Annotated in this window: 108 protein-coding genes, 4 tRNA genes, 4 pseudogenes and 1 riboswitch (1 of these 117 only partly in view); of the genes and pseudogenes, 42 read left to right on the top strand and 74 right to left on the bottom strand. The window is 61.2% G+C overall.

Annotated elements, in window-relative coordinates; genetic code table 11:
- Positions 1-749 precede the first annotated feature (749 nt).
- Complete coding sequence (locus KHO49_RS21935) at positions 750-3,644, top strand: ribonucleoside-diphosphate reductase subunit alpha (protein ID WP_213665820.1); 2,895 nt, start codon at positions 750-752, stop codon at positions 3,642-3,644.
- Positions 3,645-3,981: 337 nt separating this feature from the next.
- Here KHO49_RS21935 and flgE read toward each other — a convergent pair whose 3' ends face one another.
- From flgE to KHO49_RS21965, 6 genes are all read right to left on the bottom strand, one after another.
- Positions 3,982-5,325, bottom strand: a complete 1,344-nt coding sequence (flgE, locus tag KHO49_RS21940; RefSeq protein ID WP_110594738.1) for a flagellar hook protein FlgE — start codon at positions 5,323-5,325, stop codon at positions 3,982-3,984.
- A gap of 29 nt (positions 5,326-5,354) precedes the next feature.
- Entirely contained in the window at positions 5,355-6,086 is a 732-nt protein-coding gene (flgD, locus tag KHO49_RS21945; RefSeq protein ID WP_102860710.1) for a flagellar hook assembly protein FlgD, read from the bottom strand.
- Positions 6,087-6,101: 15 nt separating this feature from the next.
- Positions 6,102-6,545 carry a flagellar basal body rod protein FlgC gene (gene flgC, locus KHO49_RS21950; RefSeq protein WP_102860709.1) on the bottom strand — a complete coding sequence of 148 codons (444 nt, stop codon included), beginning with the start codon at positions 6,543-6,545 and terminating at the stop codon, positions 6,102-6,104.
- Between the two features lie 3 nt (positions 6,546-6,548).
- Entirely contained in the window at positions 6,549-6,956 is a 408-nt protein-coding gene (flgB, locus tag KHO49_RS21955) for a flagellar basal body rod protein FlgB (RefSeq protein ID WP_110594740.1), read from the bottom strand.
- 252 nt (positions 6,957-7,208) lie between these two features.
- The gene (gene cheR, locus KHO49_RS21960) at positions 7,209-8,036 is read right to left on the bottom strand and encodes a protein-glutamate O-methyltransferase CheR (protein ID WP_011062744.1); all 828 of its coding nucleotides are present in this window, start codon (positions 8,034-8,036) and stop codon (positions 7,209-7,211) included.
- 44 nt (positions 8,037-8,080) lie between these two features.
- The gene (locus KHO49_RS21965; protein ID WP_102860707.1) at positions 8,081-9,013 is read right to left on the bottom strand and encodes a chemotaxis protein CheV; all 933 of its coding nucleotides are present in this window, start codon (positions 9,011-9,013) and stop codon (positions 8,081-8,083) included.
- A gap of 75 nt (positions 9,014-9,088) precedes the next feature.
- On the opposite strand from KHO49_RS21965, the gene flgA reads away from it, so the two are divergent.
- The 4 genes from flgA (at position 9,089) to KHO49_RS21985 (ending at position 11,678) form a co-directional block, all read left to right on the top strand.
- Positions 9,089-9,850 carry a flagellar basal body P-ring formation chaperone FlgA gene (flgA, locus tag KHO49_RS21970; RefSeq protein ID WP_110651462.1) on the top strand — a complete coding sequence of 254 codons (762 nt, stop codon included), beginning with the start codon at positions 9,089-9,091 and terminating at the stop codon, positions 9,848-9,850.
- 151 nt (positions 9,851-10,001) lie between these two features.
- The gene (gene flgM / locus KHO49_RS21975; RefSeq protein ID WP_102880583.1) at positions 10,002-10,319 is read left to right on the top strand and encodes a flagellar biosynthesis anti-sigma factor FlgM; all 318 of its coding nucleotides are present in this window, start codon (positions 10,002-10,004) and stop codon (positions 10,317-10,319) included.
- A gap of 48 nt (positions 10,320-10,367) precedes the next feature.
- Complete coding sequence (locus KHO49_RS21980; RefSeq protein ID WP_110651461.1) at positions 10,368-10,835, top strand: flagella synthesis protein FlgN; 468 nt, start codon at positions 10,368-10,370, stop codon at positions 10,833-10,835.
- Positions 10,836-10,931: 96 nt separating this feature from the next.
- Positions 10,932-11,678 (top strand): flagellar brake protein, encoded by a 747-nt coding sequence (locus tag KHO49_RS21985; RefSeq protein ID WP_102860703.1) that lies wholly within the window; start codon positions 10,932-10,934, stop codon positions 11,676-11,678.
- Positions 11,679-11,735: 57 nt separating this feature from the next.
- Here KHO49_RS21985 and KHO49_RS21990 read toward each other — a convergent pair whose 3' ends face one another.
- The 4 genes from KHO49_RS21990 to KHO49_RS22005 form a co-directional block, all read right to left on the bottom strand.
- Positions 11,736-13,106 carry an MFS transporter gene (locus tag KHO49_RS21990; protein ID WP_102880584.1) on the bottom strand — a complete coding sequence of 457 codons (1,371 nt, stop codon included), beginning with the start codon at positions 13,104-13,106 and terminating at the stop codon, positions 11,736-11,738.
- A 73-nt stretch (positions 13,107-13,179) separates the two neighbouring features.
- Entirely contained in the window at positions 13,180-14,421 is a 1,242-nt protein-coding gene (locus KHO49_RS21995; protein WP_213665995.1) for a glutamine synthetase family protein, read from the bottom strand.
- 344 nt (positions 14,422-14,765) lie between these two features.
- The gene (locus tag KHO49_RS22000) at positions 14,766-15,455 is read right to left on the bottom strand and encodes a sensor histidine kinase (RefSeq protein WP_102880585.1); all 690 of its coding nucleotides are present in this window, start codon (positions 15,453-15,455) and stop codon (positions 14,766-14,768) included.
- The gene (locus KHO49_RS22005) at positions 15,452-17,056 is read right to left on the bottom strand and encodes a tetratricopeptide repeat-containing response regulator (protein WP_102860699.1); all 1,605 of its coding nucleotides are present in this window, start codon (positions 17,054-17,056) and stop codon (positions 15,452-15,454) included. The genes KHO49_RS22000 and KHO49_RS22005 overlap by 4 nt, the downstream gene beginning before the upstream one ends.
- Positions 17,057-17,583: 527 nt before the next feature.
- Between KHO49_RS22005 and KHO49_RS22010 the strand changes: the two genes are divergently transcribed.
- From KHO49_RS22010 to KHO49_RS22020, 3 genes are read left to right on the top strand one after another with little or no spacing between them, the layout of a single operon-like run.
- Positions 17,584-19,911 (top strand): hypothetical protein, encoded by a 2,328-nt coding sequence (locus KHO49_RS22010; protein ID WP_213665821.1) that lies wholly within the window; start codon positions 17,584-17,586, stop codon positions 19,909-19,911.
- Positions 19,902-21,143: a hypothetical protein gene (locus KHO49_RS22015; RefSeq protein ID WP_213665822.1), complete on the top strand. Its 1,242-nt coding sequence runs from the start codon at positions 19,902-19,904 to the stop codon at positions 21,141-21,143. Before KHO49_RS22010 ends, KHO49_RS22015 begins: the two co-directional genes overlap by 10 nt.
- Before the next feature lie 7 nt (positions 21,144-21,150).
- A complete protein-coding gene (locus tag KHO49_RS22020; protein ID WP_213665823.1) occupies positions 21,151-21,810 on the top strand; it encodes a DUF1266 domain-containing protein in 660 nt (219 codons plus the stop codon).
- Positions 21,811-21,823: 13 nt separating this feature from the next.
- Here the strand turns inward: KHO49_RS22020 and KHO49_RS22025 are convergent.
- Positions 21,824-21,900: transfer RNA gene (locus tag KHO49_RS22025), tRNA-Arg, on the bottom strand.
- A gap of 295 nt (positions 21,901-22,195) precedes the next feature.
- Here KHO49_RS22025 and KHO49_RS22030 point away from each other — a divergent pair.
- A complete protein-coding gene (locus KHO49_RS22030; RefSeq protein ID WP_213665824.1) occupies positions 22,196-22,435 on the top strand; it encodes a hypothetical protein in 240 nt (79 codons plus the stop codon).
- A gap of 23 nt (positions 22,436-22,458) precedes the next feature.
- Positions 22,459-22,638 (top strand): PA3371 family protein, encoded by a 180-nt coding sequence (locus KHO49_RS22035; protein ID WP_102860694.1) that lies wholly within the window; start codon positions 22,459-22,461, stop codon positions 22,636-22,638.
- On the opposite strand, the gene phnN is transcribed toward KHO49_RS22035, so the two are convergent.
- On the bottom strand, positions 22,613-23,194 hold the full coding sequence (gene phnN / locus KHO49_RS22040) for a phosphonate metabolism protein/1,5-bisphosphokinase (PRPP-forming) PhnN (RefSeq protein ID WP_213665825.1): 582 nt from the start codon (positions 23,192-23,194) through the stop codon (positions 22,613-22,615). The genes KHO49_RS22035 and phnN overlap by 26 nt on opposite strands.
- 378 nt (positions 23,195-23,572) lie before the next feature.
- Between phnN and KHO49_RS22045 the strand changes: the two genes are divergently transcribed.
- A complete protein-coding gene (locus tag KHO49_RS22045) occupies positions 23,573-23,899 on the top strand; it encodes an Arc family DNA-binding protein (RefSeq protein WP_016968184.1) in 327 nt (108 codons plus the stop codon).
- Between the two features lie 111 nt (positions 23,900-24,010).
- On the opposite strand, the gene mgtE is transcribed toward KHO49_RS22045, so the two are convergent.
- The 8 genes from mgtE to ltaE form a co-directional block, all read right to left on the bottom strand.
- Positions 24,011-25,453, bottom strand: coding sequence for a magnesium transporter (gene mgtE, locus KHO49_RS22050; RefSeq protein WP_102860692.1), 1,443 nt, complete (start codon positions 25,451-25,453; stop codon positions 24,011-24,013).
- A gap of 405 nt (positions 25,454-25,858) precedes the next feature.
- Positions 25,859-25,935: transfer RNA gene (locus tag KHO49_RS22055), tRNA-Arg, on the bottom strand.
- Positions 25,936-26,007: 72 nt separating this feature from the next.
- Positions 26,008-26,084, bottom strand: a tRNA-Arg gene (locus KHO49_RS22060).
- Between the two features lie 107 nt (positions 26,085-26,191).
- A tRNA-Ser gene (locus tag KHO49_RS22065) sits at positions 26,192-26,282 on the bottom strand.
- Between the two features lie 62 nt (positions 26,283-26,344).
- Positions 26,345-26,533, bottom strand: coding sequence for a carbon storage regulator CsrA (gene csrA, locus KHO49_RS22070; RefSeq protein ID WP_002554426.1), 189 nt, complete (start codon positions 26,531-26,533; stop codon positions 26,345-26,347).
- Between the two features lie 188 nt (positions 26,534-26,721).
- Entirely contained in the window at positions 26,722-27,963 is a 1,242-nt protein-coding gene (locus KHO49_RS22075; RefSeq protein WP_102860691.1) for an aspartate kinase, read from the bottom strand.
- 97 nt (positions 27,964-28,060) lie between these two features.
- Positions 28,061-30,685: an alanine--tRNA ligase gene (gene alaS / locus KHO49_RS22080; RefSeq protein WP_213665826.1), complete on the bottom strand. Its 2,625-nt coding sequence runs from the start codon at positions 30,683-30,685 to the stop codon at positions 28,061-28,063.
- Positions 30,686-30,831: 146 nt separating this feature from the next.
- Entirely contained in the window at positions 30,832-31,836 is a 1,005-nt protein-coding gene (gene ltaE / locus KHO49_RS22085) for a low-specificity L-threonine aldolase (RefSeq protein WP_213665827.1), read from the bottom strand.
- A 221-nt stretch (positions 31,837-32,057) separates the two neighbouring features.
- A riboswitch (FMN riboswitch) is annotated at positions 32,058-32,228 on the top strand.
- A 121-nt stretch (positions 32,229-32,349) separates the two neighbouring features.
- On the opposite strand from ltaE, the gene KHO49_RS22090 reads away from it, so the two are divergent.
- On the top strand, positions 32,350-32,859 hold the full coding sequence (locus KHO49_RS22090; protein WP_102880592.1) for a 6,7-dimethyl-8-ribityllumazine synthase: 510 nt from the start codon (positions 32,350-32,352) through the stop codon (positions 32,857-32,859).
- Between the two features lie 63 nt (positions 32,860-32,922).
- On the opposite strand, the gene astE is transcribed toward KHO49_RS22090, so the two are convergent.
- From astE to acs, 14 genes are all read right to left on the bottom strand, one after another.
- Entirely contained in the window at positions 32,923-33,933 is a 1,011-nt protein-coding gene (gene astE, locus KHO49_RS22095; protein ID WP_102860687.1) for a succinylglutamate desuccinylase, read from the bottom strand.
- 12 nt (positions 33,934-33,945) lie between these two features.
- The gene (locus tag KHO49_RS22100) at positions 33,946-34,233 is read right to left on the bottom strand and encodes a topoisomerase II (RefSeq protein WP_102860686.1); all 288 of its coding nucleotides are present in this window, start codon (positions 34,231-34,233) and stop codon (positions 33,946-33,948) included.
- A 57-nt stretch (positions 34,234-34,290) separates the two neighbouring features.
- The gene (gene astB, locus KHO49_RS22105) at positions 34,291-35,637 is read right to left on the bottom strand and encodes an N-succinylarginine dihydrolase (protein WP_102860685.1); all 1,347 of its coding nucleotides are present in this window, start codon (positions 35,635-35,637) and stop codon (positions 34,291-34,293) included.
- Between the two features lie 142 nt (positions 35,638-35,779).
- On the bottom strand, positions 35,780-37,249 hold the full coding sequence (gene astD / locus KHO49_RS22110) for a succinylglutamate-semialdehyde dehydrogenase (RefSeq protein WP_180988438.1): 1,470 nt from the start codon (positions 37,247-37,249) through the stop codon (positions 35,780-35,782).
- Positions 37,246-38,271, bottom strand: a complete 1,026-nt coding sequence (astA, locus tag KHO49_RS22115; RefSeq protein WP_016968175.1) for an arginine N-succinyltransferase — start codon at positions 38,269-38,271, stop codon at positions 37,246-37,248. Before astA ends, astD begins: the two co-directional genes overlap by 4 nt.
- 85 nt (positions 38,272-38,356) lie before the next feature.
- Complete coding sequence (gene aruF / locus KHO49_RS22120; protein ID WP_102860683.1) at positions 38,357-39,376, bottom strand: arginine/ornithine succinyltransferase subunit alpha; 1,020 nt, start codon at positions 39,374-39,376, stop codon at positions 38,357-38,359.
- Positions 39,377-39,508: 132 nt separating this feature from the next.
- Entirely contained in the window at positions 39,509-40,729 is a 1,221-nt protein-coding gene (locus KHO49_RS22125) for an aspartate aminotransferase family protein (RefSeq protein ID WP_102880594.1), read from the bottom strand.
- A 387-nt stretch (positions 40,730-41,116) separates the two neighbouring features.
- Entirely contained in the window at positions 41,117-42,097 is a 981-nt protein-coding gene (gene argR / locus KHO49_RS22130) for a transcriptional regulator ArgR (protein WP_102860681.1), read from the bottom strand.
- Positions 42,098-42,209: 112 nt separating this feature from the next.
- A complete protein-coding gene (locus KHO49_RS22135) occupies positions 42,210-42,974 on the bottom strand; it encodes an ABC transporter ATP-binding protein (RefSeq protein ID WP_011062773.1) in 765 nt (254 codons plus the stop codon).
- A gap of 23 nt (positions 42,975-42,997) precedes the next feature.
- Positions 42,998-44,110 (bottom strand): succinylglutamate desuccinylase/aspartoacylase family protein, encoded by a 1,113-nt coding sequence (locus tag KHO49_RS22140; RefSeq protein ID WP_110594762.1) that lies wholly within the window; start codon positions 44,108-44,110, stop codon positions 42,998-43,000.
- Position 44,111: 1 nt separating this feature from the next.
- Entirely contained in the window at positions 44,112-44,810 is a 699-nt protein-coding gene (locus KHO49_RS22145; RefSeq protein WP_102860679.1) for an ABC transporter permease, read from the bottom strand.
- Positions 44,807-45,496 carry an ABC transporter permease gene (locus KHO49_RS22150; protein ID WP_016968104.1) on the bottom strand — a complete coding sequence of 230 codons (690 nt, stop codon included), beginning with the start codon at positions 45,494-45,496 and terminating at the stop codon, positions 44,807-44,809. The genes KHO49_RS22145 and KHO49_RS22150 overlap by 4 nt, the downstream gene beginning before the upstream one ends.
- 92 nt (positions 45,497-45,588) lie before the next feature.
- Positions 45,589-46,365 (bottom strand): L-arginine-binding protein AotJ, encoded by a 777-nt coding sequence (gene aotJ / locus KHO49_RS22155; RefSeq protein WP_102860678.1) that lies wholly within the window; start codon positions 46,363-46,365, stop codon positions 45,589-45,591.
- Positions 46,366-46,978: 613 nt separating this feature from the next.
- The gene (gene acs, locus KHO49_RS22160) at positions 46,979-48,934 is read right to left on the bottom strand and encodes an acetate--CoA ligase (RefSeq protein WP_016968106.1); all 1,956 of its coding nucleotides are present in this window, start codon (positions 48,932-48,934) and stop codon (positions 46,979-46,981) included.
- Positions 48,935-49,345: 411 nt separating this feature from the next.
- On the opposite strand from acs, the gene KHO49_RS22165 reads away from it, so the two are divergent.
- From KHO49_RS22165 to KHO49_RS22175, 3 genes are all read left to right on the top strand, one after another.
- Complete coding sequence (locus KHO49_RS22165; protein ID WP_016968107.1) at positions 49,346-49,609, top strand: DUF2790 domain-containing protein; 264 nt, start codon at positions 49,346-49,348, stop codon at positions 49,607-49,609.
- Positions 49,610-50,359: 750 nt separating this feature from the next.
- Positions 50,360-51,607 carry a ribonucleotide-diphosphate reductase subunit beta gene (locus KHO49_RS22170; RefSeq protein WP_011062780.1) on the top strand — a complete coding sequence of 416 codons (1,248 nt, stop codon included), beginning with the start codon at positions 50,360-50,362 and terminating at the stop codon, positions 51,605-51,607.
- Positions 51,608-51,776: 169 nt separating this feature from the next.
- Positions 51,777-52,757, top strand: a complete 981-nt coding sequence (locus KHO49_RS22175) for a hypothetical protein (protein WP_213665828.1) — start codon at positions 51,777-51,779, stop codon at positions 52,755-52,757.
- Between the two features lie 222 nt (positions 52,758-52,979).
- On the opposite strand, the gene KHO49_RS22180 is transcribed toward KHO49_RS22175, so the two are convergent.
- Entirely contained in the window at positions 52,980-53,798 is an 819-nt protein-coding gene (locus KHO49_RS22180; RefSeq protein WP_213665829.1) for a sulfite exporter TauE/SafE family protein, read from the bottom strand.
- Positions 53,799-53,911: 113 nt separating this feature from the next.
- Here KHO49_RS22180 and KHO49_RS22185 point away from each other — a divergent pair, with 113 nt between their 5' ends.
- Entirely contained in the window at positions 53,912-54,703 is a 792-nt protein-coding gene (locus KHO49_RS22185; protein ID WP_110651450.1) for an AraC family transcriptional regulator, read from the top strand.
- A gap of 106 nt (positions 54,704-54,809) precedes the next feature.
- Entirely contained in the window at positions 54,810-55,127 is a 318-nt protein-coding gene (locus KHO49_RS22190) for a transcriptional regulator (RefSeq protein ID WP_102860674.1), read from the top strand.
- On the opposite strand, the gene KHO49_RS22195 is transcribed toward KHO49_RS22190, so the two are convergent.
- Both KHO49_RS22195 and KHO49_RS22200 read right to left on the bottom strand, forming a co-directional pair.
- Positions 55,109-55,666, bottom strand: a complete 558-nt coding sequence (locus KHO49_RS22195; RefSeq protein ID WP_213665830.1) for an AAA family ATPase — start codon at positions 55,664-55,666, stop codon at positions 55,109-55,111. The genes KHO49_RS22190 and KHO49_RS22195 overlap by 19 nt on opposite strands.
- An 88-nt stretch (positions 55,667-55,754) precedes the next feature.
- On the bottom strand, positions 55,755-56,813 hold the full coding sequence (locus KHO49_RS22200) for an MBL fold metallo-hydrolase (protein ID WP_207166402.1): 1,059 nt from the start codon (positions 56,811-56,813) through the stop codon (positions 55,755-55,757).
- Positions 56,814-57,016: 203 nt separating this feature from the next.
- Here KHO49_RS22200 and KHO49_RS22205 point away from each other — a divergent pair, with 203 nt between their 5' ends.
- The 5 genes and pseudogenes from KHO49_RS22205 to KHO49_RS22220 all read left to right on the top strand — a co-directional run bounded on the left by KHO49_RS22205 (position 57,017) and on the right by KHO49_RS22220 (position 61,173).
- Positions 57,017-57,625 carry a TetR/AcrR family transcriptional regulator gene (locus KHO49_RS22205; protein WP_102860671.1) on the top strand — a complete coding sequence of 203 codons (609 nt, stop codon included), beginning with the start codon at positions 57,017-57,019 and terminating at the stop codon, positions 57,623-57,625.
- A gap of 172 nt (positions 57,626-57,797) precedes the next feature.
- On the top strand, positions 57,798-58,868 hold the full coding sequence (locus KHO49_RS22210; RefSeq protein ID WP_213665831.1) for a diguanylate cyclase: 1,071 nt from the start codon (positions 57,798-57,800) through the stop codon (positions 58,866-58,868).
- Positions 58,869-59,225: 357 nt separating this feature from the next.
- Positions 59,226-59,999 (top strand): annotated as a pseudogene (locus KHO49_RS31560) (PAS domain-containing protein); the annotation flags it as partial.
- 105 nt (positions 60,000-60,104) lie between these two features.
- Positions 60,105-60,545 (top strand): annotated as a pseudogene (locus tag KHO49_RS31565) (methyl-accepting chemotaxis protein); the annotation flags it as partial.
- Between the two features lie 88 nt (positions 60,546-60,633).
- Positions 60,634-61,173, top strand: coding sequence for a DUF1003 domain-containing protein (locus KHO49_RS22220; RefSeq protein WP_213665832.1), 540 nt, complete (start codon positions 60,634-60,636; stop codon positions 61,171-61,173).
- A gap of 7 nt (positions 61,174-61,180) precedes the next feature.
- On the opposite strand, the gene KHO49_RS22225 is transcribed toward KHO49_RS22220, so the two are convergent.
- Complete coding sequence (locus tag KHO49_RS22225) at positions 61,181-62,095, bottom strand: LysR family transcriptional regulator (protein ID WP_170001956.1); 915 nt, start codon at positions 62,093-62,095, stop codon at positions 61,181-61,183.
- Between the two features lie 41 nt (positions 62,096-62,136).
- Here KHO49_RS22225 and KHO49_RS22230 point away from each other — a divergent pair, with 41 nt between their 5' ends.
- Positions 62,137-62,856: a CTP synthase C-terminal region-related (seleno)protein gene (locus KHO49_RS22230; RefSeq protein ID WP_213665833.1), complete on the top strand. Its 720-nt coding sequence runs from the start codon at positions 62,137-62,139 to the stop codon at positions 62,854-62,856.
- On the top strand, positions 62,853-63,176 hold the full coding sequence (locus KHO49_RS22235; protein ID WP_213665834.1) for an antibiotic biosynthesis monooxygenase family protein: 324 nt from the start codon (positions 62,853-62,855) through the stop codon (positions 63,174-63,176). Before KHO49_RS22230 ends, KHO49_RS22235 begins: the two co-directional genes overlap by 4 nt.
- Before the next feature lie 46 nt (positions 63,177-63,222).
- On the opposite strand, the gene KHO49_RS22240 is transcribed toward KHO49_RS22235, so the two are convergent.
- On the bottom strand, positions 63,223-63,558 hold the full coding sequence (locus tag KHO49_RS22240; RefSeq protein WP_102860665.1) for a DUF2025 family protein: 336 nt from the start codon (positions 63,556-63,558) through the stop codon (positions 63,223-63,225).
- 245 nt (positions 63,559-63,803) lie between these two features.
- Here KHO49_RS22240 and KHO49_RS22245 point away from each other — a divergent pair, with 245 nt between their 5' ends.
- Together KHO49_RS22245 and KHO49_RS22250 are read left to right on the top strand one after the other, a co-directional pair.
- Positions 63,804-64,931: a glycerophosphodiester phosphodiesterase gene (locus KHO49_RS22245; protein WP_102880609.1), complete on the top strand. Its 1,128-nt coding sequence runs from the start codon at positions 63,804-63,806 to the stop codon at positions 64,929-64,931.
- On the top strand, positions 64,932-65,612 hold the full coding sequence (locus KHO49_RS22250) for a helix-turn-helix domain-containing protein (RefSeq protein ID WP_102880610.1): 681 nt from the start codon (positions 64,932-64,934) through the stop codon (positions 65,610-65,612). It abuts the gene before it with no gap.
- On the opposite strand, the gene KHO49_RS22255 is transcribed toward KHO49_RS22250, so the two are convergent.
- The gene (locus KHO49_RS22255) at positions 65,590-66,501 is read right to left on the bottom strand and encodes a sterol desaturase family protein (protein WP_213665835.1); all 912 of its coding nucleotides are present in this window, start codon (positions 66,499-66,501) and stop codon (positions 65,590-65,592) included. The two genes, KHO49_RS22250 and KHO49_RS22255, sit on opposite strands and share 23 nt — an antisense overlap.
- 155 nt (positions 66,502-66,656) lie before the next feature.
- Between KHO49_RS22255 and KHO49_RS22260 the strand changes: the two genes are divergently transcribed.
- Positions 66,657-66,974, top strand: a complete 318-nt coding sequence (locus KHO49_RS22260) for a PepSY domain-containing protein (RefSeq protein ID WP_025126917.1) — start codon at positions 66,657-66,659, stop codon at positions 66,972-66,974.
- 82 nt (positions 66,975-67,056) lie between these two features.
- Here the strand turns inward: KHO49_RS22260 and KHO49_RS31570 are convergent, their stop codons facing one another.
- A complete protein-coding gene (locus tag KHO49_RS31570; RefSeq protein WP_372820561.1) occupies positions 67,057-67,824 on the bottom strand; it encodes a methyl-accepting chemotaxis protein in 768 nt (255 codons plus the stop codon).
- 165 nt (positions 67,825-67,989) lie between these two features.
- A pseudogene (locus KHO49_RS31575) lies at positions 67,990-68,784 on the bottom strand (methyl-accepting chemotaxis protein); the annotation flags it as partial.
- A gap of 170 nt (positions 68,785-68,954) precedes the next feature.
- Between KHO49_RS31575 and KHO49_RS22270 the strand changes: the two are divergent.
- Together KHO49_RS22270 and KHO49_RS22275 are read left to right on the top strand one after the other, a co-directional pair.
- Entirely contained in the window at positions 68,955-69,977 is a 1,023-nt protein-coding gene (locus tag KHO49_RS22270) for a transporter (protein WP_102880613.1), read from the top strand.
- A gap of 185 nt (positions 69,978-70,162) precedes the next feature.
- Positions 70,163-71,773 carry an inorganic phosphate transporter gene (locus KHO49_RS22275; RefSeq protein WP_102880614.1) on the top strand — a complete coding sequence of 537 codons (1,611 nt, stop codon included), beginning with the start codon at positions 70,163-70,165 and terminating at the stop codon, positions 71,771-71,773.
- A 24-nt stretch (positions 71,774-71,797) separates the two neighbouring features.
- Here KHO49_RS22275 and KHO49_RS22280 read toward each other — a convergent pair whose 3' ends face one another.
- The 6 genes from KHO49_RS22280 to KHO49_RS22305 all read right to left on the bottom strand — a co-directional run bounded on the left by KHO49_RS22280 (position 71,798) and on the right by KHO49_RS22305 (position 77,551).
- Positions 71,798-73,120: a purine-cytosine permease family protein gene (locus KHO49_RS22280; protein ID WP_170001728.1), complete on the bottom strand. Its 1,323-nt coding sequence runs from the start codon at positions 73,118-73,120 to the stop codon at positions 71,798-71,800.
- A gap of 111 nt (positions 73,121-73,231) precedes the next feature.
- Complete coding sequence (locus KHO49_RS22285) at positions 73,232-74,206, bottom strand: 5-oxoprolinase subunit C family protein (protein ID WP_102880616.1); 975 nt, start codon at positions 74,204-74,206, stop codon at positions 73,232-73,234.
- Positions 74,203-75,075: a 5-oxoprolinase subunit B family protein gene (locus tag KHO49_RS22290; protein ID WP_110594787.1), complete on the bottom strand. Its 873-nt coding sequence runs from the start codon at positions 75,073-75,075 to the stop codon at positions 74,203-74,205. The genes KHO49_RS22285 and KHO49_RS22290 overlap by 4 nt, the downstream gene beginning before the upstream one ends.
- A complete protein-coding gene (locus KHO49_RS22295) occupies positions 75,072-76,445 on the bottom strand; it encodes an acetyl-CoA carboxylase biotin carboxylase subunit (protein WP_213665836.1) in 1,374 nt (457 codons plus the stop codon). The genes KHO49_RS22290 and KHO49_RS22295 overlap by 4 nt, the downstream gene beginning before the upstream one ends.
- Before the next feature lie 10 nt (positions 76,446-76,455).
- The gene (locus tag KHO49_RS22300; protein ID WP_102880618.1) at positions 76,456-76,698 is read right to left on the bottom strand and encodes an acetyl-CoA carboxylase; all 243 of its coding nucleotides are present in this window, start codon (positions 76,696-76,698) and stop codon (positions 76,456-76,458) included.
- A 94-nt stretch (positions 76,699-76,792) separates the two neighbouring features.
- A complete protein-coding gene (locus KHO49_RS22305; protein WP_102860653.1) occupies positions 76,793-77,551 on the bottom strand; it encodes a 5-oxoprolinase subunit PxpA in 759 nt (252 codons plus the stop codon).
- Positions 77,552-77,762: 211 nt separating this feature from the next.
- On the opposite strand from KHO49_RS22305, the gene KHO49_RS22310 reads away from it, so the two are divergent.
- Complete coding sequence (locus KHO49_RS22310) at positions 77,763-78,680, top strand: LysR family transcriptional regulator (protein ID WP_102860652.1); 918 nt, start codon at positions 77,763-77,765, stop codon at positions 78,678-78,680.
- 247 nt (positions 78,681-78,927) lie between these two features.
- On the opposite strand, the gene KHO49_RS22315 is transcribed toward KHO49_RS22310, so the two are convergent.
- The 5 genes from KHO49_RS22315 to KHO49_RS22335 all read right to left on the bottom strand — a co-directional run bounded on the left by KHO49_RS22315 (position 78,928) and on the right by KHO49_RS22335 (position 83,033).
- Positions 78,928-79,512: a PqiC family protein gene (locus tag KHO49_RS22315; RefSeq protein WP_102860651.1), complete on the bottom strand. Its 585-nt coding sequence runs from the start codon at positions 79,510-79,512 to the stop codon at positions 78,928-78,930.
- The gene (locus tag KHO49_RS22320; protein ID WP_102860650.1) at positions 79,509-81,200 is read right to left on the bottom strand and encodes a PqiB family protein; all 1,692 of its coding nucleotides are present in this window, start codon (positions 81,198-81,200) and stop codon (positions 79,509-79,511) included. Before KHO49_RS22320 ends, KHO49_RS22315 begins: the two co-directional genes overlap by 4 nt.
- On the bottom strand, positions 81,193-81,807 hold the full coding sequence (locus tag KHO49_RS22325; RefSeq protein ID WP_110651437.1) for a paraquat-inducible protein A: 615 nt from the start codon (positions 81,805-81,807) through the stop codon (positions 81,193-81,195). Before KHO49_RS22325 ends, KHO49_RS22320 begins: the two co-directional genes overlap by 8 nt.
- The gene (locus KHO49_RS22330; protein ID WP_102860648.1) at positions 81,807-82,415 is read right to left on the bottom strand and encodes a paraquat-inducible protein A; all 609 of its coding nucleotides are present in this window, start codon (positions 82,413-82,415) and stop codon (positions 81,807-81,809) included. The genes KHO49_RS22325 and KHO49_RS22330 overlap by 1 nt, the downstream gene beginning before the upstream one ends.
- 183 nt (positions 82,416-82,598) lie before the next feature.
- Positions 82,599-83,033 carry a multidrug/biocide efflux PACE transporter gene (locus KHO49_RS22335; RefSeq protein ID WP_102880622.1) on the bottom strand — a complete coding sequence of 145 codons (435 nt, stop codon included), beginning with the start codon at positions 83,031-83,033 and terminating at the stop codon, positions 82,599-82,601.
- An 89-nt stretch (positions 83,034-83,122) separates the two neighbouring features.
- On the opposite strand from KHO49_RS22335, the gene KHO49_RS22340 reads away from it, so the two are divergent.
- Positions 83,123-83,977 carry a LysR family transcriptional regulator gene (locus KHO49_RS22340; protein ID WP_102880623.1) on the top strand — a complete coding sequence of 285 codons (855 nt, stop codon included), beginning with the start codon at positions 83,123-83,125 and terminating at the stop codon, positions 83,975-83,977.
- Positions 83,978-84,019: 42 nt separating this feature from the next.
- On the opposite strand, the gene KHO49_RS22345 is transcribed toward KHO49_RS22340, so the two are convergent.
- The 4 genes from KHO49_RS22345 to KHO49_RS22360 form a co-directional block, all read right to left on the bottom strand.
- Entirely contained in the window at positions 84,020-85,276 is a 1,257-nt protein-coding gene (locus tag KHO49_RS22345; protein WP_102880624.1) for an RNA polymerase sigma factor, read from the bottom strand.
- Positions 85,276-85,767 (bottom strand): SRPBCC family protein, encoded by a 492-nt coding sequence (locus tag KHO49_RS22350; protein ID WP_102860644.1) that lies wholly within the window; start codon positions 85,765-85,767, stop codon positions 85,276-85,278. The genes KHO49_RS22345 and KHO49_RS22350 overlap by 1 nt, the downstream gene beginning before the upstream one ends.
- 26 nt (positions 85,768-85,793) lie before the next feature.
- Complete coding sequence (locus KHO49_RS22355; protein WP_213665837.1) at positions 85,794-86,138, bottom strand: YciI family protein; 345 nt, start codon at positions 86,136-86,138, stop codon at positions 85,794-85,796.
- A gap of 67 nt (positions 86,139-86,205) precedes the next feature.
- Complete coding sequence (locus KHO49_RS22360; protein ID WP_110594797.1) at positions 86,206-86,640, bottom strand: YybH family protein; 435 nt, start codon at positions 86,638-86,640, stop codon at positions 86,206-86,208.
- A 183-nt stretch (positions 86,641-86,823) separates the two neighbouring features.
- Between KHO49_RS22360 and KHO49_RS22365 the strand changes: the two genes are divergently transcribed.
- Complete coding sequence (locus KHO49_RS22365; protein WP_102880627.1) at positions 86,824-87,309, top strand: GNAT family N-acetyltransferase; 486 nt, start codon at positions 86,824-86,826, stop codon at positions 87,307-87,309.
- Between the two features lie 94 nt (positions 87,310-87,403).
- Here the strand turns inward: KHO49_RS22365 and KHO49_RS22370 are convergent, their stop codons facing one another.
- Positions 87,404-87,901, bottom strand: a complete 498-nt coding sequence (locus KHO49_RS22370; protein WP_102860640.1) for a GNAT family N-acetyltransferase — start codon at positions 87,899-87,901, stop codon at positions 87,404-87,406.
- 221 nt (positions 87,902-88,122) lie between these two features.
- Here KHO49_RS22370 and KHO49_RS22375 point away from each other — a divergent pair, with 221 nt between their 5' ends.
- Positions 88,123-88,275, top strand: coding sequence for a hypothetical protein (locus KHO49_RS22375; protein WP_162884081.1), 153 nt, complete (start codon positions 88,123-88,125; stop codon positions 88,273-88,275).
- On the opposite strand, the gene KHO49_RS22380 is transcribed toward KHO49_RS22375, so the two are convergent.
- The 9 genes from KHO49_RS22380 to KHO49_RS22420 form a co-directional block, all read right to left on the bottom strand.
- Positions 88,254-88,946 (bottom strand): response regulator, encoded by a 693-nt coding sequence (locus KHO49_RS22380; RefSeq protein WP_102860639.1) that lies wholly within the window; start codon positions 88,944-88,946, stop codon positions 88,254-88,256. The two genes, KHO49_RS22375 and KHO49_RS22380, sit on opposite strands and share 22 nt — an antisense overlap.
- Entirely contained in the window at positions 88,943-91,636 is a 2,694-nt protein-coding gene (locus tag KHO49_RS22385) for a DUF4118 domain-containing protein (protein ID WP_110594799.1), read from the bottom strand. Before KHO49_RS22385 ends, KHO49_RS22380 begins: the two co-directional genes overlap by 4 nt.
- Positions 91,637-91,696: 60 nt before the next feature.
- On the bottom strand, positions 91,697-93,769 hold the full coding sequence (gene kdpB, locus KHO49_RS22390; protein WP_123394109.1) for a potassium-transporting ATPase subunit KdpB: 2,073 nt from the start codon (positions 93,767-93,769) through the stop codon (positions 91,697-91,699).
- Between the two features lie 12 nt (positions 93,770-93,781).
- Positions 93,782-94,465, bottom strand: coding sequence for a K(+)-transporting ATPase subunit C (gene kdpC, locus KHO49_RS22395; protein ID WP_102880631.1), 684 nt, complete (start codon positions 94,463-94,465; stop codon positions 93,782-93,784).
- Positions 94,466-94,474: 9 nt separating this feature from the next.
- Positions 94,475-96,181 carry a potassium-transporting ATPase subunit KdpA gene (gene kdpA / locus KHO49_RS22400; protein WP_110594803.1) on the bottom strand — a complete coding sequence of 569 codons (1,707 nt, stop codon included), beginning with the start codon at positions 96,179-96,181 and terminating at the stop codon, positions 94,475-94,477.
- A 13-nt stretch (positions 96,182-96,194) separates the two neighbouring features.
- The gene (locus KHO49_RS22405) at positions 96,195-96,365 is read right to left on the bottom strand and encodes a hypothetical protein (RefSeq protein WP_162884082.1); all 171 of its coding nucleotides are present in this window, start codon (positions 96,363-96,365) and stop codon (positions 96,195-96,197) included.
- Complete coding sequence (kdpF, locus tag KHO49_RS22410; protein ID WP_016968152.1) at positions 96,349-96,447, bottom strand: K(+)-transporting ATPase subunit F; 99 nt, start codon at positions 96,445-96,447, stop codon at positions 96,349-96,351. Before kdpF ends, KHO49_RS22405 begins: the two co-directional genes overlap by 17 nt.
- A 253-nt stretch (positions 96,448-96,700) precedes the next feature.
- Positions 96,701-97,189, bottom strand: a complete 489-nt coding sequence (locus tag KHO49_RS22415; protein ID WP_102860634.1) for a GyrI-like domain-containing protein — start codon at positions 97,187-97,189, stop codon at positions 96,701-96,703.
- A 69-nt stretch (positions 97,190-97,258) separates the two neighbouring features.
- Positions 97,259-97,921, bottom strand: a complete 663-nt coding sequence (locus KHO49_RS22420) for a LysE family translocator (RefSeq protein ID WP_110594805.1) — start codon at positions 97,919-97,921, stop codon at positions 97,259-97,261.
- A gap of 279 nt (positions 97,922-98,200) precedes the next feature.
- Here KHO49_RS22420 and alaC point away from each other — a divergent pair, with 279 nt between their 5' ends.
- Positions 98,201-99,412, top strand: coding sequence for an alanine transaminase (gene alaC, locus KHO49_RS22425; protein ID WP_102880635.1), 1,212 nt, complete (start codon positions 98,201-98,203; stop codon positions 99,410-99,412).
- A 175-nt stretch (positions 99,413-99,587) separates the two neighbouring features.
- Here alaC and KHO49_RS22430 read toward each other — a convergent pair whose 3' ends face one another.
- Positions 99,588-100,940, bottom strand: coding sequence for a GntP family permease (locus KHO49_RS22430; RefSeq protein WP_047305702.1), 1,353 nt, complete (start codon positions 100,938-100,940; stop codon positions 99,588-99,590).
- 84 nt (positions 100,941-101,024) lie between these two features.
- A complete protein-coding gene (locus KHO49_RS22435) occupies positions 101,025-101,558 on the bottom strand; it encodes a gluconokinase (protein WP_213665838.1) in 534 nt (177 codons plus the stop codon).
- A gap of 215 nt (positions 101,559-101,773) precedes the next feature.
- On the opposite strand from KHO49_RS22435, the gene gntR reads away from it, so the two are divergent.
- Positions 101,774-102,805 carry an HTH-type transcriptional regulator GntR gene (gntR, locus tag KHO49_RS22440; protein ID WP_102880636.1) on the top strand — a complete coding sequence of 344 codons (1,032 nt, stop codon included), beginning with the start codon at positions 101,774-101,776 and terminating at the stop codon, positions 102,803-102,805.
- Between the two features lie 6 nt (positions 102,806-102,811).
- Here gntR and KHO49_RS22445 read toward each other — a convergent pair whose 3' ends face one another.
- Entirely contained in the window at positions 102,812-103,432 is a 621-nt protein-coding gene (locus tag KHO49_RS22445; protein WP_102880637.1) for a LysE family transporter, read from the bottom strand.
- A 66-nt stretch (positions 103,433-103,498) separates the two neighbouring features.
- On the opposite strand from KHO49_RS22445, the gene KHO49_RS22450 reads away from it, so the two are divergent.
- Positions 103,499-104,428 (top strand): LysR family transcriptional regulator, encoded by a 930-nt coding sequence (locus KHO49_RS22450; RefSeq protein WP_213665839.1) that lies wholly within the window; start codon positions 103,499-103,501, stop codon positions 104,426-104,428.
- On the opposite strand, the gene KHO49_RS22455 is transcribed toward KHO49_RS22450, so the two are convergent.
- Positions 104,425-105,342: a LysR family transcriptional regulator gene (locus tag KHO49_RS22455; RefSeq protein ID WP_213665840.1), complete on the bottom strand. Its 918-nt coding sequence runs from the start codon at positions 105,340-105,342 to the stop codon at positions 104,425-104,427. The genes KHO49_RS22450 and KHO49_RS22455 overlap by 4 nt on opposite strands.
- Positions 105,343-105,465: 123 nt before the next feature.
- On the opposite strand from KHO49_RS22455, the gene KHO49_RS22460 reads away from it, so the two are divergent.
- From KHO49_RS22460 to KHO49_RS22475, 4 genes are all read left to right on the top strand, one after another.
- Positions 105,466-105,897 carry a PACE efflux transporter gene (locus KHO49_RS22460; RefSeq protein ID WP_102860627.1) on the top strand — a complete coding sequence of 144 codons (432 nt, stop codon included), beginning with the start codon at positions 105,466-105,468 and terminating at the stop codon, positions 105,895-105,897.
- A gap of 100 nt (positions 105,898-105,997) precedes the next feature.
- Positions 105,998-106,630, top strand: coding sequence for a glutathione S-transferase family protein (locus tag KHO49_RS22465; protein ID WP_213665841.1), 633 nt, complete (start codon positions 105,998-106,000; stop codon positions 106,628-106,630).
- Positions 106,631-106,662: 32 nt separating this feature from the next.
- On the top strand, positions 106,663-107,406 hold the full coding sequence (locus tag KHO49_RS22470) for an NAD-dependent epimerase/dehydratase family protein (RefSeq protein ID WP_102860625.1): 744 nt from the start codon (positions 106,663-106,665) through the stop codon (positions 107,404-107,406).
- 182 nt (positions 107,407-107,588) lie between these two features.
- Positions 107,589-108,095: a hypothetical protein gene (locus KHO49_RS22475; protein WP_102880641.1), complete on the top strand. Its 507-nt coding sequence runs from the start codon at positions 107,589-107,591 to the stop codon at positions 108,093-108,095.
- Positions 108,096-108,158: 63 nt separating this feature from the next.
- Here the strand turns inward: KHO49_RS22475 and KHO49_RS31580 are convergent, their stop codons facing one another.
- The 3 genes and pseudogenes from KHO49_RS31580 to KHO49_RS22485 all read right to left on the bottom strand — a co-directional run bounded on the left by KHO49_RS31580 (position 108,159) and on the right by KHO49_RS22485 (position 110,863).
- Positions 108,159-108,695 (bottom strand): methyl-accepting chemotaxis protein, encoded by a 537-nt coding sequence (locus KHO49_RS31580; RefSeq protein ID WP_258010334.1) that lies wholly within the window; start codon positions 108,693-108,695, stop codon positions 108,159-108,161.
- Positions 108,696-108,698: 3 nt separating this feature from the next.
- Positions 108,699-109,475, bottom strand: a pseudogene (locus tag KHO49_RS31585) (PAS domain-containing protein); the annotation flags it as partial.
- 527 nt (positions 109,476-110,002) lie between these two features.
- Positions 110,003-110,863 carry a LysR family transcriptional regulator gene (locus tag KHO49_RS22485; protein WP_213665842.1) on the bottom strand — a complete coding sequence of 287 codons (861 nt, stop codon included), beginning with the start codon at positions 110,861-110,863 and terminating at the stop codon, positions 110,003-110,005.
- A 97-nt stretch (positions 110,864-110,960) separates the two neighbouring features.
- On the opposite strand from KHO49_RS22485, the gene gstA reads away from it, so the two are divergent.
- Together gstA and KHO49_RS22495 are read left to right on the top strand one after the other, a co-directional pair.
- Positions 110,961-111,563: a glutathione transferase GstA gene (gstA, locus tag KHO49_RS22490; protein ID WP_102880644.1), complete on the top strand. Its 603-nt coding sequence runs from the start codon at positions 110,961-110,963 to the stop codon at positions 111,561-111,563.
- A gap of 323 nt (positions 111,564-111,886) precedes the next feature.
- Positions 111,887-112,070, top strand: the beginning of a protein-coding gene (locus KHO49_RS22495) for a GNAT family N-acetyltransferase (protein ID WP_213665843.1). It continues 242 nt past the right edge of the window; only the first 184 of its 426 coding nucleotides appear in the window; it begins with the start codon at positions 111,887-111,889; its stop codon lies off the right edge, out of view.

Genomic DNA, 112,070 nt, shown 5'->3' on the forward strand with positions numbered 1-112,070 from the left:
TCTTTTTTATTGCCAGCATTCACTGGAAAGAAAGCACCCGTCTTTTTGTCATGAAAAAGACGGATAACCGGCCATGGAAAACGTCGCCAGCAACTCATGGACCGCGACGGATTGTAGCAACCGGGATCGGCCCCCACACAAGCGACTAAAACGACTCGGTCAGGGGGATTTTTTGTGATAGGGTTCGCGCCCGCAAAAATCCGCCCAAGGCAATTTCAGGCGGTAAAAAACAGTGACAAATGGTTCCATGCACTAGGACTGCGGCCTGCGCGAGTTTTACCCAGCCCATACACAATTTACGCACAACCTTATCCACAGGCAGCACGTTGCAATCAGCCCCCAAAACGCATTATCTTGTAGCCCGCCGGCCAAAAACACCTATATCTAGGGTTTTACGCAAAAAACCAAACACACTTCAGACAAGAAACTCAAGCCCTTTTCTTGCCCCGTTTGGTGGAACCAATCGCTGTTTCAGAAGACCAAGACCGCGCGTGCGGATGGCATCGTTTTCCACCCTGTCCAGGAGAAAGCGGTACGGGTGTTGCAGCAACAAGACTGTCACCCACCAGGAATAAGGTGCCGAGCCCAGGCTCGACACCATGACTTCGGCATGGAAGCGGCGCCAATAGCCCCCTTCCTGAACTGTCCCGAAGTCGTTATGCCCGGCCTCTGCCGGCTGTAGTGCTTCAGGACGGAACGGTGGGCACCTCATTGGTGCCCAAACAAACATAGAGAACGTGGAGACACCCATGCAAACCGACACAACTCGCGAGAACCCGCAGGCCAATGCGCCGCAGGCCGCCGATTCCAACCTGGATCTGTCTGCTACCGCCCCTGGCCAATTGCGCGTGATCAAGCGAAACGGCACTGTCGTTGCTTACACCGATGACAAGATCACCGTCGCTATCACCAAAGCGTTCCTCGCAGTTGAAGGCGGCACTGCCGCTGCCTCGTCGCGAATCCACGACACCGTGGCGCGCCTGACCGAACAGGTCACCGCGACCTTCAAGCGTCGCATGCCTTCGGGCGGCACCATCCACATCGAAGAGATCCAGGACCAGGTCGAACTGGCCCTGATGCGCGCCGGCGAGCAGAAAGTTGCCCGCGACTACGTGATCTACCGTGACTCCCGCGCCAAGGAACGTGCCACTCGCTCCAGCGGCGAAGAGACGGTACAAGCCCACCCTTCGATCCGCATCACCCGCGCCGATGGCAGCTTCGCTCCTCTGGACATGGGCCGCCTGAACACCATCGTCAGCGAAGCCTGCGAAGGCCTGGAAGAAGTCGATGGCGACCTGATCCAGCGCGAAACCCTGAAGAACCTCTACGACGGCGTGGCCCTGAAAGACGTCAACACCGCCCTGGTGATGACCGCCCGCACCCTGGTCGAGCGCGAGCCGAACTACTCGTTCGTCACCGCCCGCCTGCTGATGGACACCCTGCGCGCCGAAGGCCTGGGTTTCCTCGAGGTCGCCGAGAGCGCCACCCATCACGAAATGGCCGACCTGTACGCCAAGGCACTGCCGGCCTACGTCGCCAAGGGTATCGAGTTCGAATTGCTGAACCCGGTGCTGGCTGAGTTCGACCTGGAGAAACTCGGCAAGGCGATCAACCACGAGCGCGACCAGCAGTTCACCTACCTGGGCCTGCAAACCCTGTACGACCGTTACTTCATCCACAAGGACGGTATCCGCTTCGAACTGCCGCAGATCTTCTTCATGCGCGTGGCCATGGGCCTGGCAATCGAAGAGAAACAACGCGAAGACCGTGCCATCGAGTTCTACAACCTGCTGTCGTCCTTCGACTACATGGCCTCGACCCCGACCCTGTTCAACGCCGGTACCCTGCGTCCACAGCTGTCGAGCTGCTACCTGACCACCGTCCCGGACGACCTGTCGGGCATCTACGGCGCCATCCACGACAACGCCATGCTGTCGAAATTCGCCGGCGGCCTGGGCAACGACTGGACTCCGGTACGTGCACTGGGTTCCTACATCAAGGGCACCAACGGCAAGTCCCAGGGCGTCGTCCCCTTCCTGAAAGTGGTCAACGACACCGCTGTAGCCGTGAACCAGGGTGGCAAGCGCAAGGGCGCTGTCTGTGCCTACCTGGAAACCTGGCACATGGACATCGAAGAGTTCATCGAGCTGCGTAAGAACACCGGTGATGATCGTCGTCGTACCCACGACATGAACACCGCCAACTGGATCCCGGACCTGTTCATGAAGCGCGTCTTCGATGACGGCAAGTGGACCCTGTTCTCGCCGTCCGAAGTACCGGACCTGCACGACCTGACCGGCAAGGCCTTCGAAGAGCGCTACGAGTACTACGAAGCCCTGACCGAGTACCCTGGCAAGATCAAGCTGTTCAAGACCATCCAGGCCAAAGACCTGTGGCGCAAGATGCTCTCCATGCTGTTTGAAACCGGCCACCCATGGCTGACTTTCAAAGACCCGTGCAACCTGCGCAGCCCGCAGCAGCACGTGGGCGTGGTCCACAGCTCGAACCTGTGCACCGAGATCACCCTGAACACTAACAAGGACGAGATCGCCGTCTGCAACCTGGGCTCGATCAACCTGCCGAACCACATCGTCAACGGCAAGCTGGACACCGCCAAGCTGGAACGCACCGTGAACACCGCCGTGCGCATGCTCGATAACGTGATCGACATCAACTACTACTCGGTGCCGCAAGCGAAGAACTCCAACTTCAAGCACCGTCCAGTGGGCCTGGGCATCATGGGCTTCCAGGACGCTTTGTACCTGCAGCACATCGCCTACGGTTCCGACGCTGCCGTCGAGTTCGCCGACAAGTCCATGGAAGCGGTCAGCTACTACGCGATCCAGGCTTCCTGCGACCTGGCCGACGAGCGCGGCGCCTACGAGACGTTCCAGGGCTCGCTGTGGTCCAAAGGCATCCTGCCGCTGGACTCGCAACAGATCCTGATCGAGGCTCGCGGCCAGAAGTACATCGATGTGGACCTCAACGAAACCCTGGACTGGGCACCGGTTCGTGCCCGCGTGCAGAAAGGCATTCGTAACTCCAACATCATGGCCATCGCACCGACCGCGACCATCGCCAACATCACCGGCGTATCGCAGTCGATCGAACCGACCTACCAGAACCTCTACGTGAAATCGAACCTGTCGGGCGAATTCACCGTGATCAACCCGTACCTGGTTCGCGACCTCAAGGCTCGCGGTCTGTGGGACTCGGTGATGATCAACGACCTGAAGTACTACGACGGTTCGGTGCAACAGATCGAGCGCATCCCGCAAGAACTCAAAGAGCTCTACGCGACCGCCTTCGAAGTGGAAACCAAGTGGATCGTCGACGCTGCCAGCCGTCGCCAGAAGTGGATCGACCAGGCTCAGTCGCTGAACCTGTACATCGCCGGCGCCTCGGGCAAGAAGCTGGACGTGACCTACCGCATGGCTTGGTACCGTGGCCTGAAAACCACTTACTACCTCCGTGCCCTGGCCGCTACCAGCACCGAGAAGTCGACCATCAACACCGGCAAGCTGAACGCTGTCTCCAGCGGCGGCAACCACGGTGACGACTCGGTCCTCGCAGCGCCTGCCGGCCCTGCTCCAGTGCCGAAGGCTTGCGCCATCGACGAGCCGGATTGCGAAGCTTGCCAATAAGCTGAGCTGACAGGCGCCCATGGCGCCTGTGCCAACCCCCGATAGGCCTGCGGCTTATCGGGGGTTTTCTTTTGCCCGCAACAAAGCTGTAGAAGCCGGCTTAGCAATGAACAAGCCTCACCATCCAAGCGTGCGCAAGCCTCAAGGACGCCTTCACTGGCAAGCCAGCCCCGACAACAAGCCAGCCACCTGCGATACAAGCTTGCACGCCTGCAAAGCCCCCCCACCAGCGCACGCCTACGAACCCACCACCAATAAAGGAACTGGATGGCAGCAAACAGGCATGAAAAAGCCCCTCATCGAGGGGCTTTTTGTGTAGCGCTCAAGCGAACCGGTATCAGGTCATCTGGATGATGGTCTGCATGATGGTGCTCTGAGTGGAGATGGTCTTGGCGTTCGCCTGATAGTTGCTCTGCGCCTTGATCAGGTTCACCAGCTCGTTGGTCAGGTTGACGTTGGACTCTTCCAGGGAGTTGGATTGGATCGCTCCCAGGGTGCCGGTCTTCGGTGCGTCATAACCTGGAATACCGGACGAGTAGGTCTCTTTCCACTGAGTGCCGCCTACCGGCTGCAGACCTTGCTCGTTGGTGAAGCTGGCCAGGGAAATCTGACCGATCGCCTTGGTCTGCTCGTTGCTGAAGTTGGCCAGCATCACACCGGTGCCATCGATGGTCAGGCTGCTGATCTGGCCAGTGGAATAGCCGTTCTGCGCGATGATCGAGCGAGTGCTTTCGCCGAACACCGAACCGGTTTTGGTCATGTCGATGCTGACACCGTTCGCCGCAGGCTTGGCGCCGTTAGGGGCGAATACGCCATTGGTGACGGTACCCGGAGTCCAGGCGGCAGCCGACATGACAATTTTGTTGCCGGCTATGGTGTACGGCGTAGTCCCTGGCGCAGCTGGCGGGGTAATGGTGCTGAGCTTGCCCGACGAGTCGAACGTCATGGTGATCGGCGACTGGTTGGCCATGGTGAATGCAGTACCGTCCGGGTTGCGACCATCAATCAGCGTGTAGGTTTGCCACTCATTGGGGTTCGGCGTCTTGATCATGTACTGATCCATGACGTGCTTGTTGCCCTGAGAGTCATACACCGGGGTACTGAACGACTTGGTGTAGGTGGTGTTGTCGGTCGGATTGAACACATAGGCCGGAGCGGTCGAGGCCACATTGATCGGAGTCGAATCGGAGTTCAGGTTGATCGTCGAGGAGATCGAGTCGGTTGGCTTGGGCGCCAGGTTCGAGGTATCGATCCGCAGGTCGGTCAGTACACCGTTGATGATCTTGCCGTTGGCATCTACGGCATAACCTTGCAGGCGCGCAGTGCCATCACTGTTGGTGATGAAGCCTTCCTTGTCGGTCTTGAAGGTACCGGCACGGGTGTAGGTCAGCGAGCCATTGGTGCTGAGCACGAAGAAGCCCTGCCCCTGAATGCCCATGTCCAGCACGTTGCCGGTGTTGTTGATATCACCGTTAGTGAACTGCTGAGAAACGTTGGACAGGCGTACGCCGTTACCAATCACCTGAGTACCGCTGCCCAGCTTGGTGGCCGAGTAAACGTCGGAGAATTCTGCGCGGGAAGACTTGAAACCGGTGGTTGCGACGTTGGCGATGTTGTTACCGGTGACGTCCAGCTGTTTGTTGGCAGCGTAGAGACCGCTAAGGCCGATATTGAAAGACATATTCCACTCCTTGTGCCGGTTAGTCGGCTCTAGATACCAATGGTTTGTACTTTGGACAGGGCAATCGGGCTGCTCATCCCTGCCAGGTTCAGCATCAACTCTCCGCCGGTCTGGCTGATAGTGACGCTGTTGACCGTCGCCGGCAGGTAGGTGATCAGGTCAGTGCCCTTGCCATCAATGGTGGTGCTGGCCTTGAAGGTGTAGTTACCCGGGGCCGCCTTGGTGCCATCGGTCATGGTGCCATCCCAGACAAAACTGGCGTTGCCGGCCTTCTGGCTGCCCATGTCGATGGTCTTGACGGTGTTGCCATCCTTGTCGGTGATGGTCACCTTGACCGAGCTGACGCTGGACGGAACGGTCACCGAACCGGTCATGCTCTTGCTGGTGTCAACCTGTGTGGTGCCGGACTGGACGATCACCGAGCGACCTACCAGGGACGAAGCCTGCAGAGCCTGAGACGACTTGTAATTGCCAGTGATGGAGTTCACCGAGGTATTAAGGGTCGTGATCCCTTCCAGGGTGGAGAACTGCGCCAACTGGGCAACGAACGCACTGTTGTCCTGTGGATCCAGCGGGTTCTGGTTGTTCAGCTGGGTCACCAGCAACTTGAGGAACGCGTCCTTGCCCAGGGCCTGCTTGCCGGTGGCGCTGTTCGTCGCTGCCGCCAGGCCATCGGCGCTGGTGGTGTTCGCGGTCTTCTTCGACGAGTTGGCCAGTACATCCTTGAGGGACGGACCGCTGGTGGTATCAGTAACGCTCATTGGCTTCGCCCCTTATCACTGACCCAGGGTCAGGACCTTCTGCATCATGGTTTTGGCGGTATTCATCATTTCAGCGTTGGTCTGGAACGAGCGACTGGCGGAAATCATGTCGGCCATTTCTTCCACCACGTTGACATTGGGGTAGAAGACGTAGCCCTTGGCATCTGCAGCCGGATGATTCGGTTCGTAGCGAGCTTCCAGATTGCTCTGGTCTTCCACCACGCCCAGCACCTGAACACCTTGGCCTGCAGCATCCTGGTTCTGGAACAGCGAATCGCTGCCACCGCTCTGGGCGCCCTGGAACATGGTGGCAAACACCGGATGACGAGCGCGGTAAGTCTGGTCGATGCTCGACGACACGCTCTCGGCGTTGGCGATGTTACTGGCGACGGTGTTCAGACGAGTGGTCTGAGCGCTCATGCCACTACCGGCAATATTGAAAACACTGGCAAGGGACATGGATTACTCTCCGCGCAGGGCTGCAACCAGCCCTTTGAATTTGCTGTTGAGCAGCGTGAAGCTGGCTTGGAAGTCCACCGAGTTCTGTGCGTAGCTCGATTGCTCCAACTGGGCATCCACGGTGTTCTGGTCGATCGAGGGTTGCATCGGCGTGCGATACAGCAGCGATTCGGCGCCACTGCTCAGGCCCTGGGCTTCGATATGCCGGGTGTTGGTCATGTTCAACGCGAAGCTGCCGCTCTTGACCTTTTCGTTCTGCTCGGCGAGCACAGCGGAGAAATCCAGATCCCGAGCCTTGTAGTTCGGGGTGTCGGCGTTGGCGATGTTGTTGGCCAGCACTTCGGCACGCTTGGCGCGAAAGCCAAGAGCTTGTTCGTGAATACCGAGCGCTTTATCGAAGCTGATGCTCATGTCGGAAACCTTTGGGTGACCTGATTTTTCGTAACCTTGACTTAGCAAGCTACGTGCCAAGTCAAAGACCCCCATAAATCAAGGCTTCTACGGCAGCGGCAAGGCGGCAATGCCAGAAAAGCGGCAATGGATTTCCGCGAAACGCCGGCAAAGCGGCAATCGACCTGCCGCTTTTCGCCCGGCCACCCGATAAAATGGCACCCACAAAAAAGGAGGCCCTGAGGCCTCCTTTTCTATTGCTGCAACCGCCCATCATTTCGCCTGGTAGATGATTCCAGGGCTGCATTGCACCATCTGATAATGATCCGGCAGACCATTGAGCGCTTCGGAAGCGCCCAGGAACAGGTAACCACCAGGCTTCAGCGTGCTGTGAATGCGCATCAGGATGTCCTTCTTGACCTCAGCCGAGAAGTAGATCAGCACATTGCGACAGAACACGATGTCGAACTTGCCAAGGCTGGCGTAACTGTCCAGCAGGTTGAACGAGCGAAACTCCACCCGGCTCTTGATCGGCGCCTTGACCACCCAGCGCCCCGGCCCTTTAGGGTCAAAGTAGCGCTGCAGGCGCTCGGCCGACAAACCACGGCCGATGGCCAAGCTGTCGTATTCGCCGGTCTTGCAGTTATTGAGCATGGTCCCGGACAGATCGGTAGCAACAATCTGCACCCCCATCTTCAACTGGCCCATGTTGCTGCGCTCGAACTCATCGATGGACATCGACAAGGAATAGGGCTCCTGCCCCGACGAGCATGCCGCCGACCAGATCCGCAAGCGCTGATTGGGGCTGGCCTTGATGGCTTCGGGAAGCACCTTGTTCTTCAATACTTCGAAGGGATAGGTGTCACGAAACCACAAGGTTTCGTTGGTCGTCATCGCATCCACCACCATCTCGCGCAATCCGCTGCGCGGCTGGGTCTGAATCCGCTGAACCAGCTCACCCAAGGTTTTGATGCCTTGCTGTTCCATCAGTTTGTTGAGACGGCTCGAGACAAGATATTGCTTGTTTTCCCCGAGCAAAATACCACAGGCTTTTTCCAGGAAGACCCGGAACTGTTCAAAATCCAAATTACCCGTAGACAATGCTGCCGCCTCTTAAATCTTATGTTCGCCGGGGGCTGATGCCCTCAGCTGTGGTCTGCTGCTTTGATCCGGTCTACTACCCGGGATGCCAGGTCGTCAGGACGGAACTTGGCAAGGAAGTCATCGGCACCGACCTTCTTCACCATCGCCTGATTGAACACCCCTGACAACGAAGTATGCAGGATGATATGCAGCTTTTGCATGCGTGGATCGCTACGTATCTCGGCCGTGAGGGTGTAACCGTCCATTTCGGGCATCTCGATGTCGGAAATCATCATGAGGAATTCCTCTTCCGGCTTCTTGCCCTCATCCACCAGCTTGCGCAGGTAGTCCAGCGCCTGCCGGCCATCGTTCAGCGCCACCACCTCGACACCCACAGTCTGCAGGCAGCGAGTAACCTGCTTGCGCGCCACTGACGAGTCGTCAACGGTCAACACCCGCAAGGAAACAGCCTTGTGCTGAGTCTCGACGTCAACCACGCCCACCGAAATAGACTCGGAGGTGGGGGCGACTTCCGCCAGAACCTTTTCAACGTCGATGATCTCGACCAACTGGTTGTCCACCCGAGTCACCGCCGTCAGGTAGTGATCACGCCCCGTGCCCTTGGGCGGCGGATGGATCTCTTCCCAGTTCATATTGACGATACGCTCCACCGAGCGCACCAAAAACCCCTGAGTCTTGGTGTTGTACTCAGTGATAATGACGAACGGATTGCTCTGATCCTGCAACCCCCCCGAACCTGTGGCCATTGCCAGATCCAGGATCGGAATGGTCGCCCCTCGAATATTCGCGACACCGCACACCACAGGGTTGGATTTGGGCATCAGGGTCAACTTGGGGCATTGCAGCACCTCGCGAACCTTGAATACGTTGATCCCGTAGAGTTGCTCACCGTCCAGACGGAACAGCAGCAACTCCAGGCGATTCTGCCCAACCAATTGCGTGCGCTGGTTTACCGAATCCATTACACCAGCCATGCCCAGACTCCCCAAAGCTTTAAGATCCGACGCACGCTCATCACTAAACGGCACGGCGCTTGCTTTTTAACTGTTATGAACGCCAAAACGACATTTTTCCGACGCCTGACATCCCCCTACCGCGCATTGCTCTGCGGGATGTCGGCGCTATGTATCCTAAACCCTGGCGGCCCTGCCGTTGCTGATTCGGTCACCCTGCCTGATCTACTTATCGGCGTCACTCAAGGGTTTCTTGAATTCACGGTAGAAGACTACCTGGCTACCAGTCAAACGGAAGGACGCTACGAAATCCAAGTCAACCAGCTGGATCCGCGTATGCGCATGCCTGCTTGCGACAAGGAATTGACAGCGAGCCTGGAAAGTCCAGCACAGCCACTGGGGCGGGTAACGGTCAAGGTCCGCTGCGAGGGAGGCTCACCCTGGACGGTGTTCGTGCCAGCCCAGGTCAAACTGTTTCGCGAAGTGGTCACCACTTCGCGCCCACTCAAACGCACCGGGATCATCGAGCCAGAAGACGTGGTATTGCGCGAGAGAGATATCAGCCTGAACAATCAGGGCTACCTGACTTCCGTGGACCAGGCCATTGGTCAGAAACTTGTCCGACCAATGGTCGCCGACCAGCTTGTTACTCTGGGTCACCTGGAACAGGCTGAAGTAGTACGCAAGGGCGATCAGGTAGTGATTTCGGCACGTAGCGGCACCCTGAACGTGCGGATGCCGGGGGAGGCACTGTCCAACGGCGGCCTGAGCGAGCAGATCAGGGTCAAGAACCTGAACTCGCAACGAGTGATCAAGGCTCGCGTCACCGCGCCGGGGCAGGTGGAAGTGGCCATGTAGATAACTGGCGCTCGACTCGCTCGTTCCCTAAACTGTGGCCGATAACGGGTCGCAGATACCTGCGCTGGCTCGTCGACAATCGAGCCTAAAGTTTTTCAGGGTATGGCCGAAAACATGGCAAGCGTCCAAATACCCAGAGGTTTTCTTCATCATGGTCATCGACTTCAGCCGTTTAAACAGCTCCCCCTCACTGACAGGCAGTACGCGTACCAGCGCCAGCAAGGAAACCGGCGATGCCGGCAAATCCGCTGCGCTGACGACTGCAGCCGAGACCAGCAAAAGCGGGGAATCGGTACACCTCAGCAATGAGGCTCAACAGTTGCAGAAAATCACCGACAAGCTGCGCGATCAGCCTGCTGTCGACAAGGCCCGGGTGGCCGAGTTGAAGCAAGCCATTGCCGATGGCAGCTATAAGGTCGACAGCAACCGTGTAGCCAGCAAACTGCTCAACTTCGAAGCCCAGCGCTAGCCACAGGCTTGCGCCAGGCTTTTGGACGCTTAATCCCCAAGGCCAGCCATGCACGACATCAATCTACTGCAACTGATCAATGACGACCTTGCTCCAGCTCAACAACTGCTGGAGCTGCTCAGAGCCGAATCCATTGCCCTGCACGGCCGCGACATGCCGCTGCTGGAGGATATCCTGGCGCAGAAGCAGGCCCTGGTCATATTGCTGGAACAGCATGGCCGTAAGCGCACAGAGATCCTTGCCAGCCTGAACCTGCCGAGCAATCGTGCAGGCCTCGAAGAACTGGCCAGTCACTCCAGCCTGGGCGATCAACTGCTCGAGCAGGGCAACCTGCTGACCCAGTTGCTCGCCGACTGCCAGGCCACCAACGAACTCAACGGCCGCTCGATCCAGATTCAACAGGCCACCACCGCCAACCAGCTGAAAATCCTCAACGGCGGCGAACCCCCAGCTCTTTATGACGCCCGCGGCTCTACCTCTATGCTTGCGAAGCCCCGCCCACTCAGTCAGGCTTAAGCCCCAAAAATGAGCGCGCGCTATCAAGCCGTGAAACATGCTGGCAAAATGCCAGACCCTGCGTGTAGTTGTATTTTGTCTGGAGATTGATGAACCGTGTTCAACGCCTCAAACGCGGAAGATGCTCCGCAGCCACCTAAGGTGTTCACCACTGCGTTGGAAATTTCCTCCAACCTGCGGCTGCTGCAAGAGAGCCACGACCCGCTGATCATCACTTTCCATGAGCGCAGCCAGCGCTTCCAGAGCTATCTGGTGGAAGTGGACCGCGACAGCAACATGATTGCCCTCGATGAAATGATCCCCCGCGACGGTGAGCGATTCATGCTGGCGGGCGAGCCATTTCGTGTTGAAGGCTTTCATGAAGGCGTGCGCATCGCCTGGGAAAGCAACGGCCTGCCGACCCTCGACGAGTCCAATGGCGGTCGCTGCTACCGGGCCACCCTGCCGGACGAAGTGGTTTACCACCAGCGCCGCAACGCCTTCCGCGCTGCACTCAAGCTGGCGCAACTGGTCGACATCGAACTCAGCGGCGAAAAACTCAAGTCCCCTCTGACCGGCAAGCTGCTGGATATTTCCGCTACCGGCTGCAAGTTGCGCTTCGACGGCGATATCTCTTCGCGCCTGCAACTGGGCCAGGTGTACGAGCGCTTTATTGCCGCCCTGCCCTTCGGCAGCATGACCGCCCCGGTCGAACTGCGTTACCTGCATCACGAGGAACGTATCGACACCACCTTTGCCGGCGTACGCTTTCACAACATGAGCGGCCTGGTGCAGCGTCAGGTAGAGCGCTTCGTCTATCAGTTACAGCGTGAAGCGCGGCGCTTCGACAAAGACGATCTCTGAGCCCCACGCTCCAATGAAAACGGGCAGTGCCTTGCGGCAACTGCCCGTTTCTCGTTTCTAGGGCCGAGCCCCGCTTAAATGATCCCGAGCGCATTCATCGGGCGGCGCCTCATCCGGCGCTTGCGGCGTCTCAGGCTCCGCGGCAGGCGCGGCGTCCGGCGCGGGCGCGGTCTGCATCTGATCCTGCACCACCTGCTCATCCACCCGTGGATCGAGGGCCGCCACCAGAGGTGAGCTGGACATGCTGTCCGGCATGGCGACGTGATGCAACGGCGCATCATCCACCTGATGCAGATTGGTCACCGCCTTCGGCCGGATCCTCCAGACCAGGACCAGGGCAAAGAAGCTGAAGAAGGCATACAGCATCTGACTGCCGAACAACTTCATCAGCACCCCAGCCGCCAACGGACCGATGCTCGCCCCCACGCCATAGGTCACCAGCAGCATCGCCGTCAGCGACACCCGACGATCACTTTCCACGTGGTCATTGGAGAAAGCCACCGCCAACGGATAGAGACAGAACTGCACCAGGGAACAAAGGAACCCGAGGACAAACAGCATCTCCAGGGGGACCGACGGCAGGATCGCCAGAGGCAGGGCCACCACCGCCAAGAACAGCGCGAAACAGCGAATCAGCAACGCCCGATCATAGCGATCGGACAACCATCCCAATGGCCACTGCACAACCAGACCGGCAAAAATGCAGCTCCCCATGAACAGACCGACCTGCTCGGTACTCAAGCCCTGCTGCGACGCATAGAGCGGCGCAAGGCCATAGAAGGAACCCACGATCAACCCCGATCCCAGCACGGTACTCAGGGACTGGGGAACTCGCTTGATAAAGAAGCGCGGCTCCATCGGCGCCGGATGCAGAGGCGCCGGGTGAATACGCCGGGTCATGGCCACCGGCACCAGGCACAGGGCAAAGCACAGGGCCACCAGCATCAACAGTTCCAGCCCCAAAGCGGGATGCATGACCAGAATCAACTGACCCAGAACCAGCCCCAGGTAAGAGGCGATCATGTAGCCGCTGAACACCAGCCCGCGCTGATTGGCGTCGGCCTGCTCGTTGAGCCAGCTTTCGATGACCATGTACTGGCACATCATTCCCAGGCCGACGATCATCCGCAGCACCAGCCAGGCCGGCAGCCAGTCCACCAATCCGTGCCCGAGCACCGCCGCCCCGACGATCCCGGCACAGGTAGCGTAGGCGCGGATATGCCCGACCCGGGCAATCAACCGGTGCCCCAGCTTGCCCCCCAATACCAGGCCGAAATAGTTGGCCGCCATCAAGGCACCCACCCACAGGCCATCGACATGGTCGGCGGCCAGGCGAAGAGCCAGATAAGTGCTGAGCAGACCCGAGCCGATCAACATCATCAGCGAGGCGAAATAAAGCGCTCGAAAGGATTTCCAGATTTGGCGCATCGGCGTTCCGAGCGGCTCCTTGAATGAGGTGTCGGACCCTTGGCAAATCAGGGCCCGACCAGCGACGGTTCGGTTATGCCTGGGCCGCTAGCACACGCCGCTCCCAGGGAGTGATTTCATCAAAGAAGCTGGTCAACTCCATGGTCTTCGAAGCGATGTAGCCTTCGATGAACTCAGTGCCGAACAGTTCCCTTGCCAACTGACTACGCTTCAGACGCTCCAGCGCCGCATGCAAGGTACAAGGCAGCGACAGATTGTCCGGAACCTCGAACTCGCCCTGGATCGCCGCCGTGGGTTCAAGCTCATTCTCGATCCCGTGCAAGCCCGCTGCCAGGCTCGCGGCAATCGCCAGGTACGGATTGGCGTCCGCGCCCGGCAGGCGATTCTCTACCCGTCGCGCCACCGGCGAACTGGCCGGAATACGCAGCCCCGCAGCCCGATTGTCATGGGACCAGCAGGCATTGTTCGGCGAAGCGTAAGGATGGCACAAGCGCTGATAGGAGTTCACGTTGGGCGCGAACAAAGCGGTGAACTCCGCCAGCCCGGCCTGCAGCCCGCCGATGAAATGGCGGAACATCGCCGTCGGCTGCCCGGCATCGTCACTGAAGACATTACGCCCGCTGCCGATCTCCACCAGGCTCTGGTGAATATGCATCGAACTGCCCGGTGTATGCGCCAGAGGTTTGGCCATGCAAACCACGATCAGTCCGTGCTTGAGGGCCACTTCCTTGAGCAGGTGCTTGAACAGGAAGGTCTGGTCTGCCAGCAACAGCGGATCGCCGTGCAGCAGGTTGATCTCGAACTGGCTGACACCCATTTCATGCATGAAGGTATCGCGAGGCAGGCCCAGGGCCGCCATGCACTCGTAGACTTCCTTGAAGAACGGCCGCAGGCCGTTGTTGGAGCTGACACTGAATGCCGAGTAGCCCTCCTCCCGTCGACCGTCCAGGCCTACCGGTGGCCGAAAAGCCTGTGCCGGATCGTCATTGGCGGCGAACACGAAAAACTCCAGTTCCGTAGCCACCACAGGCGCCAGCCCCAGGGCCGCATAGCGTGCGATCACCTGCTTGAGTTGGCCGCGGGTGGAGAGTCGCGAACTTTCGCCACTGAGCTCATCCGCGTCACAAATGGCCAGAGCCCGCGGCGTCTGGCTCCAGGGCAGACGATGAATCTGCCGAGGGTCGGCATTGAGCGCCAGGTCGCCGTCGTCGCTGCCGTAAAACCGTGCCGGCGGATACCCGCCCATGATGCATTGCAGCAGCACCCCGCGAGCCATCTGCAAACGCCGCCCTTCGAGGAAGCCCTCGGCTGTCATCACCTTGCCCCGCGGCACGCCATTGAGATCCGCAGTGACGCATTCAATCTCATCAATGCCCGTCAATCGCTCGGCGAGTGAACTGTGGCCATCGGTTGTCATGACTCAATCCTTGTTGTTATACGAGCCGCGAACGGCGACCCGTACAAAATACGCATCACCCGTTCAGGATTTCAAGCAGGCAAGAATAAAATCCCGGGAAGGCGCGAACTCCCGGTGAGCAACCCACACGTCACGGCCAGCACCGACTCTGAAAAAGAAGAAGGGAACAGCCCCTGATAGGGGCTGGCCAGCCTGATAACACCTGGCCGCCGCAGCCTTCTGCGAGCACGCCAATCAGACACTCAAGGCAAGTACAGCTTGAACAGCCCGCCGCCTAATGGACCGCCGTTGCTGATGCGGGTGTGTCCGCATACGCCATTGCGCTGATGCAACTCGGCAATGCGCCCGGCGAAATACAGCCCCAGCCCGGTGCTGCCGCTGCTCTGATTGATGCCCTGCACATAATCGGCCTGACGCTCGATCATCGCTTGCGGGTAGCCGTCGCCGTCATCGTTGATGGACAGCACCACCTGCCCCTCTTCATCACTGACCGTGATCAACAGCGCATGGCGGGCATAACGCAGCGCATTGTTGATGCAGTTGGCCAACACCGAAGCAATCAGCTCTCGATCGAAGAAGCCCAGGGGACTCAAGGGATCGACCTCATAGGTGGCAGAGATTCCACGACTCTTGAACACATCCTGATGGCTCACCAGTTGCGCTTCGATGAAATCATCCAACTCGTGGTAAGCCGGTTGCAGCGGCAACTGGTTGACCCCTAGCTTGTACAGCCCCAAGAGCTGCACCAGCATGCCGTTGAGGTGAGCGAAGTGGTAATCGATCACCCCCTGTTCCGGCGCCAGTTGCGTCTCGGGCTGACGGGCCTGCCACTGGGCATGGGCCTGCATCAGCATGGCCAGGGAATTTTTCATGTCATGGACGGTGGAGGCAATCACCGTGGAGAAATCGAGCGCCTGTTGCTCTTCGTTCATTCGCCAAACGCCTTGCTTCGCAGCTTCTGGTAGCGCGCATAACGCGCATCGGTATCGGGCATCATGCCCACCATTTTCAGGCACGCCTGGCATTCTTCCAGGAGCGCCGCGTCTGTCTTGGGGTCTGTGCCGTGCAACAGCGACTGCGCCATGTTCAGGGCAATACTGATGTTCTTCGGCTGCATGGCCAAAGCCTTGCGGAACAGCTCCCGAGCCTCGCTCAGATTACCCGCCTTGTAGCTGCGCACCCCCTGGCGGTTGATGTCGGCCGCCGCATTGGACGAACTGAGAATAGTCGGATCATCGGTGAGCTTGGCGATGTTCTGCATGACCTTCGGATCGTCGCCGTAGATTTCCGCACAGTTTTTCAACATCGACGCACCGGCACTGGCCTGCCCCAACATCTGCAGCTGCTTGGCCACCAGCAATGCCGCTTCGGGACTCATGAACTGCTCCATGCCGTCCAGGCGCATCAACGCCTGCTCGGTGAGCTTCTCTGCGGTTTCCGCATCATTGAGCAGCAGGCTGGTGGCCTTCATCAAGCGCGCACGAATCTGCAGTCCGGGGTCGGTGGGGTTTTCCTTGGCCACGGCACTCAGGGTCTGGTTGATCTCCAGGCGGGTGCGGGTGTCCAGGCCCTTTTCACTGCCCTTGCTGATCAAGGCATGGGCCAGGCCAAGATTGCTTTCCGGGTCCTTGAAGCGCGACTGCGCGCCCTGAGATACAGCCTGCCGATAAGCCCTGGAAGCGCTGTCGAAGTCTTCGTTGGCCATGGCCAGCTTGCCCAGCAGCGCCTGACGACGCACCGCCAGCGGTGACAGGCGCACTGCCTCCTCCAGCACATGCTGGGCACGCTTGGTGTCGCCTTCAGCCACCAGCACATCCGCCAGTCCGTCGTAGAGCCCGGGCATCATCGGGAAAGCCTTGAGAGCCTTTTCATAGACGGCCTTGGCTTCGCCGACCTGCCCGCGCTTGAAAAGCAGGCGACCCAGGCCGACGTAGGCCCAGGGCAAAGGCCGATCCGCGAGAATACTGTTATACAGGCGCTCCAAAGGCTCGTTCTGATGCATGTCGCGCAGGGCATCCGCCCGATAGCGCAGGCACAACGGCGCGTAACGCGGGTCCTGCTTGCACAGGGCGATGCAGGCGTTGAGCACTTCCACCGGCTTGCCCCGATCAAGGGCTTGAAGAATCGGCTTGAGCAGGGTCTTGCGCTGCTGCAGCCGCTCCAGGCGCTGGGCCAGACCGGAACGGTTGAAGGGCTTGGTCAGATAGGCATCGGGCTCGTGCTCCAGGGCACTGAGTACCATGGCCTGACTGCTCTCGGCAGTGACCATGAGGAACACGCTCTCATGACTGATGAGCTTTTCCAGCATCAGGTCTTCCAGCACCTGCTGGCCGTTTTTCTTGCCGTCGCCCAGATGATAGTCCTGGAGGATGAAGTCATAGCGCTTCTGCGCGCACATGCGCAGGGCCTGTTCGCCGGTGTCGGCGGTGTCCACGTCCTTGACGCCCAGCTCACGCAACATCGAACGCACCGAACTGCGGAAGTCCGAGAAATCATCGACGATCAAAAAGCTCTTTTGGTGGTACGCCAGCATCGAAGATTCCAGGCAAGTAAGAAGATCAATCCAGGGACAGCAGGACCCGCCCGGCTTCGCAGCCTGTTTTTGGCGCGCAGATAATAGCTGCTGGCCACGGGCTATCAAGCACTTTCAAGTCGACCTGTGATGCAGATCGCCACTTGGGAACACAATTGTCCACTGAAGGTATCGGCCGGATTCGCCATTCCCTTATAGAGGCCAGACAGCATTTGCCGCCTGATGAAAAAAGTCCTGGCCCTTCGCTGAAAAACACTTAGGCGGCGTGCTCAAACCTTGGATTCCGAAACATCACCTGATAGCGTGCAGCGCCTCAAAGCCTCGATCGTTTTTGCTCCGCAATGCTGGTCCTGCATGCAGGATCGGCCAGCCGGCAAAGGTTCCATCAGTCGCAAGCCCCACAGGCTTGCAATCCGGGTGTCGAAGGATCGGCATGACGCCCGACGGCGGTATCATCGACGAGCAAATGCCGGTCTGCCAGGCAGTGCATCAAGGGATGCGCAGGTCATTATCAAATGGAGTTAACGATGGCGCATGACAGCAGTGCGATAACCGGGATTGAACTGGAACAGTTCATGGACCGCCTTGAGGCGCAACAGCAGGACCAGGAAACCGATACCCTGCTGGCCCAGTTGCAAGCACAGCCGCTGCGGGCCGACTCCCTGGCCTCGATCGACCGCCTGCACACGCTATGGATGCAGGCCGGTGATTCAGCCGCGGCCCGCGCCGTTATCGCAGAGGATGGCCATGCCCTGCTGCAAGCCGTGCATGAGCCTGCCCGCGCTGAGTTGATGATGAACCTGGCCATCCTGCGCTTGCGCATCGCCAGTTATCTGGACGACGACGCAACCTTGCTTGAGGTGCTCGAACAGCTCAACCAGATGGCTACGCAAACCCTGGACTTCAATGTCGAGCACTATCGTCGCTACCGAATCTTCGACGAGCTGGAACAGGGTCGCCTCGAAGTAGCGCTGAAAACCATCGAAGTGCGCTACGCCCTGACCTTGAGCAATCCTGCCCGTGCGGCGCTGCGTGCCTGGGACGCCGCCGACCAGTATCAACGCCGCGCCCGCGTCCTGGCCTTCCACGACCGCGACGAAGAAGCCCGGAGCGCCGCGCTGGAAGCCGTCAACGCCTTACGCACTGCCGGCCCCGATCAGGACATCGATGAAGGCGACTGGCTGTGGCTGGGCAACTCCCTGATCGAGATCATCCCGTTACGCCTGGCGCTGTTCGAACAACCCATCGCCCAGCTGACTGCTGGCCGCTCGCTGCCCCAGCGCCGCGAATGGGAAGTGCGCACCGCACGCCTGGCCGCCCGCGCCCTGCACGCCCAGGGTGATCTGGCCGGAGCGTTGAAAGTCTGCAATGCCGCAGCCCTGAGCCTGGACTCTGACGGCGGCAACAATTTCATCGAGTACGAACTGCCTTGGCTGATGGAAGCCGGGCGTATCGACGAAGCGGGGTTTCGAGCCTTCATCGACGTTTATGACAGGCAAACCGAGCTCTGGCCGGCCACCGCCCGCCTGGTTCTCGACCGCCTGCAAGATCCCCAAGAGCACAGTGCCTGGTGGCCGATCTGCGTGATGCGCGCCTGTATTACCGAAGAAGCACTGCAGAGTTTTCTCGAAGCGCTGCCGAACATCGAAACCAGCGAGCCCGATACCACCCCACTCCTGGCCGCCCTGTACCAGGCCATGGAAGATCTGGAGACACGCGACTCCCTGTTTGCCCAAGCCCGCGCCGAAGCCCTGCGGCGTGCCCCCGAGCAGCCCTGGATCACCCGCCTGACCGCGGTGCATGACGCAGAGCGCGGCCTGATCGACGCGGCCACCGAAGCCAGCCTGCTGCAGAGCGCCATTCAGGCAGGTCGCATGCAGGACAATCGCAGTGCGTTCTCGCTGTTTGCCGCTCGGGTCAACAGTCTGGGAGTGATCGAAGCACTGAAAGCACCGAAGCCGGTGCTGTCCTGCGGCAAATACGCCTACAACTACGCACTGAGCATCGAAGATCTGGCAGAGACCGAAGCCGACAAGTTGCCCAGAGACGCCCGAGACCAAGCCTACTCGTTGCTGCGCGAAGCGCAGAAAGACGCCTACGAGCAGGGCCAGGCCCACATGGAGCGCTACTTCGCCAGCGGCAGCGGACATCCCTACGATGCCTGCGCGCACCTGTACTCCATGCTCTGCAACAACCTGGCGATCAACTATCGCTACTACAACCAGATCCGCTACGAAGACGCCATCGAGTTGCACGCGCGCGGCATCGCCGCCAGCCCGTTCGCCGAGCACTACAACGGCCTGCTCAGTGCGCGTATCTGCCTGGAAGATCTGCCTGGCATCATCGATGCCGCAGAACAGCTTTGGCATTACTCGGCGGAGTTCGGCTATAGCCGCCACGACCCGAATGAGTACGTCGCCTCGGTGGCGTACGCCCTGTACAAGCTCGATCGCGACAATGAAATCCTCATCTGGCTTGAACGCTTGCTCAAGTGGCAGGAAGAGCAAGGCGTCAGCGATCAGCAATTGGACAGCTCCGCACTGTTCGCCCGGATTCAGGTCGCGCGCTACCTGGCCCATGCCCATCCCGACAACGCCGACAGCCTCTGGCAACGTTACGAGCCAGCAGTGCTGTCCTTGAACGAAGTCTCGGTCATGTCCAGCTCGGTGGACTTCCTCAAGGCCCGCGGCCGCACCGCCGAAGCCATTGACTACTGTGCACGAACCCTGGCCCTGTGCGCCCCGGACGATGACTACGACATCAGGTGCCGCGCCCGGATCGAAGAAATCCTGAGCGAGCTGCAAGCCCCGACTCAACCGACCGCCAAGAAAAACTGGTGGCAGATATGGAAGTAAGCGCCGACAAGCGCAGCCCCAGCTACGCCCCGCGCAACCTGCTGAATGCCGATGAACTCAAACGCGGCATCACTCAGCGCAGCCAGGGACGCGGAGACGAAGACGCGGTACAGGGTTGGTTGCTGAATCACTTCTATCGGCACCTGGTGGGCAACTTCGAACACGCACGGCGCATCCAGACCCTGGAGGACGCCTGTGCAGCGCTGGGTACCGATACGCCGCCGGCCTGGGTGAGCGGGTACTTCGACAGCGCTGCCAAGGCACAGCCCGAAGACGCCGCAAAGGCCGTGGCGACGCTGGTATGGGTCGACCCGCAGGAGCCATTGCTGTTGCAGCAGGAACTGCAACTGGTGGAGTTCCTGACCTCGCGCAAAGGCACGGCACTGGAGGGCAAACTGGAGCGCATCACTTGCCCGCAGGCCCTGGCGCTATGGGAAAAAGAGCACGCACAGATGGCCGCACGGGTCGATCAGGGCTGGCGCCAGAGCTCTCCCGACGCCCTCAATGTGACGGTCTCCTGCGCCGAACACACCTGGGTCGAACTGCGCCCGGAAAGCCCGATGCTACGGGCTGAAATGGCCTTCGAAAGCTATGTGATGCGTCACTGTCTGGGGCAATTCGCCAACCGCCGGGCCTTGACCGGCGGCTACGGTGAACGCTATGCCGAAGCCGTGGAGCAACAGGGCATGCGCGTGTTCAGTCTGCGTGATGCCCAGGGCCAGCCCCACATCACCGTCAGCCTGATCATCCAGGACGACGGCGCACTGACCGTGGAGCAAGTCAAAGGCAAGCAGAACCGCCCGCCCATCGAGCGCTACTTCCAGGACCTGCTGCGCCTCCTCAACACCCTGGGCACCGACCTGCAGACGCCAGCCGACTGCATTGCCATCGGCATCGTCCGCACCGATGCCGGCTGGTTGCGTATCGAGGAAGTCAGCGACGCGCAAGCCCAGACCCGCCTGGTGGCTCGCTACCCGCAACTGTTCTACCGACTGGACGCACCATCGGCCATGGTCGAATGGCTGGTGGCGGCCCGTCAGTCCGACTTGCTGCTAGAGGTTGCCCCCCAGGCGCCATCGGTCAAGTACGCCACCCGCCATATCTTCAAGAAAAGCCCCCGGCCACAATGCCACCCCGACGACCCGCTGTATCGGACCGAAGGCGTGCCCTGGACGGACATGTCTGCGCCCCAGGCCGAGGAAATCGTGGCCTGGCAGGCCAGGAACCGGTGAAACGCACATGATGACGATAATTGCCGTAGCCTTCGGCGCCTGGCTGGTATGGCGCTACTTTCGCCGCCAGTCGCCCACCTCTCTGGTGGTGTTCACGCCGCGCAAACGCTGGGCACTGAGCCTGGCCCAACCCATGGTGGATACCACAGGGATGACCGGCTTCTTCGATCCCGAGACAACTCATTTCATGGATCAGGCGAAAGCCTCCCTCAGGGCCCCGCTGCTGCACCAGATCGGCTTTCGCAGCAACGCCACGGACGACGAAGTCCGCGAGCACTTGGACAGCACCCTGGAACGACAGTGGTTCCGGGTTGACCTGCACAGCCTGAACGCCAGCGACGACCCGCGAGCAGCAATGGCCTTCGCCTGCGTGCGCAGCGCCTTCTTTGTCCGCTGCGCAATGTTGATGGGCTGGATCGACACCGAGAGCGGATGGCGGATCATGCTCCTCAATGCCCAACGCGCCCAGGATTGCTTCAGCGACTGGGAGGACTTCGGCAGAGCCTTCATGCTCGGGCGCAGCCAATGGATCGCAGCGTTCAGGGCTGACTCTCTGGGTGAGGTGTTCAATGAAACAAGCCTGAACCGACTGCTGATGCCCGGTAGCGGCATCTGGGCTGGGGTTGCCTGGCAGGGGCTGCCGGCGTTGTTGCCTGTAGCGGATTGAGACCGCGAAGGGATGGTGTCCCAGGGCAGGTTCGAACTGCCAACCTTCCCCTTAGGAGGGGGATGCTCTATCCAATTGAGCTACTGAGACAAAACGGCAGGCGCCTGATATTTCATGGCGCGTGGGACGGCGTGCATGTTAACGGCCAAGGCCGCATTTGTCATGTTATCCATAGGGCTTTTTGCACGAGCCGTCAGGAGCGCTCCGCTCGCTCATGGCCTCGTCGTGCACATTGCATCACTGCAAAAAGCCATCATTGCAAAATGCAATTCAACAATCCCCAGAATCCATCTCAAGTTATTGTTTTTAAAGAGTTTACCTGCAGTTAAACTCTTGGCACGCAGGCTGCTTTATCAGTGGGTAAAACACTGCGGAGATGACGCCCATGAACAGTGCCCTGTTTCTCTTGAATGCGATCGCCATTGCCGTACTAGTGGCCTTTCACTTTCAACCTGTAGACAACGCTGACCCTACCGGACTGTCTACCGCTCGTTACAACCAGCACCCGGTACCGCAGCTGGCAGTCATGAACACCCAGGTCGAGCCTCGCAGAGTGGCTCGGGTCACCCAGGAAAAGCCCCCGCAGCAACTCGCCGCCACGCCAACCGAAGGCTGGATTTTTTAAGACCAAGACTTCAGGAGTCTCCGATGTCCACCGCAGCCAAAAGCCTGCTTATTCTGACGTTAATCAGCGCTATCGCCGCCTTGCTGCTGCCTGAAGCCCCCTTGGGCAAAGCTGCTCTGATCATCTGCGGCTCAATGTTCAGCCTATTCCTTTTGGCGCTGCTGGCCGGGCGCAAGATCAAGTTCGACCCGATATTACGCTGATCCCGTGCTCGCTCAGTATGGCCAGCAGATGTTCCAGGGTTGTCGTCAACTCACAGGAATTGTCTAGGCGCACAACCTGCTCGTCATCCAGCCAGGCAGAGGAGGCAAACTGTTCGTTGCGCTGTAGGCGACGCTCTATCTCCGGCAGGTTTTCCCTGCCTCTACGCAGCAGGCGACGGCGCAATACCTCGGTATCGACCATCAGAACTATCGGAACTAAATCAGGATAACGTTCCCGTGCCTGTGGCAAATGGCCTCTAGAGCCGTTGATCAATACATTCCGCCCCTGCGCCAACCAAGTATCGATTTGCACGGGAATGCCATAACCCAGACCATTAGCTCGCCAAAACAAGGCAAAATCGCCCCCGGCCACCCGCCGCTCGAACTCCTCGACAGTGACCTCTTGCGCCTCCTCACCCACCGACTCGGCCGAGCGCGTGATCACCCTTCTTACAACCTCACATCCCAATGCACTTAAAGGCTGCCTGGCCGCATCAATCAGGCTATCCTTGCCGGCCCCTGAAGGCCCCATCAAATAAATCAGTCTACCCGGCATGGGCTGCCGCTCCGGACAGCACAACTAGTAAATCGGCCATTTGCCACTATCCTCTAACAGGTAGGGATTACGCTTTCATCCGCATAGCATGCACCTTCACAAGTGCACTGACACTCCCGTCGGATGGGAGAATGCGGCCAACAACGCGGGCCCGGTGATCTTTTCAAACCAGTCCGCATTTCTGATAATTGGTGCTGGCATAACGCCTTTATCCAGTTCAATATTTGTCACAGAATTGACGCCAAGGATCTGGCAATTTTGAGGCATGATGCGGGCCTCTTAACAATTCAGGTTGAACATTTGGCAATCAGGCTTGTCCTAAAAGACAGCTCGCGGCCAATTCCGAGAACCGCTCCCCTGAACTAACCGGTTAAATATATGCGCCCATTGAAACAGGCAATTTATTCCAGCCGTACGGCTGACAAGTTCGTCGTACGTCTACCCGACGGGATGCGTGAACGCATTGCCGAGGTGGCTCGCAATCATCACCGCAGCATGAACTCCGAAATCATCGCGCGCCTGGAGCAGAGTCTTATTCAGGAAGGTGCCTTGGGTGAAGAGTTGAGCATGCGTCTGGACAGCCCTGAGCTGTCCTTGCATGAACGCGAACTGCTTCAACGCTTCCGCCAACTTTCACATCGCCAGCAGAACGCTTTGGTTTCGCTGATCGCCCATGACGCCGAAATGGCCGCAGACGCCAACTGATTTCACCCTGAAAGCTCAAGCCAGCCTAGTTGCTGGCTTTTTTTTGCCTGCGATAAAAGCAACGAAGCGCCATAAAGGCGCTTCGCGAATAAACCGATGTGCAAGGCTGGCTCAGAGCAGGAAGATCGTCGCCAAACCAAGGAAGATGAAGAAGCCGCCGCTGTCGGTCATGGCAGTAATCATTACGCTGGCGCCCATTGCCGGGTCACGCCCCAAGCGCGCCAGTGTCATGGGGATCAGGACCCCCATCAGGGCTGCCAACAGCAGGTTCAAGGTCATCGCGGCGGTCATCACCACTCCCAACGACCAACTTCCGTAAAGCATGTAAGCGACAACACCGATCACTCCTCCCCAGACCAGACCATTGATCAGGGCTACAGCCAGCTCCTTGCGCATCAGGCGTGAAGTATTGCCGGTACTCACCTGGTCCAGGGCCATGGCCCGGACAATCATGGTGATGGTCTGATTACCCGAATTGCCGCCGATACCGGCAACAATCGGCATCAAGGCCGCCAGGGCTACCAGCTTTTCGATAGAGCCTTCGAACAGGCCAATCACTCGGGATGCGACGAACGCCGTGATCAGATTGATTGCCAGCCAGGCCCAACGGTTACGAAGGGACTTCCAGACCGAGGCGAAGATATCCTCCTCTTCCCGCAGACCGGCCATATTGAGGACTTCGGTCTCGCTTTCCTCACGAATCAGGTCGACCATTTCGTCAATGGTCAAACGGCCAATCAGCTTGTCGTTCTTGTCGACCACCGGAGCCGAGATCAAGTCATAACGCTCAAATGCCTGAGCCGCATCGTAGGCATCTTCATCCGGATGAAAGCTCACCGGGTCGCTGGCCATGACTTCCGCGACCTGCTTGTCTGGATCATTGACCAGCAGGCGCTTGATCGGCAGCACCCCCTTGAGCACGCCGTCGTAATCCACCACAAACAGCTTGTCGGTATGGCCCGGCAGCTCCTTGAGACGACGCAGGTAGCGCAGAACCACTTCAAGACTGACGTCCTCTCGAATCGTCACCATCTCGAAGTCCATCAGCGCACCGACCTGCTCCTCGTCATAGGACAACGCGGAGCGAACGCGTTCACGCTGCTGGCCGTCAAGGGCCTCCATCAACTCATGGACTACGTCTCGCGGCAGCTCGGGAGCCAAGTCAGCAAGTTCGTCGGCGTCCATCTCCTTGGCTGCAGCCAGGAGCTCGTGATCGTCCATGTCGGCGATCAGGGTTTCACGCACGGAGTCGGATACTTCGAGAAGAATGTCGCCGTCACGCTCAGCCTTGACCAACTGCCAGACGGTCAGGCGCTCTTCCAGAGGCAAGGCTTCAAGGATATAGGCAACGTCGGCAGAGTGCAGATCATCGAGCTTGCGCTGCAATTCGACGAGATTTTGCCGATGGACCAGGTTTTCGACCCGATCGTGATGGTGGCCTTCCTGACGGTGTGTCAGGTCTTCAACCACCCGCTGGCGCTGCAGCAGCTCAACGACTTGAGCGAGGCGGTCTTGCAGGCTTTCCTGCGTTTTCTTTACTTCTACTTCGGTCATAGGCGAACTCCACTCCCAGCAGAGGAGCACGCCGGAAGGATCAATCAGTCAGTTCATGATTGTGAAAACGGGATACTGAGTAACTACTGGGTAAGTCCATGGAGGTATTCCACAAGCCCCGGCGGGGCTGACGGGCGCAATGATACACCGCTTGGCAGTTTTAAATGTTAAAAAATCGCGGCAAGAACAAGCGCTTGCGGCATAAACCTGAGTAGCGTCCGAATCTATGAGATTGCGACGCCCCGGCAGAAAAAGAAAACACACACGCAGAGAAAAAAGTTCAGCGACAGACAGGGCATTCGACTTCCGAAGATCAAAGCTGTTCCAGCCGGACGAGCAAAAGAGCGACAAATAAAACGCAGAAAGCAAAAAGCCCGCATCTTTCGATGCGGGCTTTCTGATGTATGGTGCACTCGACAGGATTCGAACCTGTGACCGCTCGGTTCGTAGCCGAGTACTCTATCCAGCTGAGCTACGAGTGCATTTTGTGTTTTTAGACCAGACCACAACTGGTTGAAGCCAAGTTAACTACATTACTGCAACTAACTCTTAAATGGTGCACTCGACAGGATTCGAACCTGTGACCGCTCGGTTCGTAGCCGAGTACTCTATCCAGCTGAGCTACGAGTGCATTTGTTGCCGCGCATTATAGGCCGTTAAATCTTTTTGTAAAGCACTTTTTCTATTAATTTCAACAACTTACAGAAAAAGCCAGATTACAACGTACTAAGCAAATAATGGCGGAGAACGGGGGATTCGAACCCCCGACACCCTTTTGAGGTGTACTCCCTTAGCAGGGGAGCGCCTTCGGCCACTCGGCCAGCTCTCCGCAACACGGGGCGTATATTAACCAGCTTTCTCCCCGTTTGCAAACAAAAAAAACGATAAAAATTAATGGCTTGGTTCTTCGTCCTTCTCTTTCTTTATCCGCAGGTAAATTTCCTCACGGTGAACCGCCACTTCTTTGGGGGCGTTGACACCAATACGCACTTGATTACCTTTGACGCCGAGCACGGTCACAGTGATCTCGCCATCACCAATGATCAGGCTTTCTGCGCACCGACGAGTCAGAATCAGCATACCTATCTCCTCACGCATTACATTTTCAGGGACTACAGTCTGCAAAAAAAAGGGTGTCGGCCTACAACCTGGTCGGCTGCAGTCCTACACGCCTAAGTATTGACTAGCACGGGCAAAAGAACAGTTTTCTCCCGTGCCGATCAAAAACACAAAGGGCGCGGTCAGACCGCGCCCCTTTCAAACACTTATCACTCGCCCTGGCGGGCTGGAGCGTCAAGTTCGAACGCGGTGTGCAGCGCACGCACTGCCAGTTCCAGGTACTTCTCTTCGATCACTACCGAAACCTTGATTTCGGACGTGGAGATCATCTGGATGTTGATGCTTTCCTTGGCCAGGGCTTCAAACATGCGGCTGGCCACACCCGCGTGGGAGCGCATACCGACACCCACGATCGAGACCTTGGCAATATTGGTATCACCGACCACTTCACGGGCACCGATCTCACGAGCGGTGTTTTCCAGCACCGTCTGAGCCGCCAGGTAATCATTGCGGTGCACGGTGAAGGTGAAGTCGGTGGTGTTATCGTGCGAGACGTTCTGCACGATCATGTCGACTTCAATGTTCGCCGCACTGATTGGGCCGAGAATCTTGAAGGCCACGCCAGGATTGTCTGGCACGCCACGGATAGTCAGCTTGGCTTCATCGCGGTTAAAGGCGATGCCGGAAATGATCGGCTGTTCCATGGATTCCTCTTCATCAATAGTAATGAGGGTGCCCGGACCCTCCTGAAAGCTGTGCAACACGCGCAGCGGAACGTTGTACTTGCCAGCAAACTCGACCGCGCGGATCTGCAGCACCTTGGAACCGAGGCTGGCCATTTCCAGCATTTCTTCGAAGGTGATTTTGTCCAGACGCTGAGCCTTGGGTACCACACGTGGATCAGTGGTATAGACGCCATCTACGTCGGTATAGATCTGACACTCATCAGCCTTCAGGGCCGCTGCCAGCGCCACACCAGTAGTGTCGGAGCCGCCACGGCCCAGCGTGGTGATATTGCCGTGCTCGTCAACGCCCTGGAAACCGGCAACCACAACCACACGACCGGCCTTCAGATCACCACGAATCTTCTGATCATCGATCTGCAGGATTCGCGCTTTGTTATGAGCACTATCGGTAAGAATACGTACCTGGTTGCCGGTGTAGGACACCGCAGGAATACCACGCTTGATCAACGCCATGGCCAGCAACGCAATGGTCACTTGCTCGCCGGTGGAGACGATCACATCCAGCTCACGGGGAACCGGTTTAGCTTCGCCACTGATCTGCTTGGCCAGATCGATCAGGCGGTTGGTTTCGCCACTCATCGCCGACAGCACAATCACCAGGTCATCGCCGGCTTCGCGGAACTTCTTCACCTTGTCGGCGACCTGCTCGATCCGCTCGACAGAGCCGACCGAAGTGCCTCCAAATTTCTGTACGATCAAAGCCATTTTCTAAGCCGCCTCAGCCCGTAAAGGGGCGCCCGTTAATCAATCAAACTGCACAGCGCATGGACCCGCCACTAGACGACGGGCCCGGCTCGGCGCCTTAAATACCCTGCTCGACAAATGGCACGGTCAGGGCCAGTGCCGCATCCAGCGCAGCAGCATCAACACCACCGCCTTGAGCCATGTCTGGACGACCACCACCCTTCCCGCCCACTGCCGCAGCGGCTTGTTTCATCAAATCACCGGCTTTGAGTTGGCCAGTCAGGTCCTTGGTTACACCTGCAACCAGTACGACCTTTTCCTCATGGACACTGCCGAGCAGGATCACTGCGCGGCCGAGTTTGTTTTTCAACTGATCCACCAGTGCCAACAGCGCCTTGCCGTCCTGGCCATCAAGACGCGCAGCCAGCACTTTCACGCCCTTGACGTCTGCCGCCTGGGCGGACAGATCGTCACCCGCAGCGCTGGCAGCCTTGGCCTGCAACTGCTCGATCTGCTTCTCCAGCAGACGATTGCGCTCCAGCACCGCCGACAGCTTGTCGATCAGGTTGTCGCGGCTGCCCTTGACCAGGGTCGCCGCTTCCTTGAGTTGTTCTTCCGCAGCGTTCAGGTACGCCAGGGCCGCAGCACCGGTGACCGCTTCAATACGCCGCACACCGGAAGCCACACCGCCTTCGCTGGTGATCTTCAGCAGGCCGATGTCGCCGGTACGGTTGGCGTGAATGCCACCGCACAGCTCCACCGAGAAATCACCGCCCATGCTCAGTACGCGCACGCTGTCGCCGTACTTCTCGCCGAACAGCGCCATGGCGCCCTTCTTCTTGGCGGTGTCGATGTCGGTTTCTTCGGTTTCCACCGCTGTGTTCTTGCGAATCTCGGCGTTTACGATGTCTTCCAGCGCCTTGATCTGCTCAGGCTTGATCGCTTCAAAGTGGCTGAAGTCGAAACGCAGGCGCTGACTGTCCACCAGCGAGCCTTTCTGCTGTACGTGCTCGCCCAGTACCTGGCGCAGTGCGGCGTGCAGCAAGTGGGTGGCCGAATGGTTCAGCGAAGTGGCGTGACGCACGTCGGCGTCGACCTGAGCATCAACCGCAGCCCCCGCGATCAGACTGCCCGACGCCAGTACGCCATGATGCAGGAACGCACCGCCGGTCTTGGTGGTGTCGCGCACATCAAAGCGTGCACTGCCGGCCTGCAGGTAACCGCAGTCACCGATCTGTCCGCCGGACTCGGCGTAGAACGGAGTCTGGTCGAGAACCACAACCCCCTCTTCGCCTTCATTCAGTACGTCGACCGATTGCCCTTCTTTATAGAGAGCGACCACTTTGGCCGAACCGCTGGTAGCGTGATAGCCGGTGAACTCGGTGGCCACATCGACCTTGACCAGGCTGTTGTAGTCCATGCCGAAAGAGCTGGCCGAACGGGCACGTACCCGCTGGGCTTCCATCTCGCGCTCGAAACCTTCCTCATCGAGGGTCAGGCTGCGCTCACGGGCGATGTCACCGGTCAGGTCCATGGGGAAACCGTAGGTGTCGTAGAGCTTGAACACCACGTCGCCCGGCACTACCGAGCCTTCGAGTGCCGCCAGATCCTGCTCGAGGATCTTCAGGCCCTGCTCCAGGGTCTTGGCGAACTGCTCTTCTTCAGCTTTCAGCACGCGTTCGATATGCGCCTGCTGGGATTTCAGCTCTGGGAAGGCTTCGCCCATTTCGGCCACCAGGGCCGCAACGATCTGGTAGAAGAAGCTGCCCTTGGCCCCCAGCTTGTTGCCGTGACGGCAAGCGCGACGAATGATCCGGCGCAGTACGTAGCCACGGCCTTCGTTGGATGGCAGTACGCCATCGGCAATCAGGAAGCCGCAGGAACGGATGTGGTCAGCCACCACTTTCAGCGAGGCCTGGGCATCGTTGGTGCAACCGATGGCCTTGGCCGCTGCGTCCAGCAGGCTCTGGAACAGGTCGATTTCATAGTTCGAATGCACATGCTGCAGCACCGCGCTGATCCGCTCCAGGCCCATGCCGGTATCCACCGACGGCGCTGGCAGCGGGTGCAGCACGCCATCGGCGGTGCGGTTGAACTGCATGAACACGTTGTTCCAGATTTCGATGTAACGGTCACCGTCCTCTTCAGGCGAACCGGGTGGGCCGCCCCAGATATCGGCGCCGTGATCGTAGAAAATCTCGGTGCAAGGGCCGCACGGGCCAGTATCGCCCATGGTCCAGAAGTTGTCGGAAGCGTAGGGCGCGCCCTTGTTGTCACCGATGCGCACCATGCGCTCGGCCGGCACCCCGACCTCTTTGGTCCAGATGTCGTAGGCCTCATCGTCGCTGGCGTAAACCGTGACCCAGAGCTTTTCCTTCGGCAGGTTCAGCCACTTGTCGGAGGTCAGGAAGGTCCAGGCGAACGTGATGGCGTCACGCTTGAAGTAGTCGCCGAAGCTGAAGTTGCCCAGCATTTCGAAGAAGGTGTGGTGACGAGCGGTATAACCGACGTTTTCCAGGTCGTTGTGCTTGCCGCCGGCGCGGACGCACTTCTGGCTGCTCACAGCGCGGGTATAAGCGCGCTTTTCCTGGCCCAGGAAGCAATCCTTGAATTGGTTCATCCCCGCGTTGGTGAACAGCAGGGTGGGGTCGTTGCCTGGGATCAAGGAGCTGGAGGCTACACGGGTGTGGCCTTGCTCTTCGAAGAAGCGGAGGAAGGCTTCACGGATTTCTGCGCTTTTCATTAGGTTCTTCCACGGAGACTGCGGCCAAAGGCCTGTGCGCAACGTCAACAGACGAAACGACGGCAAAGGGCCGCATTATATCGGCGTTAATCACTTGGTACAGCGTGTTTGTACGATACAAACAGTCAATTGGACGGAGAACACTGTCAGTTACGGGAAAACTCGGCAAAAGTGCACACCACTTGTTCGATTTGCCCGGAACTGACATCCAAATGGGTTACCAGACGCAGCCGTGACGCGGCACTGAGGCTGATCCCTCGCTCAGCGGCGAACGCCTTGAGGGCTTCGGCCCTATCCCCCATCTGCACATACACCATATTGGTCTGCACCGGCTCGACACTGAAGCCCGCCTGGCTCAGCCCCTGGGCCAGCAGCTGCGCATTGGCATGGTCATCCGCCAGACGCTGTACCTGATGCTCCAGGGCATACAGCCCCGCTGCCGCCAGCCCACCGGCCTGGCGCATGCCACCACCGACCATCTTGCGCAGGCGCCGCGCCTTGCCGATCAGTTCACGAGAGCCACACAACACCGAGCCCACTGGCGCACCGAGTCCCTTGGACAGGCACACCGATACCGAATCGAAGTGTTCGGTGATCACCCGGGCATCCACCCCTAGCTTCACCGCCGCGTTATACAAGCGCGCACCATCCAAATGCAGGGCCAGCCCCCGCTCACGGGTAAAGGCCCGGGCCTGAGCCAGGTAAGCCAAGGGCAGCACCTTGCCCTGCATGGTGTTTTCCAGGGCCAGCAAGCGTGTGCGTGCAAAATGAAAGTCATCGGGCTTGATCGCGGCCGCCACCTGATCCAGGTCCAGGGAACCGTCGGCCTGGAGCTCCAGCGGCTGAGGCTGGATCGATCCCAGCACTGCGGCACCACCTCCTTCATATTTATAGGTGTGGGCCTGCTGGCCGACGATGTACTCATCGCCTCGCTCGCAGTGAGCCATCAAGGCCAGCAGATTGCTCATGGTGCCGGAAGGTACAAACAGGGCCGCGGCAAATCCCAGGCGTTGTGCCAGTTCCGCCTCCAACTGATTGACCGTCGGGTCTTCGCCGTAGACATCGTCTCCGGTACGGGCGCAAGCCATGGCCTCGAGCATGCCGGGAGTCGGCTGGGTCACGGTGTCACTACGAAGATCGATCACGCTCATCACATCTGGCTCCAACTACGAGGGACCGCAAGGTCCGCGCTGAACAGGGGGAATTCCCTTTCGAAACGAATTACTGCGGCCCCACGGCCGATTAATCAAGCAGCAACTGTAGAAAACCTTGTGCTACAGGGTGAAAAATCTGATGAACATTATCCAAAAGGCACAATGCTTCCCCGCCAAATCTGTGTTAAAAACTCACCGCCCGCGAAAAACTCGCGGGCAATCGTTCTCAGGGCGGGGTGTAATTCCCCACCGGCGGTAATTGCGCGCAATGTGCATAGCCCGCGAGCGCTTGGCGATGCCCGTGGCAAGTCCACAGGTGACGACAAGGTCAGCAGACCCGGTGTGATTCCGGGGCCGACGGTCATAGTCCGGATGAAGAGAGAACGGGATTGGCGCCAAAGGGCCGCTGCCGGGTAGCTCGTGGGAAATCCACGGCCGTTCTGCGCGCACCCTTAAATCCCATTCGATTCATATACGCCCTGTTTTTCATACAAACAGGAGTCAGAACAGATGCAACCCACCGCAATCGATAGCAAAAGCAAACACCACCCCAACGAGCGCGTCGCCTTTATCCAGGCCTGCTGGCACAAGGAAATCGTCGATCAGAGCCGCCAGGGGTTCGTCGCGGAAATGCTCGCCCAGGGTTATCAGGAAAGCGATATCGACTTCTTCGAAGTCGGCGGCGCCTTCGAGATTCCTCTGCACGCCAAACTGCTGGCCAAGTCCGGTCGCTACACCGGGATCGTCGCTGCGGGGCTGGTGGTGGACGGCGGCATCTACCGCCATGAGTTCGTCGCCCAATCGGTGATCAGCGGCCTGATGCAGGTGCAGTTGGAAACCGAAGTGCCGGTATTCTCCGTGGTGCTGACCCCGCATCACTTCCACGCAGGCGAAGAGCATCAGAAGTTCTTCTTCGAGCACTTCGTGCACAAGGGCCAGGAAGCGGCAAAGACCTGCGCCGATACCCTGCAGAAAGTTCGCGCCCTGCGCCGTAACGAGCAGCGTGCGGTAGCGGTTTAAGCGTTAGCGGTATCGCCGGCAAGCTGGCTCCTGCGGGGGCTCGGCTTGCCGGCGAGCGATCCTTCAGGCCAGGCCGTCAGCCGATGCCGGCACAATCAGAATCCCCGCACGCAGGCCGTTCTTGACCTTGGGATTGGGAAAAATGATCCGCGCGCCCTCTTCCTCGATGACCCAACGGGTCTGGGCGATATCCTCGGCCAGCAGGTAACCCACTTCCAACTCGGAAAAGTTCTCGACGTCCGCCGGCAAATGCAGGTGGAAGCTGTCGCTGTGCTTGATGATTTCCCGCGCCACGCTGAACAGTTTCAAGCCATCGAGGGTGTCCTGTTCGGGCTCTGGCTCGGTGCCTTCGATGATGTGCTTGAGGCGGGTTTCCAGGCGCTCGACATTGACCCCCTGGTTCTGCCCGAACGGCCGTGCCTTGCCCAACTCCAGGGTGAAGGACTCGGCCCCCAGCTGATCGTAGGTGTAGGCGCTGAAGACAATGGAAGGCTTGTTCTGCAGCAGCACCGCCTCCATACCCGCCGCCCGCAGGCGCGCCAGTTCACGGCGCGAATGCTGGCGCCCATCCTTCCACGGATAGAGGGCAAACTGTTCGATCTTCGAGCCACGGATCGCCGTGTGCAGATCGTAATGCAGGCGTTCGCGCCCCGGCAGGTTGAAGAAGCTCGCCGCCAGACGTTCCAGCTCGCAAGCCCGCAAGGCTTCGAAACCGCTGCTCAATTCATGCCGGCCGTTGAACAGCCGGTTGACGTCCTGCTCGACGAATCGCTCGCCACGGCGCATGGCCTCGGGGTTGCCGAACAGGAACAGAATGCGCGCCCTGGGCTTCAAGTCGCCCCGGGCAATGTCATGCAACAAACGGTCGAGCAGCTCGATGGGGGCTGTCTCGTTGCCGTGGATACCGGCGGACAGCAACAGGTCCAGACCGTTATCCCGAGCTTCGGGCGGCCGTACTTCCAGGGCGCCCTCGCTCAGCCAGCGCATGCGCACGCCGTCGACAGTCAGTTGAGTCTTCTCTGCCGGTTCACGGCCGGCGAGGGTCAGTTCAAGCAGTTTGCCGAGGGCGAGCATAAAGCGGCTTCCTTAGTGAGCGTGACCGCAGTCAGGGCCATGCACGTGATCATCTTCACCAGCGTCGGCCGGTTCCATTTCCAGTTGCAGGCTGACCAGATTGGTTGCCAGGGGACGCAGCAACAGGCTGGCGTATTCGGCATCGCCCTCTTCCACGTCCACGCCGATCAGCAATTGGCCACGGCCGTCCTGCTGGATCCACACTTCCTTGCCCTGCCACAGCACCGCGAAGCGGGTGCAGGAGGTTTGCAGTTGGGTGCCGTCGGTGTCTTCAAGGATCAGTTGCAGGGTATCGCTCATGGGGGTCGTTCTCATCTGGGGTGAAGCGGCGCGCCCGGGATCGCCGGGCGCGGGCTTTCAATTGATCTGGAAGGGATAAACCGCGCCCAGTTTAAGGATTTGCGTCAGTTCATCCAGTGCCGTCCGGCATTCAAGCAACAACTGCGGGTCCGCCAGATCACTTTCACTGAGGCGGTCGCGGTAGTGCTTGCCGACCCATTGGGTCAGGGTGTCGTACAACGGCGCGGTCATGATAACCCCAGGATTGACTGCCGCCAGCTCGGTTTCATTCAGAGCCACTCGCAGACGCAGACAAGCCGGGCCACCGCCGTTCTGCATGCTCTGCTTGAGATCGAAAACCTTCACTTCGCGGATCAGGCCACCTGAGCTGGTGAGGCTTTGCAGGTACTGCCAGACTCGCTCGTTGCTGCGGCATTCTTCCGGCACGATCAGCAGCATCGAACCATCGGCACGGGACAGCAGTTGGCTGTTGAACAGGTAGGAGCGCACGGCATCTTCCACCGTCACCTGCGAGCGCGGCACACAAATCGACTGGAAGTTGCCGCCGCGCTTGCCCAGTTTGCCCTGCAGTTCGGCGAGCATCTTCTCGGTCTCGAGGAAGGCGTCCTCGTGATAGAACAGCACCTCGCCGTTGCCCACGGCGATCACGTCGTTGTGGAACACGCCCTGGTCGATCACCGAGGGATTCTGTTGGGCATAGACCACACCCTCCTCGCTCAGGCCATGCAGACGCGCCACGGCTTGCGAGGCTTCCAGAGTCTGACGCGCCGGGTACTTCTGCGGCGCCGGGTAGCGGTTGTCGAACGCGCTGCGACCGAAGACGAAGAACTCGACACCGGCCTGGCCGTAATCACGGCAGAAGCGGGTGTGGTTAGCCGCCCCTTCATCACCGAACTGCGCCACCGCCGGCAACGCGGCGTGATGGGCAAAGTGTTTCTGGTCGGCGAACATCGCCCCCAGCACGCGGCTGGTGGTCGGGTGCTCGATGCTGCGGTGGTATTTGCAGTTCAAGTTGGCGGCGGTGAAATGCACGCGGCCATCGGCGGTGTCGGCACTCGGGCTGACAGTGGCGGCGTTGGCCACCCACATGCTCGATGCCGAGCAACTGGCGACCAGCAAGGGCATCGCCTGCTGGGCGGCTTGCTGGATGACTTGTGCATCAGTCCCGGCAAAACCCAGTTTGCGCAAGGCCGCAACATCAGGCCGCTCCTGCGGGGCGAGCACGCCTTGCTGGAAGCCCATTTCCATCAGCGCTTTCATTTTCGCCAGGCCCTGCAGCGCCGCTTCCTTGGGATTGGAGCCCTGCTGGCTGTTGCTCTGGGAGGCGACGTTGCCGTAGGACAAACCGCCGTAGTTATGGGTCGGCCCCACTAGACCGTCAAAATTGACTTCATAGGATTTCATCAGCGAGGCTCCACGAATCTGTTTGTTATAGGCATCGGTATCTACACAGGGCGCGCGTTTCGCGCTCGTTCGCCAGCCGGCCGGCTCCTACAGATCTGCAAGAGCCGGCTGGCCGGCGAAGAGGCCATAAAGGCCTCTCGAATCAGGACAAGCGCACACCCGGCGTCAACGCGCTCGGCAGCACCAGGCTCGGGGTTTCCAGGGAAGCCACCGGATACGCGCAGTAATCCGCCGCGTAATAGGCACTGGCCCGATGGTTGCCCGAAGCCCCAACACCACCAAACGGCGCGCTGCTGGCGGCACCGGTCAACTGTTTGTTCCAGTTGACGATCCCGGCACGGCTCTGCAGCCAGAACTGCTGGTAACGCTCGGCAGAATCCGACAACAGACCGGCAGCCAGGCCGTACTGAGTGTTGTTGGCCTCGGCAATGGCCCCATCGAAATCAGCGTAGCGGATCACTTGCAGCAAAGGCCCGAACAGCTCTTCATCGGGACGCTCAGCCACTGCCGTCACATCCAGAATGCCTGGGGTCAGCAAGGCGGCCTGAGCCTGGGGCTGGGTCATTTCCAGCAAGGCCACGGCGCCATTGGCCAACAGTTGCTGCTGCGCATCCATCAGCGCGCGAGCGGCGCCCAGGGAAATCACCGAACCCATGAACGGCGCCGGCTGCTGGTCATACGCACCGACATCAATGCTTGCGCTGACCGCCACCAGGCGCGCCAGCAACGCATCACCCCAGGCGCCTTGTGGCACCAGCAGGCGGCGGGCGCAAGTGCAGCGCTGGCCGGCTGAAATGAAGGCCGATTGGATGATGGTGTACACCGCCGCATCCAGATCAGCGACCTGATCCACCACCAGCGGGTTGTTGCCGCCCATTTCCAGCGCCAGGATCTTGTCCGGACGCCCGGCAAATTGCTGGTGCAGATGATTGCCGGTGCGGCTGGAGCCGGTGAAGAACAAGCCATCGATACCCGGATTGGCAGCCAGGGCGATACCGGTTTCCCGGGCGCCTTGCAGCAGGTTGAGGACGCCTGCTGGCAAACCGGCTTCGATCCAGCACTGGACCGTCAGCTCGGCGACTTTCGGCGTCAGCTCGCTGGGTTTGAACAGCACGCTGTTGCCCGCCAGCAGCGCGGGAACGATGTGCCCGTTAGGCAAGTGCCCCGGGAAGTTGTAAGGGCCGAACACCGCCACCACGCCGTGAGGCTTATGTCGCAGCACAGCGGTGGCGTCGCCCAAGGGGCCGCTCTTCTCGCCGGTGCGCTCGCGGTAGCTCTGCACCGAGATGGCGATCTTGTTGACCATGCTGGTGACTTCGGTGGCGGCTTCCCACAGCGGCTTGCCGGTTTCCTCACCGATGCAGCGGGCCAGTTCATCGGCCCGCGCCTTCAGGCTGGCGGCAAAGGCCTCGAGCACGCCGATGCGCTCTTCCAGAGAGCGCTTGGCCCAGGCCGGAAACGCCTGGCGGGCGGCCTGCACAGCGCTTTCCACTTGCGCGGCCGTGGCGCCGTTACCGGACCAGATAACCGCCTGGGTCACCGGATTGACCGAGGTGAAGGCTTCGCCCTGGCCGGCCAGCCATTGGCCTGCGATGTACAGCGTGCTCATTATTTCGACTCCCGAGAAGCAGACAGCGGAACCGCGCGGACCTGGTCGCCGGCGTTGAGTTGCAGGCGCTTGGCGGTCAGAGGATCAACCACCAGGGTGCCCGCAGCGAAGCGTGCAGGCGCCGCGGTGATGCGGCAGTCCTCGCGCTTGCGGTTGTGGATCAGGAACGGCGTGGCGTCGTCGCCCGGGGTGCCGATGGCCAGCACCAATGCCTGGCTGTCACGTACCGCGCGGATCTTGCTGGTCTCGCACTCCACCGCCGGGCCGGCGTCGAAGATGTCGACATAGCCCTGGTAGCTGAAACCTTCACTCTTGAGCATGGCCAGGGCCGGCTCGGTGTCGGTGTGGACCTTGCCGATCACGTTGCGTGCATCCTCGGACAGGAAGCAGGTGTACAGCGGAAACTTGGGCATCAGCTCGGCGATGAACGCCTTGTTGCCGACCCCGGTCAGGTAATCCGCCTGGCTGAACTCCATCTTGAAGAAGTGCCGGCCCAGGCTCTCCCAGAATGGCGAACGACCATTTTCATCGGACATGCCGCGCATCTCGGCAATGATCTTGTTGCCGAACAGTTGCGGGAATTCGGCGATGAACAGCATCCGCGCCTTGGCCAGCATGCGGCCATTGAGGCCGGTGCGGTAATCGGCATGCAGGAACAGCGAGCACAGCTCGGAGTTGCCGGTCAGGTCATTGGCCAGGAACAGCGTGGGGATCTCACGGTAGATGTTCAGCTCCTGGGAGGCGCTGACCGTCAGGCCGACCCGGAAGTTGTACCAGGGCTCGCGCAAGCCGACGGCGCCAGCGATGGCGGAAATCCCCACCACCCGGCCGTTGTCGTCTTCCAGTACGAACAGGTAGTCCGCATCGCCACGCTCGGCTTCGCCGCGAAAGGTCTTTTCCGCCCAGCCAACCCTGTGAGTCAGGCGCTCTTCGTTGGCCGGCAAGGTGGTGAGGCCGGTGCCGGTGCTGCGGGCCAGGTCGATCAGCGCGGGTAAATCGCTGCTGCGTACGGGACGAACGATCATGCTATCTCCTCAGACGCAGGCCGCTGATGGCCTGCGCGAAACTCGCTGCTTTCCAGGCATGCTTTCCAGGTAATGGAAGCAGGCTTTAAACCGCCACCAGGCGCACGCTGGCACCTTCGCCGACGCCCAGGGCTTCGGCGGCTTGCAGATCCAGGGTCACTGGTTTGCCCGGGGCGTAATCCAGCTCCAGCAACACCGCGCGGTAATCCTGCAACTGACCGTTGGACACCAGGTACTGACGACCACCGCCCTTGAGCGCTTCGCCAATCTTCACTGGCACCACGCGGCTCTGGGCAATGGAGCGGATACCCGAAACCCGTGCATGCAAGGTCGGGCCGCCGTCGAAAATGTCGATGTAGTGATCGGTTTCAAAACCTTCGCGCATCAGGATGTCGAAGGTGATCTGCGCCCGCGGATGCACCTGGCCCATGGCTTCCTGGGCAGCGTCCGGCAGCAGCGGCACGTAAATCGGATAATGGGGCATCAGCTCGGCAAGGAAGGTCCGGCTCTTCAGGCCGCACAGGCGCTCGGCCTCAGCGTAGTTGAGGTCGAAGAAATTACGCCCGATGGCGTCCCAGAACGGCGAATCACCGTGCTCATCGCTGTAGCCGACGATCTCGGTCACCACCGAATCGGCGAAACGCTCCGGGTGGCTGGCAACGAACAGCAGGCGGCCCCGGGAGTTGAGCTCCGACCAGGGCGATCCCACCAGTTCCGGCACCACATAGAAACTGGTCAACAGACTGTTGCCGGTCAGGTCGTGGCACTGGGACAGGACGTGGATCTTGTTATGGATCTTCAGCTCGCGGGACGCATGGACAAAGGTTTCATTACGAAAGCTGTAGAACGGCTCGGAATAACCGGCGGACGCGACGATGGCCGAACACCCCACCAGCTTGCCGCTGTCGGTGTCTTCCAGGACGAAAAAGTAGCTTTCCTCACCGTTGAAGCTCACTTCAGCAGCGAACGAAGCCTCGCTTGCAGCGATCTTGTCGCTCAGGCGGTCCACATCATCCGGCAAGGAGGTGACACCAATCGGGCTGTCTGCAGCCAGACGCTGTACCTCGCCCAGATCAGCCATTTGCGCGGGGCGCATCACCAGCATGGTGTCACTCCTTACTCTAAAACAGGTCGGAAACCGTCCGACTCAGGGAAAAAAATGCCGGGACAGCCCGGCACAGGAATTAGGCTCGACGCCGGCCACTAAAGCCGACGCCGAGAAGTACTGCTACCTGGATCAGGCTTGAGTCAGTTTCGCCACGGCGCGCTCGAAGCGGTCCAGGCCGGCGTCGATATCGGCATCCTCGATCACCAGGCTCGGGGCAAAGCGCACCACGTCGGGACCTGCTTGCAGAATCATCAGGCCTTCTTTCTCGGCGGCGTTGAACACGTCCTTGGCCTTGCCTTTCCAGGCTTCGCTGAGCACGCAACCGAGCAACAGGCCCAGGCCGCGGACTTCAGTGAACAGGCCGTACTTCTCGCCGATCTGCAGCAGACGGGTCTTGAAGCGATCGTGCTTGGCCTTCACGCCATTGAGCACCTCGGGGGTGTTGATCACATCGATCACCGCCTCGGCCACGGCACACGCCAGCGGGTTGCCGCCGTAGGTGGTGCCGTGGGTGCCAACCACCAGGTGCTTGGCCAGCGCTTCGGTGGTCAGCATCGCCGCGATCGGGAAACCGCCGCCCAGGCTCTTGGCGCTGGTGAGGATGTCCGGAGTCACGCCGTAATACTGGTAGGCAAACAGCTCACCGCTGCGGCCCATGCCGGTTTGTACTTCGTCGAACACCAACAGCGCGTTGTGCTGATCGCACAGCTCGCGAGCGCCCTGCAGATAGGCCAGTTCGGCCGGCAGCACGCCGCCTTCGCCCTGGATCGGCTCCAGCACCACGGCGCAGGTCTTGTCGGAAACCGCGGCCTTCAGAGCAGCCAGGTCGTTGTACGGCACATGGGTGATGCCGGTGATTTTCGGACCGAAGCCATCGGAATACTTCGACTGGCCACCGACATTCACAGTGAACAGGGTGCGCCCATGGAAGCTGTTCAGCGCGGCGATGATTTCGTACTTCTCGGCACCGAAACGATCGTGAGCCACGCGACGGGCCAGCTTGAAGGCGGCCTCGTTGGCTTCTGCACCGGAGTTACAGAAGAACGCGCGCTCAGCGAAGGTGGCGTCGATCAGCTTATGGGCCAGACGCAGGGCCGGCTCGTTGGTGAACACGTTGGACACATGCCACAGTTTATTGGCCTGCTCGGTCAGAGCCCCCACCAGCGCCGGATGGGCGTGGCCCAGTACGTTGACCGCGATGCCGCCGGCGAAGTCGATCAGCTCCCGTCCCGACTGATCCCAGACTCGAGACCCCGCGCCGCGCACAGGAATGAAAGCCGCAGGTGCGTAGTTGGGAACCATCACCTGGTCGAAATCGGCGCGTTGCACCGGAGCTTGCTCAACGGACATCGGAGTCTCCTGAAGAGGAACACCCGCCTGAAACTGGCGAGCGATGGAGGGATTGTAAGGACAGTTTTGTGCCCGGCCTTGTCGCCAAGCGACAACTTCTTATAGCGCCAACCCAGGTTTTACGCGGGTTTATGGCAATGCGACAAATAGCGTCGCAAAGGCGCAGTTTAAACTGCGCAAGGCTCTAGCGGCAGATTCGCCGGGCAATTTGCCCAAGGTAATTACCCAGGTAGTTATCCAGGTTGCTATTCAGATAGTTACGTGGCGAGCGGACCCAAATCTCGAAAAGGTTATCGGCATTGCGATAACAAGGCGTCGATCGGGATGTTGCGCGGGGAGCGGGTTGCCCGTGGGATTGGCCGGCAAGCCGACGCCTAACGGACGGGGTCAGCCGCGCTCGGCGGGTACGGAGGAGAGTTCGAACGGGCTGCTGCTGCGCCGTTGATTGCGATCTTCACGGGGAGTGGCGCCAAAGAAATTGCGGTAGGCACTGGAGAAGTGCGGACCGGAGGAGAAGCCGCAGGACAGGCCGATCTGAATGATCGACTTGCTGGTCTGCATCAGCATCTGTCGGGCCTTGTTCAGGCGCAGCTCCAGGTAATACTGGCTGGGCACCCGATTCAGGTATTGCTTGAAGATCCGCTCCAACTGACGTCGGGACACACAGACATGCTGGGCAATTTCGTCGGTGGTCAGCGGTTCTTCGATATTGGCCTCCATCAGCAGCACGGCCTGAGTCAGCTTCGGATGGCTGGAACCCAGACGGTTCTGCAGCGGAATCCGCTGACGCTCGCCGCCCTCGCGGATGCGCTCCACCACCAGTTCTTCCGACACCGCACCGGCCAGCTCGGCACCGTGATCGCGCGCCAGCACCGCCAGCAACAGATCCAGCACCGACATGCCGCCACAGGCCGTCAGGCGATCACGATCCCAATCGAATAGATGGCTGGTGGCAATGACCTTGGGGAAACGTTCGGCAAAATCGTCCTGCCAGCGCCAGTGCACCGCCGCCCGATAACCATCGAGCAGACCCAGTTGGGCCAGCGGGTAAACCCCGGCGGACAACCCCCCAATCACACAGCCGGCACGCACCAGCTGCTTGAGGGCGCTACTGAGGGTCGAACTCATCGGTGCCGGCGGCTCATCGGCCAGCAGGAACAACTTCTGACAACCTTCAAGCTTGCCCGCCCAAGGCTCCCCCGGCAGTTGCCAGGCGCCTTCGACTGGCGCTTCGGCCTGCAGGAATGCCAGCTCATAGACCACGTCCGGGTGCACCCGCTGGGCAACACGCAAGGCCTCCTCGGCCAGCGCCAGCGTCAAGGCTTTAGTGCTGGGCCAAATCAGGAAACCAATTCGATGGGCAGTCATGGCGGGCAATCCGAAACGAAAACAGTGTTAGAAGCCAAGGGCGGCAGCACCAAGTTAGACCATCTGGCGCGCGGTGCGCAGCATGACCTAATTTGGTGCATAACGGCAGCTATTACTTGAGGCTGCCGGAGAGGAATTGTTGCAAACGTTCTGATTGCGGGTTCACCAGCACTTCCCGCGGGTTGCCGCTTTCTTCCACCACGCCTTTGTGCAGGAACACCAACTGGTTGGAGACCTCACGGGCAAAGCCCATCTCGTGAGTCACCACCACCATGGTCCGGCCTTCCTGGGCCAGGGCCTGCATGACCTTCAACACGTCACCCACCAGCTCAGGGTCCAGGGCCGAGGTCGGCTCGTCGAACAGCATGACTTCCGGCTCCATGGCCAGAGCCCGGGCGATAGCCACGCGCTGCTGCTCACCGCCGGACATGTGCCCCGGGTAAGCGTCCTTGCGGTGCGCCACACCCACCTTGGCCAGGTAATGCTCGGCCTTCTCGCGAGCCTCGGCCTTGGACACACCCAGCACATGCACCGGTGCTTCCATGATGTTTTCAATGGCGGTCATGTGCGACCACAGGTTGAAGTGCTGGAACACCATCGACAGGCGCGAACGCATGCGCTGCAACTGCTTGGGATCGGCGGCCTTCAAGGCACCGTCCTTGTTGGCCACCAGCTTCAACTCTTCGTTGTTCAGCAGGATCTTGCCGGCATGGGGCTGCTCCAGCAGGTTGATGCAGCGCAAAAAGGTACTTTTGCCCGAGCCACTGGAGCCGATGATGCTGATCACATCGCCAGCTGCGGCCTTCAGGGACACACCCTTGAGCACTTCGTGACTGCCATAGCGCTTATGCAGGTCTTGGACTTCAAGTTTGTACATGCGGTCGGTTCTCACAAAAACAGTCAGTCGTTGAGCAAGCGCCCGTGACGCAGCGCTTCGCGCCCCGCCACCTTGGCCAGCCAGAAACCGGGTTGGGCATAACGCAGCCGCTCAACGGCGAACAACACGCCGCTGGTGCCAGCACACACCGTACTGACCCGATCGGATAGGGGATCAATCACTTCAAAAATCGGTTCGCCCACTTCTACCCAGCTACCGGCCGGACGCAGAAAGCTCACCACGCCGGGGTGCGGCGCATACAGCAATTCGGTGCCTTCAAACGGCATGGCTTCACAGGCTTCACGCCCGGGCGCCGGCCACTCACCGGCGATCAGCCCCTGCTCGGCGAGAAACGCCAGGATGCCAGCGGCATGCGCCTCGGCCTGAGGACGCCCGGTGTCGGCCTGACCGCCCAGTTCCAGAGTGGTGGCCAGGCAGGCCAAGGGGATCTGCGCCTCGGGAAACTGTTGCGACAGACGCAACCAGGGCAGCGAGCAGGCTTCATCGAACGAACTGCCACCGGAATCTTCCGCCAGCAACCCGACCTTCACATCCAGGTGCGCCGCCAGGGAGCGCCACTGCGGCCAATGCTGCGGCAAGGCGTACATATGCAGCGCCGCCTCGGTATCGCAATGCAGGTCCAGCACCACATCCGCCGTGCAGGCATGACTCAGGAGCACCCGCTGCATGCCCTGCAGCTGACTTGCAGCCGGTGGCAACTCGGACAGCACCTCGCTCATGGCCTGACGGATCAAGCGCACATTGGCGTGAGGATCATCCCCCAGGCGCCCTTCCAGGCGCTGGGCCACAGGCCCGCTCAACTCGACGAAGTCGCGGTTGAAGTTCTTGCCGCTGCCGGCCTCGAAACGCCCCTGGTGATTGCCTTGCAGCAACTGCCCCAACCCCAGCGGATTGGCCACGGGCACCAGTTCGATAACACCGTTGAGGGCACCCTCGGCTTCCAGTTCGGCCAGGCGCTTTTTCAGCTCCCAGGCGGTGCGCATGCCGGGCAACTCGTCGGCATGCAGACTGGCCTGGATATAGGCCTTGCGCTCGCCACTGCCGAAACGGAACACCGAGATGCTGCGTTCGCTGCCCAGGTGGCTCCAGGGCAATGGATGATCGATACGCTGCATATCAGTGCTTCCGCGGTGCCAGGTAGCGCAGCCAGCGGCCTTCGGCCAGCTTGAACAAGCGCACCAGGATGAACGTCAGGCACAGATAGAACACACCCGCAGTGATATAGGCCTCGAACGGCAGGTAGTACTGCGCGTTGACCGTGCGCGCCGCGCCGGTGATGTCGATCAGGGTCACGATGGAGGCCAGACTGGTGGTCTGCAGCATCATGATCACTTCGTTGCTGTACTGCGGCAGAGCCCGGCGCAGGGCCGATGGCAGGAGAATGCGGCGATACATCTTGTAGCGCGACATGCCCATGGCCTTGGCCGCTTCGATCTCACCGTTAGGCGTGGCCTTGAGGCTGCCGGCGATGATTTCTGCGGTGTAGGCGCTGGTGTTGACGGCAAAGGCCAGGCAGGCACAGAAGGTCGCACTGGACAGCCAGGGCCAGAGGAAACTCTCACGCACCGCTTCAAACTGGGCCAGGCCATAGTAGATCAGGAACAACTGCACCAGCATCGGCGTGCCACGGATTACATAGGTGTAGAGCCAGGCGCTCATGTTCACCAATGGCTGCTTGGACACCCGCATCAGCCCCAGGGGCAAGGCCACCAGCAAACCGAAGAACAGCGACAGTGCCAACAGCTTCAGAGTGGTCAGCAAGCCGCTGAAGTACAGCGGCAAGGCGTCATAGATGACGTTGTAGTCGAAGATCATAGATCAGCCGCCCTTACGCCTACCGAGTAGCGCTTCTCAAGGTGACGCAATGCCAGCAACGAAACACTGGTGATCACCAGGTACATGGCCGCCACTGCGAGGAAGAAGGTGAAAGGCTCGCGAGTGGCGTCTGCCGCCTGCTTGGCCTTGAACATCATGTCTTGCAGGCCCACCACCGAAATCAGCGCGGTAGCCTTGGTCAGCACCAGCCAGTTGTTGGTGAAGCCGGGAATCGCCAGGCGAATCATCTGCGGCACCATCACCCGGAAGAACACCTGGAAGCTGCTCATGCCGTAAGCCATGCCCGCTTCGGCCTGCCCCTTGGGAATCGCCATGAAGGCGCCACGGAAGGTTTCCGACAGGTAGGCACCGAAGATAAAGCCCAGGGTGCCGATACCGGCGGCCAGCGGATTGAGATCGATGTAATCGTCGTAGCCCAGCAGCGGCGCCACACGGTTCAGCAGGTCCTGGCCGCCGTAGAAGATCAGCAGGATCAGCACCAGATCGGGAATGCCACGGATCACCGTGGAATACAGATCGCCGAGCCAGGCCAGCCAGCGCACCGGCGAGAGGCGCAACGCGACCCCGATCAGACCCAGAACAATGGCCAGGGCCATGGACGACAAGGCGAGCTGAAGCGTCAGCCAAGCGCCATCGAGGATGACAGCCCCGTAGCCTTTCAACATGATTCAGGTCCTCGAAAATTGGGATGAAAAAATGGCGCAAACTTCAGAGATTCTGCTGCTTGCGCCATCTCGGACTGACTGTTTCGACGGTCTTACTTGCCGTAAATGTCGAAGTCGAAGTACTTGTCCTGGATTTGCTTGTACTTGCCATTCTCACGAATGGCAGCGATGGCGGCGTTGATCTTGTCCAGATCGGCCTTGTCACCCTTGCGCACAGCGATCCCTACGCCATCGCCGAAGTATTTGACGTCAGTGAAAGCCGGACCGACGAAGGCGAAGCCTTTGCCGGCGTCGGTTTTCAGGAAGCCGTCATTCAACAGCGTAGCGTCCGCCACGGTGCCGTCGAGGCGACCGGCCGCCACATCCAGGTAGATTTCGTTCTGCGAGCCGTAAGGCTTGATCTGTGCACCCAGCGGCGCCAGGACTTCACGAGCGAAACGCTCGTGGATCGAGCCACGCTGTACGCCGATATTCTTGCCTTTGAGCTCAGCCAGGCCATCGCTGACCTGGGTACCGGCCTTCATCACCAGACGGGCCGGAGTGTTGTAGTACTTGTTAGTGAAGTCCACGGACTTCTTGCGATCGTCAGTGATCGACATGGACGAGAGGATGGCGTCGATCTTGCGCACTTTCAGCGCCGGGATCAGGCCATCGAACTCTTGCTCGACCCATACGCACTTGACCTTCATCTCTTCGCACAGGGCATTGCCGATGTCGTAGTCGAAACCGACGATGCTGCCATCCGGCGCCTTGGAGGCAAACGGAGGGTAAGCCGCTTCGATACCAATTTTCAGCGGCTTTTCATCGGCGAAAGTCGGCAAGGACAGCACGGACAGTGCCAGGGCGCCAAGAAGCACGAGTTTCTTCATCTTAGAACTCCATCGGTAAAGGGCGAAAACGGCAGAGTGAGCGACAGCCCAATATGCGAATGGGTGAAACCTGAATTGCCGCGCTGCGTCCTGGGAACTCCGCAGAGGACTCACACACAGGCAGCGACGAGCGAGTGACCGGCATTCTAACGACAGGCTGGAAGCCGATATTTCCTCAATGCGACAACAAATTACAGAAGCATTGAGAATGCCGGGGCAGCACATTGACAGCTCTTCAAATCTATGCAAGAGCAAAAGACAGTAAACCGATCTATGTTGCAAATTGCGGGCCTATTATTCGCAAAGCCTTCTATTCCGGCAAGCGCAGCGTGATGACTTATTTTTTATAAGGGTATAAAAGGCCCCGAAATAGGGCCGGGCGTTTCCCATTGCCCCGAAAGTGAGCGCGGGGTTACATCTTCGGCAACATCGGTAACATTCGTATGCGCTCGCCGGAAATATCCGATATTTATTCGCCCCTCTTCGCTGACAAGCCAACCCCCTGCAACAACCACGCAGCCCCGCAGCAATCAGCTTGCCGGCGCATCACGTGGCCATAAAAAAGCCCCGCCCGGCACAAGGCCGGGCGGGGCTGGATGACTCGGAACCCGCCTCAGGCGACGTTCATGGTCTTGTGGGTATCAATCAGATGCTGCACCACACTTGGGTCAGCCAAGGTGGAGATATCGCCCAGACCGTCGTACTCCGCCGTGGCAATCTTGCGCAGGATTCGCCGCATGATCTTCCCGGAACGCGTTTTCGGCAGGCCCGGCGCCCATTGGATGACATCCGGCGAGGCGATCGGCCCGATCTCCTTGCGCACCCAATTCTTCAGCTCCAGACGCAGGGCTTCGCTCGGTTCTTCGCCGCCATTGAGGGTCACATAGACATAGATGCCCTGGCCCTTGATGTCGTGAGGCACGCCCACCACCGCCGCTTCGGCAACTTTAGGGTGAGCGACCATGGCACTTTCGATCTCGGCGGTCCCCATGCGGTGCCCGGACACGTTGAGTACATCGTCCACGCGACCGGTGATCCAGTAGTAGCCGTCTTCATCACGACGAGCGCCGTCACCAGTGAAGTACATGCCACGGAAGGTCTTGAAGTAGGTATCGACGAAACGATCATGATCGCGGTACAGGGTCCGCGCCTGGCCCGGCCAGGAGTCGAGGATCACCAGATTGCCCTCGGCCGCGCCTTCGATGATGTTGCCCAGGTTGTCTACCAGGGCCGGGACCACGCCGAAGAACGGACGTGCTGCAGAACCCGGCTTCAGGGCATGCGCCCCCGGCAGCGGGCTCATCAGAGTGGCGCCGGTTTCGGTCTGCCACCAGGTGTCGACGATCGGGCAACGGGATTGGCCGACGTTCTTGTAGTACCAATCCCAGGCTTCCGGGTTGATCGGCTCGCCCACCGACCCCAGCAGGCGCAGGCTGCTGCCGTCGGCGCCTTCACAGGCGGCGGTACCCGAAGCCATCATGGCGCGGATCGCGGTCGGAGCGGTGTAGAGGATGTTGACCTTGTGCTTGTCGACGATCTTCGCCACCCGGGTCACGTCCGGGTAGTTGGGCACACCTTCGAACAGCACAGTGGTGGCGCCGTTGGCCAAGGGGCCATAGACAATATAGGTGTGGCCGGTGACCCAGCCGACGTCGGCGGTGCACCAGTAGACTTCACCCGGACGGTAGTCGAACACCCGCTCATGGGTCAGCGACGCATAGAGCAAGTAACCGCCAGTGGTGTGCTGCACGCCCTTGGGTTTGCCGGTGGAGCCGGAGGTGTAAAGGATGAACAGCGCTTCTTCGGCACCCATCTCTTTCGGTGCACAGACGCTGCCGGCCACTTTCATCAGGTCTTCGTACCAGATGTCGCGGTGCTGGTTCCACTTGATGTCGCCACCGGTGCGCTTGCACACGATGACTTTCTGGATACTGCTGGTTTCCGGATTGGTCAGGGCGTCGTCGACATTGGCCTTGAGCGGCACCTTCTTGCCCGCCCGGATGCCTTCGTCGGCAGTGATCACCACTTTCGAACGGCAGTCGATAATGCGACCGGCCAGCGCCTCAGGCGAGAAGCCACCGAACACCACCGAATGGATCGCGCCGATACGGGTACAGGCCAGCATGGCCACCACCGCTTCGGGGATCATCGGCATATAGATAGTCACCACGTCACCGCGGTGCACGTCCTGGCCGCGCAGGGCGTTGGCGAACTTGCAGACTTCTTCATGCAGTTCGCGGTAGGTGATGTTGCGGCTTTCGGAAGGATCGTCGCCTTCCCAGATGATCGCGATCTGATCGCCACGTTCGGCGAGATGGCGATCCAGACAGTTGTAGGAGACGTTCAAGGTGCCATCGGCGAACCACTTGATATCCACGTGGTGGTCGTCGAAGGAGGTCTGCTTCACCGTGGTAAAAGGCTTGATCCAGTCGAGACGCTTGGCCTGTTCGCGCCAGAAACCGTCCGGGTTCACGACCGACTGCTGGTACATGGCCTTGTAGGTCGCCTCGTCAGTCAGCGTATTGGCCAAAACCTCGGGACGAACGGGATACAGAGAAGCCGCACTCATCTTTCTTACCTCGGTGACATAGTTGTTTTTGTATGACCCCGTTGTAGCCGGGGGGCGCCTATAGAACCATTCGACGATGGTAGTAACAACCCCCTGCGAAATACCCTGATATTTGCCGCAACCCTTCAAGAACGCTGCTTACAGCGATATTCACCGCGGATAAAAATGTTCAAACAGACCTGCAGACAGGCCTTTTTCGGGGATTGTTACAAAAACTGTCAAAGGTGTTTATCAAAAGTACGCCTATATGGCCGCCGGCCCCGGGCCTAAAATCCGTCTCGCCAAACAGGCAATCTGATTAACCAAGTTGCAGCCCCCACGAAGGCAGTTAATCAAACTTCTACTCAAGTTCCACACGCAGCCCCACAAAGGCTGCGTGACCCCACACGACCTTAGAAAGGTAAAACGCAAATGAAAGCTTTATTAGTTCTGGCCCTCAGCAGTCTGTGCGTTACCGCGATGGCTGATGAGATCCCGACTGATGTCGCCCAGCAGCAAGTACCGGTAGAGGAATACACTTACTCCACTGACCTGGATATCGCCAAAGTTATCTCCATGAGCGAAGTTCCAGAAGTATGCGAAGTTGTACCAGCGCGCATGGAATATGAAGACTCCCACGGTCAGCGGCATATTCTTCAATACCGCGTAATGGGCAACGGTTGTTCTAACGGCTAATAGCCAAGTTCATTGCATAGACCTTGATGACTGCCGGCCGCAAGAAATCCCTCTTGCGGCAAAGAAGCCCGACAACGACCCGCCCAAGGGCAGTGAAAGGCTCCACCTTGACGACGTGCGAGCACGGCAATCGCACGCATTTTTCCTGCTGTGGTTGATGGCCTGCTCATGGCACTGCCAACGACCTTTTGAGCCTCTCGGCTGACGACTTCGGCGAGGGCAATCCCGCCGACCTTGAAGACCTCTGCCAGGAGATTTTCAGCGACAAAACCGGACGATTCGAGTTGTGTTCAAAACCTGAAAAAGGCTTGCAAAAACACAACATCTAGTAAAATTGGCTATTTTTTGGCCACTCGAGAATATTTTTTTCGAGCCTGAAAAAAAATCTTCAACGGCCAAAGCCTTGTAAACCCGCGCTTTGCTCTCAGTCCCCCTCCTTCTTGGGCCCGCCTGCGCCCATCGGTCGCCCCACGGCCCTGAAAATATCCTTATAATGCGTCCTCAAAACGGGCCCGCAACATTCCCTTACCGGATGAAAACGACCTGCTGAATCCCGCGCCGGAGCCGAGCCCCTCAGTTCCGCCCGACAGCAGCTTCAAGGCACCCGAACACGTATTTCTGTTTATTGCCTGCGTTCACTGCTGCAACAAACGATTTCCAATGATTTAACGCGGCCAGTAGCGCCGTGTGAAAAGCCAACCCTTTTGTTTTCACACGGGCATCTGGCCCTCAAGCAGGAGACGACACGTCATGCTGAGCTGGGACGAATTCGACAAAGAAGAAGGCGAAGTTGCAGTCAAAGGCGCCAACGCCGGCCACGCTACCGAAGCCAACATGGACCGCCTCGACAGCGCCGGTGGTGCCGCCGCTCTTGAAGCACGCGCCGTGACTGCCAGCGACTCCGCTGCCGTGGCCCGCGCCAAGGCGTCCCTGGACCAGCTCGATATCGCCGAAGGCCTGGCTGAACTGGAAGGCTCTTCCGCTCGTGTCGCCGTTGACGAAAAGCGCATGATCAACTGCCGCGCCGACCTCAACCAGTTGGTACCGTTCAAGTACGACTGGGCCTGGCAGAAGTACCTCGACGGCTGCGCCAACCACTGGATGCCGCAAGAGGTCAACATGACCGCCGACATCGCCCTGTGGAAAAACCCGGAAGGCCTGACCGACGACGAACGTCGCATCGTCATGCGCAACCTGGGCTTCTTCTCCACCGCCGACTCCCTGGTTGCCAACAACCTGGTATTGGCCGTGTACCGCCTGATCACCAACCCGGAATGCCGCCAGTACATCCTGCGCCAGGCGTTCGAAGAGGCGATCCACACCCACGCCTATCAGTACTGCATCGAATCGTTGGCCATGGATGAAGGCGAGATCTTCAACATGTACCACGAGATTCCTTCGGTCGCGAAGAAAGCTGCCTGGGGCCTGAAGTACACCCGTTCGATCTCCGATCCGAAGTTCGAAACCGGCACCGTCGACACCGACAAGGAACTGCTGCGCAACCTGATCGCCTACTACTGCGTTCTGGAAGGCATCTTCTTCTATTGCGGCTTCACCCAGATCCTGTCCATGGGCCGTCGCAACAAGATGACCGGTGTCGCCGAGCAGTTCCAATACATCCTGCGCGACGAATCCATGCACCTGAACTTCGGCATCGACGTGATCAACCAGATCAAGATCGAAAACCCGCACCTGTGGGATGCCGAGATGAAGGAAGAAGCCACCCAGATGATTCTCCAGGGCACCCAACTGGAAATCGAATACGCTCGCGATACCATGCCGCGCGGCGTACTGGGCATGAACGCGGCGATGATGGAGGACTACCTCAAGTTCATCGCCAACCGTCGCCTGTCGCAGATCGGTTTGAAGGAAGAGTACCCAGGTACCACCAACCCGTTCCCATGGATGAGCGAGATCATGGACTTGAAGAAAGAGAAGAACTTCTTCGAGACCCGCGTGATCGAGTATCAGACTGGCGGTGCATTGAGCTGGGATTAATTCCCGGATCGATGAAACAAACAAGAAGCCCTGACTTGGTCAGGGCTTTTTTATTGGCCGCGCAAATCCGCACCTGCTTCATCTACAAGGCCCGGCTCATTAAAGTGCGTGCAGGCTTCAAGACCTGCCGTTATAAAGTTCCCTCCCCCGCTTAAGGATCAAAGCGCTCATGAAATTCGATACCGCCTACTGCATCAGCCTCGACGAAAAGTTGTCGATCTATGACGTGCGGGATCTGAACTTCGATGAAACCCTGGTCTTCGACTCGGCCAAGGAAAGCTTCCAGTGCCCCAACGATGACTGTCGCGCAGCGTTCGATGCCGCCAATCAACTGGGCACCTTCAATGCCAAGAACGTCAATTACATCCGCACTCCGCATTTCAAGAACCTGCCCAGCACTCTTCATATAGAAGGCTGCCCTTACGGGATCAGCAAAAGCCCCGGCAGCATCGAAGGGGCTGCAGTCGAGGATGATCGCGAGGAGCACTTCCCTTCGGAGCTGCTGCTGACCCGCCGCGAATACCTGCGCCGACCGGCCAACCCGACAGCAGCGCCGCAGACACCTGGAAATAACCCGCCAGTGACGCCCGCCAGCTTGCAAACGCCCCACGCCGGGCGCGATACAACCCCGGACAAGACCAGCGTCTTCGCTCACCCGGTGGAATGCTTCGTGTCGAATATCGACGACAAGGAACTGCTCAAGCGCATGCCGTTGAAGATCGGCGAGCACACAGCGTCCTACGCCTCGTTCTTCAAGAAGATCGAGTACCTGCTGGATAACAAGGGGCTGATCTACTGGGGCAAGATCAAGGAAATCAAGGACTACACCCAGAGCTTTCGCATCGACTTCGAGCACAAGGTCTGGTTCAAGGAAGAGGGAGAAGCCAAGAAGAAGCCTTATTCAGTCAACGTCTACCTGAGCAAGAAACTGGTCGACAACTACCGCAAGCGCAAAGCCTTCCTTGAAGAGATCAAGGGCGCCATCGACAGCCAGCGTGAGTTGTACTGCTTCTTCTATGGCGTCACCCCGACACTCAAGCAGGTGCCGAGCAAGAAAAACCCCGAAGCGACCTTCGGGGTGTTCAGCGCCAATATCGAGAACCTGGACCATTTCGTGATTCGCGAGGCACCGGGCCTGGAAGCAAAATAGCCCCCTACGGTTTCACCGCTTGGGCAACTCCAGGGCCACAGCCCCTGGATGCTTCCTGACCACCGCCCCTGCCAGCCGTCGGCTGTGCATTGGATCAATCCGTTGAACATGGAAGCTCCCTTGTATGAAAAAGCCGAAAACACGGTCAGCCAAGCCAGCATTCAGCAGCGGGCAATTATGGATCTGCGGACAAGGACAATCGAGCCACCAAGCGTGACGCTCCTAGCCCTTCACACACATGCTGAACAGCACCAGCAACAACAGACCGATATACACCCTTGCATGTACACGGTCGGGAATTCTGCCAATCCAGGAAGTGGCCAGGCGGATGCCCAGCAACGAGCCGAGGGTCAGTACCGAGAACGCCAGCAGGTCGACATAACCGACAAACCAGGGGCCGAGATCGAACGAGCTGAAACCGGCCAGGGCCATGTAGGTGACCGTTCCCGCCAACGCCACAGGCACGCTCAGAGGATTGGCCATTGCGGTGGCCTGGGTCATGGACAGACCGCAACGGCGCAATAGGGGCACCGTCATGACACTGCCACCTACGCCGAGAAAGGTGGCGACAACACCTATTCCTACACCGCCAAAGAGCGTTTCGCGGGCTCCAAGAAGACGCGCCTCCTGCCCTTGGGACGGTTCAAGAAAACCACGTCGCAGCAGGCAGTCAGCAACGGTGATTCCCAGGTAGGCGATAAAGGCATAGCGAAGCACTTCGCCACTGACCCACATGGCCGCTGCCGCACCCAAGATAGCCCCCAGCCCTATATAGCCCCCCAGCGGCCACAGGTAGTGGCGAACAAGATTGCCCGCCTGATGGTGTCGACGGCTAGCGACCAGGGCATTGACGATCATCACGCAAGTCGAGGTAGCCACTGCGACATGCATCGCCGACTGCCCTGCCGCCGAGTCCGCCCCCTGGCTGCCCAGCAGCATCCAGTACAGCAGCGGCACCACTACAAATCCGCCGCCAAAACCGAACAGCACGGCGCTGATACCCGTCACGCAACCAAAAAGTGCCAGCAGTAGATAGAACATCGGACCACGCTCGTCTTTGCACAAGAGCTGGACGATAGAGCTTCAGCGCTTGGCCGACTTCAGCAAGTCAGCCAATAATATTTGCGTTTACGCCAAACACGGAACGACTCGGCATGCGCAATATCTCCATCGATCAACTGGATCAGACACCGCGTGCGGTACTGGCCATCGGCACCGACTACGCCGACGGCCAACGCCTGCCTCGTCACCGTCATCGGCGGGCACAACTGCTGTATGGCGCTACCGGAGTCATGCAGGTGGGCACCGATCAGGGCAACTGGGTAGTGCCACCGCAACATGCGGTGTGGATTCCGCCCGGGGTAGAACATGAGGTGCTGATGCTCGGGGTCAGTACCCGCAGCCTGTATATCGAACCTGCCGCGGCGCCCCTGGATAACAGCGGCTGTCGAGTCGTCAGCGTCTCACCGCTGTTGCGCCAACTGCTCCTGGAGGCCGTAGAGATTCCCTTGCAATACGATCAGGGCGGGCGTGACGGATTGCTGGTCGACCTGCTGCTGCATGAACTGCGACGCAGCACGGCGCTACCGCTGCATATCCCTCTGCCGGCTGATGGCCCGCTACTGGAGTTGTGCCAGGCCTTTCTCGGGCATCCCGATATTCACCAATCCCCGGAGCACTGGGCGGATCGATTGCACGTCAGCCTGCGCACGTTTAATCGCGTCTTCCGCCAGCAAACGGGTATGAGCTTCATTCAATGGCGACAACGAGCCTGCGTGATCCTGGCCCTGGCGCGGTTGGCAGCCGCGGAGTCCGTGACACGCATCGCCCTGGATTTCGGCTATGACAGCCCCGGGGCATTCTCCACCATGTTCCGCCGGGTGCTGGGGCGGTCCCCCAGTACCTACCTGAACAGGACGGACCCGAGCCCGGGAAAAACCTTGTGACCAAAGGCGCGGGCAGAGAGCAAAAATCAGTTTGATCCGGGAATTAAACAACTGTACAAATAACCAGTACCAAGCCAACTTCCAGCCTAACCTCCCGGAGAAAACCATGGCCTCTCTAGCGATGAAAATCACCCTGGAACGTATCGCCCTTTATCAATTCACTCCGCAGCACTGTGCCCAGGCCCGGGACATGCTGGATTGGGACATGGATCAACTGTCCCGTGAATCCGCAGTCTCGGTGCAAGCTATCCAGCGCTTCGAAGCCGGCTACGAGGTGCGTGACGTGACCCGCCTGGCACTGGCGTTCTGCCTTGAAGCTCAAGGGTTGGTGTTCTTTCCCGGCTTCGCTCCGGGCCGCGGCATGAATATCAAGGGCGCGACTCCCAACCCCATGGAACGCCCTGACTACGCAATGATCGAGTGATCCAGTGCCTTGAGCAGTTGCCCGCACAAGTCCGCTACTGAAAGCCGGGTCGAATCCAGGCGAACGAGCGGACAGTCGAGGTTTTTGATCCAGCTTTCATGGCGCCGCAGACTGCGGGTTCCGTGGCCACCCTCGTCGTAGCCGGCGGCCCAGGCGAGAAAAGTCTGGGTCGCGACGTAGCGTTCGCCACCCTCGAAAATCTGCTCGCCGTAGCGCTGGAATTCCCGGGCACGCAAGCGCTGCAAGCGAACCTCAGGGTCCAATTGCACGAAGACCGCCAGAGTGAAACTGGGGATCAGCACATCTCCCCAACCACAAAGGGAGCCGGACAGGACCCAGTCCGGCTCCGTCAACACCTGGGTTTGCAACATATGGATACGTGCGTCACGGGGACGCCGGCAACTAAAAGGCTTGGCGCCGGGTTGCCAGAAAAAATCATCGGAATCGAAGTGTTTGCAGCACAAGCGCTCGGCCAGGGCCCGACCCAAAGTTGTAGTCCCGGAACCGGATGCGCCGAAGATATGAATTCTGTAGGCCATGACACTGCTCCCTCAGAGCGGACATCCAACAAGTTTCACAGCCTCGGCCTGTCTTTGCCCGACCTGCCACCCATGGATCAGGACAGGATTACGCAGACTCGACAGCCGCCTGTTCCGAGGCACCTTCCACCTCCAGCCACCAGGCTCCGCCCCGCTGAGGTTGTGCGAGGTTGAAGGCTTCACCCATCTGCGGCGTAGTGATAGTGATGCTGCGCTCCCAAGCCAGGGCCAGGATACGGTCGAAGGGCTCATGCCAGGCATGCATGGCCAGGTCAAAGGTGCCGTTATGGATCGGCAGCAACCAGCGACCTTGCAGGTCGATGTGAGCTTGCAGGGTTTGCTCCGGCTGCATGTGTACATGGGGCCATTCGACGTTGTAGGCACCGGTTTCCATCAGCGTCAGGTCAAAGGGCCCGTATTGCTGGCCAATGCGCTTGAAGCCGTCGAAGTAACCGGTATCGCCGCTGAAGAAGATCCGCGTCGCTGCGTCGATCATCACCCAGGACGCCCACAAGGTGTGATTGCCATCGAACAACCCGCGACCGGAAAAGTGCTGCGACGGCGTAGCGATAAAGCGGATGCCCTCGACTTCGCAGCCCTGCCACCAATCCAGCTGCCGGACCTTGGCCGCTGGTACCCCCCATTTGATCAGGGTGTCTCCCACTCCCAGCGGGGTGAGAAAGTGCCGGGTCTTGCCTGCCAGGGCCAGTACTGTCTGGTGGTCCAGGTGATCGTAATGGTCATGGGAGAGGATCACCGCCTCGATCTCGGGCAGCGCCTCCAGACTGATGGGGGGCTGGTGAAAACGCTTCGGACCAGCCCATTGCACCGGGGATGCACGTTCGGCAAACACCGGGTCAGTGATCCAGAACTTGTCGCGCATCTTCAACAGCACCGTGGAGTGCCCAAGACGAAACACACTGTGATTAGGAGCCGCCTGCAGTTGCTCACGGGTCAGCGGCTGGACGGGTATGGCACCGGCCGGACGGGTATTGCGCGGTTTGTGGAACAACATGTTCCAGAAAATCTGCAGGGTTTTACCGAAACCGGCGCGACGTACCGGAGCATGGTTACGAAAGGCGCCCTGCTCCTGGCGGGAAGTTTCCTGGCGGGGAGCGCGGGTGACGCTGGACGAAACAGTGGCCATGATTGAAATGACTCCATTGGAACGCGGCAGGTTCCGACGTTGTTCTGCGGGACGATCTACTGGCCAAGGCACGCAAGCATCAGCCGCCAATCATCGTTTTCAAGAAAATCTACACTACACAGTGTAGTTTCTGCATTGCAACAGAATTAAGACGAAGTAGACTGCCGACTGATTTCTACGCCGACCCTGACCGAACCCGACTTATGACAGCTCCGAAGCGCCTCACCGACCTTAAACGCGACGCCATCATCCAGGCGGCGATCAGCGAATTCCGCGCCAGCGGTTTCGAGATCACCAGCATGGACAAGATTGCCGCCACGGCCGGGGTTTCCAAGCGCACGGTATACAACCACTTCCCCAGCAAGGAGGAGTTGTTCGCCGAAATTCTGCATAAGCTCTGGAACAGCACCAGCGCCCAATCGGAAGTCAGCTACCGCAGCGACCAGCCATTGCGCGAGCAGTTGCAAAACGTTCTGCGCGCCAAGCTGCAACTGCTGGCCGACAACAACTTCCTCGACCTGGCCCGAGTCGCCATCGCCGCAACCATTCACTCCCCCGAGCGGGCACAGAACATGGTGGAACGACTCGGCGAACGGGAAGAAGGCCTGACCCTGTGGATCCGCGGGGCCCTGGCTGATGGCCGCCTCAAGCCCCTGGACCCGGAGTTCGCCGCGCAACAGATGCACGGGCTGATCAAGAGCTTTGCCTTCTGGCCGCAGATCACCATGGGCCAGCCGCCCCTGACAGCAGACATGCAGACCCGGGTCATCGAATCGGCACTGGACATGTTCCTGGCCCACTACCAAGCATGAGCCAGCTTGCGCTCCCGTCGTGCAACGTTCCCGGCCACTGTTAAATGGCTTCGAAGGACACTGATTATTCCCACTGGAATAAATGACAATATTCACCAGACTGATCCGATAAACGGCCAAGCCGCAAAAAACACCACAAAGTGTTTCAGTACAGAATCCGGTGCACGAATTTATGGAAAACCAACGCGGCAAGGGGCTGTCATTTGCCCGGCGCATCTATTGGCCAAGGATCATCGGCCTGAGTATCGGCGGCATCAGTGTCCTGGCTGCAATTTACCCCCTGGCCCCGCCTGACTGGGTATGGGCCCTGCTGCTGTTCAATGGCCTGATCTGGCCCCATCTGGCGTATCAGCTCTCGACCCGTTCTGGTTTTCCCTATCGGGCAGAACGCCGCAACCTGTTGTATGACTCGCTGCTGGGGGGATTCTGGGCGGCAACCATGCAATTCAATCCCCTGCCGGCAGTCACCATCCTCTCGATGATGTGCATGAACAATGTCGCCGCAGGTGGCTTGCGCCTGTTCATTCGTGGCGGCCTGGCCCAATGTGCAGGGATACTGCTGTCCTGGGCGCTGTTCGGGGCCGCCTTCAGTACCCAGATCAGCCCGCTGCAAATCTATGCCTGCCTGCCCATGCTGACCCTCTACCCCCTCGCAGTGGGCATGGTCTGCTATCGACTGGCGATCAAACTGTCCGAACACAAGCGTGCCCTCAGCGCCCTGAGCCGCACCGACAGCCTCACTGGCCTGCTCAACCACGGCTCGTGGAAAGACCTGTTGCACATCAAGTTCCACAAGTGCCAGCAACAGCAGATGGAAGCCAGCATCGCCCTGATCGACATCGACCACTTCAAAACGATCAACGACACCTACGGGCATATTGTCGGCGATACGGTGCTGCGCCATTTGAGCAATGAACTGCGGCGCAACCTGCGCCATGACGATCTCGCCGGCCGCTACGGTGGCGACGAGTTCTGCGTGATCCTGCCACGCATGAGCCGGCAACAGGCCCTGGATGTAATGGAGCGCCTGCGCCAGGTGTTCAACCAGTACCAGCATCCAGAGGTACAGGAGCTGAAAGTCAGCCTGAGTATCGGTCTGGCGGCTTTCGACTCAAGTTTCCCCGACCCTGCCAGCTGGCTCGATGCGGCGGACAAGGCCCTGTATCTGGCCAAGAACAACGGGCGCAACCGCACCGCCAGCAATGACAGCGAAGCCCATTTCTCGCACGCGCAAATGGCATAAAAACCGTTAAAACTTATACAAAAATGAAGTAAAAAATACTTTTGTATAAGTTTATTTGGATTTTTCTTCGTGGTTGACATCATAATGCCGCCACTTTGCAGCAGCAGATAACGCCTTCGGCACCGCTGCCAGCAAAGTCATCCAACCCAACTAAATCGATTCGCAGCCGTTACGTCTCCTCTTGATGCGGCCAGCGACGTTCGCCCGAAATGTCGCCCGCTTCACCGCTGCGAAATTATCTGTCAGTCATGGAACGCTGACATTGAGCAGATAATGCCGATCGCCGGGGAGCTTTCGGCATACCGGCGCACTCCATAGGGATCGACGCGACGTTTCTCCCACAGAGCACCTGCCAACATGCTATTCAACCGTCACAACAAGACCATCGATTCCCTGAACCAGACCATCGTCGAACAATCCCGTCTGCTGGAGGCCATCGACCGCTCCATGGCGGTGATCGAGTTTGACCTCCAGGGCACGGTGCTCCGAGCCAACGACAATTTCCTGAAGACCCTGGGCTATCGGCAAGACCAGGTGATCGGCCAGTCTCACCGACTGTTCTGCCTCCCGGAATACGCTCGCAGCGCCGATTACCAGCAATTGTGGACCCGCCTGAAAAACGGCCAGTTCGAGTCCGGCACCTTTGAGCGGGTCGGCGCCACCGGCCAGAGCCTGTGGCTGGAGGCCAGCTACAACCCGATCCGCGATGCCTCCGGTACGGTGTACAAAGTGGTCAAATACGCCCTTGACGTCACCGCCAGGGTGCAAGAGGAAGTCGAGGCCCGGAACAAACTGGAGGCCATCGACCGGGCCATGGCGGTCATCGAGTTCAACCTGGACGGCAGCATCATCGGTGCCAACGCCAACTTCCTCAGCCGCATGGGCTACAGCCTGGCCCAGATCCAGGGCAAGCATCACCGGATGTTCTGCAAACCCGAGCTGGTCAACAGCAGCGCCTACCAGGACTTCTGGAATCGCCTGAACAGGGGGGAGTTCTTCAACGGCCGCTTCGAGCGGGTCGACAAGCACGGGCGCACGCTGTGGCTGGAAGCCAACTACAACCCGGTCTATGACGCCAGCGGACGCCTGTGCAAGGTGGTGAAGTACGCCGCCGACGTGACTCAGCAGGTGGAGAAGCACGAGCAGGATGCCCAGAGTGCGAGCCAGGCTTATCACATCTCGGTGCAGACCCGGAAAGTCGCCGAACAAGGAACAGAAGTGATCCAGCAGGCGGCCAGCGAAATGCGCCAGATCGCCCATAACATCGAGGACTCTTCCTCGCTGATTGCCCACCTAGGCGAACGTTCCGAGCAGATCACCGCCATCGTCAACACCATTCGCGCGATTGCCGATCAGACCAACCTGCTCGCCCTCAACGCGGCCATCGAAGCCGCCCGTGCCGGGGAGCAGGGACGAGGTTTTGCCGTGGTGGCCGACGAAGTCCGGCAACTGGCGGCGCGCACCAGCGGCTCGACGGCGGAAATCTCCAGCATGATCGACATGATCCAGAACGAAACGCAGCAAGCGATCAAGAGCATGGACGGCACTCGTGAACGAGCCGCCAAGGGCGTGCAACTGGCAGATCAGGCCGGGACGGTGATCCTGCAGATTCGCGATGGCGCCAGCGACGCGGTGCAAGCCGTCAGCATGTTCGCCAACGAACGCAACGTGCTCTGAGGGTGGTTTTCCCGGCGTCGATAACGACGTCGGGCCTGGCCTTGGGGACTATAGTGGCCTGACGTCCCAACGCCTGGCGGAGGCCATCATGAACTCCAGCGACACCCCGGAAAAAACCACCCCAATCGTCGACCACCTGCGCTTTCACCGCGCCCACGCCCACCTGGCACCGACCTTTGGCAACGACGCCTTTGCCCTGAAGGCCGAAGCCTTTGCCCGGTTCTTTGGTACCCCGACCTTTCTCGGTGCACAGACCCTGATCGTGGTGATCTGGATTGCCCTCAACCTCACTGGCGTGACCCAGTTCGACGTCTACCCCTTCATCCTTCTGAACCTGGCTTTCAGCCTGCAGGCAGCCTACGCCGCTCCGCTGATCCTCCTGGCCCAAACCCGCCAGGCCGCGCGGGACAAGGCCCAATCGGACGCCGACGCCCAACACCGCGAAGCCCTGGCCATCGCCAACAGTGAACGCCAGGCCCAGGCCGCGCAGACCAGCCGCCAGCTGCTGGAGTTGCTGGAGCAGAACACCCGGCTCACGGAGATGACCAAGCAACTGACCGAACGCATCGAGAACCTCACCAGCGAGATGCACGCACACTTTGTGCGCAAGGATCAGCCCCACCCTTGAGCCTTGCTCATGGCCAGCGCAGATGGCGCGCCAGTTCATCGAACAGGGTCACCACCGAACGCAGGGCCCGGCAATCCGGACGGGTCAGCAGCCACAGCGCTGTGTCATGCCCCAGAGGTTCACTCAACGCCTCCAGACCACCAGCGCCCATGAGAAAATCCGGCAAGGCTGCAACGCCGAGGCCGGCCCTTACCAGTTCGCTCACCGCGAGCATGCTGTTGCAGCGGTAGCTGGGCTGCACGCCAGGCCAGCGCTGACGGCGCCAGGCCACGGTGGGATGGTCGGGGAGAAAATCATCCGGGGCGATCCAGGCCACCTTCGACAGGTCGCTGCAATCCACCCGTAGCTTGTACTCCGGGCTCGCGCACAGCCGATACGACACCGCCCCCAGGCAGCGCCCCACCAGATGTTCCGGCGGTGTCGCGGTCAGACGCAGGGCAATGTCCGCATCACGCCGGTTGAGGTTGGCGAAATCATTGGACGTACAGAGTTCGATCACCAGCGCCGGGTAGTTCGGCATGAATTGCGCCAGGGCCGGCAGCAGCAGACCTTGCAACACCGAGTCGGTGCAGGTCAGGCGCACTGTGCCGCTGATCACCTCTCCTCCCTGGGCCACGCCGATCCGCGCGGCCTCCAGGGCCTGCTCCGCCTGTTCGGCCTGCTGTGCCAGAGCCTGGGCCAGGCTGGTGGGCAGATAGCCGGCGCGGCTCTTGTCGAACAGCTGCTGCCCGAGCCCGGCCTCCAGCCGGCGCACGGCACGAAACACCGTGGAAACATCCACCTTGAGCAGGGCCGCGGCGCGAGCCAGGGAGCCGCCACGGACCAGGGCGAGAATCAGTGACAGGTCGGGATAGTCCAGCTGATAGTGCACGGCTGCATTGATCACTTGGGCAAACGCCAATATTGATTGCGTGATCGCCAATCTATAGTGGCTCCAGGCAGTCGACAAGTCAGAGAGGCCACATGCACACAGCCCGATCTAGCGCCACCATCCGCATCGCCCTGGTGGGGGATTATGACCCTCAGATCACTGCACACCAGGCCATTCCCCTGGCCCTGGAACGCGCCGCGACCGATAGCGGGGTCAGGGTGGACTACCAGTGGCTGGCCACGCCGGAGCTGATCCACGAGCAACAGCTCAAAGGCTTCGACGGAATCTGGTGCGTGCCTGGTAGTCCCTACCGCCACATCGACGGTGCCCTCTTGGCGATCCGCGTCGCCCGGGAACAGCAACGGCCCTTCCTCGGCACCTGCGGCGGCTTTCAGCACGCGGTGCTGGAATATGCCCGCAACGTACTGGGCTGGTCCGACGCCGAGCACGGCGAGATCAATCCCCATGCCCAGCGCGCGGTGCTCACTCCCTTGAGTTGCGCCCTGGTGGAAGCCCGCGACCGAATCCAGCTGCACAGCGGCAGCCGGATCGCCCAGGCCTACGGCACCCAGAGCATCGAGGAAGGTTATCGCTGCCGCTATGGGGTCAATCCGGACTTTGCCGGCCCCTTGCTCAGCGGCGCCCTGCGCCCAGCTGGCCACGACAGTGACGGCGACTTGCGCGCCGTGGAACTGGACGGCCATCCGTTCTTCGTCGCCACACTGTTCCAGCCCGAGCGCGCGGCCCTCCAAGGCCGCACACCGCCCCTGGGCACAGCCTTGCTCAATGCCTGCCTGGAGGCACAAGGATGATCGGCCAGACGCCCGCCCCGCCCTATTACGCAGTGATCTTCAGTTCCCAGCGCCGCCAAACCGATCCCGCCTATGACCAGGCGGCCGAACACATGGTCGAGCTGGCTCGCCAACAACCGGGATTCCTTGGGGTCGAATCGGCCCGGGGCGAGGATGGCTTCGGCATTACCGTGTCCTACTGGAGCTGCGAGGCGGCGATCCTGGCCTGGAAACAAGAGGCCGAACACCGCGCCATCCGCGAGCGTGGTCGCAACGACTGGTACCACTACTTTCATACCCGGGTGAGCAAGGTGGAGCGGGCCTACAGCTTCGGCATTTGAAGCAAGGCCCTGAACCGCTCCGGATGCGGTTCAGGGCAAGCGCGGATCATCCCTGGGCGGTCGACAGCAGGCTGCGCACCGCCTGGATTTCCGGTAGATCGCTGCGACGCATGTAGACCCGCAGCGGTTCGCTGATGTTGATCCGGTCGTCGATGTTCTGATCCAGCAGCAACTGGATCTGCTCGCGCTTGAGGCTCATGGCCTGATCGGACACCGGCGCCCAGACAAATTCATTGGCCGGCACTATGGCGTCATCCGCCACATCCATGCCGAAGGAGTCTTCGCTGAAACGCACGATGTAGCGACCGGTCTTGCGATTGAAGCCGACAAAGCCCTTGAGCTGATCGGCAGCCTGGCAGATGAGTTCGGAGGTGATGCTCATGGTAAACCTCACTGTAAGTCCCATGGGACGGGTGATCGATGGTCTACACGCGAGGCAAGGAAGGAGCTGTTTTCAGGCTTCCCTCTGATGGGGAAACTGCAGCGCCCAAGAGTACTGCAAAGCACCGGAAAAAACCGCGAAAGATGCGTATGAGAAGGATTTATGTCGCTCTGGAGATAGCACAAGCGTCATTGAGTTGCTAAAAGATATTTCCTTGTACTTGCCTCCACGAAAGGATTTCGAGCATGCCAGCGACCTTCCCCCCTTGTGCCCTGATGTTGGCCCTGATGCTCGGTTGCGGCCTGGCCCAGGCCACTGAACAGCCTGATCCGAATGCACTTGCCGCTCGCCAGGGCATTCCGCACCCGGCAGTGATCGCCCACCGTGGAGCCTCTTTCGATGCCCCCGAGTCCACCGCAGCGTCCTACAGGTTGGCCCGGGACCTGGGTGCCGACTACCTGGAGATGGACCTGCAGCGCAGCAAGGATGGTGTGCTCTTCGCCCTGCACGACAACAACCTGCAACGTACCACCGACGTGGCGCAGAAATTCCCCGAACGCAAGGACAGCCCGGCCAACGCCTTCACCATGGCCGAACTGAAAACCCTCGACGCCGGCAGCTGGTTCAACCAGGCCCATCCAGACCGCGCCCGTCCGGGTTTCGTCGGCCTGAAGATCCTCACCCTGGACGAGATCATCGACATCGCCCTGGGCAATCCACAGCACAAACCCGGGCTCTACATCGAGACCAAGGAGCCCCAGCTGTTCCCCGGCATCGAGCACGATCTCAAGGAAAAACTCCAGGACCGCGGCTGGCTGAGCCCGGCGGGCTCCAAGCTGGCGAAAAGCGAACTGGCCGTGGGCCAGGGCAAAGGCAAGGTCGTGCTGCAGACCTTCGACAAACACAGCCTGGAGCTGCTGCACAAGGCAATGCCCAAGGTGCCGAAAGTCCTGTTGCTGTGGGTGGCTCCCGGCAGCATCGAGCCAGCCTCCGGGCAGACATTCGCCAGCAGCGGCGAGACCGACAAAGCCGCTTTTTATGCCAAACAGCAACCCAAGGACCAGGCCGAGTTCAAGCGCTGGGTCGACTTCGCCAAGACCCAGGGTGCCATCGGCACCGGTCCCTCGGCAGCACTGACGGCTGGCGGCGATCAGAGCTATGCGGATCTGGTGCAACCCTGGATGAATCAGTACACCCACGACCAGGGCCTGCTGGTGCACGTCTACACCGTCGATGAACCGGTGGACTTCAAGAAGGTCATGGCGGCCGGGGTCGATGGTATCTTCACCAACCGCAGCGCCGAGCTGCTCAAGTATTTCAAGCGACCGGCCAGCGCCAGCGTGGCCCAACTGCTGGAGGCCAGCGGTTACTGAATGTCCGCCTCACACTGGAGCGGCGAACTCTGGCTGGGCCATGACTTTGGTCTGATCCATGGGGCGATGGGGCGCACCACGCCCCACGCCCACTACGCCCATCAACTGATCATTGCCCCTGAACAGCCGGTCACCGTGGAACTGGACGGAGTCCGACTCAGTGGCCACTTCCTGCTGATCCAGGCGCTGCGTCGCCACGCCATTATCCAGGCCCCCGACCGGGCCTTCACGGTCTTCGCCGAGCCACTGCGAATCACGGCGCAGGACCTGCAGCTCAGCGTCAGCCGTGTCGAGCCATCACTGCCCGGCCTGGAAGCGGCGCTGCGCAGTTGTCCGCGCCAGCCCATTGCCGACCGTCGCGTGGCACGGGCGCTGCTGGCCCTGGACGCTGCCCTGGAGGGCAAGGTGGCAGCGACGCAACTGGCAGCCCAGGCCCATCTGTCCCTGAGCCAGCTGGAACGGCTGTTCGCCCGTGATGTCGGCCTGCCCGTACGCCGCCTGGTGCTGTGGCGACGGCTGCGCCTGGCCATGGCCCTGTTGCTGGAGGGGCAGGCCATGGCCCTGGCGGCCCATGGCGCCGGGTTCGCCGACACCGCGCACTTCTCCCGGACCTTGAAGGCGCTGTTCGGCGTCACCGCCGGCCAGGCCCTGAAAACCCTCAGGCCCCGTCTGCTGGATTGACCGGGCGCCGCAGCGCCTCCGGCACCTTGGGCTCGGCGGCATAGTGTTGGGCCTTGAATGGCTCCAGCAACTGCGGCCAGTAATCCACCGGATAGTCCGGACGGCTTCCGATGCCCAGGTCGCCCTGGCGCATCGCGTAGTCATGTCGATAGAACTCGGTTCCCAACAGCCAGTCCCATACATTGAAGAACAGACCGAAATTCACATCACCGGCACGGCCGTACTTCATATGGTGAAAGCGATGCACCGGCGCCCAGGCAAACACCAGGCGCAGCAATCCCAGACGCATATCGACATTGGAATGCTGCAACAGCAATTGAATGGCAATGGCCAGGGCCAGCAACTGTGCCACCGGCAGCGGAATGCCCAGCACCAACAACGGCAGCAACCCCGCCGTCGCTTCCAGCAGTTGGTGCAGGGGATGCTTGAGCAGACCGTTGAAACCGTACATGCGCAGCACACTGTGGTGCACCGCATGCAGGCGCCAGAGCCAGGCCCAGCGATGGCTGGCGTAATGAGCCAGGGTGATCCCGCAATCGGCGATCACGATCGCCAGCAGCAATTGGCCCCAGAGCGGCCAGTCCCGAGGCCACAGGCCGTCATGGGCCAGCAGCGCCACCAGTCCCGGCAATGCGAGCAGGCCCAGGGCATTCAGGCCCTCATTGACCAGAGCATGCAGACTGTCCCGCAGGCGATCACCCTGGGAGCGATTCCATGCCGGCTCATAAGGCAGGACCCACTCCACCAGGAAAGACACCAGGAGCGCGGCCGCAAACAACACCAGCAACCCGCTCGCAGAAGCCTCTGCCGCACTCATCCAGCACACTGCACCACCGATGAATCCACCAAAGAACAAGGGGGCATACAACCACGCAAGCCATCGTTTCATTCACTGAGTCTCCTAGAAGGGAGACACCAGCTTGGGCCCCGCCCCAGCCCCCTGGCTTGAACAAACGGCGCAACCACTGACCTGAATTAAGGGTGAGTTAAGTTGCACTGGCTAACCTGTGTCCATCGAAACCCATCACCCCAAGGAATCAACCCATGACCAAGTTCTCCGCTCTGTTCGCCGCTGCCGCCCTGACCCTGACCGCCGGCCTGGCCCAGGCCGATGTCCGTCCGGACCTGATCCCGGGCCTGCTCAAATCCGGCGCCATCATGGACCTGGAAAAACTCAACCAGGCGGCCCTGGCCCAGCACCCGGGCACCACCGCCGCCAACATCACCGACACCGAGCTGGAGCAGACCGCTACAGGCGCCTACGTCTACCAGGTGGAACTGCGTGACAGCAAAGGCATCGAGTGGGACGTGGACCTGGACGCCAAGACCGGCAAGGTCCTGAGCAACAAGCAAGACAAGTAAGCCCCCGCACACAGCACAAGGCCGCGCCCCGTTACCGGAGCGCGGCCTTGTGCTTTTGGGCCCGCGTACAGGGTGAGCGGTATCAGGCGCCGAGACGCGCCGTGACTTCGTTCAACTGTCCCGACAGACCATGCAGGTTGCGGCTCGCCGCTTCGGTGCGCTGGACGTTATCGAGGTTGGTACTGGCAATCGAGGTGATCTCGGTCAGGTTGCGCGAGATGTCTTCGGCCACCGATGTCTGCTCCTCGGCGGCGGTGGCGATCTGCCGATTCATGTCGCGGATCGCTTCCACCGCTTCGGTGATGCGCTCCAGCATTGCACCGGCCTCGGTCACCTGCTGCACACTCTGCTCGCTGCGCGACTGACCGCTCTCGATGGCCTGGGCCGCATCCACCGCACCGATCTGCACGCTCTGGATGATCTGATTGATCTCGATGATGGACGCCGCAGTACGCTGGGCCAGGCTGCGCACCTCATCGGCGACCACGGCAAACCCGCGCCCCGCCTCACCGGCCCGGGCCGCTTCGATGGCGGCGTTGAGCGCCAGCAGGTTGGTCTGCTCGGCGATCCCCTGGATCACTTCCAGGACCTTGCCGATACGCCCGCTGTCAGCCTCCAGGCGGCGGATCACCGTGGCGGTGTTGGCGATCTCGCCACGCATCTGGGTGATGCTGTGGATCGTGCTCTGCATCACTTGCTCGCCCTGCTGCGCCGACTGGTCGGCATCATCTGCGGCGCGGGCAGCATCGGCAGCGTGGCGCGCCACTTCCTGGGCAGTGGCGGACATCTCGTTCATCGCCGTCGCCACCTGATCGGTACGGTTGAACTGCTCGTTGGTGCCCTGGGACATGAGGGTAGCAATGGAATTGAGCTCGCCGCTGGAGCTGTCCAGGTCCGCGGCACTGCGCTGCAGGCTGCTGAAGGTCTGGGCCAGGAAGTCACGCAGGGTGTTGGCGGCGGCGGCCAGCCTGCCCAGTTCGTCCTGACGATCGCTGGCCACCCGGTCGGCGAACTGGCCACGGCTGAGCTGGGCGACGTAGTCGATCAACTGGCGGATCGGCTGCACCAGGCTGCGGTTCACCAGCCACAGGCTGAGCAGGCCGATCAGCAAACCGGAAACCAGCATCACCAGGATGCCCAGCCACACCGTACGATCAGCCGCCGAGCTGATGTCCCGGGACTGCTGATCACTGTGCTTGCGCAGCTCGGTCACCAACTCGCTCATCTGTTCGCTGGTGGCACGGTCCACGCCCTTGACCGCAGCGTCACCGGCACTCGGATCGGCGCCTGCGGCCACATAGGCGTCACGGCCCTTCTGATAGGCCGCCCCCAGCGCACGGTGCTCCTCGGCCAGGCGCTGCACCCGGCTCTTGAAGCCCGAGTCCAGGCCAGGCTTCTGGGCCAACTGGCCGAGGATGTTCTGCACATCCCGCTGACGATCTTCGAACTGCTGCCAGTACTTGTTCAGCTCCTGGGGCTGCTTGCCCCGCAGCAACACGTTCTTCCACTCCTGCACCTGGCTCTTGAACTGCAGGTTGGCCTCGTCGATCAGCTGCGAACTGCGCAGCGGACCTTCGATCAGCTCGCGGTAGCTCTGCACGCCACCGGACAGCAAGTGAAAACACGCCAGGGCGATCAACAACACCGCAAACAGGCTACCGCTCAGCAGGGCAAGAATTTGCGCTCTCAGGGATTTTTGCAAAAACATCGAGAAGATCTCATGGCAGGGATGGAGCAAGCCACTAAAGGCATGCGTAGGTCCGAACTTCCCTGTCAGGAGCATTCGAGGAAAATCGAATGCGCATTGCATGTGAGCGTGATCGGCATCCGCGATCCATTCTTGAGCGCTGCCGACCACTGGTATGGCAACGCGGACTGTGCACTTTGAAACGTCACAAAACTGTCAAAAAGCCTTGCCATGATGAGGCCCAAGTGAACCTGTAAAGCCCGCGCCAGGCACTGTCCCTCCTGCGAGACCCCATGAACCACAGCATCGACCAGAGTCACCGCGATTCCGATCTGTTTGGCCTGCTCTACGGTTTCAACTTTCGGCCCGGCGAACGGGGTCATGAACTGGACTCAGCCAAGGCCCTGCAAGCCCTGCAACAGCCGCACAACGACGACCAATTCCTCTGGTTGCACCTGAACCTGGCCCACGCCGCCTGCGAGCGCTGGATGAAAGCCCACCTGCAATTGCCCGAGGAGTTCTTCGAAGCCCTGCACGAAGGCTCGCGCTCGACTCGCATCGAACACGTGGACTCGGCGCTGCTGGCGGTGGTCAACGATGTGGTATTCAACTTCAGCAGCATGGTGTCCTCGGACATTTCCACCCTGTGGGTCTGCGTGCGCAGCAACCTGATCATCAGCGCCCGCCTGCAGCCCCTGCATTCGGTGGACAAGCTGCGCTCCTCGGTCAAGGCCGGGGAGCGCTTTCGCTCGCCCCTGGAACTGCTGGTGCACCTGCTGCGCGACCAGGGCGAAGTGCTGACCCAGATCGTGCGCAAGACCAGCCTCAGCGTCGACCAGATCGAAGACCAGTTGCTGGCGTCCCGAGTCTCCAGCAACCGTGCCGAACTGGGGGCCATGCGCCGGGTACTGGTGCGCCTGCAACGCCTGCTGGCCCTGGAGCCGGGTTCCCTGCTGCGCCTGCTCAATCGGCCGCCGCAATGGCTGCAGAAGGAAGACGTCAAGGAACTGCGCAAGTCCACCGAAGAATTCGCCCTGATCATCAACGACCTCACCGCCCTCGGTGAACGGATCAAACTGCTGCAGGAAGAGATCGCCGCCAACCTCAATGAACAGACCAACCGCACCCTGTTCACCCTGACCGTGGTCACGGTGCTGGCGCTGCCGATCAACATCATCGCCGGCTTCTTCGGCATGAATGTCGGCGGCATTCCCTTTTCCGGCGACCCGGAGGGCTTCTGGATCCTGGTGGCGCTGGTGGCCACCTTCACCGTGATCGCCGGGCGCTGGGCCTTCCGCAAGCGCCAGGACTACTGACCGCACCTTGTAGGAGCCGGCTTGCCGGCTCCTACAAGGTGAGCGGGATAACGGGATGGCCGCGCGGGCTTGATTTGATCAACGGAACAGCTCAATCACCTAAACCATGACCTGAGGCAGTCTCCCTGTAACATTTGGCAACGATCATGGACACCATTCCTTTCCAGCAACAGGATTGTCCAGCAATGGCCACCCCGTCCCTGACTGCCGCCTCCTCCAGCCTCGATCGCCAACCGCAACTGGATAAAAAACCCGGCCCCTTCACCCTGGTGGTGTTTTTCGCGGTGCTGGCCATGGGCTTGCTGTTCACCGCCTACAGCCTGGTGCACGACATGCACGAACTGGGCACCACGGTCACCACCTGGACGCCCTTCCTGCTGCTGGGCGTGGCCCTGCTGATCGCCCTGGGCTTCGAGTTCGTCAACGGCTTCCACGACACCGCCAACGCCGTGGCCACCGTGATCTACACCCACTCGCTGCCGCCACAGTTCGCGGTGGTCTGGTCCGGTCTGTTCAACTTCCTCGGGGTGCTGCTGTCCAGCGGTGCGGTGGCGTTCGGCATCATCGCCCTGTTGCCGGTGGAGTTGATCCTGCAGGTGGGCTCCTCGGCCGGCTTTGCGATGATCTTTGCCCTGTTGATTGCCGCCATCCTGTGGAACCTCGGCACTTGGTGGCTGGGGTTGCCGGCCTCGTCCTCCCACACCCTGATCGGCTCGATCATCGGCGTCGGTGTGGCCAACGCGCTGATGCACGGCCGTGACGGCACCAGCGGCGTGGACTGGAGCCAGGCCACCAAGGTCGGCTACGCCCTGTTGTTCTCGCCATTGATCGGTTTCGTGTTTGCCGCCCTGCTGCTGTTGGCCCTGCGCCTGTTCGTCAAGAATCGCGCGCTGTACAAGGCGCCCAAGGGCGACGCCCCGCCGCCGTGGTGGATTCGCGGCTTGCTGATCCTGACCTGTACCGGGGTGTCCTTCGCCCACGGCTCCAACGATGGCCAGAAAGGCATGGGCCTGATCATGCTGATCCTGGTGGGCACCCTGCCCATGGCCTATGCCCTGAACCGCACCATGCCCGCCGACCAGTCACTGCAATTTGCCGCAGTGGCCGAAGTCACCCAGCAAGCCCTGGTGAAAAGCGCCCCGCAAGCGGCCCCTGCCGATCCTCGCGCGGTGCTTTCGGACTACATGCGCAGCAAGGAGGCAACGCCTGAACTGATCCCTGCCCTGGCGGCCCTGACCGGTGCCATCGGCGCCGAGGTCAAGGGCTACGGCTCGCTGGCCAAGGTGCCCGCCGAAGCCATGAGCAACGTACGCAACGACATGTACCTGACCAGCGAAACCATCCGCCTGATGGACAAGAACCAAGTGGGTCACTTCGATCAGGACACCCGGGACAAGCTGCAACTGTTCAAACAGCAGATCGACAACGCCACGCGCTTTATCCCGTTGTGGGTGAAGATCGCCGTGGCCATCGCCCTCGGACTGGGCACCATGGTGGGCTGGAAGCGCATCGTGGTGACCGTCGGCGAGAAGATCGGCAAGACCCACCTGACCTATGCCCAGGGCGCCTCGGCGGAGACCGTGGCCATGCTGACCATCGGCGCGGCGGACATGTTCGGCCTGCCGGTATCCACCACTCACGTCCTGTCCTCGGGGGTGGCCGGGACCATGGTGGCCAATGGCGGCGGGTTGCAGATGCGCACCATCCGCAACCTGGCCATGGCCTGGGTCCTGACCTTGCCGGCGGCGATCCTGCTGTCGGGCAGCCTGTACTGGCTGTTCACCCAACTGTTCTGAGCCGCCGCCGCTGGCCCCGCCCCGTCAGCCGGCGGCGGGCAAGCGGCTGTGCAAACGACTGGCCAGCCCGGCCTGCAAGGCAAACGCCAGGACCCCGGTCAGTGGTGCCGAAAAACTGGCCAAGCCACCCCCCGCCCACATCAGCATCAGGCCCAGGGCCGTGCCGCCGAACCAGGCCGTCAGCCCCACCGGGTTGAAGGCCGCCACGCGCTCAATCGCCGCCACGTCGGTACGCCCCAGCAGAATCTGCGCCAGGGCCACGCCGACCCAGGCCACCACGAAGATCCCCTGATAGGCCAGGGCCTTGAGCAGGTAGGCGAACACATCCGCCAGCATCAGGCCGTAGACGATGATCCCCACGGCCACCGCCCACATCAGGTAGGAACCGCGCAGGCCGAAGCGGCCGAAGAACGCCTGCATGTTCAAGGTCGCCAGGTAGTAGTTGGCGGTGTTGATCCGGGTTTGCGTGGCCCAGACGAACAACAGTCCCCACAACCCCATCAATTGCAGGATCGCCATCACCACCGAGACTTCGTTGAGTGCACCGTCATGGGGAATGCTGCTCACCAGATAGATCCCTGCCGCACCGTTGAGCAAGAACGTCACCGCGTAGAACGGCATGCCGAAGTTCCAGCGACCGTGATAGCCGGCGTCTTCGGGCTTGCCGAAGCGCGCGTAGTCGAAGGTGAACAGCATCAGGATCCACACCCCCATGTAGGCCACGAAGCAATCCCACCAGCCTGTGCTACTGGGATTGGCCGGGCCGAAATCCAGCCATTGCGGCTGGTAGCCATAACGGCTGATGGACAGGCCCACGGCGAACAGCAAGCCCCCCAGGTACACCGGCAACAGCACGCCGTTGAGCTTGTCCAGCCAGTGCTGCACGCTGCCCAGGATCAACGGCACGCTGTACAGCACCACCACCAGCGCCGCCAGCGGGTACAGCAGTTGCGGGTACAGGTGGTTGAGCGCCACGGCGATCACCGAACCCTCGAACACCGCGTAGTAGATGGCCGTGGAGAAGAAGATCAGGGTCGCCAGGCAAGCCCCGGTGCTGCCGAACAACAACCGTGAAAACAGCGCCACCGAGAGCCCGCTGCGCATGGCGAAGCGGCTGAGGACACTGTTCACCAGGCCATAGCTGAGCACCGACAGGAGCATGCCGATCAAGGCATTGCGGGTGCCGTAGGACAGGGCCAGGGAAGCGCCGACGACGATGTAGAACATCGCGCTGCACACCGCCCACCAGGCCATGGTCAGGGACAGTCGGCCCATGCGTGCATCGCTGGGAAGGGCCACATTGGCCGGGGTCTGCCCGGTTTGATTCGCTTGCGATAAAGCTGCCATGTGCGTGAACTCCAGAACCGATCAAGGGTTGAAGCGCGGGCAGCCGTCACCGCACCGAAGTGCGGCGTTGGCCTACCGTTTGGCATGGCCCGCGCGATGCGGCGGGCAGAATCAGGAAGGAAACAGTTTGCTCAGACAGCTGAGCTTTTTCTTGTAGGAGCGCCGGGCCTCCAGCGCTTCTTCGAGGGTCACCGCGACAAAGCGGGCCTTCTGGTTGGGCTGCATCTGGCCGATCAGGTCAAGGTCGGCGCTGATCACTGTGCCGATCATGGCGTAGCCGCCACCGGACACCGCGTCCCGGTGCAGGACGATGGGTTCCAGCCCCGCCGGCACCTGGATCGAGCCAATCGGGTAGCAACTGTCGACGATGTTCGACGGATCGGAACCGGCGCCGAACGGCTGCTCCCGGGGCTGGAAGCTCAAGGCGCTGCCGCCCTTGAAGCGATAGCCGATGCGGTCAGCTTCCGAACCCACGGTCCAGGGTTCGGCGAAGAAGCTGGCCTTGGCCGCGTCGCTCAAACGTTCGTAGTACAGGCCCGGCACCACCCGCAGGGTGATTTCGCCCCCCAGGGACTGGCGCAACGCCATGGGCAAGCTGGCACCGGGACGGCTTTTACCGCTGGCGACGCCCACCGGCAGCTCATCCCCGGCCGCCAGGCGCCGGCCCTGGAAACCACCCAGGGCGCCCAGGGCGTAGGTCGAACGACTGCCCAGCACCAGCGGCACATCGATGCCACCGGCCACCGCCAGATAGGCCCGGGCCCCGGCCTTGGGAAAGTCGAAGCGCAGCACTTGCCCGGCCTTGACCGCAAAAGCGGTGTCCAGGTGCATGTCCACACCATCGAGTTTGGGCGTCATGTGCGCGCCGCAAACCGCCACCAGGGCATCGGCGCTGAACTCAAGCTCCGGCCCGAGCAGCGTGCACTCCAGCCCGGCCGCGCCTGCCGGGTTGCCCACCAACTGGTTGGCCGCACTCAGGGCGTACTGGTCCAAGGCGCCAGACGGCGGAATCCCCAGGTGATAGAAACCTTCGCGACCCAAGTCCTGCACCGATGTGGCCAGGCCCGGTTTGATGACCTTGATCATGCCAGCACCTCCTGCAGCGACTTGGGATAGCCGACCGGGTCGGCGAGAAAGGCATCCAGGGAAAACTCCACCTCGCGGATACGCAGGTCGAAGCGCCCGGCCTCGACTTCGGCCACCGCCTGGTCGTAAGCCTCACGGTCGATGGGCTTGAACTGCACGATGTCCCCCGGACGGAAGAACACCATGTGCGCCTTGAGGTAGGCCAGTTGCTGCTGCGGGTCGTAGATGGGGGCCGGGGTGACGCCGAACATCTGGTAGCCGCCGGCGCCGCGCACCGAGTAGATGCAGCCGAAACAGCCGCCATGACCCAGGGTCAGTTTTGGCGTATCGGTGCGTGGTCGCAGGTACTTGGGCACCTGCAACTGCCGTTCACGTTCGACCATCTGGAACATGAACGGCAACCCGGCGACGAAGCCCACCATGGAGACAAACCAGGGCGCACCGCTGTGGGCGGCGATGAACGCCTCGACGTCCGCCAGGCCATTGATCCGCGCCGCGTACTCAAGATCCGTGGCGCTGGGGTCCTGGTGCCGGTCGCGAAAGCGCATCAGGGTTTCGTGGGTCCAGGGATCGTTGTAGAGCACCGGGATCTCGATGATCCGAGTGTGCAGGCTGCGCTCGGCCACCGCCCCGGCCTCGGCCTGCTGCACCGCCTCCAGCAGAACCTGCGGAGCGATGCGATCCGGGTCGAAACGAATCTGGAACGAGGCATTGGCCAGGCACACATCCAGCACCCCATCCAACTCCAGGCGCTCTACGGCACGGGTCACCGCCATGCCCTTGAAGAAGGCTTCCAGGGACATGCTGTCGCTGACTTCGGCGAACAGGTGTTCGTCGGCACCAAAGCTGTAGCGGATCGGCTGGCTCATGCGACACCTCCGGCGCGGCGCTCGGCCAGCCAGGTTTCCAGGGTTCCGGTGTGAAAATCGGCCTGCTGCAACCAGGGTTCGGCCAGCAGTTGACGGTGCAGCGCCAAGGTGCTGGCCATGCCGGTCAAGGTGGTGTGTTCCACGGCCAGCCGCGCCCGGGCCAGGGCCTCGCCACGATCGCGCCCGTGGACGATCAGCTTGGCCAGCAGCGAGTCGTAATAAGGCGGCACAGCATAGCCCGGGTACAAGTGACTATCGACCCGCACCCCCGCCCCTTGCGGCCAGATCAGTTGTTCGACCTTGCCCGGACTGGGAAAGAAATCCCGCGCCGGGTCTTCGGCATTCAGGCGCATCTGCAAGGCCGCGCCATTGAGCTGGATATCGCTCTGGCGCAACCCCAGGGGCTCGCCCCCGGCGATGCGCAACATGGCCTGGACCAGATCGATGCCGGTGATCAGCTCGCTGATGGGGTGCTCCACCTGAATCCGCGTGTTCATCTCGATAAAGAAGAACTCGCCAGTGCTGTCGTCATAGAGGTATTCCAGAGTGCCAGCACCTTGGTAACCCAAGGCTTCGGTGAGGCGCACGGCGCTGCTGCACAACTGCTCACGCTGCTCGGCACTGAGCACCGGAGACGGCGCTTCTTCGAAGATCTTCTGCCGCCGCCGTTGCAGCGAGCACTCGCGTTCGAACAGGTGCACTGCGTGTTGGCCATCGCCCAGCACCTGGACTTCGATGTGCCGCGCGCGGCCAATGAAACGCTCCAGGTACAGCGCACCATTGCCGAAAGCCGTCTGGGCTTCGCGTTGCGCCCGAGGGAACTCCTCGGCCAATTGCGCCGCGTCCTGAGCCAGGCGAATCCCGCGCCCGCCACCGCCGGCGCTGGCCTTGATCAACAGCGGAAAGCCCACGTTTTCAGCGGCCGTGCGCGCGGCGTCCAGGTCGAAGAGCTCACCTGGAGAGCCGGGCACCACGGGCACACCTGCCGCCTGCGCCGTGCGCCGGGCTTCGGCCTTGTCGCCCATGCGGCGGATGGTTTCGGCGCCGGGACCGACGAAGATCGCCCCGGCCTTGACCACCGCCTCGGCAAAATCGGCATTCTCGGAAAGAAAGCCATAGCCCGGATGTACCGCATTGGCACCGCTGGCCTGCAAGGCACCGAGCAGGGCCTGGACATTCAGGTAGCTCTTGTCAGCCCGCGCCGGGCCGATGATCTGCACTTCATCGGCCATACGTGCAGCCATGGAGTCAGCATCCGCCTCACTGCAGGCGGCAACGGTGGGAATCCCCAAGGCCTTGGCCGCACGGATGATGCGCACGGCGATCTCGCCGCGGTTGGCCACCAGCAACTTCTTGATTGCTTGAGTCATGCCCTGGCCCTCACTGTTCGAGCGTCGCGACGACCTGACCCGGCTCCACCGGATCACCGTCTTCCACCACAAAGGCGCTGACTTGACCCGCGCTCCCGGCGGTCAGTTCGGAAAACTGCTTCATGACTTCGATCAGGCCGATCACGGTATCGGCGCTGACGCTGTCGCCGACCTCGACGAAAGGCGCCGACTCGGGGGTGGCCTTGCGATAGAAAGTGCCCGGCAAGGGGGTGATAACACTGTATTCGGCCATGTCTGTTCCTTTTGGAATAGTTGTAGAAAGGCAGGCAAAAAATCAAAACCAGATGAAACCCACGTCTGTGCGCGGTGCTTCGTGTCAATGCGCCTCAGCGCGGTGCACGCACCTCGATGCCGGCCTGATCCAGCGCCGTGCGGGTGGCCTCCACCAGATCCAGGGCGCCGGGGGTGTCGCTGTGCAGGCAGATGGAATCGAACTCGATGGCCAGGTCCTCGCCTTCAACCGTACGTACCAGGCCGGTCTGGCAGGCGCGCAGCACCTTGGCGGCGACGGCGGCCGGGTCCAGGGCGCGCACCTGGCGGGTGAAGACGATGGAGCCACTGAGGTCGTAATCGCGGTCGGCGTAGAACTCGCGGATCACCGGCTGACCCAGCTCCTGGGCGACGTGCCAGATCACCGAATTGGGCATGCAATACAGCAGCAGCTCGGGCTCCAGCTTGCGCAGGTTTTGCACCAGCAGCCGCGCGGCCTCTTCATCCCGGGCCAAGTGCATGTAGAGCGCGCCGTGGGGCTTGATGTGTTGCAACTTCACGCCTTGCACCCGGGCCATTTCCCGCAGGGCGCCGAGCTGATAAAGCATGTCGTCCACCAGCTCCTGGGCCGGTGCGTTGATGTGCCGGCGGCCGAAGCCCACCAGGTCGCGGAACCCCGGATGCGCACCGATAGCCACCCCCAGGCGCTTGGCCTGTTCGATGGTGCGGCGCATGGTGCCGGGGTCGCCGGCGTGAAAGCCGGTGGCGATATTGGCCGAGCTGATAAAGCCCATTAGCTCGTTGTCGACGCCGTCGCCAATGGTCCAGGGGCCGAAGCTTTCGCCCATGTCCGAATTGAAATCCACTGCCTGCATCACTGTTGCTCCAACTCTTGTGACTTCGTGCAGTGAAAATTAGAGCGGCCTTGACCCCTTGGGAAGATCTATTATCAGATAGAGCATCTTCTGAAAAACAGATAAAGCTTTGCTAGGAGTTGGCAGGCGGTGATCCACGTATCGGCGAAGACCGGCGCGAGATGGCTTTGGCCGGCAAGTCGGCTCCTACAGAAGTGATGGGGAATGGAACATGTCGTTGACCTTGCGCCAGGTGCGCTACTTCGTGGCGACCGCAGAGATCGGGCAGATCTCCCAGGCGGCGATCCACTTGAATATCTCCCAATCGGCGGTGACCACGGCGATCAAGGAGCTTGAAGCCATGCTCGCCGTGCAGTTGTTCGTGCGCTCGGCCCAGGGCATGAACCTGACCGACGCCGGGCGGCATTTTCTCAACCGCGCCTATGTGATCTTGCGCAGTGTCGAGGATGCGCTGAACAGTCCGCTGCCGGACTATCGGGCCAGTGGTGTGCTGCACCTGGCGGCCAGCTACACGGTGATCGGCTACTTCCTGCCGCACCACCTGCAACGCCTGGAGCACTGGCACCCGGACGTCACCATCGAACTCCACGAGCAGGAGCGCCAGGCCATCGAGCAAGGGTTGCTGGAGGGCCGTTTCGACATGGCGGTGGTGCTCACCGCCAACCTGACCCACCCGGACATCGTTTCGGAAACCCTGTTCAACTCCGAGCGCCGGCTATGGCTGCCGGCCCACCATCGGCTCTGCGAACGAGCCAGCGTCAGCCTGGCGGACGTGGCCCAGGAGCCGTTCATCCTGCTCACCGTCGACGAAGCCGAGCAGAGTGCCATGCGCTACTGGGAACAGGCCGGCCAGCAGCCCAATGTACGGGTGCGCACCAGTTCGGTGGAGGCGGTGCGCAGCATGGTGGCCAACGGTAGCGGCGTGGCGATTCTTTCGGACCTGGTGCATCGACCCTGGTCCCTGGAAGGCAAGCGCATCGAGACCCTGAGCCTGAGCGACGCAGTGACCCCGATGAGCGTAGGCCTGGCCTGGCACCGCGAACGGACCTTCACCCCGGCGATGCAGGCCTTGCGCGACTACTTCCACGACGCCTTCCTCGCGCCCCAGCAACTCAGCGCCCGGCGCTGAACACCTTGCTTGGCGATCTCTTGCCGAACCTCCAGCGGCCTCAAGATCCACGCGTCTCCTACGGAGCCGTTCGCAGCCTGCGGCAGCGGCTACAACCCGACACCTGTAGCCGCTGCCGAGCCCGCGAGGCTGCGAAAAGGCCCGCAGGGCCTTGCCTGGCGATCCTGAGCCAAACCTGTGGCGGCCGGAAAGACCTGCGTCTCCTGCGCAGCCGTTCGCAGCCTGCGGCAGCGGCTACAGGGCTGATTCAGGGGCAGGTCCAGCGTTGTGCGGTGCTGGCGATTTGTGCGGCCAACTGGGCAATGGCCTGTTGATGAGCCTGCACCAGGCTGCTCAGTTCAACACCCGCCGGCTGGCGGATCTGGCTGCTGCAGGTCAGGCTGCGGGCCGGGCCGCCCTCGCCCCGCAAGCGCAGGCTCCAGACCACATCGATCAGCGCGTAACGCCCGGGCAGGGATTCGAAACGCCGTACATCGGTCTGCAACGACAGCACCGGGAGCCCGGGCTGCTTGGGCAAGCCTTCAAGGTTGCGGGTGCCGAGCTTGTGCTCCATCTGGCTGGCCAGGGCGTCGTGGAACTCATCCACCAAAGGCGCGCTCCAGCGCTGGGTTTCCAGGATCGCCAGGGTGCCGCTGTCCTGGCGCACCACCAATTGCGGCTGATCCACCTGGACCGGGATGCGCACCGTGGACATCTCGAACTGCAGATTCGCGTTGCGGGCCGCAGCGCTGCCTTCAGTCACCGGCGGCATCAGGGTGTAGTAACGGGTCGGCGCAGAGCTGCAAGCGGCAAGTCCCAGGGTCAGGCTCAACAACAAGGCGATTTTTTTCATGGCTGGGCTTCCGGTGCGGATTCGCGGACAGAGGAGGATGGCGACTGGTAGGCATCCGGTTGGTTGTCTTTGAGACGACCGCGAATCAACGCTTCAGGATGACGACCGAGGAAGTCGCTGAGCACCCGTACCGAACGGGCGGTGCGCTGCACTTCCTCCATGGCCTGGCTGAGCTTCTGTCGCTGCGGCGAATCCTCGGAGAAGCTCTCGTTGGCGCTGGCCAGGGTCTTCTTCGACTGCTCCAGGGTGTCGCGCATCTGCGGCAGCACTTGGCCGTTGACCTGTTTCAGGGTCTTCTGCATCTCCGCCAGGCTGCCATCGAGGTTGGCGGCGATGGAGTCGATCGGCAGCTTGCTGATCTTGTCCACCACGGCCTGCAGTTGTTCCTGCAACTTGTCCATGCTGCCCGGGATGGTGGGGATCTCCAGCGGCCGTGCGGCGGGGTTGTAGGCCACCGGCTTGGCATTGGCGACAAAATCCAGGGAGATGTACAGCTGGCCGGTCAGCAGGTTGCCGCTGCGGGGCTGGGCCCGCAGGCCGTTCTTGACGAAGGCGCCGATCAGTTGCGCGGAGCGGGCGTCGTCTTCGCCGCCGGTCTGCTTCACCAGTTTTTCATGGGCCTTGCCCAGGCGCTCGGGATAGATCACCGCCCCTACCAGGGTCGGGAAATACTTGCGCTGTTCGTCGTAGTCCAGGTCCATGGACACCACCTTGCCGATGTTCACCCCGAGGAACTCCACCGGGGCATTGAGCGACAGGCCGCGCAGGGCCTGGTCAAAGCGCATGCGGATGTAATACGGCGCGCCGTCCGGCGGAGCCAGCGCCGTATCCTGATCGCCGAACAGGGTGTATTCGGCATTCTCCTCGGCCGGCTTGGCGTTGGGGCTGTACTTGGGTTCGACGAAGGCGATGCCGCCAGCAAGGATCGAGGACACCGACTCGGTGTTGACCTTCAAGCCGTTGGCGCCCAGGGTCACATCCACACCGCTGGCGTTCCAGAATCGGCTGTCGGTGGTGACGTACTTATCATTGGGCGCGTTGACGAAGATCTTCACGTCCACCCCCTTGCCGCTGTTGGCCAACTGATAGGACACCACCTGCCCCACTTCGATGCGCCGGTAGTAGACCGGCGAACCGATGTCCAGGGAGCCCAGGTCGTCGGTGTGCAGGGTGAAGCGCTTGCCCTTCTGCCCGTAGGTAATGAGCGGCGGGGTTTCCAGGCCCTTGAAGCTGTTCTTGCGCTTCTCCGACTTGCCGGCATCGGCGCCGATAAAGGCCCCGGAGAGCAAGGTATCGACCCCGGAAACGCCGTTGGCGCCAATGCGCGGGCGCACCACCCAGAACATCGAGTCGTCGGCGGTGAAAGGTTCGGCGGACTGATCCAGCTCGACCTTGGCTAGCACCTTGCGGCGATCATCGCTCAAGGCGATGGAGGTCACCTTGCCGATCACCACGTTCTTGTACTTGACCTGGGTCTTGTTGGCTTCCAGGCCCTCGGCAGTCTGGAAACTGATGGTGATTTCCGGCCCGGCCGACAGCGAGTTGTGGACCACCATCGACAGCCCCACCAAGGCCGCGACAATGGGCACCAACCACACCAGCGAGACATTAAAACGCCGCGTACGCAGCGCCGGAGCGCCGGGAGCCGGCTGGGAACCTGCCGCCTTGGAACCTGGATGATCAGACATCTTCAACCTCTACATCCCAGATAAGCCGGGGATCGAAACTCATGGCCGCCAACATCGTCAGCACCACCACCAAACCAAAAAACAGAATGCCCATCCGCGGATCGATGGAACTCAGGGCCCGAAACTGCACCAGGGCCGCCACCAGGGCCACCACCAGCACATCGAGCATCGACCAATAGCCGATCACCTCGATAAAACGGTACAGCCTGGCACGCTCGCGCTGGGCCCAGAGGCTGCGGCGCTGGCAGGTCACCAGCAAGGTGCCGAGGACAAAGAACTTGATGCAGGGCACCACCACGCTGGCGATGAAGATCAACAGGGCGATGTCCCAGGAGCCGTGTCTCCAGAACTCCACCACGCCGCTCATGATGGTGTTTTCACTGGCGCTGCCAAAAATACTGGTGTGCATCACCGGCAGCAGGTTGGCCGGAATATAGAAGATCAGGCTGGCCACGAGAAAGGCCCAGGTCCGCGCCAGGCTGTTGGGCTTGCGCGCATGGACCACGGAGTCGCATCGGGGGCACTGGTGCTCGGATTGCTCGCAGACCTGGCCGCAGGTGTGGCAGAGCATCAGTTGATAGTCCCGGGCGTAAGGGGGCGTATTCATCAGTAGCGACCCTCCAGGTCATCCCACAGATAGCGGATGTCCTTGCCGGAAATCAGGATGATCAGCACCGTCAGCATGGCCAGGGCCCAGAGCCCGAGGCCGGGGTGCACATCGAGCATGCCAGCGAGCTTGACGATGGCCACCAGAATGCCCAGCAGGCACACCTCCAGCATGCTCCACGGCCGCAGGTGCTCCAGAGCCCGCATGCAGGCCTTGAAGCCTGGCGCGGCGCGATCGAAATTGGCGAACCCCAGCACCCAGCACAGCAGAATGATCTGCAGGCACGGCGCCAGAATGATGGTCAGGCCGGTGATCGCCGCAATCAGGCTGATGCGGCCCTGGGCCAGGGCTTCTACCGATTGCCAGAGCGTGGCTTCGTTGCTCAGGCCTTCGAGGCTGATCTTGATCACCGGAAACAGATTGGCGAAGACGAACAACAACCCGGCGGTAATCGACAAGGCGAACAGCTGCTGCACGTTCATGTAGCGGGCACGGGCCAGCAACGCGCCACAGCGCGAGCACTGAGCGGCCTGGCCTTTGCCGAGCGGCACGGATTCGTACAGCGAATCGCAGTGCTCGCAGATGATCCAGTTGCGGGAAATAGTCATGGTCTTCAGATAGTCGGGAGGGCTGCTGGTTCAGTGACGGCCTCCAGCGGACGCACATTTTCAGAAAAACCCGAGGACGGTGTCCAGTTCTGTCTGAAATCAGCTCGCAGACCTCTACGCCATAATAGGCCCCCCGTGGGTTTTCGCCGGCCGAAACCGGCGACTATCACAAAGGCCTGCGGCTCAATGAGCCAGACGCTGTTGCAACCACTTGTCCCGCAGTACGTCGTAGGCCCAGTGGTAGAGGTAGGTGTAGGGCAGAAAGAACAACAGCACGCCGATATCGAGGATGAACGCCTGCAACAGGCTGACATTCAACCACCAGGCAATCAGCGGTACACCCATCGCCACCAGACCGCCTTCGAACAGCAGGGCATGCAGGACCCGGGTCCAACCATTGCGTGCAAGTTGCAGGCGCTTGAGCAGACGATCGAACAGACCGTTGAACACCACGTTCCAGATCAGCGCCAAGAGGCCGATGCCGATGGTCACCAGGCCCATGTCAGCCATGGGTTTATCCATGATCCAGGACAGCAGCGGCGTGCAGATCAGCACGGCCAGCAGCTCAAAACCTACAGCCTGGAAAATACGTTCGGTAAGGGATTTGTGCAGGCTCATTGCCGTGCTCCTTGAGTGAATGTGTTGGCGATCTTCCAGGATCAGGTCGATACTTCATAATCAATAACCATCGACCAAGGCGATAGTTTATGGCCTCACACGAAGTGCTGCTGGCGTTCGTCCAGGCAGCGACCCAGGGTTCCTTTTCCGCCGCCGCCCGCAAGCTGGGCAAGAGCCAGTCCACCATCAGCGCGGCGGTGGCCAGCCTGGAAATCGACCTCAATGTGCAATTGTTCGATCGGGCCAGCCGCAAGCCCGGCCTGACCCCCGCCGGGCAGGTGATGCTGCAGCACGCGGAGGAAATCCTCGCGGCCACCAGCCGCCTGGAAATGGCCGCCAGCCAACTGTCCCAGGGAGTCGAGGCGAAACTTACCGTTGCCCTGTCCGACACCTATCAGTCGGATCGCTTTGAAAGCTGCCTGAGCGCCTTCGAGCAGCGTTACCCGGACCTGGAACTGGAATGCCTGATTGCCGAATGCGAAGACCTGATCGCCCTGGTGCAAAGTGGCCGGGCGCACATCGCCTTTGCCGAGATGCAGGCCGATTACCCGGCGGACCTGGATCACCAGACCCTGGATGAACAGGGTGAAATGTCCCTGTACGTCTCCCGCAAGCATCCGCTGGCCCGGCTCGAGCACGTCGATCAGGAAGCCCTGCGCCAGCACCGGGAGCTGCGCCTGGCGACGGTGCTCAACCCCTACGACAGCCGTCCCCAGGGACGGGTCTGGTCGGCGCCCAGCTACCTGATGCTGCTGGAAATGGCCCAGGGCGGTTTTGGCTGGGCGCCGTTGCCGAGCTGGCTGGTGGAAGGCTTTGGCGCCGGCAAATTGCAGGAACTGAACGTACGCGGCTGGCCGCGCAAGGTGGTGGTGGATGCCCTCTGGTCGCGCCTGCACCCGCCCGGGCCGGCCGGGAGCTGGCTATTGGGGCGGATGCTGGAGTGAGGCAGCTCGGGTATCCGCCCCTGTAGAGCGCGCCCTGTAAAGCTACGCAGAGCTGGAGACCAGTTGGGCCAGGCGCGCTTCGAGAAAACGCCGTTCCGGAGCTTGCCGGGTCAGGGCCAAGGCTCTTTGATAGGACTCCCGCGCCGCCTCGACTCGCCCCAACTGCCGGCAGAAGTCGGCACGGGCAGCGTGGATCAGGTGGTAATCCTGCAAGTCGCCGCGCTGCAGGATGGCCTCCACCTGCTCCAGGCCGGCCGCGGGGCCGTCACGCTTGGCCAGGGCCACGGCACGGTTGAGCTCGATCACCGGCGAAGGCTGCAGCCGCAGCAACACCTCATACAGGCCGACGATCTGCGGCCAATCGGTCTGTTCGGCGCTGGGAGCCTCGGCATGCACCGCGGCAATCGCCGCCTGCAGGCAATAGGCTCCGCCGCGTCCGCTGCGCAACCCGCGCTCCACCAGGGCACAGCCTTCGTCCATCAAGGCCCGCTGCCACAGGGAGCGGTCCTGCTCATCCAGCAGGATCAACTCGCCCGTGCTGGAGAGTCGCGCCCCACGTCGCGACTCGTGCAACAGCATCAGGGCCAGCAGGCCCAATACCTCCGCTTCCGGTAACAGCTCCAGCAGCAGGCGCCCCAGGCGTATCGCTTCACGGGTCAGGTCCTCACGGGTCAACTCGGCCCCCATGGACGCCGAATAGCCTTCGTTGAACACCAGGTAGATCACTCGCAAGACACTGTCCAGGCGCTCGGGCAACTCGTCCAGCGTCGGCACCTGATAGGGAATTCCGGCGTCGCGGATCTTCGCCTTGGCCCGCACGATACGCTGGGCGATGGTGGCCGGAGAGACAAGAAAGGCCCGGGCGATTTCCTCGGTGCTCAGGTCGCAGATTTCCCGCAGGGTCAGTGGCACCTGGGCGTCTGCCGCCAGCGCCGGGTGGCAACAGGTGAAGATCAACCGCAGGCGATCGTCTTGCACGTCCTCACCGTCCCAGTCGTGCTGTTCCAGGTGCTCCAGCTGGCTGACCAGCGCCGCCTGGGAAGCGGCGAAGCGCGCCCGCCGGCGCAAGGCATCGATGGCCTTGAAGCGTCCGACGGACACCAGCCAGGCCCGAGGATTGTCCGGGACGCCGTCCTTTTGCCAACGCTCCACGGCGACAAAGAAGGCCTCGTGCAAGGCCTCTTCAGCCAGGTCGAAATCCCCCAGCAGGCGGATCAGGGTGGCGAGAATGCGCCGCGATTGCTCGCGGTAGACCCGCGCCACCAGGACCTGCACGGCCTCACCGGATTGACCCGGCATCAGTCCGCCATGCCTTGGGTCACCAGGGCCACCAGACGCTCCAGGCTCTCTCCCCAACCCTGGTGAAATCCCATGGCTTCGTGGGCTTGCCGATCGGCTTCGCTCCAATGCATGGCGCGGGCGGTGTAGAGCGTCTTGCCGTCCTGCTCCTCGAAGGTCACTTCAGCGGTCATGAACGGCTTGCCCGAAGGAATCCAGCCCGGCACATAGGCATCGGTGAACACCAGGCGCGACGGCGCGTGGATCTCCAGGAACACCCCCATGGTCGGGTATTCGGCACCGTCCGCAGCCCGCATCAACGTGCGAAACTGGCCACCGACCCACAGATCCATTTCACACTCCGGGGTGGTCATGCCGTGCGGCCCCCACCATTGCGCCAGCAACGCCGGCTCGGTCCAGGCGCGAAACACCCTGGCCCGCGGCGCATCGATCAAGCGGCTGATGGACAGTTCATGCTCGGCGGCCTGGCGGCCGACTGTTGAAAAGGTCATTGGCAAACTCCTGCTTATGCTTGTTATCAGGGATTGAGTTCACGCACAGGACGCACTTCGACACTGCCGACCCGGGCCGCCGGAATGTTCCCCGCCACCTGGATCGCTTCATTCAAATCCCTGGCCTCGATCAGGTAGAAACCGGCCAGTTGCTCCTTGGTTTCGGCGAACGGACCATCGGTGATGGAGAGCTTGCCGCCACGCATGCGCACCGTGGTGGCGGTCTGTATCGATTGCAACGCCTCGGCGGCAAGCATCCGTCCGCTGCCCTGGACCGACTCGGCATAGGCCTGGCACTCGGCGTCCTTGGGGCTCTCGGGCAGGCTGTGCAACAAATGTTCATCGCTGTAGACCAGACAGAGGTATTTCATGGGTGTCTCCGGGTTCGGGCTGATCAACTATGGTTGCTGTTTTGTCCTTTGGCGAACCGCCCGCTCATCAAGGTTGCAGATCGAACTGAGTGGTCCCGGTCTGCATGTCGAACGGCGCCGACCAGTGTTCATGCACCACTTGCCACTGCCCGTCGCGCAGCTCATAGGCGGCGCTCACCCGCATCCAGCAGGCCTTGGTCTGCCCTTGGGCATCGGTGCCCCCGCAATGGGCCAGCCAATGGGCGAACGCCAGCGCCTCGGCGGCCCGCACCTGCAGCTGGTGGAACTCGAAGATGCCCGGCCCCGGGCACTCCTGCATGCAGGCTTGCCAATGTTCACGGTAGGCCGCCTTGCCCGAATACTGCAGGGCGCCGACGGCGTCGAAAGAGACGATGTCATCGGCGTAAAAGCTGACGATACGCTCGATGTCCCTGGCGACCACCGCCTGCTGCCAATGGCCGATCAGGCTACGGATCTGTGCTTCGCTGGATGGGTTGTGCATGGCAAAACTCCTCAAGGGTGGAATCAACCGGCACCGGGCAGCCCCTGCAAGAGCGCACTTGAATGCTCGGTACACCCTTAGTCGTCTGGCCAGCCAGACAATCGACAACCTCGATAAAAAATTTTACCGCTCGGGCAAAATCGCTAGAATCCGCCCCCTTCCCTCCCCTGGACAGTCCCGCCAGTGACCACTCGTCTCGTGCCTTATGAACAGCTCGACAGCCATCAGCGTGCCCAACTGCTGAGCCTTGAAGTACGGCCTGAACAGAGAGCGTTTTCCGGGGATATCCATGGCGCGCTGTACACCTTGGGCAATGCACCGGCTGGCGCCATCAAGGGCTTTGCCCTGCTCAGCGACGAACGGCCGGTGGCGTTCCTGCTGCTCAAGCACGCGCCTTGCCTGCCGGCCTGGGCCGAGGCCGACCACGCCACCCTGCACGCCCTGCAAGTGGACCTGCCGTTCCAAGGCCAGGGACTGGGCACCGCCTGCCTGCAAGCCCTGCCCGGCGCCGCGCTCCAGGAGTGGCCGCAGCTCAAGGGCCTGATGCTGGCGGTGGATGCCGACAACCAGGCCGCACTCCAGCTCTATCTCAAGCTGGGCTGGGTCGAGAATGGCGAAGCCTGCAAAGGCCGGATGGGTTATGAACGCAGGATGGTCCTGGCGTTTTGAGTTCAGCACTTCAACTCAAGGGCACTCCTGCTTAGCAGCCCCCTGAAAAGCCCCTACGCCGGCGCCCCTTGTGCATCAGGGGCATGCCTGGGACTTACAACCCCCGCACCATCTCATGCCAGGCCATGCCGCCGTGGTCCGACGCCGACGCCTTGACATAGACGAAGCCAAAGCGCTCGTAGAGCGGCACATGGCGTTCCTTGCACATCAGGTGGATGCGCGCCTTGCCCAGCTCGGTCATGCGCGCAATGAAGGCTTGCAACAGTTGCCGGGACAGACCCTGGCCCTGGAAATCCGGATGCACCACCACCGACATGATCACCACTTCGGAACCGGCCGGGTCGTGACCGATCAGTTCCTTGAAGGCTTCGTCGGCCATCTGCACCTCGAAGGTGGCACCGGAGTTGATGAAGCCGGCCACTGCGCCCTCCACTTCGGCGACGATAAAGCCCTCGGGCCAGGTGGCGATGCGGGTAGCGATCTTTTCCCGAGTCGCGGCTTCGTCGCCTTCGTAGGCCAGGGTCTCGATGGCAAAGCAAGCATCCAGGTCGGTGGGCAGGACGGTACGGATCAGCGGGGTCGAAGCAGTCATGGGAGGCAACCTGAAGACGGTGAAGGGTGGCCGATTCTAGCAAGAGTGGCGTTGCCGGGAGCCTGGCGTATGCAGGGCATAGGGATAGTCGGGGCCGCCGTAAAGCTTTCATATAAACCCTGGCAAGGGCGGCGCCCAGGGATTATCTATCTGATCCCCGACGCCTCCTGGCCGGCCCCATCAAGCCGGTCCTGCCGCGTCTTGCCCACAGGACTTTCCCCATGAGCAACATCCAGATCGGCCTTCTTGTGCTGTTCAGCATCACCGCCTTCGGCTGCATCACCTTGTACATCGATTTTGTACATGAGCGGCGTCGCGGCAAAAAAGCCCTGAGCGGCGCCACCAGGCAGGATCAGAGCCCCACCAGGCGATAACCCACCTGCAACTCGGTGATCAGGTGCTGGGGCTGAGCCGGATCAGCCTCCAGCTTCTGCCGCAGATGGGCCATGTGCACCCGCAAGTAATGGGCGCGGTCGACATAGTCCAGGCCCCAGACCTCCAGCAGCAGTTGGCGATGGGTCAGGACCCGGCTCTGGCCGCGGATCAGGGCACAGAGCAGACGGTATTCGATGGGTGTCAGGTGCACCAACTGCCCTTCGCGGCGCACCTCATGGGTGGCCAGGTCGACCTCGATGGCACCGAAGGCCACCTTGCTGGTGGCCGCCACTGCGCCGCTCTGGCCGTGGCGCCGCAGTTGTGCGCGAATGCGCGCCAGCAACTCCGGCACCCCGAAGGGTTTGACCAGATAATCATCAGCGCCGGCATCCAGGGCGGCGACTTTCTCGTCTTCGCGGTCCCTGGCCGACAGCACCAGGATCGGCACCGCCAGCCAGCCGCGCAGCTCGCTGATCAATTGCTTGCCATCGCCATCCGGCAGGCCCAGGTCGACGATCACCAGATCCGGCTGGCGGCTGGCGGCATGGATCAGGGCGCGCTTGACGCTGTCGGCCTCGAACACCTGGAAACCTTCGTCCTCCAGGGCAATGCCGACAAAACGGCGGATGTTGGCTTCGTCCTCGACAATCAGGATGCGTGGGTTGCTCATAGGGCTTCCATGGATGGCGGTTGTCCCGCCGGCAAGGTGATGACAAAACTCAGCCCGGCGTCGGCGTGAGGCTGGGCCTCGATACGCCCGCCATGGGCCTCGACAATCCGTTTGGCCAGGGCCAGCCCCAGGCCGATCCCGGCCACCGCGGACTCCTGCTGGCCACGGCTGAAGGCCTCGAACAGGCTGTCCGGGGAACTGCCCTTGGGACAGCCGGGGCCGGAGTCGCTGACCTGCAGGATGATCTGCTGGTCCACCTGGCGGGCCGTGATCTGCACCAGGGTGCCGGCAGGGGTGTACTTGGCGGCGTTGTCCAGCAGGTTCACCAGCACCCGTTCCAGCAGCAGCGCATCCACCTCCACCAGCGGCAGATGGGGCGCCATGGTCACCCGCAGTTCATGTCTGGCCAGGGGCTCGCGCAACTGGCGCAGGGCGCTGCCGACAATCTCCTCCAGGGAATTCCACTGACGCTTGAGGCGCACCCCGCGTTCCTGCATGCGCGCCATGTCCAACAGGTTTTCGATCAGGCGCTGCATCGACGTGGCTTGATCATGGATGCCATGCAACAGCTCGGGCAGCGGGCCACTGGGGGCATGGGGCAACGCGGCATCGGCGGCCCCGATGATGGTGGTCAGCGGAGTGCGCAAGTCATGGGAAATAGCGGCGAGCAAAGTGTTGCGCATGCGTTCGCCTTCCATCTGCACCACGGTGCTCTGCGCCACTTCGACGTAATGCACCCGCTCCAGGGCGATTGCCAGCTGGCTCATACAGGCCTCCAGCAGGCGCTGCTCCTCGGGTTCGTTGAGGCGTTCGGCGTCCGCCAGCTCCAGCACCAGCACCCCGCGCACGCGCATCGGCGCCTTGAGCGGCAGGTAGCAGCCCTTGGCCGCCGCCAGGGTGTCGGTGCCGCTGCCTGCCGGCTGGTCGTGGTCATAGGCCCACTGGGCAATGCTTTCATCAATCGCCAGGGTATTGGCATTCAAGGCTCGCACGCGATTGTCCGCATCCGGCAGCGCCAATCCGACCCGGGCCTCGAACACCCCGCTGAAGGTGCGCAGGGCCACGGCGCAGATCTGCTCCTCGGTCAGTGCCGCCGACAACTCCCGAGCCAGCCCGGCCAGGGAGGTGGCGCGGCGCTCGCCTTCGGCGGCAGTGCGGGCCTGGTGGCGCAGCCGCGCGGTGAGCTGGCCGGTGATCAGGGCAATGCCAAGCATCAAGGCGAAGGTGAAGAAATACTGGGTGTCGTTGACGGTGAACGACAACACCGGCTGGACGAAGAAGAAGTCGAAACACAGCACCGCCAGCATGGCCGCCCAGACACCCGGCCCCCGCCCGAAACGCAAGGCCACCAGAACCACAGTGAGCAGGAACAACATCACCACGTTGGCCGGGTCGAACACCTTCAGCAGCAGCGCCGCCACTGCAGTGGCGGCAAAACAGGCCAGGCTGGCCCACAGATAGGCCGGCGCTCGGCTCGGGGTCAAACCGGCCTCTGGCTTGTCCGCAGCGGCCGGGCGCCGGCTCAAGGGCCCGTTGGCGATCACGATCTGATCGATTTCCGGATGCTGGCGGCTGATGCGATCACTCACCGACTGATGCCAGAACTGCCAGACCTTGCGCGGGTAATGGCCCAGCACCAGGCGATTGGCATTGTGCTCGCGGGCACAGGCCACCAGCGCCTCGGCCACGTCCAGGCCGGGCAGGGTCGCGGTCTCGGCGCCGAACTCGGCGGCCAGGGCCAGGGTCTTCATCGCCGCCGCATAACGGCTGGCGCCGTGGCCACGACGTTGCGCCGAGGCCACGTGCACGACGATCCAGTCGGCTTCGAGTTTCTGCGCCAGGCGCGCGGCCTCGCGCACCAGGCGTTCGTCCGCCGGGTCGCCGGCGATCCCCACCAGCAAGCGCTCACGGGCCGGCCACAGGGCATTGATCGAACGCTCGCGGCGATAGTCGCGCATTTGCGCATCGACCCGGTCGGCGGTACGGCGCAGGGTCAGCTCGCGCAGGGCCAACAGGTTGCCCTTGCGGAAAAAATTGCGTGAAGCGCGCTCGGCCTGGGGCCCCATGTAGACCTTGCCGTCCTTGAGGCGACGCAGCAGGTCGTCCGGTGGCAGGTCGATCACCAGCACTTCGTGGGCCTCATCGAACAGGTGATCAGGCACCGTCTCGCGCACGCGGATGCCGATGATGCCGCTGACGATGTCGTTGAGGCTTTCCAGGTGCTGGACGTTGAGGGTGGTCCAGACATCGATCCCGGCCCGCAGCAGTTCTTCCACATCCTGCCAGCGTTTGGGATGCCGGGAACCGGGGACGTTGCTGTGGGCCAACTCGTCCACCAGCAACACCGAAGGACGTCGCGCCAGGGCCGCGTCCAGGTCGAATTCGGGCAAGGCATAGTCGCGGTGCATCAGGCTGTGACGCTCCAGCACCTCCAGGCCTTGCAGCAGCTCGGCGGTTTCCCGCCGGCCGTGGGTTTCCACCACCCCGGCCACCACATCGCGGCCCAGGGCCACTTCATTGCGGGCGGCGGTGAGCATGGCGCAGGTCTTGCCGACCCCGGCGTTGGAACCGAAATAGATCCGCAGCTTGCCGCGCTGGGCGGCTTGTTCGTCCTGTTGCAGCTTTTCCAGCAGCGCATCGGGATCGGGGCGCCCGTCGCGGGGCGCAGGACTTGCATCAAGCACAGTCATGAGCTTCCTTAAATGAACAATGCGGCGCCCCCAGGGAGCGCCGCATTGCCTGTCCTTGCGTCAAACCAGGCCAAGCCCGGCCAGCAGCATGTCAATCAGCTTGATCCCGGCAAAGGGTACCAGCACCCCGCCCAGTCCGTAGATCAGCAGGTTGCGGTTAAGCAAGGCCGCCGCGCCGATGGACCGATACTTCACCCCCTTGAGCGCCAGGGGGATGAGGAACACGATGATCAGCGCGTTGAAGATCACCGCACTGAGAATCGCCGAGTTCGGGCTGGTCAGTTGCATCACGTTCAACGCGCCCAATTGCGGGTAAGTGGCGACGAACGCGGCCGGTACGATAGCAAAATACTTGGCCACGTCGTTGGCCACGCTGAAGGTAGTCAGGGCGCCGCGGGTCATGAGCATCTGCTTGCCGACTTCCACCACCTCGATCAGCTTGGTCGGGTTGCTGTCCAGGTCGACCATGTTGCCGGCTTCCTTTGCCGCCTGGGTGCCGCTGTTCATCGCCACCGCGACGTCGGCCTGGGCCAGCGCCGGGGCGTCGTTGGTGCCGTCGCCGGTCATGGCCACCAGCTTGCCCTTGGCCTGGTAGTCGCGGATCAGTTGCAGCTTGTCCTCGGGACGGGCCTCGGCGAGGAAATCATCGACCCCGGCCTCCACGGCAATCGCCGCCGCGGTCAGACGGTTGTCGCCGGTGATCATCACGGTCTTGATGCCCATGCGCCGCAGTTCGGCAAAGCGCTCCTTCATCCCGCCCTTGACCACATCCTTGAGTTCCACCACGCCCAGGGCCTGGGCGCCGTCGCTGACCACCAGTGGCGTGCTGCCGCGCCGGGAGACTTCGTCGACCTTGGCCTGCAAGGCCGGCGGGAAGCTGCCACCCAGGGCTTCGATGTGCCGGCGAATGGCATCGGCCGCGCCCTTGCGGATGCTGCGCCCCTGCGGCAGGTCGACGCCGCTCATGCGGGTCTGCGCGCTGAACTGCACGAAGCTGGCGCCCAGGGCCTCGATGTCGCGGCCACGGATGTCGAACTTCTGCTTGGCCAGCACCACGATGCTGCGGCCTTCCGGGGTTTCATCCGCCAGGGAGGCCAGTTGCGCGGCGTCCGCCAGTTCGCTGTCCTTGATTCCCGGGGCCGGCAGGAAGGCGCTGGCCTGACGGTTGCCCAGGGTGATGGTGCCGGTCTTGTCCAGCAGCAGCACGTCGACGTCACCAGCGGCTTCCACAGCGCGCCCGGAAGTGGCGATGACATTGGCCGACATCATCCGGCTCATACCCGCCACGCCGATGGCCGAGAGCAGGCCGCCGATGGTGGTGGGAATCAGGCACACCAGCAACGCCACCATCACCGTGGCGCTGATCACGCTGCCGGTGCCGCTCATGGCCACGGCGAAGATCGAGTACGGGCTCAGGGTCACGATCACCAGCAGGAACAGCAGGGTCAGCCCCACCAGGAGAATGGTCAGGGCCACCTCGTTGGGGGTCTTCTGGCGCTTGGCCGATTCCACCATGGAGATCATGCGGTCCAGGAACGACTCACCGGGGTTGACGCTGATGCGCACCACCAGCCAGTCGGACAGCACCTTGGTGCCGCCGGTGACCGAGGAGAAGTCGCCCCCGGCCTCGCGGATCACCGGCGCCGATTCACCGGTAATGGCGCTCTCGTCCACCGTGGCCACGCCTTCGATGACCTCGCCATCCAAAGGCACCAGGTCGCCGGCTTCGATCAGCACCACCATGTCCTTGCGCAGCTCGCTGGCAGCCATGGGCAACCAGGCAGCGCCATGCTTGGGCTGCTGCAACAGCTTGGCCAGGGTCTGGCGCTTCATGCCCTTGAGGCTCGCGGCCTGGGCCCGGCTGCGGCCCTCGGCCAGGGCTTCGGCGAAGTTGGCAAACAGCACGGTGAACCACAGCCACAGGGTGATGCTGAGGATGAAGCCGCTGGAGGCCTCGCCTTCACCGCCCAGGGACTGGAACCACAGCAGGGTGGTGAGAATGCTGCCCAGGTAGACCACGAACATCACCGGGTTCTTCCACTGCGCCTGAGGCAGCAGCTTCTTCACCGCATCCAGGCACGCCGTGAACAGCAGCCCACGGTCGAACAACGCTATACGAGGGTTATTACTCATGATCGGTATCTCTTACTCACTGACCGCAAGGGGCGAGGCATGCACGGGTGCCAGGGCATCCAGCGCGAGATTGAGTTGCAGCACATTGACCCGGGGCTCGCCCAGCAGGCCGAAGGTGCGGCTTTCGCTGTGGTCCTGCAGCAGCGCCTGCAGATCGGCCAGCGGCAGGTTGCGCAGGCGGGCCACCCGGTTCAATTGCAGCTGGGCGTTGGCCAAGGAGATGTGCGGGTCCAGGCCGGAAGCCGAAGCGGTCACCGCGTCCACCGGTACCTGCATGTCCGCCGCCAGGCCGTTGAGCTGGCGATAGGCGTTGACCCGCGCGGCTACGCTGTCCACCAGTTTCTGGTTGGTGGGGCCCAAGTTGCTGGCACCACTGGCCCCGGCGTTGTAGGGCTGGGGCACGCTCTTGCTCGGGTCCAGCGGATCGCTGCCCAGGGTCATGCTCGGGCGGCCCTGGAAATACTCCGGGCGACTGAAGGACTGACCGATCAGTGCCGAGCCCACCACCACCCCGTCACGCTGCACCAGACTGCCCTGGGCCTGAAACGGGAACAGCAGGTTGGCCAGCACGGTGGTCGCCAGCGGATAGGCCAGCCCGGTCAGCAGCATGAAGAACACCGCCGCCACCAGCACCGGGCGCAACAGGCCCTTGAACAGCACCGCAGTGGTGCCTTGGGTTTGCATTTGCGTCGTCATCACAACCCCTTACTTGTAAGTCTGGCCGGCCAGCAACTGCAGTTGCTCCACCAGCGGGCCGAGCGCGAGGGCCGGCAGGAAAGTCAAGCCACCCACCACCAGCACCACGAACACCACCAGGAACATGAACAGCGGCGTGGCAGTGGGAATGGTGCCGGCACCGGCCGGGATGTTCTTTTTCGCCGCCAGGGAACCGGCCACGGCCAGCATCGGCAGCATGGTGAAGAAACGCCCCATGAGCATCGCCAGACCGATGGTGGTGTTGAAGAACGGCGTGTTGGCATTGAGCCCGGCAAACGCCGAACCGTTGTTGGCGGTACCCGAGGCGTAGGCGTAGAGCACCTCGCTGAAACCATGGGGGCCAAGGTTGTTGAGGCTGTTCATGGTGTCCGGCCACAACGCTGCCAGGGCGGTGAAACCGAGGATGCAGATCGGGTGCGCGAGCACCGAGAGCATCACCAGCTTGATCTCCCGGGCCTCGATCTTCTTGCCGAGGAATTCCGGGCTGCGGCCGATCATCATGCCCACCAGGAACACCGTCAGCAGGGCGTACTGGATCAGGTTGATAAAGCCCACGCCGTCACCGCCAAACACGCAGTTGAGCATCATCTGCGCCAGGGGCACGAAACCGCCCATGGGAGTCAGCGAGTCATGCATGGCGTTCACCGAACCGGTGGTGGCGCCCGTGGTGGTGGTGACGAACAGCGCGGTGTCGGCGATGCCGAAGCGCAGTTCCTTGCCTTCCATGTTGCCGCCACTCTGGGTTGCCGACAGTTGCTGGTCGGCACCGACCTGGGTCAGCAGCGGATTACCGCCCTGCTCCGCAGTGAAGACAATGGCCAGGAAGCCGACGAACATCACCAGGAAAGTGCCGAAGAACACCCAGCCCTGACGCCGACGCAGCAGCATGCTGCCGAAGGCGTAGGTCAGTGCCGAAGGGATCAGCAACATGCTGAGGATGTGCAGGACGTTGGTCAGCGGGGTCGGGTTCTCGAACGGGTGGGCGGCGTTCATGCTGAAGAAGCCACCACCGTTGGTGCCGATGTGCTTGATCGACTCGAAGCTGGCCACGGCGCCGACGATCAACTGCTGCTGGGCGCCTTCCAGGGTGGTGGCCAGGGCCTGGGAGTTGAGGGTCTGGGGCATGCCCTGCCAGACATAGACCAGGGCCATGACCAGGCACAAAGGCAGCATCACCCGGTACAGGGTGCGGGTGAAGTCGACCCAGTAGTTACCGATATCCGCCGAGCTGGAACGGCTCAGGCCGCGAATGAAGCCGGCCGCGGCGACAACACCGGCGGTAGCGCCGACGAACATCAGGAAGGTGATCACCGCCATCTGGCTGAAGTTCGACAGGCTGCTTTCACCTGAGTACGCCTGCCAGTTGGTGTTGGTGATAAAGGACGCGGTGGTGTTGAACGCCAGGTCCGGGGTCTGCGCCGCCAACCCCAGGGGGTTGAGGGGCATGACGGCTTGCAGGCGCAGCACCAGGTAGCCCAGGAGCATCATCGCCGCGTTGGACAGCAACAGCGCCGAGCCATAGCGGGCCCAGCCCATGGTTTCGCCGGGGTCGATCCCCAGCAGGCGGTAGGTGGCCCGCTCGGGCAAGGCGTGGCCGCGGCCGCTGAAGACCCGGGCCAGCCATTTGCCCATGAGTACGGCGAGCCCGGTCATTACCCCGAGGATCACCGCGTATTCCAGCACAGTACTCAACATGTCGATGCTCCGTTCAAATCTTGCCCATGGCGACGATGACCAGGGCCGTCAATACAAAGAACCCCAGGGACAGGCCCACGAAGATCAGGTCGTACATGGCTGGTTTCCTTTCTCGAGAATGCCCGGACGGGCGAATGAAAATGCCGGGGTAGCGTTGGGTGCGGTCATCAGAATTTCTCGGCACGGATCAGCGCGTAACCCAGGTAGACAAACAGCAGCACGGCGCAAAAACCGCTGGCGCCGTAGATGAATTCCAGTGTCAGCAAGGCTTTTCCCCTTAATCCATTGAGGCGGCGCCGCAACCGCAGACAGCGGCCCGGGGCGCAACCGGTCAGGCACCCGGCAACGGGCACCGGCAGGGAGTCGGGAACGAGCCGTCCGCCGCTCTCCTCTGCGCCACGCAGGTTAGGTGAGGGCGTATCAAGGTCGGACACTGATTGCGGGGGGCGGTATTAAGACGGCGTATAGATTGCGGCCAAGGCCGGGGGAATCGGGGGCCGGCCAGCGCCCCCGAGGGGATCATTCACTTTTCAGCGGTAGCCAGACCTCCACCACGCCGCTGCCGGTATCGGGGTTGAAATCGGCGCTGTAGCGCTCGAATTCCGGGGCATCGGCCGCCTCGCGACCGGACTGGGGCAGCCAGGTCTTCCAGATGTAGTTGAAGGTCTGTGGCAGTTCCTGCAAGGAGCCACCGTGCTCGAACACCGCATAGTTCTGCGGCTGCACCTCGATCCAGCGATAGCGCTCGGGCAAATCGTCGAGCTTGCTGATCTCGACTCCGGCCAGGTATTCGAAGCCACCCTGGCCATCGGGGTTGCAACAGATGCCGTAGGTCACCTCATCCACTTGCCCCGGCACCTTGCCGATGTGGGGGATGAAGCGCTGCCAGAGCTGACCGATGTCCTGGCTGGCGCCAGGGGTAAACCGCTCGCTGAAGCCGGCGATCAGCAGAAAACGCTCTCTTTCGAAGCGCGGTTCTGGACCTGCGCCCTGTTTTTGCTCATCCATGAATGCCACTCCTGCCGCAGAAAAGATGGGTACGGCGGCAAGTATAGAAGCCAATCGCCAGGGCCAGGATCAGAGCGCCGGAAGGTCGACCACCCCGGCGCCGACGATGAACTCCTGATAACCGGATAGGATCACGTACACCGCGAAATAGCAGAAGATCGCCGCAGATGCCAGGTAGGAGTAGCGCAACAGCTTGTCGCCCAGCAACTTGCCGCCCTGGGTCGCGGCCAGGCACAGGCCCATGGTCCAGACCAGCCCGGCGCAAAAGAAGCCGGCCAGGAACAACCCGGAATCGGCAATCGTGCCGCCACCGGATCGGGCAATCAGGGTGCCCCCCACGGCGGCAAACCAGAGGATCGCGCTGGGGGAAGACATGGCCAGGAAGATCCCGCGCAGGAACTCCTTGCGCGGCGAACCGCGGTCCGCCTCCCCCGCCGTGGCCAGCAGCGCACTGTGATGAATGGCGGCGTAGATCATCTTTGCCGCGAAATACACCAGCAGCGCCGAACCGCCGATCCACAGCACCCAACGCACAGTTTCGTACTGCAACAGTACGGTCATCCCGGCCAGGGCCAACAGCGCGTAGATCAGGTCACCCACGCAAGTCCCGAGGCCCAGGCAGAAGCCCTGGAAATAGCCGCGCTGCATGGCCAGGGTGATCATCGCGATATTGGCCACGCCGATGTCCAGGCACAGCGAAAGGCTCAGCAAAAAGCCGCTGGTAAACTCCATCATTCATCCTGTTTGACGCTGTTGTTCGAAGAGCTGCCGAGCGGCATCAGATCTGCCCGAACGAATCAGGCACAGGCCGGGCGCCGTCCTTGCAGGCAAAAAGCGTGCACGTTATAGCGGCAAACCCGCCAGCCGGGCAAACCGCCGGCAGCGCAAAAATATTTTTCCGCTGCTCTGGACAAGCCCGCGCCAGCGCCTTTATCGTCTGCCCCCGCAGGCCACCGCAGTGGCCAACGTCGCTCGGACGGTTCCGGGCGCTTACGTCTTTTCGAGGCAACAATGGCCGAACAAGGTTCGCCGCGCCGCTTTGCGCGCATCGATCGTCTCCCCCCTTACGTTTTCAACATCACTGCCGAGCTGAAGATGGCTGCGCGTCGGCGCGGCGAAGACATCATCGACTTGAGCATGGGCAACCCTGACGGCGCGACTCCGCCGCACATCGTCGAAAAGCTGGTGACCGTTGCCCAGCGTGAGGACACCCACGGCTACTCCACCTCCAAAGGCATTCCACGGCTGCGCCGGGCGATTTCCCGCTGGTACAAGGATCGCTACGAGGTCGATATCGACCCGGAAAGCGAAGCCATCGTCACCATCGGTTCCAAGGAAGGCCTGGCGCACCTGATGCTGGCCACTCTGGACCAGGGCGATACGGTGCTGGTGCCCAACCCCAGCTACCCGATCCACATCTACGGCGCGGTGATCGCCGGCGCCCAGGTGCGCTCGGTGCCACTGGTGCCCGGAGTGGACTTCTTCGCCGAGCTGGAGCGGGCCATTCGCGGTTCGATCCCCAAGCCGAAAATGATGATCCTGGGCTTCCCCTCCAACCCCACCGCGCAGTGCGTGGAGCTGGATTTCTTCGAGCGGGTGATCGCCCTGGCCAAGCAGTACGACGTGCTGGTGATCCACGACCTGGCTTACGCCGACATCGTCTACGACGGCTGGAAAGCCCCGTCGATCATGCAGGTGCCCGGGGCCAAGGACATCGCGGTGGAGTTCTTCACCCTGTCCAAGAGCTACAACATGGCCGGCTGGCGCATCGGCTTCATGGTCGGCAACCCGGAGCTGGTCAACGCCCTGGCGCGGATCAAGAGCTACCACGACTACGGCACCTTCACCCCGCTGCAAGTGGCGGCGATTGCCGCCCTGGAAGGCGACCAGCAGTGCGTGAAAGACATTGCCGAGCAATACCGGCAACGGCGCAATGTGCTGGTCAAGGGCCTGCACGAGCTGGGCTGGATGGTGGAGAACCCCAAGGCCTCGATGTACGTCTGGGCCAAGATTCCCGAAGCCTATGCGCACCTGGGCTCCCTGGAATTCGCCAAGAAGCTGCTGGCCGAGGCCAAGGTCTGCGTGTCGCCGGGGGTGGGTTTCGGTGAATACGGCGACGATCATGTGCGCTTCGCCCTGATCGAAAACCAGGACCGGATTCGCCAGGCGGTGCGCGGTATTCGCGGGATGTTCCGCGCCGACGCCCTGGTGCAGAAAAGCTGAGACTCCTTCAGCCACAAAAAAACCGCAGCGATGCGGTTTTTTTGTGCCTGCACTGTAGCCGCTGCCGCAGGCTGCGAACGAGTGCGTAGCACTCGCGGCGATTCAGAAGCCTATCAAGGGCTGACGGTAGATCACCGGGCAAGGCCCTTCGGGCCTTTGCCCACAACCCCGCCGTTTAAACCACCAACGACAACAACAGGATGAAGATCAGGCCCACCACCGAGAGGATGGTTTCCATCGCCGTCCAGGTCTTGAAGGTCTCGGCCACGGTCATGTTGAAGTACTGCTTGACCAGCCAGAAGCCCGCGTCGTTGACGTGAGACAGGATCAAGGAGCCGGCACCGGTGGCCAGCACCAGCAGTTCGCGGTTGACCCCGGGGATCATCCCCACCACCGGCACCACGATGCCCGCGCCCGTGATGGTGGCCACGGTGGCCGAACCGGTGGCGATACGAATCACCGCCGCCACCAGCCAGGCCAGGAGGATCGGCGATATCTGCGCATTGACCGCCATGTGGCCGATCACATCACCCACGCCGCTGGTCACCAGCATCTGCTTGAAACCACCGCCGGCACCAATGATCAGGATGATCGCCGCGGTAGGCGCCAGGCTGGCGTCGAGCAAACCGAGGATCTGCTTGGAGCCGATGCCCTGCTTGTAGCCAAAGGTGTAGAGCGACAGCAGCAGGGCCAGCAGCAAGGCACTGATCGGGTGGCCGATCATGTCCATCCAGATGCGGAAGAAATGCCCGTCCGGCAGCGCCACGTCGGCGAAGGTCTTGAGCAGCATCAGGAACACCGGCAGCAGTACAGTCAGCAAGGTCACGCTGAAGCTCGGCAGATTCTGCGAGGTGTTTTCACGGGCCAGCTGGTCCACCAGTTCCTGGGACGGGTGACCCGGGATGTATTTGGCGATGAAGGTGCCGTAGATCGGACCGGCAATGATGGCCGTCGGCAGAGCAACGATCAGGCCGTAGAGAATGGTCTTGCCAATGTCGGCACCAAACACGCCGATGGCCAGCAGCGGCCCCGGATGCGGCGGCACCAGGCCGTGCACCGCCGACAGGCCAGCCAGCAGTGGAATGCCGATCTTGATCAGCGACACCCCGGTGCGTCGGGCGACGATGAACACCAGCGGGATCAGCAGCACGAAGCCGATCTCGAAGAACAGCGGGATGCCCACCAGGAACGCGGCGAACATCATCGCCCACTGCACCCGCTCCTTGCCGAACGAACGGATCAGGGTCTGGGCAATCTGATCGGCGCCGCCGGACTCGGCCATCATTTTTCCGAGCATGGTGCCCAGGGCCAGGATGATGCCGACAAAACCGAGCACGCCACCAAAACCGTCCTGGAACGCCTTGATGATCTTGTCTACCGGCATGCCCGAGGTCAGGCCGAGGAACCCCGCGGCAATGGTCAGAGCAATAAAGGGATGCAGCTTGAATCGGGTGATCAAGACGATCAGGCCGATGATAGTGACCACTGCATCAACCAGCAGATAGGTCTCTTGGGACATGCCAAACATGGGATTGCCTCCGGTTTGTTGTTTTTATTTAAGCGTTAAAAACAAGGGCCGAGTGGGATAGCGCTACCTATTTCGAGCCAGCACTTAATGTGAAGGTTCAAGGCCATGCTCCAGCCACCATTGGTTGGCCAGTTCGGCCAGGCGCTGGACGCTCAGGGTGCTGGCATCCAGGGCCAGGGTGAGCGGCTCCCCCACGGGGGATTCGAGGGTGGCGAACTGACTGTCGATCAGGGTCGAAGGCATGAAATGCCCTGGCCGGTGTGCCACGCGATCGGCGGCCACTGACGGTGTCAGTTCGAGGAAGATAAAGCCCAGACCGGGGGTCGCTGCGCGCAGGCGTTCACGGTATTTACGCTTCAAGGCCGAGCAGGTCAGTACCGGACGCTGACCGGCGGCCAGGGTCCGACGCAATTCATCGCAGAGGCTGTCGAGCCAGCCGGCACGGTCGTCGTCGTCGAGGGGAATGCCGGCGCTCATCTTGGCGATATTGGCGGCAGGGTGGAACGTATCGCCTTCAATGGCCGTGGCGCCGCTGCGTTGGCACAGCGCCTGGCTGACGCTGGATTTGCCACAGCCGGCAACACCCATGATGACCAGGGCGGTAATAGATTGACTCATGTAACACCTCAGCGCGCAGACAGCGCTACCTTCGCTAGTTCTAGTTCTAGTACAAAAACAGTGTCTGCCGACGCCTTCTTGTCATTTTTGTGGGTTGCCGCGTATATAGTCCGCCAAACCAAAGAGTGAGGGTCAGGCACACCTCGCTCACGCATTGCAGCTGTTTCAGGACAGCGCTACCTTAGTGACTTGAATTTTGTTTGGCAAGCCGTCTGATGACCCCTCATAAAAACGATAAAAGCTCCCGTACCACGGGGCGCCCTACCCTCAACGAAGTGGCGCGACTGGCCGGCGTCAGTCCGATCACCGCCTCCCGGGCCCTGCGCGGCGTCAGCAGCGTGGCCACCGAGCTGGTGGAAAAGGTGCAGAAGGCCGCGCAGGAGCTGAACTACGTGGTCAACTCCGCCGCCCGTGCCCTGGCCTCGGCCCAGAGCCAGTCGGTGGTGGTGCTGGTGCCGTCGCTGTCCAACCTGCTGTTCATCGAAACCCTGGAAGCCATTCATCAGGTCCTGCGGCCCAAGGGCTTCGAAGTGCTGATCGGCAACTACCACTACTCCCGGGACGAAGAAGAAAACCTGCTGCGCAACTACATGACCTACCAGCCCCGGGGTCTGTTGCTGACCGGTTTTGACCGTACCGAAAGCGCCCGGCGGATGATCGAGGCCAACAACATCCCCTGCGTCTACATGATGGACCTGGACCCCGGCGCCGGGCTCAATTGCGTGGGCTTCTCCCAGTTGAACGCGGGCGAGACTGCCGCCCAGCACCTGATTTCCCGTGGTCGCAAGCACCTGGCCTACGTCGGCGCACAACTGGATCAACGCACTCTGCTGCGGGGTGAAGGTTTCCGTCGCGCCCTGCAAGAGGCCGGGCTATACAACCCCGATCTGGAACTGCTGACCCCACGCCCATCCTCCGTGGGCCTGGGCGGCGAACTGTTCCTGCAACTGATGCAGAGCCAGCCACAAGTCGACGCCATCTTCTTCGGCAACGACGACCTGGCCCAGGGCGCACTGCTGGAAGCCATGCGCTGCGGGATCAAGGTTCCGGAGCAAGTGGCGGTGCTGGGTTTCAACGACCTGCCCTCCTCGGAACACATGGTGCCGCGCCTGAGCAGTATCAGCACCCCAAGGGAAGCCATCGGCCGCCGTGCAGCCGAGCAGATGCTGACCCTGCTGGCCGGCAACAGCGTGGCCGAGCCCGTGGTGGACATGGGCTTCGAGCTGCGGGTGCGGGAAAGCACCTGAGGTGTTTCAGGGCTGCAGGCTCAGCACGCTGAGCAGCAGCCCGAACCCCACCAGCACCACACCAAATACCTGATCGATACGGCGCTTGTACCCCAGCAATCGACTGGCAATGGCCGGTGCCGAGAAAAACAGCGCCACCGCCACGAACCACAACACGTGAGCCAGGACAATGATCCCCCCGTAGCCGATCTGCACCGGCAATGCCGTGCCCGGCTGGATCACCTGCATAAACAGGCTGAGAACGAAAATCATCGTCTTGGGGTTCAGCGCATTGGTCAGAAAGCCGCTGCGCAGAGCCGCCCATGACGAAGTCTCGACATTCGCCGCCCCCTCCTCGTGCGGCCCCTGGTCCGAGCCGCGCAACAGCTTGATCCCCAGATAGATCAGATAAAGCGCCCCGGCAATCTTCAGCGCGGTGAACCACAGCAGCGACTGCTGCAACAGCACCCCCACCCCCAGCAGGCTGTAGCCGATATGCAGCATGACCCCGAGCCCGATACCCAGGGCAGTGAACACACCGTGGCGGCGCGAGAGCATCAGGCTATTGCGCGTTACCAAGGCAAAATCGGCTCCGGGGCTGAGTACAGCAAGAATGGTAATGGTGATTACGACTAACAGTTCAGTCACGTTACATACGCCTTGGTTATAGAATCAGGCGCTACTGTATGGGGATCGGCACGGGGACAGCCATCGATGAAAACTGACACTCTCAGTGATAAAAACTCACAGACATTGCGCCGACGCCTGCCGCCCCTCGGCGCCTTGCGTTGCTTCGAAGCAGCGGCACGCCTGGAAAGCTTCACCCAGGCCGGCGCCGCCCTGCACCTGACCCACGGCGCCATCAGCCGCGCCGTGCGCGCCCTGGAAGAGGACCTGGGCACGGCGCTGTTCGAACGCCGCAGCCACCGGGTATTTCTGACGCCGGCCGGAGCCGAGCTGCTGCACAGCGTGACCCAGGCCCTGGACCTGATCGAGAACACCGCCAGCCGCCTGCGGGCACCGGACCCCGAGGCGCCACTGGTGCTGTCCTGCGAACCGACCCTGCTGATGCGCTGGCTGATTCCACGCCTGCCGGCGTTCCAGGCCGCTCACCCGGAAATATCGATCCAATTGCTGGCCGGCGGCGGGCCTTTCTCGTTCAACGCCGGCATCGACCTGGCGATCCGCCGCAACGATTTCGCCTGGAGCGATGAAACTCAGGCCCACTGGCTGTTCGACGAAGCCATTGGCCCCGTGTGCCGGCCGGACAAACAGGCTGACTGGACCCCTTCGCCAAACGGCCAGCCGCCCCTGGCGGAACACGCCCCGCGCCTGCACAGTGCCACCAGGCCACAAGCCTGGGAGCAGTGGCTGCAACAGCGGCAGCTGCCTGCTACCCCGCCTCTCCAGGAGCAAGTCTTCGAGCATTTCTACTTCAGCCTGCAAGCGGCGGTGGCGGGACTCGGGCTGGCCATCGCCCCCTGGCAACTGGTGCGCGATGATCTGGCTGGAGGATTGCTTTGCGCCCCTTTCGACTTCGTCGCCGACGGCAGCGCCTATTACCTGTTATCCGCCCAGGCGATCAGCGACGCTTCGGCGGCCGGTCATTTGCTGCGCTGGTTGCGTGAACAGGCCCTGGGCTAACCCCCGGGGGCGGGCAGCGGCCCCAGCGCTGGATCTTCGCCACTGAGCAATTGCACCAGGGCCAGGGCGCCCTTCTGCAGCGGCCGGTTCTTCAGCCACACCGCATGCACCGGCAATGACAAGCCGTTGTCGAGGTTCTTGAACTTCAGCCTCTGCAGGCGCCCTGCCGCCAGCAGCGGCTGGATCACCGACAAGGGGAAATTGCCCCAGCCGATGCCGGCTTCCACCATGTGCAGGGCCATGGCCAGGCTGTCGGTGCGCCACAGCGACTCGCCCACCAAGGGCCGCGTATCGCTGATGGGCAAGTCGCGACTGGCCACCACAACCTGGCGAAACCGGATCAGCTCCTCCAGGTACAACGAGCCATCGCTGGCCACAAACACCGGATGTCGCGGCGAGATGCAAGCAATCACCCGCTCACTGCCGATGTACTGGAAATACTCCAGGGCATTCACGCTCAAGCCGGCAAAGGCCACGCCCACACTCACCCGCCCACTGTGCAGCAGTTGCAGCACATCATCCTGGGGGGCACTGAGCACCTCCACCTCCAGCAGCGGATAGCGCTCGGCAATCAGCTTGATGGCGGCCAGCACTCGCTGCTTGTCGATGTCATCCACCACGGCGATCGACAGCTTGCTCTCCAGGCCCAGGGACAGCTCGATGGCGTGCACCTGCAACTGCTTGAGCTGGTCGGCGATCAACCGCGCATGGGGTGCCAGGGACAGGGCCAGGGGCGTCGGCACCGGCTCGCGATGGCGGCGATCGAACAGGGCGTAACCCAGTTCAGCCTCAAGGTTGGCAATACCCATGCTGACCGCCGAGGGCACCTTGCCCAGGGAGCGGGCCGCCGCAGAAAAGGAACCGCGCTCGAGCACGGCGAGAAACAACTGGATGCTGTCACTGGAGAAATTCATGGAGGGCAACCTATCAATAAAACTGAAAGCTTCCGACTTTTTCTGTCATCGCTATTGAAGCTACCTTTCGCGCCCTGCGCCAGTCCAGCCCTGGCCATTGCCATTCAATACCGAGGAATTTCCATGCAAGGCGTGAAACGCAAACTGGTCTACGTATCCCTGTTCGAGGTGTTCGGCATGACGTTCTCGGCCCTCGGCCTGGCCCTGCTGTCCGGCACGTCCCCCAGCAGCACCGGGCCGCTGGCCGTGGTCATCACCAGCATCGCGGTGACCTGGAACTTCATCTACACCACCCTGTTCGAGCGCTGGGAAAGCCGCCAGCCGTCGCGCACCCGCACCGTCAAGCGGCGCATCGCCCATGCCGTGGGCTTCCAGTTGACCCTGATCGTGTTCCTGATCCCGCTCATCGCCTGGTGGATGAACATCAGCCTGGTGCAGGCCTTCCTCCTGGACCTGGCGCTGATCCTGTTCATCCCCTGCTACACCTTCGCCTTCAACTGGCTGTTCGACCGGGTCTTCGGTCTGCCGGCTTCGGCCCTGCCCGATCCGGCCTGAAGCTGGGCAAAACACCCCTGGAGGCAATTTGGCCGTCGCCGAGAACCTGGCTCGCTGATAGATTCCCATGGCCAACCTGTGCCACGAACAAGGAAGCGTCATGGGAACCCCCTGCAGAATTCTCGGTAAAGCCTCGTCCATCAACGTCAGGAAAGTCTTGTGGACCTGTGAAGAGCTGGACCTTTCCTACCAGCAGGAAGATTGGGGCAGCGGCTTCCAGTCGACCCACAGTCCCGAATTTCTCGCCCTCAACCCCAACGCCCAGGTCCCGGTGCTGATCGATGATGCCGGAGCCCTGTGGGAGTCCAACAGCATCTGCCGTTACCTGGCCAACCTGCACCCCGGCAGCGGCCTGCTGCCCATCGCCCCGCGAGCCCGGGCCCTGGTGGAACAGTGGATGGACTGGCAGGCCACCGAACTCAATCCGGCCTGGAGCTACGCCTTCATGGGCCTGGTGCGCCAGCATCCGGATTGCCAGGACAGCCGGCGCATCGGCGCCAGCCTGCTGGCCTGGAACGGCAAGATGGCGATCCTTGAACGGCAGCTTGAGAGCACCGGGAACTATGTTCTCGGTGAAGACTTCAGCCTGGCGGATATCGTCCTTGGCCTCTCGGTCAATCGCTGGAAGATGACCCCGATGGAACACCCGGACTTCCCCGCCGTGGCCGCCTACTACGAACGCCTCAGCCGGCGTCCGGGCTTTGTCCTGCATGGACGTAACGGCACGCCCTAGCCTGCCCCTTCTCAGCCCACCGGAGATTCGACATGGATGGACTCAACGTACTACTGACCGGCGCCTGCGGCAGGATCGGCAAAGTGTTTTTCCAGGGCTCCCAGGAGCGCCATCGCTTCACCCTCACTGACCGCGTCGAGCCGGACTTCGACATCCCGGCGCCCCACCGTTTCGTGCGCCTGGACCTTGATGACCCGCAAGCCATCAGCCGCCTGCTGCCGGGGATCGACGTCATCGTGCACCTGGCCGGCATCCCCCACGCCACTGCCGGTTTCGACGAACTGCTGCCCAACAACATCCTAGCCACCACCTACCTGTTCGAGGCCGCAGTGAACGCCGGTTGCCGGCGCCTGGTGTTCGCCAGCAGCGCCCAGACCATCGAAGGCTACCCGGTGGACCGGCAGATCACCCCGGGCATGCCGGTGATGCCGGCCAACCTCTACGGTGTGAGCAAATGTTATGGCGAAGCCCTGTGTGCCTTTTATGCAGCCCGGCGCGGGCTGTCCTGCATCGCCCTGCGCATCGGGGCGTTCGAGGACCCGCAACACCACGAACTGACCACCACCCGCGACCTGAGCGCCTGGCTCAGCCCTCGGGACGCTGTGCAACTGCTGCAGCGAGCGGTAGAAACCCCTGGTGTGCAGTTCCTGATCGGCCATGGCATATCCAACAACCGCTTCAAGCGCCTGGACCTCAGCGAAACCACCAAGGTCCTGGGGTACGAGCCTGTGGACGATGCCTTCCAGGAGCATTTCGGCATTCCCATCACTTACTGAGACGCTGATCGCCGCCCCTCGGCAAACAGGCGGGCGGCAATTGCCAGGAAGCGGCAAGACTTGTCCGCTTACTGGCCACCCGCCGAGAACAATTGCCCTAACCCACTGATATTCAATGACTAAAGTATCGGCATGGAACTTGCTAAAACTTCAGCCTAGTTCTCTCACACAGGTTCCCGATCATGTTGGTCAACGCCCAGAAATCCGTTTCGGTGCAGCCCACCTCGCGCACCGATATGGACCCGACCACCGCTGCCGCCAGCGCGCTGTACAGCGGCATGCTGCAGCAGGCCCAGAACTCCGTGACCGTGCCGACGTCCCAGTCCAGCCTGCAAGGCAATACCGTGGACGACAACGTCAATGCAGCGTTCGCCAAGACCCGTGTCCTGCTCCAGGCCACGCCGCCCGCCACCAGCACTCCACAGGCCACCAGCGCCACGGAAACCGGTGCCCTGAGCGAGTTCAAGGACTACATGAGCAAGACGCCCGAACAGCGTCTGCGCGACAGCATCCTCAAGGATATGGGGCTGACCGAAGAAGACCTGAGGAACCTGCCACCTGAACGGCAACTGACGATCAACCAGGAAATCGCCCAGCGCCTGCAAGACAAGATGCAGTTGGCCAAGGAAGAGAAAGAGGCCAAGGACAGCGCCAAGCCGATCGACGAGAAGTTCCTCGCTGCGTTGTAACAGCGCCAACAAAAAGGGTTCCCTGCACGGGAACCCTTTTTTGTATCCGAAGGAAAAGCGCGGCTACAGTTGCAAGGTCGAATTGAACTGGCTGATGGCATCCACCACATGCCTTGAGCCCTGCTGAATCTCCAGAATCACCTCCCCCGCCTCATTGGCCAGCTCGACCCCAAGTCCAGTACGACTCAGGCTCGACTGCATGCTGGTGACCGCGCTCATGGACAGGTCGTGGTTCTTGCGCACCACCTCGACGATCTCCACCGTCGCCTGGCTGGTGCGTGCCGCCAGGCTGCGTACCTCGTCCGCCACCACCGCGAACCCCCGTCCATGCTCACCGGCCCGGGCCGCCTCGATGGCCGCATTAAGCGCCAACAGGTTGGTCTGGTCGGCAATCCCGCGAATGGTCTGGACTATGCTGCCGATGATCTCCGATTGTTTGCTGACCGCATCAATGCTGCGGGCGGCTTCGTTCAGGTCGTGGGAAATCTGCTGAATGATCCCCACCGTCTGTTGCACCACCTCCGAGCCCTTCTGGGCGCAGGCATCATTCTGCACCGAGGTACTGTGGGCCGATTCGGCGGCAGATTGCAGGGTGGTCACTTGCTGGGTGATATCGCTGGCGAACTTGACCACCTTGTACAAGCGCCCCTTGGTGTCGAACAGCGGGTTGTAGGAAGCCTCGAGGAACACGGTCTGGCCGTACTTGTTTTCCCGCTCGAAACGGTGGGAATGGTATTCACCACGGTTCAACGAGGCCCAGAATTGCTTGTACTCGGCAGACTCGGCTTCAGAGCGATGACAGAACATGCTGTGGTGCTGACCGAGTATTTCATTCAGGGAGTACTGCATGGTCTTGAGGAAGTTGTCGTTGGCGGCAACTATCTTGCCATCCGGGGTGAATTCGATGATTGCCATGGAGCGGCCAATGGCGTTCAACAGACTCTGGTTTTCATGTTCCAGATGGATGCGCTCGGAGATGTCCGAAGCCACCTTGATCACGCTCTTGACCTGACGTTCGGCATCGAACACCGGCATGTAGCTGGCTTCGAGCCAGATCTCCTGGCCGCGCTTGTTCAGCCGCAGGAAGGTGCCGCTGACAGGTTCACCCCGGCCCAGATCACGCCACAACTTGGCGTACTCCTCACTGCGGTAGAACGCTTCCTCGCAGAAGATCCGGTGATGCTTGCCGCGTATCTCTTCCGCGGAATAGCCCATGGCCTTGCAAAAGTTTTCGTTGGCGTCAAGCACGATGCCATCGGGAGAGAACTCGATCATCGCCATGGAATGGCTGATCGCCGCCAACTTGGCATTGGCCTCGGTCAACGCACAATTAAAGCGCTCGATCTCTAGAAGATCTGCCTTGTGATGTAGGTTAAACATGGTTGTATCACCTTCAACGCTGTCTTTTGATTGACGGAAGTTTCTAGTCTTTCAACTGATCCACCACAACGTTCCATTAACAGGGCAAGCGCCTCTCTCCATATGAGAAAGGAAGTGTCAGGTGACAAATGATGTTTAATCGGAGAGTCCATGTTGCAACGCTCTTATCAAGCCATCCTTTTCTTGATGACCCGCTGTCGGGTCGGACCTAACAAAGAAAAGAAATTCCATCTAATTAATTACTCCTGATCCTGCGGTGCCTCTAAATGCGCACTCTCGTCTTTATTCATGAAGTCAATTTCGTGCCCGGATGAACATTCCACAAACAGCCGTTATAAGGCTGAAACATCACGAGACAGTGGTTGGAAAAGCGACCGATACGCTTTTTCACAATTAAGCATAGACAGACGCCGACTCTATGCAAGGTCACCAGTCATTCTGTTTTCACAACTTTTAAATGCCTCTCAAGCCTTCGCGAAAAGTCTCAATCAAGGCATAAACATGACTCGCCAGGAACCACCCGCCGACTAGGCCCGAGCGAGCATCTGCACAAAGGCCTGAACCAGTCCGTTCGACTCCCGCCCCGGCGCCGCCACCAGGGCGAACTGGCGCTCGATCGCGCAACTCAAAGGCAGCACCCGCAATCCCTGGCGCTGTTCAGGCAAGGTGCTCTCGGGCACCAGGGTCACCCCCAAACGTTCACGCACCAGGCTGAATGCGCTCTTCCACTCGCGCACTTCGACCCGCACATCCGCCAACGACACTCCAGCTTCAAGCGCCAGGCTGCGGGCATTCACCGAGCAGCCGCCAGTGGCCAGGATAAAAGGCTGCGCCAGCAAGGCTTCAAGTTCGATGGTCGGGGCCTGCCAGGGGTGATCCTGGGGCAGCACGGCCACCCACGAATCGACACCCAGCAACCACGAACGACGCTCGGGAGGCGGATTCAGTACCACTCCCAGATCCACCAGTTGCGCCTCCAGCAGGGCTTCGACCTCATCGTCGCTGACCTCCAGTTGCACCACCTCGATCCCCGGGTGCAGTTGCTTGAAACGTCGCAGCACCGGTGGCAGGAAGCTCGCCAGGACCATGGGAAAGCCCGCCAGGCGCAAACTGCCCTGGAGGATGCCCCGGGCCGTGTCCACTTTTCGGCGAACCTGGGCCAGGGCTCCGAGCATCACCCGCGCCTGCTCCAGCACCTGTAGACCGATTGCCGTGGGCAAAGCCTGGCGGCTTTCCCGGATGAACAGTTGCACGCCCAGCATGTCTTCCATCTGGGCCAAGGCCTGACTGGCCCCGGACTGGGTCATGCCCACCTGTTCGGCGGCCCGGGTGATAGTGCCGCACTCGGCGATTGCCACCAGCAAGCGCCAATGCATCAGGTTCATCATGGCAGTAGCTATCCTTATGGCTATTTTCTGAAAGATTAATTTTACCCATGCCAGTGCTGCCCCGACACTGGCTCGAACATCAACCAGAGACCTGCCGATGAAACTCTACTACGCCCCTCAAGCCTGCTCCCTGGCCTCCCATATCGTGCTGCGGGAACTGCAACTGCCGTTCGACGCCATCCGCGTCGACAATCGCAGCAAGCGCACCGCCGACGGCCAGGATTTCCTCACCCTCAACCCCAAGGGCTACGTGGCCGCCCTGCAGCTGGACAACGGCGAAGTGCTCACCGAAGGCCCGGCGATCCTGCAATACCTGGCCGACCTCAAGCCCGAGGCCGGATTGGCGGCGGCCAATGGCAGCTGGCAACGGGTAAGGCTGCAGGAAACCCTGAACTTCATCACCAGCGAGGTTCACGGGATCATGGGCTGGCTGTTCAACCCAGGGCTCGATGACAGTGTGAAGGAGGTGTTCCGGCAGAAGCTGTTCAAACGCTTTGCCCTGTTAGAGCAGACCCTGGAGCGCCAGGATTATCTGCAAGGCGGACAGTTCGGCATCGCCGATGCCTATCTGTTCACCGTGCTGCGCTGGACTGCGCTGTTTGCCATCGATCTGGGAGCCTGGCCGGCACTGGCGAAGTTCCAGGCCCGGGTCGAGCAGCGGCCGGCGGTGCGGGAGGCATTGGCGGTGGAACTGGCGTAGGTTCGAAACAGCAAATGGAGAAGTCGCGCTGAACAGGCAGAACGCGCGCCTGCCATTCTAGGAGGGATAAAACGAAGCCCGCGTTGCGGGCTTCGTCAAATTGATCAATGGCCGAAGATGTTCACTTCGGTTTTCTTGGCCTTTTTCTCGGCGCGCTTCTCGTCTGCGCTCTTTGCCGGTTTCTTCTTGGCATTTTTCTTGGCGTTCATACCTTTGGACATGATCTTTACTCCACTGCTGCGGGATAGGACTCAGGTATAGCACCTATAGCGGCCGGGGGTTCCTTTATAATCCGCCGCTCCCTGTTGCAATCCCGGAAAGTCATGTCCAGCCTCCAGATCTGCCTCCTTGCCGAGGCCGCGCGTCCCTTGCTGAACAAGTTCTATCGCCAGCACCAATCGCCCATGCGGGCCTCGTCCGCAGGCCAGCTCTGGGTGGCCAGGATCGAGGGGATCGTCGCCGGAATGAGCCTGACCCCGGTGGCCCAGGGACATTGGCTAACGGGTT

Source organism: Pseudomonas sp. RC4D1 (genome assembly GCF_018390395.1).
Lineage (GTDB): Bacteria > Pseudomonadota > Gammaproteobacteria > Pseudomonadales > Pseudomonadaceae > Aquipseudomonas > Aquipseudomonas danubii.

Bases quoted from the DNA above. Each gene is read 5' to 3' on its own strand.
- KHO49_RS22420 (WP_110594805.1), bottom strand. From the start codon at position 97,921: ATGGAGTTTACCAGCGGCTTTTTGCTGAGCCTTTCGCTGTGCCTGGAC.
- KHO49_RS22280 (WP_170001728.1), bottom strand. From the start codon at position 73,120: ATGGCAGCTTTATCGCAAGCGAATCAAACCGGGCAGACCCCGGCCAAT.
- phnN (WP_213665825.1), bottom strand. From the start codon at position 23,194: ATGCCGGGTAGACTGATTTATTTGATGGGGCCTTCAGGGGCCGGCAAG.
- KHO49_RS22195 (WP_213665830.1), bottom strand. From the start codon at position 55,666: ATGGCCTACAGAATTCATATCTTCGGCGCATCCGGTTCCGGGACTACA.
- KHO49_RS22250 (WP_102880610.1), top strand. From the start codon at position 64,932: ATGTCCGCCTCACACTGGAGCGGCGAACTCTGGCTGGGCCATGACTTT.
- KHO49_RS22245 (WP_102880609.1), top strand. From the start codon at position 63,804: ATGCCAGCGACCTTCCCCCCTTGTGCCCTGATGTTGGCCCTGATGCTC.
- KHO49_RS22255 (WP_213665835.1), bottom strand. From the start codon at position 66,501: ATGAAACGATGGCTTGCGTGGTTGTATGCCCCCTTGTTCTTTGGTGGA.
- KHO49_RS31570 (WP_372820561.1), bottom strand. From the start codon at position 67,824: ATGTCCCAGGGCACCAACGAGCAGTTCAACCGTACCGATCAGGTGGCG.
- KHO49_RS22320 (WP_102860650.1), bottom strand. From the start codon at position 81,200: ATGTCTGATCATCCAGGTTCCAAGGCGGCAGGTTCCCAGCCGGCTCCC.
- KHO49_RS22290 (WP_110594787.1), bottom strand. From the start codon at position 75,075: ATGAGCCAGCCGATCCGCTACAGCTTTGGTGCCGACGAACACCTGTTC.
- flgA (WP_110651462.1), top strand. From the start codon at position 9,089: ATGAACGCCAAAACGACATTTTTCCGACGCCTGACATCCCCCTACCGC.
- alaS (WP_213665826.1), bottom strand. From the start codon at position 30,685: ATGAAAAGCGCAGAAATCCGTGAAGCCTTCCTCCGCTTCTTCGAAGAG.
- KHO49_RS22295 (WP_213665836.1), bottom strand. From the start codon at position 76,445: ATGACTCAAGCAATCAAGAAGTTGCTGGTGGCCAACCGCGGCGAGATC.
- KHO49_RS22305 (WP_102860653.1), bottom strand. From the start codon at position 77,551: ATGCAGGCAGTGGATTTCAATTCGGACATGGGCGAAAGCTTCGGCCCC.
- KHO49_RS22385 (WP_110594799.1), bottom strand. From the start codon at position 91,636: ATGACTGTGCTTGATGCAAGTCCTGCGCCCCGCGACGGGCGCCCCGAT.
- flgM (WP_102880583.1), top strand. From the start codon at position 10,002: ATGGTCATCGACTTCAGCCGTTTAAACAGCTCCCCCTCACTGACAGGC.
- KHO49_RS22310 (WP_102860652.1), top strand. From the start codon at position 77,763: ATGTCGTTGACCTTGCGCCAGGTGCGCTACTTCGTGGCGACCGCAGAG.
- KHO49_RS22350 (WP_102860644.1), bottom strand. From the start codon at position 85,767: ATGACCTTTTCAACAGTCGGCCGCCAGGCCGCCGAGCATGAACTGTCC.
- astB (WP_102860685.1), bottom strand. From the start codon at position 35,637: ATGAAATCCTATGAAGTCAATTTTGACGGTCTAGTGGGGCCGACCCAT.
- KHO49_RS22345 (WP_102880624.1), bottom strand. From the start codon at position 85,276: ATGCCGGGTCAATCCGGTGAGGCCGTGCAGGTCCTGGTGGCGCGGGTC.
- KHO49_RS22205 (WP_102860671.1), top strand. From the start codon at position 57,017: ATGACAGCTCCGAAGCGCCTCACCGACCTTAAACGCGACGCCATCATC.
- KHO49_RS22150 (WP_016968104.1), bottom strand. From the start codon at position 45,496: ATGTTGAAAGGCTACGGGGCTGTCATCCTCGATGGCGCTTGGCTGACG.
- KHO49_RS22165 (WP_016968107.1), top strand. From the start codon at position 49,346: ATGAAAGCTTTATTAGTTCTGGCCCTCAGCAGTCTGTGCGTTACCGCG.
- KHO49_RS22010 (WP_213665821.1), top strand. From the start codon at position 17,584: ATGGCGCATGACAGCAGTGCGATAACCGGGATTGAACTGGAACAGTTC.
- KHO49_RS22180 (WP_213665829.1), bottom strand. From the start codon at position 53,798: ATGTTCTATCTACTGCTGGCACTTTTTGGTTGCGTGACGGGTATCAGC.
- KHO49_RS22210 (WP_213665831.1), top strand. From the start codon at position 57,798: ATGGAAAACCAACGCGGCAAGGGGCTGTCATTTGCCCGGCGCATCTAT.
- KHO49_RS22015 (WP_213665822.1), top strand. From the start codon at position 19,902: ATGGAAGTAAGCGCCGACAAGCGCAGCCCCAGCTACGCCCCGCGCAAC.
- KHO49_RS21935 (WP_213665820.1), top strand. From the start codon at position 750: ATGCAAACCGACACAACTCGCGAGAACCCGCAGGCCAATGCGCCGCAG.
- KHO49_RS22260 (WP_025126917.1), top strand. From the start codon at position 66,657: ATGACCAAGTTCTCCGCTCTGTTCGCCGCTGCCGCCCTGACCCTGACC.
- KHO49_RS22030 (WP_213665824.1), top strand. From the start codon at position 22,196: ATGAACAGTGCCCTGTTTCTCTTGAATGCGATCGCCATTGCCGTACTA.
- KHO49_RS22325 (WP_110651437.1), bottom strand. From the start codon at position 81,807: ATGAATACGCCCCCTTACGCCCGGGACTATCAACTGATGCTCTGCCAC.
- KHO49_RS22235 (WP_213665834.1), top strand. From the start codon at position 62,853: ATGATCGGCCAGACGCCCGCCCCGCCCTATTACGCAGTGATCTTCAGT.
- gstA (WP_102880644.1), top strand. From the start codon at position 110,961: ATGAAACTCTACTACGCCCCTCAAGCCTGCTCCCTGGCCTCCCATATC.
- KHO49_RS22230 (WP_213665833.1), top strand. From the start codon at position 62,137: ATGCACACAGCCCGATCTAGCGCCACCATCCGCATCGCCCTGGTGGGG.
- flgB (WP_110594740.1), bottom strand. From the start codon at position 6,956: ATGAGCATCAGCTTCGATAAAGCGCTCGGTATTCACGAACAAGCTCTT.
- KHO49_RS22045 (WP_016968184.1), top strand. From the start codon at position 23,573: ATGCGCCCATTGAAACAGGCAATTTATTCCAGCCGTACGGCTGACAAG.
- KHO49_RS22175 (WP_213665828.1), top strand. From the start codon at position 51,777: ATGAAATTCGATACCGCCTACTGCATCAGCCTCGACGAAAAGTTGTCG.
- KHO49_RS22465 (WP_213665841.1), top strand. From the start codon at position 105,998: ATGGGAACCCCCTGCAGAATTCTCGGTAAAGCCTCGTCCATCAACGTC.
- KHO49_RS22200 (WP_207166402.1), bottom strand. From the start codon at position 56,813: ATGGCCACTGTTTCGTCCAGCGTCACCCGCGCTCCCCGCCAGGAAACT.
- KHO49_RS22470 (WP_102860625.1), top strand. From the start codon at position 106,663: ATGGATGGACTCAACGTACTACTGACCGGCGCCTGCGGCAGGATCGGC.
- KHO49_RS22090 (WP_102880592.1), top strand. From the start codon at position 32,350: ATGCAACCCACCGCAATCGATAGCAAAAGCAAACACCACCCCAACGAG.
- KHO49_RS21995 (WP_213665995.1), bottom strand. From the start codon at position 14,421: ATGACAGCCGAGGGCTTCCTCGAAGGGCGGCGTTTGCAGATGGCTCGC.
- KHO49_RS22430 (WP_047305702.1), bottom strand. From the start codon at position 100,940: ATGTTTGGCATGTCCCAAGAGACCTATCTGCTGGTTGATGCAGTGGTC.
- KHO49_RS22270 (WP_102880613.1), top strand. From the start codon at position 68,955: ATGAACCACAGCATCGACCAGAGTCACCGCGATTCCGATCTGTTTGGC.
- KHO49_RS22100 (WP_102860686.1), bottom strand. From the start codon at position 34,233: ATGAGCGATACCCTGCAACTGATCCTTGAAGACACCGACGGCACCCAA.
- KHO49_RS22340 (WP_102880623.1), top strand. From the start codon at position 83,123: ATGGCCTCACACGAAGTGCTGCTGGCGTTCGTCCAGGCAGCGACCCAG.
- KHO49_RS22125 (WP_102880594.1), bottom strand. From the start codon at position 40,729: ATGTCCGTTGAGCAAGCTCCGGTGCAACGCGCCGATTTCGACCAGGTG.
- KHO49_RS22000 (WP_102880585.1), bottom strand. From the start codon at position 15,455: ATGAACGAAGAGCAACAGGCGCTCGATTTCTCCACGGTGATTGCCTCC.
- KHO49_RS22370 (WP_102860640.1), bottom strand. From the start codon at position 87,901: ATGACTGCTTCGACCCCGCTGATCCGTACCGTCCTGCCCACCGACCTG.
- kdpC (WP_102880631.1), bottom strand. From the start codon at position 94,465: ATGACGACGCAAATGCAAACCCAAGGCACCACTGCGGTGCTGTTCAAG.
- acs (WP_016968106.1), bottom strand. From the start codon at position 48,934: ATGAGTGCGGCTTCTCTGTATCCCGTTCGTCCCGAGGTTTTGGCCAAT.
- KHO49_RS22075 (WP_102860691.1), bottom strand. From the start codon at position 27,963: ATGGCTTTGATCGTACAGAAATTTGGAGGCACTTCGGTCGGCTCTGTC.
- KHO49_RS22360 (WP_110594797.1), bottom strand. From the start codon at position 86,640: ATGCACAACCCATCCAGCGAAGCACAGATCCGTAGCCTGATCGGCCAT.
- KHO49_RS22435 (WP_213665838.1), bottom strand. From the start codon at position 101,558: ATGAGTCAATCTATTACCGCCCTGGTCATCATGGGTGTTGCCGGCTGT.
- csrA (WP_002554426.1), bottom strand. From the start codon at position 26,533: ATGCTGATTCTGACTCGTCGGTGCGCAGAAAGCCTGATCATTGGTGAT.
- KHO49_RS21990 (WP_102880584.1), bottom strand. From the start codon at position 13,106: ATGCGCCAAATCTGGAAATCCTTTCGAGCGCTTTATTTCGCCTCGCTG.
- KHO49_RS22220 (WP_213665832.1), top strand. From the start codon at position 60,634: ATGAACTCCAGCGACACCCCGGAAAAAACCACCCCAATCGTCGACCAC.
- KHO49_RS22190 (WP_102860674.1), top strand. From the start codon at position 54,810: ATGGCCTCTCTAGCGATGAAAATCACCCTGGAACGTATCGCCCTTTAT.
- KHO49_RS22485 (WP_213665842.1), bottom strand. From the start codon at position 110,863: ATGATGAACCTGATGCATTGGCGCTTGCTGGTGGCAATCGCCGAGTGC.
- gntR (WP_102880636.1), top strand. From the start codon at position 101,774: ATGACCCCTCATAAAAACGATAAAAGCTCCCGTACCACGGGGCGCCCT.
- mgtE (WP_102860692.1), bottom strand. From the start codon at position 25,453: ATGACCGAAGTAGAAGTAAAGAAAACGCAGGAAAGCCTGCAAGACCGC.
- KHO49_RS22035 (WP_102860694.1), top strand. From the start codon at position 22,459: ATGTCCACCGCAGCCAAAAGCCTGCTTATTCTGACGTTAATCAGCGCT.
- ltaE (WP_213665827.1), bottom strand. From the start codon at position 31,836: ATGAGCGTGATCGATCTTCGTAGTGACACCGTGACCCAGCCGACTCCC.
- KHO49_RS22005 (WP_102860699.1), bottom strand. From the start codon at position 17,056: ATGCTGGCGTACCACCAAAAGAGCTTTTTGATCGTCGATGATTTCTCG.
- KHO49_RS22315 (WP_102860651.1), bottom strand. From the start codon at position 79,512: ATGAAAAAAATCGCCTTGTTGTTGAGCCTGACCCTGGGACTTGCCGCT.
- KHO49_RS22450 (WP_213665839.1), top strand. From the start codon at position 103,499: ATGAAAACTGACACTCTCAGTGATAAAAACTCACAGACATTGCGCCGA.
- KHO49_RS22355 (WP_213665837.1), bottom strand. From the start codon at position 86,138: ATGAAATACCTCTGTCTGGTCTACAGCGATGAACATTTGTTGCACAGC.
- flgE (WP_110594738.1), bottom strand. From the start codon at position 5,325: ATGTCTTTCAATATCGGCCTTAGCGGTCTCTACGCTGCCAACAAACAG.
- KHO49_RS22275 (WP_102880614.1), top strand. From the start codon at position 70,163: ATGGCCACCCCGTCCCTGACTGCCGCCTCCTCCAGCCTCGATCGCCAA.
- KHO49_RS22475 (WP_102880641.1), top strand. From the start codon at position 107,589: ATGTTGGTCAACGCCCAGAAATCCGTTTCGGTGCAGCCCACCTCGCGC.
- aotJ (WP_102860678.1), bottom strand. From the start codon at position 46,365: ATGAAGAAACTCGTGCTTCTTGGCGCCCTGGCACTGTCCGTGCTGTCC.
- aruF (WP_102860683.1), bottom strand. From the start codon at position 39,376: ATGCTGGTGATGCGCCCCGCGCAAATGGCTGATCTGGGCGAGGTACAG.
- flgC (WP_102860709.1), bottom strand. From the start codon at position 6,545: ATGTCCCTTGCCAGTGTTTTCAATATTGCCGGTAGTGGCATGAGCGCT.
- argR (WP_102860681.1), bottom strand. From the start codon at position 42,097: ATGACTGCCCATCGAATTGGTTTCCTGATTTGGCCCAGCACTAAAGCC.
- KHO49_RS22135 (WP_011062773.1), bottom strand. From the start codon at position 42,974: ATGTACAAACTTGAAGTCCAAGACCTGCATAAGCGCTATGGCAGTCAC.
- kdpB (WP_123394109.1), bottom strand. From the start codon at position 93,769: ATGAGTAATAACCCTCGTATAGCGTTGTTCGACCGTGGGCTGCTGTTC.
- alaC (WP_102880635.1), top strand. From the start codon at position 98,201: ATGGCCGAACAAGGTTCGCCGCGCCGCTTTGCGCGCATCGATCGTCTC.
- KHO49_RS22285 (WP_102880616.1), bottom strand. From the start codon at position 74,206: ATGATCAAGGTCATCAAACCGGGCCTGGCCACATCGGTGCAGGACTTG.
- KHO49_RS22185 (WP_110651450.1), top strand. From the start codon at position 53,912: ATGCGCAATATCTCCATCGATCAACTGGATCAGACACCGCGTGCGGTA.
- KHO49_RS22375 (WP_162884081.1), top strand. From the start codon at position 88,123: ATGAGCAACATCCAGATCGGCCTTCTTGTGCTGTTCAGCATCACCGCC.
- KHO49_RS22460 (WP_102860627.1), top strand. From the start codon at position 105,466: ATGCAAGGCGTGAAACGCAAACTGGTCTACGTATCCCTGTTCGAGGTG.
- KHO49_RS22335 (WP_102880622.1), bottom strand. From the start codon at position 83,033: ATGAGCCTGCACAAATCCCTTACCGAACGTATTTTCCAGGCTGTAGGT.
- kdpA (WP_110594803.1), bottom strand. From the start codon at position 96,181: ATGTTGAGTACTGTGCTGGAATACGCGGTGATCCTCGGGGTAATGACC.
- KHO49_RS22240 (WP_102860665.1), bottom strand. From the start codon at position 63,558: ATGAGCATCACCTCCGAACTCATCTGCCAGGCTGCCGATCAGCTCAAG.
- KHO49_RS22455 (WP_213665840.1), bottom strand. From the start codon at position 105,342: ATGAATTTCTCCAGTGACAGCATCCAGTTGTTTCTCGCCGTGCTCGAG.
- KHO49_RS21980 (WP_110651461.1), top strand. From the start codon at position 10,368: ATGCACGACATCAATCTACTGCAACTGATCAATGACGACCTTGCTCCA.
- KHO49_RS22300 (WP_102880618.1), bottom strand. From the start codon at position 76,698: ATGGCCGAATACAGTGTTATCACCCCCTTGCCGGGCACTTTCTATCGC.
- KHO49_RS21965 (WP_102860707.1), bottom strand. From the start codon at position 9,013: ATGGCTGGTGTAATGGATTCGGTAAACCAGCGCACGCAATTGGTTGGG.
- KHO49_RS22170 (WP_011062780.1), top strand. From the start codon at position 50,360: ATGCTGAGCTGGGACGAATTCGACAAAGAAGAAGGCGAAGTTGCAGTC.
- flgD (WP_102860710.1), bottom strand. From the start codon at position 6,086: ATGAGCGTTACTGATACCACCAGCGGTCCGTCCCTCAAGGATGTACTG.
- KHO49_RS22380 (WP_102860639.1), bottom strand. From the start codon at position 88,946: ATGAGCAACCCACGCATCCTGATTGTCGAGGACGAAGCCAACATCCGC.
- KHO49_RS22145 (WP_102860679.1), bottom strand. From the start codon at position 44,810: ATGATCTTCGACTACAACGTCATCTATGACGCCTTGCCGCTGTACTTC.
- astA (WP_016968175.1), bottom strand. From the start codon at position 38,271: ATGATCGTTCGTCCCGTACGCAGCAGCGATTTACCCGCGCTGATCGAC.
- KHO49_RS22020 (WP_213665823.1), top strand. From the start codon at position 21,151: ATGATGACGATAATTGCCGTAGCCTTCGGCGCCTGGCTGGTATGGCGC.
- astE (WP_102860687.1), bottom strand. From the start codon at position 33,933: ATGCTCGCCCTCGGCAAACTGCTTGAACTGACCCTCGCCGGCCGTGAA.
- KHO49_RS22330 (WP_102860648.1), bottom strand. From the start codon at position 82,415: ATGACTATTTCCCGCAACTGGATCATCTGCGAGCACTGCGATTCGCTG.
- KHO49_RS22415 (WP_102860634.1), bottom strand. From the start codon at position 97,189: ATGGATGAGCAAAAACAGGGCGCAGGTCCAGAACCGCGCTTCGAAAGA.
- KHO49_RS22140 (WP_110594762.1), bottom strand. From the start codon at position 44,110: ATGCAGCGTATCGATCATCCATTGCCCTGGAGCCACCTGGGCAGCGAA.